Source organism: Maribacter sp. R86514 (genome assembly GCF_044597005.1).
Taxonomy (GTDB): Bacteria; Bacteroidota; Bacteroidia; order Flavobacteriales; family Flavobacteriaceae; genus Maribacter.
The window spans coordinates 3,756,141-3,871,483 of the sequence record NZ_CP138999.1 but is presented as its reverse complement, the minus strand read 5'-3'; the positions used below and the strand labels follow the sequence as shown (position 1 = coordinate 3,871,483).

98 protein-coding genes, 1 tRNA gene and 2 pseudogenes (1 of these 101 only partly in view) are annotated in these 115,343 nt (G+C 35.6%); 66 read left to right on the top strand and 35 right to left on the bottom strand.

The genetic code is table 11. The features are described 5' to 3' along the window. Nucleotides 1–181: 181 nt before the first annotated feature. The 3 genes from SJY30_RS16935 to abc-f all read right to left on the bottom strand — a co-directional run bounded on the left by SJY30_RS16935 (nt 182) and on the right by abc-f (nt 4,215). Entirely contained in the window at nt 182–1,066 is an 885-nt protein-coding gene (locus SJY30_RS16935) for a hypothetical protein (protein WP_396633295.1), read from the bottom strand. Nucleotides 1,067–1,268: 202 nt separating this feature from the next. After that, nucleotides 1,269–2,144 (bottom strand): hypothetical protein, encoded by an 876-nt coding sequence (locus tag SJY30_RS16930; protein WP_396633294.1) that lies wholly within the window; start codon nt 2,142–2,144, stop codon nt 1,269–1,271. Between the two features lie 160 nt (nt 2,145–2,304). Continuing rightward, nucleotides 2,305–4,215, bottom strand: coding sequence for a ribosomal protection-like ABC-F family protein (abc-f, locus tag SJY30_RS16925; protein WP_396633293.1), 1,911 nt, complete (start codon nt 4,213–4,215; stop codon nt 2,305–2,307). 136 nt (nt 4,216–4,351) lie between these two features. On the opposite strand from abc-f, the gene SJY30_RS16920 reads away from it, so the two are divergent. Continuing rightward, nucleotides 4,352–4,747: a DUF983 domain-containing protein gene (locus SJY30_RS16920; RefSeq protein ID WP_396633292.1), complete on the top strand. Its 396-nt coding sequence runs from the start codon at nt 4,352–4,354 to the stop codon at nt 4,745–4,747. Here the strand turns inward: SJY30_RS16920 and SJY30_RS16915 are convergent. From SJY30_RS16915 to SJY30_RS16875, 9 genes are all read right to left on the bottom strand, one after another. Beyond that, nucleotides 4,744–5,787, bottom strand: a complete 1,044-nt coding sequence (locus tag SJY30_RS16915) for an NAD(P)/FAD-dependent oxidoreductase (protein ID WP_396633291.1) — start codon at nt 5,785–5,787, stop codon at nt 4,744–4,746. The two genes, SJY30_RS16920 and SJY30_RS16915, sit on opposite strands and share 4 nt — an antisense overlap. An 88-nt stretch (nt 5,788–5,875) precedes the next feature. Next, the gene (gene gldN, locus SJY30_RS16910; protein WP_396633290.1) at nt 5,876–6,763 is read right to left on the bottom strand and encodes a gliding motility protein GldN; all 888 of its coding nucleotides are present in this window, start codon (nt 6,761–6,763) and stop codon (nt 5,876–5,878) included. A 64-nt stretch (nt 6,764–6,827) separates the two neighbouring features. Further along, entirely contained in the window at nt 6,828–8,387 is a 1,560-nt protein-coding gene (gene gldM, locus SJY30_RS16905; protein WP_396633289.1) for a gliding motility protein GldM, read from the bottom strand. Nucleotides 8,388–8,442: 55 nt separating this feature from the next. After that, on the bottom strand, nt 8,443–9,099 hold the full coding sequence (gene gldL / locus SJY30_RS16900) for a gliding motility protein GldL (RefSeq protein WP_036156763.1): 657 nt from the start codon (nt 9,097–9,099) through the stop codon (nt 8,443–8,445). Between the two features lie 86 nt (nt 9,100–9,185). Then, nucleotides 9,186–10,550 carry a gliding motility lipoprotein GldK gene (gene gldK / locus SJY30_RS16895; protein WP_396633288.1) on the bottom strand — a complete coding sequence of 455 codons (1,365 nt, stop codon included), beginning with the start codon at nt 10,548–10,550 and terminating at the stop codon, nt 9,186–9,188. Nucleotides 10,551–10,671: 121 nt separating this feature from the next. Then, nucleotides 10,672–11,829 (bottom strand): formimidoylglutamase, encoded by a 1,158-nt coding sequence (locus SJY30_RS16890; RefSeq protein WP_396633287.1) that lies wholly within the window; start codon nt 11,827–11,829, stop codon nt 10,672–10,674. Nucleotides 11,830–11,889: 60 nt separating this feature from the next. After that, entirely contained in the window at nt 11,890–14,394 is a 2,505-nt protein-coding gene (topA, locus tag SJY30_RS16885) for a type I DNA topoisomerase (protein WP_396633286.1), read from the bottom strand. Nucleotides 14,395–14,606: 212 nt separating this feature from the next. Beyond that, nucleotides 14,607–15,872, bottom strand: a complete 1,266-nt coding sequence (locus SJY30_RS16880) for an LVIVD repeat-containing protein (RefSeq protein WP_396633285.1) — start codon at nt 15,870–15,872, stop codon at nt 14,607–14,609. 55 nt (nt 15,873–15,927) lie between these two features. Further along, complete coding sequence (locus tag SJY30_RS16875) at nt 15,928–16,674, bottom strand: hypothetical protein (protein WP_396633284.1); 747 nt, start codon at nt 16,672–16,674, stop codon at nt 15,928–15,930. 150 nt (nt 16,675–16,824) lie between these two features. On the opposite strand from SJY30_RS16875, the gene miaB reads away from it, so the two are divergent. The 7 genes from miaB (at nt 16,825) to groL (ending at nt 23,804) form a co-directional block, all read left to right on the top strand. Next, nucleotides 16,825–18,270: a tRNA (N6-isopentenyl adenosine(37)-C2)-methylthiotransferase MiaB gene (miaB, locus tag SJY30_RS16870; protein WP_396635340.1), complete on the top strand. Its 1,446-nt coding sequence runs from the start codon at nt 16,825–16,827 to the stop codon at nt 18,268–18,270. A gap of 21 nt (nt 18,271–18,291) precedes the next feature. Next, nucleotides 18,292–19,578, top strand: a complete 1,287-nt coding sequence (locus SJY30_RS16865; RefSeq protein ID WP_396633283.1) for a sigma-54 interaction domain-containing protein — start codon at nt 18,292–18,294, stop codon at nt 19,576–19,578. Nucleotides 19,579–19,599: 21 nt separating this feature from the next. Next, complete coding sequence (locus SJY30_RS16860; RefSeq protein WP_396633282.1) at nt 19,600–20,121, top strand: LptE family protein; 522 nt, start codon at nt 19,600–19,602, stop codon at nt 20,119–20,121. A gap of 4 nt (nt 20,122–20,125) precedes the next feature. Beyond that, complete coding sequence (locus tag SJY30_RS16855; protein ID WP_396633281.1) at nt 20,126–21,262, top strand: hypothetical protein; 1,137 nt, start codon at nt 20,126–20,128, stop codon at nt 21,260–21,262. A 6-nt stretch (nt 21,263–21,268) separates the two neighbouring features. Beyond that, on the top strand, nt 21,269–21,628 hold the full coding sequence (gene secG, locus SJY30_RS16850; protein ID WP_396633280.1) for a preprotein translocase subunit SecG: 360 nt from the start codon (nt 21,269–21,271) through the stop codon (nt 21,626–21,628). A gap of 143 nt (nt 21,629–21,771) precedes the next feature. Then, nucleotides 21,772–22,050: a co-chaperone GroES gene (gene groES, locus SJY30_RS16845; protein WP_036156781.1), complete on the top strand. Its 279-nt coding sequence runs from the start codon at nt 21,772–21,774 to the stop codon at nt 22,048–22,050. Nucleotides 22,051–22,169: 119 nt separating this feature from the next. Continuing rightward, complete coding sequence (gene groL, locus SJY30_RS16840; protein WP_036156784.1) at nt 22,170–23,804, top strand: chaperonin GroEL; 1,635 nt, start codon at nt 22,170–22,172, stop codon at nt 23,802–23,804. Between the two features lie 404 nt (nt 23,805–24,208). On the opposite strand, the gene SJY30_RS16835 is transcribed toward groL, so the two are convergent. The 4 genes from SJY30_RS16835 to SJY30_RS16820 form a co-directional block, all read right to left on the bottom strand. Then, a complete protein-coding gene (locus SJY30_RS16835) occupies nt 24,209–24,574 on the bottom strand; it encodes a heavy-metal-associated domain-containing protein (RefSeq protein ID WP_396633279.1) in 366 nt (121 codons plus the stop codon). Nucleotides 24,575–24,595: 21 nt separating this feature from the next. Then, on the bottom strand, nt 24,596–26,857 hold the full coding sequence (locus tag SJY30_RS16830; protein WP_396633278.1) for a TonB-dependent receptor domain-containing protein: 2,262 nt from the start codon (nt 26,855–26,857) through the stop codon (nt 24,596–24,598). A gap of 21 nt (nt 26,858–26,878) precedes the next feature. After that, complete coding sequence (locus SJY30_RS16825) at nt 26,879–29,371, bottom strand: heavy metal translocating P-type ATPase (RefSeq protein WP_396633277.1); 2,493 nt, start codon at nt 29,369–29,371, stop codon at nt 26,879–26,881. A 198-nt stretch (nt 29,372–29,569) separates the two neighbouring features. Further along, entirely contained in the window at nt 29,570–29,983 is a 414-nt protein-coding gene (locus SJY30_RS16820; protein ID WP_396633276.1) for an HYC_CC_PP family protein, read from the bottom strand. Between the two features lie 190 nt (nt 29,984–30,173). Between SJY30_RS16820 and SJY30_RS16815 the strand changes: the two genes are divergently transcribed. The 8 genes from SJY30_RS16815 to rodA all read left to right on the top strand — a co-directional run bounded on the left by SJY30_RS16815 (nt 30,174) and on the right by rodA (nt 39,176). After that, nucleotides 30,174–31,274, top strand: a complete 1,101-nt coding sequence (locus SJY30_RS16815) for a hypothetical protein (protein WP_396633275.1) — start codon at nt 30,174–30,176, stop codon at nt 31,272–31,274. 112 nt (nt 31,275–31,386) lie between these two features. Next, nucleotides 31,387–31,836: a GAF domain-containing protein gene (locus tag SJY30_RS16810; protein ID WP_396633274.1), complete on the top strand. Its 450-nt coding sequence runs from the start codon at nt 31,387–31,389 to the stop codon at nt 31,834–31,836. A 92-nt stretch (nt 31,837–31,928) separates the two neighbouring features. Then, nucleotides 31,929–33,461: a bifunctional phosphoribosylaminoimidazolecarboxamide formyltransferase/IMP cyclohydrolase gene (gene purH, locus SJY30_RS16805; RefSeq protein WP_396633273.1), complete on the top strand. Its 1,533-nt coding sequence runs from the start codon at nt 31,929–31,931 to the stop codon at nt 33,459–33,461. A 56-nt stretch (nt 33,462–33,517) separates the two neighbouring features. Further along, a complete protein-coding gene (locus SJY30_RS16800) occupies nt 33,518–34,546 on the top strand; it encodes a rod shape-determining protein (protein ID WP_027066022.1) in 1,029 nt (342 codons plus the stop codon). A 168-nt stretch (nt 34,547–34,714) separates the two neighbouring features. After that, nucleotides 34,715–35,536, top strand: coding sequence for a rod shape-determining protein MreC (gene mreC / locus SJY30_RS16795; protein ID WP_036156796.1), 822 nt, complete (start codon nt 34,715–34,717; stop codon nt 35,534–35,536). Beyond that, nucleotides 35,529–36,038: a rod shape-determining protein MreD gene (gene mreD, locus SJY30_RS16790; protein WP_036156798.1), complete on the top strand. Its 510-nt coding sequence runs from the start codon at nt 35,529–35,531 to the stop codon at nt 36,036–36,038. The genes mreC and mreD overlap by 8 nt, the downstream gene beginning before the upstream one ends. Further along, nucleotides 36,035–37,903, top strand: a complete 1,869-nt coding sequence (gene mrdA / locus SJY30_RS16785) for a penicillin-binding protein 2 (RefSeq protein ID WP_396633272.1) — start codon at nt 36,035–36,037, stop codon at nt 37,901–37,903. Before mreD ends, mrdA begins: the two co-directional genes overlap by 4 nt. Further along, nucleotides 37,893–39,176, top strand: a complete 1,284-nt coding sequence (gene rodA, locus SJY30_RS16780) for a rod shape-determining protein RodA (RefSeq protein WP_396633271.1) — start codon at nt 37,893–37,895, stop codon at nt 39,174–39,176. Before mrdA ends, rodA begins: the two co-directional genes overlap by 11 nt. Here rodA and SJY30_RS16775 read toward each other — a convergent pair. Further along, entirely contained in the window at nt 39,173–39,985 is an 813-nt protein-coding gene (locus SJY30_RS16775; protein WP_396633270.1) for a DNA/RNA non-specific endonuclease, read from the bottom strand. The genes rodA and SJY30_RS16775 overlap by 4 nt on opposite strands. 89 nt (nt 39,986–40,074) lie before the next feature. Here SJY30_RS16775 and msrB point away from each other — a divergent pair, with 89 nt between their 5' ends. The 3 genes from msrB to SJY30_RS16760 all read left to right on the top strand — a co-directional run bounded on the left by msrB (nt 40,075) and on the right by SJY30_RS16760 (nt 41,594). Beyond that, the gene (gene msrB, locus SJY30_RS16770; RefSeq protein WP_396635339.1) at nt 40,075–40,533 is read left to right on the top strand and encodes a peptide-methionine (R)-S-oxide reductase MsrB; all 459 of its coding nucleotides are present in this window, start codon (nt 40,075–40,077) and stop codon (nt 40,531–40,533) included. After that, entirely contained in the window at nt 40,526–41,068 is a 543-nt protein-coding gene (msrA, locus tag SJY30_RS16765) for a peptide-methionine (S)-S-oxide reductase MsrA (protein WP_396633269.1), read from the top strand. The genes msrB and msrA overlap by 8 nt, the downstream gene beginning before the upstream one ends. A 127-nt stretch (nt 41,069–41,195) precedes the next feature. Continuing rightward, complete coding sequence (locus tag SJY30_RS16760; protein WP_396633268.1) at nt 41,196–41,594, top strand: DoxX family protein; 399 nt, start codon at nt 41,196–41,198, stop codon at nt 41,592–41,594. A gap of 684 nt (nt 41,595–42,278) precedes the next feature. On the opposite strand, the gene SJY30_RS16755 is transcribed toward SJY30_RS16760, so the two are convergent. Then, the gene (locus tag SJY30_RS16755) at nt 42,279–44,417 is read right to left on the bottom strand and encodes a carboxy terminal-processing peptidase (RefSeq protein WP_396633267.1); all 2,139 of its coding nucleotides are present in this window, start codon (nt 44,415–44,417) and stop codon (nt 42,279–42,281) included. A gap of 191 nt (nt 44,418–44,608) precedes the next feature. Here SJY30_RS16755 and surE point away from each other — a divergent pair, with 191 nt between their 5' ends. The 5 genes from surE (at nt 44,609) to SJY30_RS16730 (ending at nt 49,480) form a co-directional block, all read left to right on the top strand. Continuing rightward, complete coding sequence (gene surE, locus SJY30_RS16750; protein ID WP_396633266.1) at nt 44,609–45,382, top strand: 5'/3'-nucleotidase SurE; 774 nt, start codon at nt 44,609–44,611, stop codon at nt 45,380–45,382. 47 nt (nt 45,383–45,429) lie between these two features. Further along, entirely contained in the window at nt 45,430–45,714 is a 285-nt protein-coding gene (locus SJY30_RS16745; protein ID WP_396633265.1) for a hypothetical protein, read from the top strand. A 1-nt stretch (nt 45,715) separates the two neighbouring features. Further along, a complete protein-coding gene (gene lpxB / locus SJY30_RS16740) occupies nt 45,716–46,837 on the top strand; it encodes a lipid-A-disaccharide synthase (RefSeq protein ID WP_396633264.1) in 1,122 nt (373 codons plus the stop codon). 68 nt (nt 46,838–46,905) lie between these two features. Next, nucleotides 46,906–47,466 (top strand): C40 family peptidase, encoded by a 561-nt coding sequence (locus SJY30_RS16735; RefSeq protein WP_396633263.1) that lies wholly within the window; start codon nt 46,906–46,908, stop codon nt 47,464–47,466. A gap of 1 nt (nt 47,467) precedes the next feature. Beyond that, on the top strand, nt 47,468–49,480 hold the full coding sequence (locus tag SJY30_RS16730) for a ComEC/Rec2 family competence protein (protein ID WP_396633262.1): 2,013 nt from the start codon (nt 47,468–47,470) through the stop codon (nt 49,478–49,480). Between the two features lie 7 nt (nt 49,481–49,487). On the opposite strand, the gene SJY30_RS16725 is transcribed toward SJY30_RS16730, so the two are convergent. Beyond that, nucleotides 49,488–51,020, bottom strand: a complete 1,533-nt coding sequence (locus SJY30_RS16725) for a peptide MFS transporter (RefSeq protein ID WP_396633261.1) — start codon at nt 51,018–51,020, stop codon at nt 49,488–49,490. Nucleotides 51,021–51,036: 16 nt separating this feature from the next. Next, complete coding sequence (locus SJY30_RS16720) at nt 51,037–53,202, bottom strand: S9 family peptidase (RefSeq protein WP_396633260.1); 2,166 nt, start codon at nt 53,200–53,202, stop codon at nt 51,037–51,039. A 211-nt stretch (nt 53,203–53,413) separates the two neighbouring features. Here SJY30_RS16720 and SJY30_RS16715 point away from each other — a divergent pair, with 211 nt between their 5' ends. Together SJY30_RS16715 and SJY30_RS16710 are read left to right on the top strand one after the other, a co-directional pair. Continuing rightward, entirely contained in the window at nt 53,414–54,730 is a 1,317-nt protein-coding gene (locus tag SJY30_RS16715) for a hydroxymethylglutaryl-CoA reductase, degradative (RefSeq protein WP_396633259.1), read from the top strand. Between the two features lie 11 nt (nt 54,731–54,741). Further along, nucleotides 54,742–55,653 (top strand): GYDIA family GHMP kinase, encoded by a 912-nt coding sequence (locus SJY30_RS16710; protein ID WP_396633258.1) that lies wholly within the window; start codon nt 54,742–54,744, stop codon nt 55,651–55,653. Between the two features lie 54 nt (nt 55,654–55,707). Here the strand turns inward: SJY30_RS16710 and SJY30_RS16705 are convergent, their stop codons facing one another. The 6 genes from SJY30_RS16705 to SJY30_RS16680 form a co-directional block, all read right to left on the bottom strand. Beyond that, a complete protein-coding gene (locus SJY30_RS16705) occupies nt 55,708–57,825 on the bottom strand; it encodes a peptidylprolyl isomerase (RefSeq protein WP_396633257.1) in 2,118 nt (705 codons plus the stop codon). Between the two features lie 110 nt (nt 57,826–57,935). Further along, a complete protein-coding gene (locus tag SJY30_RS16700; protein WP_396633256.1) occupies nt 57,936–59,162 on the bottom strand; it encodes a hemolysin family protein in 1,227 nt (408 codons plus the stop codon). A gap of 258 nt (nt 59,163–59,420) precedes the next feature. After that, entirely contained in the window at nt 59,421–60,032 is a 612-nt protein-coding gene (gene lptC, locus SJY30_RS16695) for an LPS export ABC transporter periplasmic protein LptC (RefSeq protein WP_396633255.1), read from the bottom strand. A 5-nt stretch (nt 60,033–60,037) separates the two neighbouring features. Continuing rightward, entirely contained in the window at nt 60,038–61,411 is a 1,374-nt protein-coding gene (locus SJY30_RS16690) for a tetratricopeptide repeat protein (RefSeq protein WP_396633254.1), read from the bottom strand. A 39-nt stretch (nt 61,412–61,450) separates the two neighbouring features. Continuing rightward, on the bottom strand, nt 61,451–62,737 hold the full coding sequence (locus SJY30_RS16685) for a hypothetical protein (protein WP_396633253.1): 1,287 nt from the start codon (nt 62,735–62,737) through the stop codon (nt 61,451–61,453). Next, nucleotides 62,738–63,466 carry a type III pantothenate kinase gene (locus SJY30_RS16680; protein WP_396633252.1) on the bottom strand — a complete coding sequence of 243 codons (729 nt, stop codon included), beginning with the start codon at nt 63,464–63,466 and terminating at the stop codon, nt 62,738–62,740. Between the two features lie 101 nt (nt 63,467–63,567). Here SJY30_RS16680 and SJY30_RS16675 point away from each other — a divergent pair. After that, a tRNA-Phe gene (locus SJY30_RS16675) sits at nt 63,568–63,640 on the top strand. 337 nt (nt 63,641–63,977) lie between these two features. On the opposite strand, the gene SJY30_RS16670 is transcribed toward SJY30_RS16675, so the two are convergent. Continuing rightward, nucleotides 63,978–65,561 carry a glycoside hydrolase family 32 protein gene (locus SJY30_RS16670; protein ID WP_396633251.1) on the bottom strand — a complete coding sequence of 528 codons (1,584 nt, stop codon included), beginning with the start codon at nt 65,559–65,561 and terminating at the stop codon, nt 63,978–63,980. A 55-nt stretch (nt 65,562–65,616) separates the two neighbouring features. Between SJY30_RS16670 and SJY30_RS16665 the strand changes: the two genes are divergently transcribed. The 5 genes from SJY30_RS16665 to SJY30_RS16645 all read left to right on the top strand — a co-directional run bounded on the left by SJY30_RS16665 (nt 65,617) and on the right by SJY30_RS16645 (nt 69,969). Then, nucleotides 65,617–66,123 carry a rhodanese-like domain-containing protein gene (locus SJY30_RS16665; protein ID WP_396633250.1) on the top strand — a complete coding sequence of 169 codons (507 nt, stop codon included), beginning with the start codon at nt 65,617–65,619 and terminating at the stop codon, nt 66,121–66,123. A 62-nt stretch (nt 66,124–66,185) separates the two neighbouring features. Continuing rightward, nucleotides 66,186–66,863: a TIGR04282 family arsenosugar biosynthesis glycosyltransferase gene (locus SJY30_RS16660; RefSeq protein WP_396633249.1), complete on the top strand. Its 678-nt coding sequence runs from the start codon at nt 66,186–66,188 to the stop codon at nt 66,861–66,863. Further along, entirely contained in the window at nt 66,860–67,675 is an 816-nt protein-coding gene (locus SJY30_RS16655; RefSeq protein ID WP_396633248.1) for a purine-nucleoside phosphorylase, read from the top strand. Before SJY30_RS16660 ends, SJY30_RS16655 begins: the two co-directional genes overlap by 4 nt. A 44-nt stretch (nt 67,676–67,719) precedes the next feature. Next, a complete protein-coding gene (locus SJY30_RS16650; RefSeq protein WP_396633247.1) occupies nt 67,720–68,421 on the top strand; it encodes a TIGR04283 family arsenosugar biosynthesis glycosyltransferase in 702 nt (233 codons plus the stop codon). Between the two features lie 45 nt (nt 68,422–68,466). Beyond that, a complete protein-coding gene (locus SJY30_RS16645) occupies nt 68,467–69,969 on the top strand; it encodes a DUF1573 domain-containing protein (protein WP_396633246.1) in 1,503 nt (500 codons plus the stop codon). Nucleotides 69,970–69,997: 28 nt separating this feature from the next. On the opposite strand, the gene SJY30_RS16640 is transcribed toward SJY30_RS16645, so the two are convergent. From SJY30_RS16640 to SJY30_RS16625, 4 genes are all read right to left on the bottom strand, one after another. Beyond that, nucleotides 69,998–71,032, bottom strand: coding sequence for an N-acetylmuramoyl-L-alanine amidase (locus tag SJY30_RS16640; RefSeq protein WP_396633245.1), 1,035 nt, complete (start codon nt 71,030–71,032; stop codon nt 69,998–70,000). A gap of 66 nt (nt 71,033–71,098) precedes the next feature. Further along, nucleotides 71,099–72,364: an outer membrane protein assembly factor gene (locus SJY30_RS16635; protein WP_396633244.1), complete on the bottom strand. Its 1,266-nt coding sequence runs from the start codon at nt 72,362–72,364 to the stop codon at nt 71,099–71,101. 170 nt (nt 72,365–72,534) lie between these two features. Beyond that, nucleotides 72,535–73,410 carry a hypothetical protein gene (locus SJY30_RS16630; protein ID WP_396633243.1) on the bottom strand — a complete coding sequence of 292 codons (876 nt, stop codon included), beginning with the start codon at nt 73,408–73,410 and terminating at the stop codon, nt 72,535–72,537. A gap of 27 nt (nt 73,411–73,437) precedes the next feature. Beyond that, on the bottom strand, nt 73,438–74,157 hold the full coding sequence (locus tag SJY30_RS16625; protein ID WP_396633242.1) for a DUF547 domain-containing protein: 720 nt from the start codon (nt 74,155–74,157) through the stop codon (nt 73,438–73,440). A gap of 274 nt (nt 74,158–74,431) precedes the next feature. Here SJY30_RS16625 and SJY30_RS16620 point away from each other — a divergent pair, with 274 nt between their 5' ends. The 17 genes from SJY30_RS16620 to SJY30_RS16540 all read left to right on the top strand — a co-directional run bounded on the left by SJY30_RS16620 (nt 74,432) and on the right by SJY30_RS16540 (nt 91,095). Continuing rightward, the gene (locus SJY30_RS16620) at nt 74,432–75,778 is read left to right on the top strand and encodes an NAD(P)/FAD-dependent oxidoreductase (RefSeq protein WP_396633241.1); all 1,347 of its coding nucleotides are present in this window, start codon (nt 74,432–74,434) and stop codon (nt 75,776–75,778) included. Between the two features lie 28 nt (nt 75,779–75,806). Then, nucleotides 75,807–77,390, top strand: a complete 1,584-nt coding sequence (locus SJY30_RS16615; RefSeq protein ID WP_396633240.1) for a 4Fe-4S binding protein — start codon at nt 75,807–75,809, stop codon at nt 77,388–77,390. Nucleotides 77,391–77,503: 113 nt separating this feature from the next. Beyond that, nucleotides 77,504–79,945: a hypothetical protein gene (locus SJY30_RS16610; RefSeq protein WP_396633239.1), complete on the top strand. Its 2,442-nt coding sequence runs from the start codon at nt 77,504–77,506 to the stop codon at nt 79,943–79,945. A gap of 55 nt (nt 79,946–80,000) precedes the next feature. Continuing rightward, nucleotides 80,001–80,492, top strand: a complete 492-nt coding sequence (locus tag SJY30_RS16605; RefSeq protein WP_396633238.1) for a toxin-antitoxin system YwqK family antitoxin — start codon at nt 80,001–80,003, stop codon at nt 80,490–80,492. Further along, nucleotides 80,492–81,181 carry a glycosyltransferase family 2 protein gene (locus SJY30_RS16600; protein ID WP_396633237.1) on the top strand — a complete coding sequence of 230 codons (690 nt, stop codon included), beginning with the start codon at nt 80,492–80,494 and terminating at the stop codon, nt 81,179–81,181. The genes SJY30_RS16605 and SJY30_RS16600 overlap by 1 nt, the downstream gene beginning before the upstream one ends. Nucleotide 81,182: 1 nt before the next feature. Beyond that, complete coding sequence (locus SJY30_RS16595) at nt 81,183–82,667, top strand: cellulose synthase family protein (RefSeq protein ID WP_036156848.1); 1,485 nt, start codon at nt 81,183–81,185, stop codon at nt 82,665–82,667. 186 nt (nt 82,668–82,853) lie between these two features. Further along, a complete protein-coding gene (locus tag SJY30_RS16590) occupies nt 82,854–83,315 on the top strand; it encodes a hypothetical protein (protein ID WP_396633236.1) in 462 nt (153 codons plus the stop codon). Between the two features lie 207 nt (nt 83,316–83,522). Further along, nucleotides 83,523–83,945, top strand: a complete 423-nt coding sequence (locus SJY30_RS16585) for a hypothetical protein (RefSeq protein ID WP_396633235.1) — start codon at nt 83,523–83,525, stop codon at nt 83,943–83,945. A gap of 221 nt (nt 83,946–84,166) precedes the next feature. Further along, complete coding sequence (locus tag SJY30_RS16580; RefSeq protein WP_396633234.1) at nt 84,167–84,688, top strand: hypothetical protein; 522 nt, start codon at nt 84,167–84,169, stop codon at nt 84,686–84,688. Between the two features lie 180 nt (nt 84,689–84,868). Continuing rightward, nucleotides 84,869–85,345, top strand: a complete 477-nt coding sequence (locus SJY30_RS16575; RefSeq protein WP_396633233.1) for a cupin domain-containing protein — start codon at nt 84,869–84,871, stop codon at nt 85,343–85,345. A gap of 253 nt (nt 85,346–85,598) precedes the next feature. Next, nucleotides 85,599–86,903 (top strand): amidohydrolase family protein, encoded by a 1,305-nt coding sequence (locus SJY30_RS16570; RefSeq protein ID WP_396633232.1) that lies wholly within the window; start codon nt 85,599–85,601, stop codon nt 86,901–86,903. Between the two features lie 190 nt (nt 86,904–87,093). After that, nucleotides 87,094–87,285 (top strand): hypothetical protein, encoded by a 192-nt coding sequence (locus SJY30_RS16565; RefSeq protein WP_396633231.1) that lies wholly within the window; start codon nt 87,094–87,096, stop codon nt 87,283–87,285. A gap of 304 nt (nt 87,286–87,589) precedes the next feature. Then, complete coding sequence (locus tag SJY30_RS16560) at nt 87,590–88,141, top strand: TetR/AcrR family transcriptional regulator (RefSeq protein ID WP_396633230.1); 552 nt, start codon at nt 87,590–87,592, stop codon at nt 88,139–88,141. 48 nt (nt 88,142–88,189) lie between these two features. Continuing rightward, nucleotides 88,190–89,050 carry an SDR family oxidoreductase gene (locus SJY30_RS16555; RefSeq protein ID WP_396633229.1) on the top strand — a complete coding sequence of 287 codons (861 nt, stop codon included), beginning with the start codon at nt 88,190–88,192 and terminating at the stop codon, nt 89,048–89,050. A 161-nt stretch (nt 89,051–89,211) separates the two neighbouring features. Beyond that, nucleotides 89,212–90,267 (top strand): YHYH protein, encoded by a 1,056-nt coding sequence (locus SJY30_RS16550; protein WP_396633228.1) that lies wholly within the window; start codon nt 89,212–89,214, stop codon nt 90,265–90,267. Then, nucleotides 90,257–90,871, top strand: coding sequence for a hypothetical protein (locus SJY30_RS16545; RefSeq protein ID WP_396633227.1), 615 nt, complete (start codon nt 90,257–90,259; stop codon nt 90,869–90,871). Before SJY30_RS16550 ends, SJY30_RS16545 begins: the two co-directional genes overlap by 11 nt. Nucleotides 90,872–90,879: 8 nt before the next feature. Further along, nucleotides 90,880–91,095, top strand: a complete 216-nt coding sequence (locus tag SJY30_RS16540) for a hypothetical protein (RefSeq protein WP_036156861.1) — start codon at nt 90,880–90,882, stop codon at nt 91,093–91,095. A 92-nt stretch (nt 91,096–91,187) separates the two neighbouring features. On the opposite strand, the gene SJY30_RS16535 is transcribed toward SJY30_RS16540, so the two are convergent. After that, on the bottom strand, nt 91,188–91,604 hold the full coding sequence (locus SJY30_RS16535; RefSeq protein ID WP_396633226.1) for a hypothetical protein: 417 nt from the start codon (nt 91,602–91,604) through the stop codon (nt 91,188–91,190). 78 nt (nt 91,605–91,682) lie between these two features. Beyond that, entirely contained in the window at nt 91,683–92,351 is a 669-nt protein-coding gene (locus SJY30_RS16530; RefSeq protein ID WP_396633225.1) for a class I SAM-dependent methyltransferase, read from the bottom strand. 174 nt (nt 92,352–92,525) lie between these two features. On the opposite strand from SJY30_RS16530, the gene SJY30_RS16525 reads away from it, so the two are divergent. The 15 genes and pseudogenes from SJY30_RS16525 to argH all read left to right on the top strand — a co-directional run bounded on the left by SJY30_RS16525 (nt 92,526) and on the right by argH (nt 107,666). Beyond that, nucleotides 92,526–93,071, top strand: a complete 546-nt coding sequence (locus tag SJY30_RS16525; RefSeq protein ID WP_396633224.1) for a hypothetical protein — start codon at nt 92,526–92,528, stop codon at nt 93,069–93,071. Between the two features lie 9 nt (nt 93,072–93,080). Further along, nucleotides 93,081–93,459, top strand: a pseudogene (locus SJY30_RS16520) (nuclear transport factor 2 family protein). A 27-nt stretch (nt 93,460–93,486) separates the two neighbouring features. Then, entirely contained in the window at nt 93,487–94,269 is a 783-nt protein-coding gene (speB, locus tag SJY30_RS16515; RefSeq protein ID WP_396633223.1) for an agmatinase, read from the top strand. Nucleotides 94,270–94,348: 79 nt separating this feature from the next. Then, entirely contained in the window at nt 94,349–95,668 is a 1,320-nt protein-coding gene (locus tag SJY30_RS16510; RefSeq protein WP_396633222.1) for a glycosyltransferase 87 family protein, read from the top strand. A 237-nt stretch (nt 95,669–95,905) separates the two neighbouring features. Continuing rightward, nucleotides 95,906–96,520, top strand: coding sequence for a GNAT family N-acetyltransferase (locus tag SJY30_RS16505; protein ID WP_396633221.1), 615 nt, complete (start codon nt 95,906–95,908; stop codon nt 96,518–96,520). Nucleotides 96,521–96,734: 214 nt separating this feature from the next. After that, nucleotides 96,735–97,922, top strand: a complete 1,188-nt coding sequence (gene argG, locus SJY30_RS16500; protein ID WP_396633220.1) for an argininosuccinate synthase — start codon at nt 96,735–96,737, stop codon at nt 97,920–97,922. 223 nt (nt 97,923–98,145) lie between these two features. Then, nucleotides 98,146–99,120, top strand: a complete 975-nt coding sequence (gene argC / locus SJY30_RS16495; RefSeq protein ID WP_396633219.1) for an N-acetyl-gamma-glutamyl-phosphate reductase — start codon at nt 98,146–98,148, stop codon at nt 99,118–99,120. Nucleotides 99,121–99,322: 202 nt separating this feature from the next. After that, nucleotides 99,323–100,117: a pyrroline-5-carboxylate reductase gene (gene proC, locus SJY30_RS16490; RefSeq protein ID WP_036156888.1), complete on the top strand. Its 795-nt coding sequence runs from the start codon at nt 99,323–99,325 to the stop codon at nt 100,115–100,117. Between the two features lie 48 nt (nt 100,118–100,165). After that, the gene (locus tag SJY30_RS16485) at nt 100,166–101,290 is read left to right on the top strand and encodes an aspartate aminotransferase family protein (RefSeq protein ID WP_396633218.1); all 1,125 of its coding nucleotides are present in this window, start codon (nt 100,166–100,168) and stop codon (nt 101,288–101,290) included. Further along, nucleotides 101,287–102,483, top strand: a complete 1,197-nt coding sequence (locus SJY30_RS16480; RefSeq protein WP_396633217.1) for a glutamate-5-semialdehyde dehydrogenase — start codon at nt 101,287–101,289, stop codon at nt 102,481–102,483. Before SJY30_RS16485 ends, SJY30_RS16480 begins: the two co-directional genes overlap by 4 nt. 118 nt (nt 102,484–102,601) lie before the next feature. After that, nucleotides 102,602–103,369 (top strand): glutamate 5-kinase, encoded by a 768-nt coding sequence (gene proB / locus SJY30_RS16475; RefSeq protein WP_396633216.1) that lies wholly within the window; start codon nt 102,602–102,604, stop codon nt 103,367–103,369. Next, nucleotides 103,366–104,307, top strand: a complete 942-nt coding sequence (locus SJY30_RS16470) for an acetylornithine carbamoyltransferase (RefSeq protein WP_396633215.1) — start codon at nt 103,366–103,368, stop codon at nt 104,305–104,307. The genes proB and SJY30_RS16470 overlap by 4 nt, the downstream gene beginning before the upstream one ends. Before the next feature lie 161 nt (nt 104,308–104,468). Then, nucleotides 104,469–105,248, top strand: a complete 780-nt coding sequence (argB, locus tag SJY30_RS16465) for an acetylglutamate kinase (protein ID WP_396633214.1) — start codon at nt 104,469–104,471, stop codon at nt 105,246–105,248. A 1-nt stretch (nt 105,249) separates the two neighbouring features. After that, complete coding sequence (locus SJY30_RS16460) at nt 105,250–106,323, top strand: M20 family metallo-hydrolase (RefSeq protein ID WP_396633213.1); 1,074 nt, start codon at nt 105,250–105,252, stop codon at nt 106,321–106,323. A gap of 62 nt (nt 106,324–106,385) precedes the next feature. Further along, nucleotides 106,386–107,666: an argininosuccinate lyase gene (argH, locus tag SJY30_RS16455; RefSeq protein ID WP_396633212.1), complete on the top strand. Its 1,281-nt coding sequence runs from the start codon at nt 106,386–106,388 to the stop codon at nt 107,664–107,666. Here the strand turns inward: argH and SJY30_RS16450 are convergent. Then, on the bottom strand, nt 107,659–108,477 hold the full coding sequence (locus SJY30_RS16450; RefSeq protein WP_396633211.1) for a YihY/virulence factor BrkB family protein: 819 nt from the start codon (nt 108,475–108,477) through the stop codon (nt 107,659–107,661). The two genes, argH and SJY30_RS16450, sit on opposite strands and share 8 nt — an antisense overlap. A gap of 297 nt (nt 108,478–108,774) precedes the next feature. Here SJY30_RS16450 and SJY30_RS16445 point away from each other — a divergent pair, with 297 nt between their 5' ends. After that, entirely contained in the window at nt 108,775–114,246 is a 5,472-nt protein-coding gene (locus SJY30_RS16445; protein ID WP_396633210.1) for a gliding motility-associated C-terminal domain-containing protein, read from the top strand. A gap of 6 nt (nt 114,247–114,252) precedes the next feature. Beyond that, complete coding sequence (locus SJY30_RS16440) at nt 114,253–115,179, top strand: PorP/SprF family type IX secretion system membrane protein (RefSeq protein ID WP_396633209.1); 927 nt, start codon at nt 114,253–114,255, stop codon at nt 115,177–115,179. Between the two features lie 2 nt (nt 115,180–115,181). Here the strand turns inward: SJY30_RS16440 and SJY30_RS16435 are convergent. After that, nucleotides 115,182–115,343, bottom strand: a pseudogene (locus SJY30_RS16435) (putative zinc-binding metallopeptidase); it runs 892 nt beyond the window's last position.

Genomic DNA, 115,343 nt, shown 5'->3' with positions numbered 1-115,343 from the left:
TTTTAATTCGATTTTAACTTGAAATTTTTGGAAATCGATCAATCATTGGCGAAACTACAAAAAAACACATCTGGCATGGAGCGCTTTAATGGTTAAAGTAATCATAAAATACAGTGTTTTGCCGTATTATAAAATAAAAAAAGGGATGCTTTCGCATCCCTTTTTATCTATTTAATATTCTCTAGTTTCGTCTTGCATCCTCAAATTTAGTATCCACAATACGTGTTTCACTAGCTTTAGATGTACCGAACTTCATATTTAGAAATTCATCATCACTATCAAAAACCGCTAATTTTGAACTTTGCATTCTTAGAAGCGAATTTAATGACCTAAAGTCATTACCCTGTAACTGTACAAATTCTAAATTGCTCAAAGTTGCCATACCACTTGGCAAATCGCCTTCAAAACTATTATAAGAAAGTATCAATTCTTTTAAGTTTACCAAACGACCTAGGTCTACTTCTATTGCTCCTGCTAGTTTGTTGCCAAAAAGTTCAAGTCTTTCCAACTTACCTAACTTCTCCATTGATTTGGGTAAACTTCCTTCTAAATAATTACTTGAAAGATTCAATAATTTTAGGTTTGACATTTCGCCTATACCATCCGGAATTGGTCCTTGTAATAAATTGTTGAATATCGACAACTCTTCCAATTGTTTCATTTTTGAATAATCTTGAGGTAAATTACCTGTAAGTTTATTCATCTCTAAACGAATAGTTGTCAAATTTGTCAACTGAAAGATATCTTCTGGCAATTTGCCTTGCAATACATTAAACGCAAGGTTCAATGATTTTAGATGAGAGAGTTTTGCAATTCCGTCAGGTATAGTCCCAGTAAGATTATTGCGATATAGCTTTAAAGCCGTAACATGGCCATTTTGAATCTCAACACCATGCCAAGTTGAAGGGTTATCTTGTAAATTCCAAGTGTTCTGCCAATTTTCGCCATTGGTGCTCTTGTAAAAATCTAATAAGTACTGTTTTTCTAATTTAGGTATTTGAGCATGAACCATAAAACCACAGGTCAAAACAAATACTAAGCATGCATAGGTTATCTTATTTTTCATAATTAAAAAATTGAACTGTTTGGGGAAACTTTTCATATACTTTTTTAACTATTTCATTATCAAAAACGAATTAGTGTAAAAAGTACTTTTATTATAACGTTCAAAAAATACATTTATGATATCATTTCGGCACAAAACCAAGAAAGAGATGCTGTTCAACATCTCTTTCTTTCACCAAACTAACTAAAAGTGTAAACTACTCTTACTCTTCTATATCTTCGAACTTCGTATCTGCCATTCTGCTTTTACTGAAGTTAATATCTTTGAACTCTAATTTTTTATCATCTTTATCATAATCGAACACCAAATACTCTTTCGTTTCCAAAAATTCTAAAGCTTTGAAAGAGCTAAAATTGTTATTCTGAATTTGAAATACTTCCAAGCTTGCCAAATCTGCGAACTCATTGGGTATTTCACCTATTAATCTATTATTGGCCAACACCAACTCTTTCAGGTTACTTAACTTACCCATATCTCTTGGTATCGCACCTTCTAATCTATTTTCAAAAAGACCTAATGTTTCTAATTGAGATAATGCACCTAATGAACCAGGTATATCCCCATAAAACTCGTTACTAGAAAGATTTAATACTTTCAAGTCTACCAAGTTACCCAATGTAGCTGGTATTCTACCTGTCAAAAAATTATTGAAAGCCGAAAATTCTTCTAATTTCAATAGATTACCTATACCTTCTGGAATTTCTCCATTGAGTCTATTCATTTCAAGTTTCAATACTTTTAAATTGGACAACTTCGTTATTTCTGCCGGAACAGAACCTGTTAAGGAGTTAAAGGCAAGATTAAGCACCTCTAAATTTTCTAACGCCCCTATTTGTGGGGAAATTGACCCCATTAAATTATTATGGAACAAGTTAATCGCCACAACCTGATCATTTTTTACGGTAACACCGTGCCATTGCGCAACTGGAGCTTTTAGATCCCACTTTTTGACCCAATGAGCACCGTTTGTTGTCTCATAAATATCAATTAAAGCTTTTCTCTCTTTCTTGGATACTTCTGCGAAACAAACTGTTGTTAAAAATAAAAGGCTGAAACTTAAATAGTATAGTTTTTTCATAAATATGGTGGTTTGAAAATTCTTACACTAAGAATTCTCTTACAAATTTGAATTAATAACGCTGAAAATGGAAATTTTATCGTTGACTGACCCCTGTTTGTTGTGAAACTATATAAAAGTGTTGTGAAATCGCAAAAACAGTATGTAAGACAATTATTACTTATTCTAAATTATCAATGTCTATTGTAAGGGTTTCCCAATTTTCCATCAATGTTTCGAGCTTCTTCTTTTTAGCTTGATAAGTGTCAAAGAAATTAGGCTTGGCTATAGTTGCATCGTAGTCTACAGATAGGTTATGATCTATTTCCTTAATTTCTTTTTCAAGAGTACTAATTTTACTTTCTACCGAGCTTAATTGGTTCTTTAGACTTTTTAGTTTCTTTTGATCTTTAAAAGAGTTTGTGGTTTTAGGCTTCTCTTTTTTTACAGTTACTGCCTGCTTTTTTTCAATAGCCCTAAAATCTTCTACTTTTCTCTGCTCTAAATAGTAATCTACATCACCGAGGTATTCCCTGATCTTCTGATCCTTGAATTCATAGACCTTATTGGTCAAGCCCTGTAAAAAATCTCGATCGTGAGAAACCAATATCAATGTACCTTCAAAATTTAAACATGCCTGCTTAAGCACGTTTTTAGATTTAATATCCAAATGGTTGGTAGGTTCATCCATAACAAGTACATTAAAAGGCTGCAGCAGCATTTTAGCCAGTGCCAAACGGTTACGCTCACCACCTGAAAGCACTTTTACATACTTATCTACTTCATCTCCCCTAAACAAAAACGAACCTAGAATATCTCTTACCTTACTTCTATTCTTTTCATTTGCCGCATCGATCATGGTATCTAAAATGGTCTTGTTACCATCTAAGTACTCTGCCTGATTCTGTGCAAAATATCCTATCTGTACATTATGCCCCAGTTTTAGATAACCATCGTGCTCCAGTTCACCAACAATAATTTTAGCCAAAGTAGATTTACCTTGTCCGTTTTGACCAACAAAAGCTGTTTTGCTATCTCTCTCAATAAGGAGGTTAATGTCGTTTAACACCAAATTATCTCCATATGCTTTTGAGAGCTCCTCTATTTCTACTACTACCTTACCTGGTGTAACCGAAATAGGAAAACGAAGACTCATGACACTATTGTCATCTTCATCTACCTCTATGCGTTCTATTTTATCTAATTTCTTGATCAAGGACTGCGCCATTGATGCTTTTGTAGACTTCGCCCTAAATTTCTCAATTAAGCGCTCGGCTTGTTGAATTTCTTTTTCTTGATTCTTTTGGGCATTTACCTGCTGCTGTTTTATTTCATTTCTTAGCACCAAATACTCTGTGTAGGGTTTGTTATAATCATAAATACGCCCTAAAGAAATTTCAATGGTTCTATTGGTAACATTGTCTAAAAACATTTTATCGTGAGATACAATGACTACCCCACCGGTATAATTGTTCAAAAATTGTTCAAACCATATAATTGATTCAATATCCAAGTGGTTGGTAGGCTCATCTAGCAGCAATACGTCATTTGTCTGCAATAATAATTTTGCAAGTTCTATACGCATTCGCCAACCACCTGAAAAGGTTTCTGTCTTTTTATCAAAGTCTTCTCTTTTAAAACCTAATCCTTGTAATATCTTTTCTGTTTCGCCCTGATAATTATAACCACCTAAAATTTCATAGTGGTGGGTAATATCACTCAGGTCTACGATAAGCTGACTATATGAATCTGACTCATAATCGGTTCGTTCTGCCAACTGATGATTAATTTCATCTAGTTTTAATTCCAAAGCCTTAATCTCCTCAAAAGCTTGATAAGCCTCTTCTAAGACCGATCGCCCTTCTACGAAATCTATATCTTGTCTAAGAAAACCTATTTTAATATCTTTTTCTACCGCAATTACTCCGGTATCCAAAGGCATATCCTTATTCAATAATTTTAATAACGTAGATTTTCCCGCCCCGTTTTTACCTACTAATCCTACTCTGTTACCTCCGTTTAAGCGAAATGAAATTTCTTCAAATAGATATTCGCCTCCAAATGAGACCGATAGGTTGTGAACGTTTAACATAAATTCTAATTCTTCTTTTTTACTTAAAACCCGATACAATAATTACCGATTATCTTTAAGCTAAATTATCTTTCTTACACTAGAATTTTGATATTTAAAATATCATAAAATCGTACCTTAGTATAAAGTTTTGCAAATGTTAAAAAAAGGATACAAACTCTACAGTATTTTAACAGGAAGTTGCCCTAGATGTCACGAAGAAAGCATGTATTTGGATAAAAACCCATACCATATGGGCAAAATCTTTAAAATGCACGAAAGATGTAGCCACTGCGATTTAAAATATAAAATTGAACCATCTTTCTTTTATGGCGCCATGTATGTGAGTTATGGAGTAGGTATTGCCTTTGCCGTAGCCGCCTTTGTCATTGCCAATTTATTTTTAGGTGCCGACCTAATAGAGACTTTTATAGCCATAATCGCAACTTTAGTTGTTTTTATGCCTATTATCATGAGGTTATCTCGTAATATATGGATCAATATGTTCGTGAAATATGACCCACAGGCAAAAGCAGCTTTCAAGAACTCTTAATTTGGTGCAAAACGGGCAATATCCATTTCTTTCGATAAAGGCAGTTCTTTTTCTATACGGTCATAAAGCGATGTTGCCGCCCAAGGCGCAATGGTAATACCATGAGAACCAAAACCATTTAACAACCACAGGTTGTTATACTTGGGATGCTGACCTACTAGAGGTCTTCTATCTTTTACCGTGGGGCGCATACCTGCCATATGATCTACTATCTCATAAGGACAATCCAGAAGTGTTTCAAGTTTAGTTATGAGCTCATTCTTAGCTTCTTTTGTTACTACATTGTCTTTATCTTTTCTATGATATGTAGCACCTACTTTATACAAATCATTACCTAATGGAATTAGAAAAATAGAAGATTTTATAATATTGGATTCGTTTAAACCTTTTGCCCGTATAACGATATACTCCCCTTTTGAGCCTTGCATTGGCAGATAATTGAAAAAGGGATTTTGCATCATACCATAACCCTCAGTAAAAACTACATTCTTTGCCTTGATATCTTTATAGATCACAACATCTTGTTCAATATCTAACTCGTCATAATTGAAGGTACCGGTCAATAATCTATTTTCTTTTCGTAACCAGCTTTCATAGCTATCAAAGAGAAACTTAGTATTCAACCTACCAGTTTCCAGTACTTTCCCGAATTGAAAAGGAATTTTCAGTAGAGCGTTCTCGTTATTTACCAGTTTAGTATCTAAATACGCCTTCAACTTTTCTTTGTCAGCTGCCTCAAACCACAGATTCTGCTCTTCTATTGAGGCAAATTTGCGTAATACATTGAGCTTTTCATCAAACGACACTTTTAAAAACTGTTCTAATTCGGTATAAAACTTGGTAGCTACAGGTAATTGCTCATCTGCCCTCCAAGAAAGGGTAAATCGCTTTAAGATTACAGGATTATATAAACCACCGGCAACACGAGACGATGTTTGCGATCGGTCATTAAAAACAATGAAAGTCTTATCGTTTTTACGCAAGTTTTCACAAAATGCGGTACCCGCCAAACCTAACCCTACCACTATAAAATCTACCATAGTACAAATGTAATGACAATTGCATAAAACAAAAGACCCGATCTTTCGATCGGGTCTTTCTTATGTGAATTGGATTTTAAGTAAGCTCTTAGTAAGCCCACATGTCTTGTTCCTTATCTCTAATTGTTTCTTTGATTCTTTTCGCTTCCAATAATTGGAACAAAGCATTATCTGAAATATAGTCGTCAATATTTCTATCGCCTTGTACGTTATCTTCTTTATAGATAACAGCATCGAATCTTCTTGCATTTAACAGCATGTCAAAAGAGATAGGCTGTGCTGAATTTTGTTGATTAAAGACTTTTGCCTCATGTAACATTTCTCGTGCATCTGGATACCATACCCAAAATAATTCAACCATATCAGGATTATCATCATCCATAAAGTTAACATCTGGTGCAACAGGTGCAATACCTAAAAGACGGTATTTCAATTCTCCCTGTCTCTTATCAAAATACCATATTCCTTTAATATGATACTCTTCAATATCTGCTGCAGAAATAGTTCTACGAGTAATATATTCTTCAGAAACAGCTTCACCTGCATTCATTTGCTCATACCCATAATCTAAGGTATCAACCATTTGCAAGGCATCTTTTAAATCATTGAAAGTCCTTTTTTGTGTAAAATAAGAATCTGTATAAGTATCTAATTTTCCACTTTTTAAATTTTTAACCAGTACATGGTATAAAGACCTTCTATCCGGTCCGATATCCATAGTATCTGTTGGGTAATATAATGGGAAATTAACTCTCTCATCTAAATCAATGGTTTCCCATAGGGTTTTAGACCAAAGTATATCCCTGTCATCTACGTACCCGTATTCTAACGGAGCATCATTATCTACAGCTTTTTGAGCTTCTGTACGAACACCAACCTCATCTGGTTTTTTTGCATTCAATACGTTTGCTTGGGCCATCATAGATAAAGGTAACATAGTTACCACTCCCATTACTAAAACATTTTTCCAATTCATGTTTGCTTCACTTTAAAATTAACCGGGCAAGACCAATGGGCTTACCCGGTATCATTCTATTTATTTAGTTTGTAATCTCCACAACTACTGGAGATACTTTCTTCAACTTGTAACTCTTGTTATTTGTGATATAAGCTTCAATATCGAATATTTGAACGATATCTCCTCTTTTAGCACGACCTAAAGCTTGTTTAGCCTTAGCATTCATTTTGTTTCCTCTTACAGAAACCGTTGGTTGACCTGGTACTTTGAATTTGAAACCGCTAACCGCAAGGTTCAAGTCAAAATCAAAATCTTCCAAACCAGCACCGATAGTAGCGATCTCAACATTTCTCTTAGGAAGTTTGATACTACCTGTTTGTCTACTTACACTACCTTCTGGTCTTGGAATATCTTTAATTCTGAATTCAGATTTAGAAGATACAGACTGACCATCTGGCAAAGTTCCTGAAGCTGTAATAGTTACGTTTCTTCCTTTACCAGGAGTCATAACATATTTACTACCGCTAACAGCTCTAAGACCTGGAGCATTTGCTCTTACTTTGTTATTTGGTATACCTGGTATAGAGATAGACATTGGGTTAGCAACACCTCTATATACTACATTCATTTTATCGGCAGCGATCAAAGCAGCATTAGGCTTAGATATTGTTGCGAAAGAATTTTTAACCTCAACAGGAATTTCTTCACCGTCTTGCTTAAAGTAGATAGTACCTTTTACTTCATGATCACCAGCAGAACCAGAACCAATCAACATTTTAACACCACCAGCTTCTAATTTATAATCAGAACCTTCAGATAATTTTCTACCATCTAACGTTAACTCAGCTCTTACCGGAGTAGAAGAGTTATCAGTTTTGCTGATAATGATTTTACCATCATACTTCTCACCTGCATAGTATGCAGATTTAGAAGCTAAAAGAGATGTAGCAAAGTTCTTTAAAGAAACTTGTTCTGTTAACTCGCCTGCCAACATAGATTTCAAAGCTGCCTCTTCAGTTATCTTAACATCAGCTTGTAACTGAGTTAATTTTGCCAAAGATGCTACTAAAGGATACCCTTCGTAGTGATAGTTGATCCAATCTTGCTTAGTACCGTCTCTTTTTTCAACTTTACCGTTTTCATCTCCTGTTTGGAAACGATCGATAACAGATTGCTTTAAAGCAGCTGGTACTATAGCAGCAACTTGATCTCTATAACCTGTTAGGTTACTCATGAACTTTTTACCGTCTTCAGATAAAGTTTCACCTTGAAATAATTTCTGATCTAAGTAATCAGACATATCCATACGAGCATAATCTTTAGGATCTTCGATCCCTTCCATCATACCTGTTTTTAGTCCTTCTAAGTAATCATAATACTCTTGAGACATTGCTTTGATCTGCTGAGCATTTTTATATAACTTATCGTACTTTGCAGCATCTTCAGATGCTTTAGTTCCAAGACTTTCCAAGAACGCATCGTTACTTGCAGTTGTCTTTTCGTTAGAAGTCTCTAGCTTTTCATTCATTATACCGAATGCGGCCAATACTTCTTTACTCATGTTTAACGCCAACATTGCGATGAAGATCAAATACATTAAGTTGACCATCTTCTGACGTGGTGATTGTTTTCCTCCTGCCATGGATTTTTAATTTAGATTTTTATTAATAATTGATTCGGGTTGGTAAAAATCCAAACTAGTTTTTGCTCATTGCAGATAACATACCACCATATACACCATTCAATGAAGAAAGGTTTGTAGACAAAGATGCCATTTGATCTTTAAGTGCACTTGCATTTTGAACAACTTCTTCATTAACTGAAGCTTGCTTGCTAGCACTTTCTAATTGTACTTTATAAAGACTGTTCAATGACTCCATTTGAGAAGCAGCCTGAACCATTTCACTAGAATATTTCTTAGTAGATTCCATTGCATCAACTGTTGGAGCGATACCTTTAGCAGCACCTTCAAAGTTTTTAATGCTTGAACCTAAGCTTTCCATAAGACTTGCATCTACACCAGCTTCTTTCAATAAATCATCTAATTTCTTAGATAAAGATGCCTCAGCTTCTTTTACTTCTGTTGCAGCTTGTGCTTTCTTAGGCGCTTTGCTTTCACCACCAGCTAATTCTGGGTATACTAATGCCCAATCTAAATCGTCATCTACTGGTTCGAATGCACTGATCGCGAAAATTAATGCTTCTGTAATAAGACCTATCGCTAAAAGAATACCACCATTTAATGGTCCTAACTCCCAGTGAAGAATTTTAAATAATGCACCAATAATTACGACTGATGCCCCAAGCCCGTAGGCCATGTTAAATAATTTTTTTGTGGATTTTGACTGTGCCATGTTTAATTTAATTTTAAGGTTTAAAAAATAAAGATTTGGTTAAAAAAATGAATTTGAATTTATTATAAAACTGTTAATATTATTATTTATTGTGTGGAATCTTCCTCACCCATATAATCTTGTACTGTTCTGAAACCGATGTAACTACGAGCTGAATCTGCGTATTCGTAATCTCTTGTACTTACTTGTAAGAAGTAAGCTACATCTTTCCAAGAACCACCTCTAATAACTTTTCTTGTATTAGATTGATCACCTCCGTTAGGGTTCATTGTTGATACATAATCATATGCACTGGGATCGTAACTTGAGTTTGTCCACTCAGAAACATTACCGGCCATGTTGTACATATTAAAGTCGTTAGGCTCGTAAGATTTCGCTTCTACCGTATATAAAGCAGCATCTGCAGCATAATCTCCACGTTGTGGCTTAAAGTTTGCCATAAAACAACCAGTATCACTGATTACATATGGTCCACCCCATGGGTACGTACCACCTTCGATACCACCTCTTGCAGCATATTCCCATTCAGCTTCCGTCGGTAATCTAAATTGATTAACGAACTGTCTACCACGACTCTTGTTGTCATCGTTTTTAAACTTCGTTCTCCAGTTACAGAATGCTTTTGCTTGTTGCCAGCTGATACCTACTACAGGATACTCGCTATATGCATCATGCCAGAAATAATCGTTATGCATTGGTTCATTGTAAGAATAAGAGAAATCTCTGATCCAAACCGTTGTATCTGGGTATATCTCAACTTCTTCTGTTCGGATAAAGTCTTTACGACTATTGTTCCCTTTTACAGAAGCACGAGCAGCTGCCTCAATATCCATCCAGCTATATTTATACTTTAATGTCTTAACATCAATTGTACGTTGACCATTATAAGACTCTTCTTCAGAAAGATAGATAGAATCCATTATTTCGGTATAATACTCATCTGGGTAATCTGATGTGTTCCAAACTAATTCCTCATCTTTGCTTAACGCTCTACCTTCGTATCCCGTCTCACCCATACCTGAGTAATTATCCAACATATACTTATCGTATACAGATGCTCTTGTAGTATCTGCATCTTTAAAAGCATAGTCACCAATACCGCCTTCTTCTGGACCTATACCTAATTCATCAGCTAAAATGGCCAGTTTGGTTCTAACGATAGAATCTTTTACCCATTCTACAAACTGACGATACTCACTGTTCGTGATTTCGGTATCATCCATGTAAAAAGAACGTACCGTAACTGTCTTAGTCGGTGCATTCAATAATTTTCCTTGGTCTTCTTCACTCTTACCCATTATGAAAGAACCCCTTGGGATAAGTTCCATTCCATATGGTTTTTCCGGATACCATTTTTTTCCCTGGACTCCAGTTAGCTCACCTTTCTGTTTAGACCCACAACTTGTGAGTAAAAAAACAAACGCTATAGAGGATAACAATAGCTTCTTCATACTTTAGGTTAAATTTCGATTATGGTTAAACTCAGAATACAATAATTTATTCTATCAACTAAAACTAGGTTTTATATAAAATATTGTATTAAAGTCTTTTTATGCTTTAAAAAAAATAATGTTAATTAAAGCCTTTCTTGTAGGCCTTAAACCACCTTTCAGGAATTTGTTGATTACATGCATCTAAATAATCCTTCTCGGTGCAAGGTAATAACGCAGGTGTATGGCCTTTAGTATGTGAAGTGAAAATAGATGGGACTTCTGTCCACCATCTTTCTGTTAATAAACTTTTGTAGAATACCAATTCTTCATCTTCGCTAGGTACATTGTACTTTACAAAGTCATCTGTTTTGGTGTACGGAGATTCTTTGATTCTAAAATTGATACCTTCTATAAAGTACCATATTATCTGAGCTATTAGCTGTTGAGACTGTACGGTGTTCTCCATTTCATACAAGCCGAATACAGATACTTTATCACTAATACCGGCATATCTAGAAATAGCACAGATCTCTCTTCCATTAAATCCGTTAGGTGAGAAATTAGCGGACAAAGAAATTTCACTTGCTTTTACAGATCGTAAGTCTAAACTTACCATATGCGCATTTCTTAGTACCGGTTCTGCCAAAGAAATATCATTTGCAACTTCACCAAGTCTATAGGCGTCAAAAAATAAACGCTCCATTAAATCTATTTCTTCTTGGGCATTAAAATAACTCTGATACCCGATATTTGAGAAATTGAATAGATTATTTGGCTTATCGGTTATGATTTTACTCATATAAGAATGTGATGAAATGAGCTCATCTTCTATTCCAAAATCAAACCTACTATCTATTGCAACCAGATTGATCATATCTCTAATACCATCAAAAGCTCGGTAAGCAGGATACGTAATATCTTGTGTTGCCCCTAAAATTATAGGTATGATATCTTCTTCCAACAAGCCGGCCACGACTTCTTTGACCACAAAATAAGTGTCATTCACGGTAGCGCCTTCTTCTATATCTCCTAAATCTACTATGGTAGCATTCCAGTTCCCTATTAGAAGTTTGTAGAATTGTAATCTTATTGCAGAAACATCTAACTTTTCATGTTTCTTCTCGTAGGCATTTCTAGACTCCCTTACCCCTACAATTGCTACGGTAGCATTTGCCAAAACCGGCAAACCATCTTGTTCTGTATGTATGTAGGTGTTTTTACCAATAGCCTGACTAGGTAACAACTCATTATGAGCTAAAACTTTATCCGATACCGGAACTAGAAAATCAAAGGCCATTTATTAAAGGTTTTTAGGAATCATAAAAATACTATACTAATCTTTTGACCTAAAATTAAATTACTTTTTCGTTTTAGGTTTAGCTTTTGCCTTTTTCTTTGGAGCTTTTTTCTTTGGAGTCTTCGCCTCGATCAACTTTTGAGCCTCTTCTAAAGACATATTAACCACATCGACAGTTTTTGCTAACTCCACCTTGATCTTGCCTTTTATAACATTATGACGGCCCCATCTCGCTTTTTCTATACGAATGCCTTCTTCTTCCCAGTTATGAATGACCTTATCGATCTCTTTTTGTTTTTTGATTTCGATTAGCTCTATAATGTCATCATTAGATAAGTTATCAAAATCGTACTTTTTGTTTACGTTAATAAACATACCGTTCCATTTAATGAACGGCCCAAATCTACCCGTACCTTTTGTAACTTCTAAATCTTCGTACATAGCAATTGGTGCATCGGCCTTCTGCTTAGCAACAATAAGTTCTATAGCTCTATCCATCTCTATTTCAAAGGCACTCTCGCCTTTATCCATAGAAATAAATTTCTCACCAAATTTCACATAAGGTCCAAATCTACCTACGTTGGCCAATACTTCTTCACCCTCATAAACCCCTAATTTTCTAGGTAGTTTAAAAAGATCCATTGCCTCTTCATAAGAAATGGTGTTTAAAGATTGCTCTGGTAATAAACTTGCGAATGTTGGCTTCTCTTCATCATCAACAGTACCTATTTGCACCATTGGTCCAAATCTACCTAAACGTACAGATACTTGTTTTCCACTTTTTGGGTCTTTACCCAATATTCTTTCTCCGCTGGCACGGTCTGCATTTTCTTCTACATCTACTACATTAGGATGAAAATCTTTGTAGAATTCTTTCATCATTTTCTTCCAATCTTCATCACCGGAAGCAATTTCATCAAAATCTTCTTCTACCTGTGCGGTAAAATTGTAATCTAATATATTCGCAAAATTACTTACCAAGAAATCGGTAACGATAATACCAATATCCGTAGGCACCATTTTACCTTTATCAGAACCTACATTTTCGGTTAGGTTCTTAGTTTCTATCACATCTGACGACAATATCAATTGTTGATATTTACGTTCTTTACCTTCTATAGTACCTTTTTCTACATAACCTCTATTAAGAATAGTAGATATTGTAGGCGCATATGTAGACGGTCTACCTATACCCAACTCTTCTAACTTCTTAACCAAAGATGCTTCCGTAAATCTATATGGCGCTCTTGTAAAACGTTCTGTCGCTGAAATAAAGTTGTTCAATAAACGCTCACCTTGCTTCATTGCCGGCAGCATACCTTCTTGTTCTTCAGCAACATCTTCATCATCTACACCTTCCATGTAAACTTTCAAGAAACCATCAAACTTAATTACCTCTCCGTTTGCTGTGAACTCTTCTGTATGTTTGTTGGCCTTTATTCTAACATTGGTACGTTCCAATTGCGCATCGCTCATTTGAGATGCAACGGTACGTTTCCATATTAAATCATATAATTTAGATTGATCACGCTCCAACGAAGGAGATTGATTCCCCATATCCGTAGGTCTAATGGCTTCGTGTGCTTCTTGAGCTCCTTTAGACTTCCCTTTAAAGTTTCTTGTTTCGCTATACTCTTTTCCGTAGTTTTTTTCAATAGCCTCTTTGGCAGATGCCAATGCTTCGTTAGAAAGATTAACACTATCCGTTCTCATGTAGGTTATTAAACCCGCTTCATACAAACGTTGGGCTACCTGCATGGTTCTACCTACAGAAAAATATAATTTTCTTGATGCTTCTTGCTGTAATGTAGAAGTGGTAAACGGCGCAGATGGCGATTTCTTAGCCGGTTTTTTATCTAATTTACTTACTGAAAAATCAGCTGCTTTGTTTTTCTCTAAAAATGCCTTTGCATCTTCTTCGGTAGCGAACGTTTTGTTCAGTTTTGCCGAAAATACACTACCTGCTTCAGTTTGAAACTCTGCTGCAATCTTAAACGATGCTTGTGGCTCAAAACCTTCAATATCTCTTTCTCGCTCAACGATTAACCTTACGGCTACCGACTGAACACGACCGGCTGAAAGACCCGGCTTAATTTTTTTCCAAAGTACGGGTGATAGTTGATAACCAACCAAACGGTCTAATACTCGTCTAGCCTGTTGTGCATTTACAAGGTTGAAATTGATTTCCCTTGGGTTCTCAATCGCTTTTTGAATAGCTGCTTTTGTAACTGAGTTAAAAACAATACGTTTTGTCTTCTTCTTGTCTAAACCTAGCTCTTCTGCCAAGTGCCAAGAAATAGCCTCTCCCTCGCGATCCTCATCACTCGCGAGCCATATAGTTTCTGCTTTATCCGCCAGACTCTTAAGCTTTTTCACTAAAGCTTGCTTGTCTTTATCAACTATATATTTCGGTGTAAAATCGCCTTCAACATCTACTCCCAACTCCTTTGAAGGTAAATCTGCAATGTGACCAAAGCTCGATTCTACCTTATAATCTTTTCCCAAAAACTTCTCTATAGTTTTGGCCTTTGCAGGAGACTCAACAATTACTAAATTTTTCGCCATCAACCTTGTTTATACTTACAAATGTATACTAAAAATTAAACTTTGGAATTTCAAGAATTTATTTTTCCCCATATTTCAACAGAGTTTAGCCTATTAAATCATGAAATTAATGCTTATTCTAGCCGCTATATCACAAGACATAAACTAATTAGGCGCTCAAATAAAAAAAGGGAAGCTAAACTAGCTTCCCTTTTTTTAACCTAATAATAATTTTACAATTGAAATGTACTTAACAATCTAATATCATTATCTACATATTCATATTGATATAATGTTTGATCACCTATCATTAACAAAGAAGAAGCCAATGGTATTACATCGTAAGCTACAATATCTTCAAAAGTATTTATCAAAGTGACATTTGGCGCATCTGTTTTGTCATAGACTTTTAAGCCCGAATCTCCGTCGCACACAAAAAGGGTATTTTCTTTAATACCTAATCCGTTAGGACCATCCATAGGATAAATCACCTTTAATTCAGGATTTGCAAGATTAGATATATCAACTACATAAAGTCCACTTTCCGTACTACCACAGAAATTACCTCCTTTTAAAGTTACATACGCGTAATCACCATCAACAACGACAGGATCACAAGCCGTACCATGTCTAAACTCTGAGATGAATTCTGGTTTTTCAGGATTCTCTATCCCATAAATATACATGCCTTGAGATCCTCCTATAAATAAAATATCTCCTTGACTGTAAATAGTTTCAATATCCCAGGCAACTTGCACATCATCCAATACCTGTACATTTTCAACATCTGTAATGTCGAAAATATTGATATCGTTATAATCAACAACATAAAGATAATCTCCAATAATTTTAAATCGTGCTAAAGAACCACCTTGACCTGTACTTGGCTGCGGAGTATCATTAGAACTTTCAAGAGAATCTACCACACAACCATCACAATTATACCTAGATTCATACTCCTCTACCGGTCTTCTTTCGGTCAAAACCTCCCAACCAATTACAATATGCCTATCGTAATCAATATCTCCATATTCATAAAAATCTGCTTGAGGATATTCTATATTCGAAAGCCATACTTCATTATTATATATAGCATTGGCAATTCTACTTTGAATGGTAATATTAGTAATATCCGAAATATCAAAAATGACCAAGTCGCCATAACTATCGGCATATATCTTATCATCTTTAATAGAAATATCATTATTACCTTCTAGCTTGATAAATGCAATGCTTTCCGGTGATGAAGGATTTTGATTATCGATTACATGAAAACCCTTATTCACATCATTGACAAAAATATAATTACCGTAGGCATATATTTTACCTGATGATACAATTGGTACCGGCTCAGTAACCGAAACAGCTTCTGCCTTAAAAGTAATTGCATCTTGCAAAATGGGTCTTGCCACTTGGTAATCTTCATAAGGTCCATCATCATCACAAGAAACAAATACAGATAAAACTATGGCACAAACAAGAAAAAGAAAATTCTTCATGGTCTATAAATTAACTGGTTGCAACAATTAGATGAAGAAACCTGTAATAGTTGCGTTACAATAAGTTTGAATTAGCTTCTACCTCGTTGAAACCTACACCATCTTTATACATATAATACGTTGGCACCTTACCTAACATTGCAGTAAACAATACTCCTACACAACACAGAATAAAGCCCAGTTGCGCCACAAGTGCAGAAACAATCACCAAACCAAATATAACCAGCCAGTTTTTATTGCCTAAAGTAAAACTTGCCTTCACCATTTCTAAAGGAGATAAATGATTTGAAAACGCCAAAAAAGCAGGTATCAATGAAACTGGAACCATTACATAGAACATACCCACACCGCAGGCAAGTGCCCCAGCAATCGACAGCCCAAAAGTGTATAGCGCAAGTATGAACACCTTACCTAAACGCCCTTCTTTAAAGAAAAAAAAGTAGTCATCACTAGATTCTTCACCTAGATCTTTTTCTCTACATATCTTCAGAAATGCCGCGTTCAAAGCCAAGGCAAAAGTAGTTACACCAATTGCAAACACAGGCGCAAGAATTGCCATCGCAATAGCAGCCATTGGTGGTAAAGCATCATGCTGAAGCGACTCTGGATCAGTTATACCCAAAGCGATCATAGGTATATACAGAATAATATAAAAGGGCAATATTACAACGAAGGTCAAAAGCAAGATAATGAACCCCTGCAACCAGACTTTTTTAAAAAGCTCAATAGACCTACTGAATATGGTTCCAAATTCTAAATCTGGCTTGGTTTTAATCTGCTGTGTCAAGTTTTCTAAATTCATATGTGTTGGTGGTTATAATTGGTGATAAAACTAAATAATTTTAAAGTGTAAAGCATAAACAAACCCTAAATAATCATGTCATCTTGTCATATTTTTGATTATAATAGTATCTTTGCCATCCAAAATATTTTATTGCAACGTATTACAAAAATGGAGAAAACCATAGACGAAAATGTGCAGGGCACAACTTTGGTAGTAGAAGGAAAAGAAATGAACAAGCGTAATCTTTACATTGAGAGTTATGGTTGCGCCATGAACTTTGCCGATAGTGAAATTGTTGCATCTATCTTAGCGACCGAGGGTTTTAATACCACCCAAACGTTAGAAGATGCAGATTTAGTACTTGTAAACACGTGTTCTATAAGAGATAAAGCAGAGCAGACCATTCGTAAAAGATTAACCGAATATAATAAGGTAAAAAAATCTAGACCACATTTAAAAGTTGGAGTTCTTGGCTGTATGGCAGAACGCCTGAAAGACAAGCTTTTAGATGAGGAAAAAATAGTGGATATGGTCGTTGGGCCAGACGCCTATAAAGATTTACCTAATTTGATCAAAGAAGTTGATTCTGGTAGAGATGCCGTAAACGTTATTCTTTCTAAAGATGAAACTTATGGCGATATAGCTCCCGTCAGATTAAATACGAACGGAGTAACAGCTTTTGTATCTATCACCAGAGGTTGTGATAATATGTGTACTTTTTGCGTAGTTCCGTTCACGAGAGGTCGCGAACGTAGCAGAGACCCACATTCTATTTTAGCAGAGATCAGCGAACTTTCTGAAAAAGGATTTAAAGAAATTACACTTCTAGGTCAGAATGTAGACAGCTACTTATGGTATGGCGGCGGACTTAAGAAAAATTTCGTGAATGCTACGGATATGCAAAAAGCAACTGCCACCAACTTTTCTAAATTATTGGAAATGGTAGCATTGGCAAACCCTAAAATGCGCATTCGGTTCTCTACATCCAACCCGCAAGACATGACCTTGGACGTCATCAGAACCATGGCCAAGCATAAAAACATTTGTAATCATATTCATTTACCTGTACAAAGCGGTAGTAATCGTATTTTAAAGGAAATGAATCGGCTACATACTATTGAAGAGTATTTTGAACTAACAGATGAAATTAGAAAAATTCTACCTGGCTGCTCTATTTCTCAAGATATTATTACAGGTTTCCCTACGGAAACCGAAGAAGATCATGCTGCCACGTTAAGAGCATTGGAATACGTAAAATACGATTTCGGTTATATGTATGCATATTCTGAAAGACCGGGCACTATGGCCGGTAGAAAAATGGAAGATGATGTGCCAGAGGCTACAAAAAAGAGACGCCTTTCTGAAATTATTGCCTTACAGAGAAGCCACTGTCAATACAGAACCGAAAAACATGTTGGTAAAATACAAGAGGTTTTAATTGAAGGAACCTCTAAAAAATCTGAACAGGAATGGATGGGAAGAAATAGCCAAAGTACCGTTGTGGTCTTTCCGAAAGAGAATTACAAGGTGGGCGACTTTGTAAACGTACAAATTAACGATTGCACTTCTGCCACTTTAAAAGGTGTTGCAGTTGGGTATTCTGACAATAACTAATTTTATAGTAGCCATTTTTATATGGAAAGTATACAAAGCATAAAACAACGTTTTGAAATAATTGGGCAAGACCCAAAACTTAACCGTGCTCTTGAAAAAGCAATGCAAGTTGCCGCAACTGACATTTCCGTTCTGGTTACAGGTGAAAGTGGTGTAGGAAAGGAATCTATTCCAAAAATCATTCATTCACTTTCCCATAGAAAACACGCAAAATATATCGCCGTAAACTGTGGCGCCATACCAGAAGGTACTATTGACAGTGAACTTTTCGGACATGAAAAAGGGGCATTTACCGGGGCTACACAAACAAGAAGCGGCTATTTTGAAGTAGCGGATGGGGGTACCATATTTTTAGATGAAGTTGGTGAACTACCATTAACTACCCAAGTAAGATTATTACGTGTACTTGAAAATGGTGAGTTTTTAAAAGTAGGCTCATCACAAGTGCAAAAAACAGATGTACGTATTGTTGCGGCTACGAATGTAAATATGTTCGAAGCGATTAAAAAAGAGCGTTTTCGCGAAGATTTATACTATCGTTTAAGCACTGTAGAAATTAACATTCCGCCATTACGCGAACGTCAAGGTGATATTCATTTATTGTTCCGAAAATTTGCATCCGATTTTAGTCAGAAGTACAAAATGCCTACCATTAGACTAGATGACCATGCCGTATCATTATTGACAAAATACAGATGGCCTGGTAATATTCGCCAGCTAAGGAATATCGCAGAACAGGTATCGGTCTTAGAAGAAAATAGAGCTATTACCGCTGCCACTTTAAACGGTTACCTGCCGCATAACAATACAAGCAATCTACCTGCAGTAGTCTCCAATACTAAATCTGAAAGCGACTTTAGCAATGAAAGAGAAATACTGTACAAAGTACTTTTCGATATGAAAGGCGACCTCAACGACCTTAAAAAGTTGACCATGGAGCTTTTAAAGAACAACGATTCTGAAAAGGTTCAAAAAGACAACGAAAACCTGATTCGTAAAATTTACGGTAATGATGATGAAGAAGATGCCGATATAGAACACGATACGCAAGATGATGCTTCGATGAACCTTTTACATTTACCTGAACCCAAGCAAGAAGAAGCTTCTATAATTCAAGAATCCTACGAAGACAAATATCATTTTGCCGAAGAGATTCAAGAAGAAGAAACCCTATCTTTACAAGAGAAGGAAGTAGAATTAATCAAAAAATCTTTAGAACGTAACCGCGGAAAAAGAAAGGCTGCAGCAACAGAATTAGGTATTTCTGAACGAACACTTTATCGCAAAATAAAACAGTACGATCTTTAAACTAAAACGAATCTCATTTCAATGAAATACCTTAAAAAATCTTTGCTATTCATGCTCCCCGCAATCCTACTTTTAAGCTGCGGTGTATATAATTTTACCGGTGGTAATGTTGGTGAAGCCAAAACGTTTCAAGTAAATTACTTTCAAAATTATGCAACCCAAAGTCCGGGTTCTACTTTTGAACCTGGGGTTGACAGAGATTTTACGCTGGCATTACAAGATAGAATTCTAAACCAAACTAGTTTAGATTTAATTACTTCTGGTAACCCTCATCTGTTATACGAAGGAGAAATAACCGAATATAAAATTTCACCAATGTCTGCCACTGCTGCACAAACTGCAGCGCAAAACAGACTGTCTGTTCGCGTTAAAGTGCGCTTTTACAATCAATTAAAAGAAGATGCCGCTTTTGACCAAAGTTTTTCTTTTTTTTACGATTACCCGGCAGATACACAATTGGCTAGCATAAAGAGTGAAGCCCACGAAATCATTTTTGAAAGGTTAACACAAGATATTTTCAACGCCTCATTGGCAGATTGGTAATTATATGAACGTTAAGGACTTTACATATTTTCTAGAACATCCTACTAAAGTGGTAGAACCTATTCACACAAAACATCTAGAAGATATCATTGACGAATATCCTTATTTTCAAGCAGCACGCGCATTACATTTAAAGGGACTAAAAAATCTTAATAGTTACAAATACAATAAAGCCCTTAAGGCAACTGCTGCATATACTACGGACAGAGATGTTCTTTTTGAATTTATTACGTCTAAAGACTTTTTACAATTCGACCCTACCAAAAGTACAATTGCCGAAATAGAAGAAAATAAAGAGATTGAAACCATAGAAGAGGTAGAAGAATCAACTACGGTAGACCAAATTGAAATTGTCGAAGAAGAGAATTCTTCAATTTCACAAGAAGAAGTAAATATACCTGATGAACCTACCGAAGAAGTAGAAGTTAAAGAGATTGAACCTACAGAAACCGATGCATCGGATATTATCATCGCAGCCACTACTGCCGCACTAATTGCCCCTTCTGACGATAAACCATTACCACAAAACGAAGAAGACGCCGATAAAATTTTAGACCCAGCATTATTTCAATCTAAAAACCCTGATAATACTGAAGATGAAAATGCTCTTGATATAGGTAAACCCTTATCTTTCGACGCAAAAGAAAAATATTCTTTTTCTGAATGGCTTAGTCTAGCTTCAAAAAAACCTTTAGATAAAACTGAAGAGAATATTGATGAGGATGTTAATGAGGATGTTCACGAAGAAAGCATTGAGCCCCAACCCGAGGTTATAGAAAGTAAAATTGAAAAAACCATTTATAAGGCACAGGAACAAAAAGTTACTCCGAAACCTATTAGAAAACCCAAGGTCAAAAGTGAGGCAATTAAAAAGAAATACGACCGTATAGACAAGTTTATAGCTTCTAACCCTAAAATAGTTCCTACAGAACAGAGTGCGGTCATAGATATATCAAGTTCTTCTAAAATTGACCATAATGAGCTGATGACAGAGACTTTAGCGAGGGTTTACCTGGAACAAAAAAAGTATAAAAATGCAATTCAAGCCTACAAAATTTTAAGTTTGAAATATCCAGAAAAAAGTAGTTTCTTTGCAGACCGAATTAAGACGGTAGAAAAATTACGAAAAGATAATAAATAATTTAGAATGAGTACATTTTCAATTTTCCTAATACTTATCATTGTTGTTTGCTTATTGCTAGTATTAGTGATCATGGTACAAAACCCAAAAGGTGGCGGACTTTCTTCTTCTTTTGGTGGAGGAGGTAACCAAGTTGTTGGTGGAGTTAAAAAAACAGGTGACTTTTTAGATAAAAGCACTTGGACTCTAGCAGGTCTATTAATAGTTTTAATCTTAGCTTCTAACGTTGCCCTTAAAGGTAACTTTGGTGATGCAGATTCAAAATTATTACAAGGTGATGATATTGAAACCGTAGTGCCAGAAGCACTGCCAGAAACAGTAACACCACCTGTAACTAACGAGCCTACACCGTCGGATAGTTTATAAAAATAGTACTACAATATATTTTAAATGCCAGCTTGTCATAAGCTGGCATTTTTTGTTTACAATTTGTCAGGAAATAGGCAATGGCATAATTTCTGCCCTTGCATAAACACGAAACTAAAAATCAATTTTAAAAATTAATAATTATGGCTAAAGTTAATATCAAACCATTGGCAGACCGAGTTCTTATCGAGCCAATGGCAGCTGAAACTAAAACTGCATCTGGACTTTATATTCCTGATACTGCAAAAGAGAAACCTCAGAAAGGTAAAGTTGTTGCCGTAGGTCCTGGAACAAAAGATGACAGTGTAACCGTTAAAGTTGGTGATACGGTTCTTTACGGAAAGTATGCTGGTACCGAACTAAAACTAGAAGGTACAGATTATTTGATGATGAGAGAAAGTGATATTCTTGCTATTATCTAAAAACTAGCAACCGGCTGCTGGCTATTCGCCACTAGCCTATAAATTTTTATTAAAAAAATTAATAATCTTCTTGACTTTATGCCCCGTGTAAAAAGTCATAAATCAAAATAAAATTAAAAATGGCAAAAGATATTAAGTTTGATATAGATGCAAGAGATGGCCTTAAAAGAGGTGTTGATGCATTGGCAAACGCTGTAAAAGTAACATTAGGACCAAAAGGTAGAAATGTTATCATCAGCAAATCATTTGGTGCTCCACAAGTAACTAAAGATGGTGTTACCGTTGCAAAAGAAATTGAATTAGAGAACCCATTAGAAAACATGGGTGCGCAAATGGTTAAAGAAGTTGCTTCTAAAACTAATGACCTAGCAGGTGACGGTACTACTACCGCTACAGTTTTGGCTCAAGCTATCGTTAAAGAAGGCTTGAAAAACGTTGCTGCAGGCGCTAACCCAATGGATCTTAAAAGAGGTATTGACAAAGCTGTTGAAGCCATTGTTGAGAATTTATCGAAGCAGTCTAAAAAAGTTGGTGATTCTTCTGAAAAAATCAAGCAAGTTGCTTCAATTTCCGCAAACAACGACGAAACTATTGGTGACTTGATCGCTCAAGCTTTCGGTAAAGTTGGTAAAGAAGGTGTTATTACTGTTGAAGAAGCTAAAGGTACAGATACATACGTTGACGTTGTTGAAGGTATGCAGTTTGATAGAGGTTACCTTTCTCCATATTTCGTTACCGATTCTGAAAAGATGGTTTCTGATCTAGAAAGCCCATACATCTTGTTGTTCGACAAGAAAATATCTTCAATGAAAGATTTACTTCCAGTATTGGAGCCAGTTGCTCAGTCAGGGAAGCCTTTATTGATTATTGCTGAAGATGTAGATGGTGAAGCATTAGCTACATTGGTAGTAAACAAGTTGAGAGGTTCTTTAAAAATCGCTGCTGTTAAAGCTCCTGGTTTTGGTGACCGTAGAAAAGCAATGTTAGAAGATATCGCAATCTTAACTGGTGGTACCGTTATTTCTGAAGAAAGAGGTTTCTCATTAGACAACACTACTTTAGATATGTTAGGTACTTGTGAGAAAGTACAGATAGACAAAGACAATACAACTATCGTTAACGGTGGCGGTGTTGCAAAAGATATTAAAACTAGAGTAAACCAGATCAAATCTCAAATCGAGACAACTACATCTGACTACGATAAAGAGAAACTACAAGAGCGCTTGGCTAAATTAGCTGGCGGTGTTGCAGTACTTTATGTAGGTGCAGCTTCTGAAGTTGAAATGAAAGAGAAGAAAGATAGAGTTGACGATGCATTACACGCTACAAGAGCTGCCGTTGAAGAAGGTATCGTTGCTGGTGGTGGTGTTGCTTTGGTAAGAGCTAAATCTGTTCTTGCAAAGGTGTCTACTGAAAATGAAGATGAAGCTACAGGTTTACAGATTGTTGCCCGTGCTATTGAAGCTCCTTTAAGAACTATCGTTTCTAACGCTGGTGGTGAAGGTTCTGTTGTTATCGCTAAAATACTTGAAGGTAAAGGCGATTACGGTTACGATGCTAAATCTGAAAAATATGTTGAAATGATGAAAGCCGGTATTATAGATCCTAAGAAAGTAACTAGAGTAGCGTTGGAAAATGCAGCTTCTGTTGCCGGTATGATCTTAACTACTGAATGTGCTTTGACAGACATTAAAGAAGATGCTCCGGCTATGCCTCCTATGGGTGGCGGTGGCGGAATGCCAGGCATGATGTAGGTTGACAGCGCCGACAGGCAACTATTAGCTTGTTTGCGGACATACATAAAATTTAAAGCTGCACTTGAAAAATTCAAGTGCAGCTTTTTTTATACTTATACCAACAAAAAACCACCTTCTTTATTTACAGAAAGTGGTTTTCATGTCCAAACGGTATTGCCTTCTAAAGGCGATAACCTTACTACTTCTTTTTAGGAGCAGCTTTTGGAGCAGCCTTTTTTCCAGCTTTTGCCGGAGAAGGCTTTGCAGCTGATTTTGCTTGTGCCATTGTTATAGAATTAAAGATAAATCTATAGCTAATGTATTCCAGATTTTGATTCGTGATTATCGCGTTGGCAAAATATTAACTATAATATTTCTCCAAAACATATTAATGCACAATCGTACTGAAGCATAAAGTTCTACTACTGATTACCATGGTGCATACCATCATCAGAATTGTCTTCTCTATACAAACAACATGGGTGCACACTATTGTAAGCTTCATCTGTTGCTTTTAATTCTTTGGTATCATGACCTACTGCAACAATAGCCATTTTAACTTTCATTGCATCGGTTTTACGTTCATCCATGATAATATCTAACTGATGCGTTGGTATACTCCAATTCGCATACTTTACTCCTTTTACATTTAACGCAGCTTCTTCTATACGCTCTTTACACATGGCACATCTACCATTTACATCAAAGGTCATTTTCTTGTTCTTGTCTTGAGCATAGGTCAATACTGCAATCAGCATCATTGCCACTGATAAAATTGTTGTTTTCATAGGTATTATTGTATTTGTTATTTATAATATCTTAAATCTGAATCCGCCATAGAACATTCTTCCCATTATTGGCGCATATACTATGGTTGTATCAAAATTGGGACCAAAAGGGTCATTTGCTCCTAAAACCGGATTATTTTGTTGTTCTCCTGTTAAATTCTCGCTACCTATATACAACTCTATCGTATTAGAAAATACCTTAGTTATTTGAGCATTCATTAAATTATAAGGTTTTGAATATTCTCCTAACTGATACGCTAACTCATTAAAACTGGTGTCAGGCAATCTCATTTTACCTAAAGCGTGCAAGGTATAATCGAACTTCCATTGAGAACCATTTTCCTTTGTCTCTGTTTCGTACCCCAAATTAGCTAAAAATCGGTGTTGTGCCAGTAATGGCTTTTGCAAATTCCCACTCTTGTAATCTGTAGAAACATCGTAAAACTTATACGATGTTCTTAGGTTTAATCGCGATAGCAACTCATAATTCACCTCTACCTGAAAGCTCTTGGCACTACTATCTCCGTCTAAATTATAAAACGAAACTTCTTGAGGAGTCTCCCAATCCACTACGATTTGGTTTTTAAAATCTGTAATGTAATAGTCTAAAGTAATATCTCCTTTTTTACCCAAAAAATTAAATCCCTGTAAAAAACTGACTCCGTAGTTCCAAGCGTCTTCAGGCTCAAGACCGTAAACACTACCACCAGTATCAGCAATATTAATTGTTCTAGCCGAAGCAAACAACTGCTGATTTTCCGCAAAAATATTGGCTGCTCTTTTACCCCTACCAAACGAACCTCTTAGACTCCCTTTTTCCCATGGGGTATACCTAATATGGAATCTAGGCGTAATAAAAGTTCCTAACCTGTTATGATTATCTACTCGTAGACCAGCAGTTAGACTTACCTTTTCCAAATTTTCATAGCTGTATTCAAAAAAGGCACCAACAGAATTATCTACACGAGAATAATCTGCAGACGTCACTATTTCATCATAACCATCATAAGCAAAAGTGATTCCCGTTTTAAACTTATTTCTAGTATCTCCTATAATTGAATTAAATATAAGGTTACTATATAAACTTTCGTGATTGATATCATATGTTCTGAACCCAAAATAGGAATCTTGTTTATGATAACTATATGATGTTTGAAAACCTAAACTCTGAAAAGGTAATTCCGGAAAAACATATCCCAGTTTTAATGATGTATCGAACCTACGTGTATTAATTTCACTTCCCCACACCTCGGCTCCGCTCAGTGCCTTATTGGCTCCGTCTACTCTATCTGTATTAGGGTCAAAATCAACTTGCCCCACTTGCTTTTCATCATTTAAAAACCGAACGTTAAAAAAACTGACCCATCCTTTTTCCGCATCTTGGTACTGCCAACGGTTCATTACATTCAATTGCTCACCTAATGGTGCATCTAAGAATCCGTCATTATTATCATCTTCTTTTTGTACTCGTTTATTACCGTGTATATATAAACCTGTACTCCACTTATCCGTAAGCTTTCTATTGAAATGAGTGTTCAATTCATAGCGCCCGTTTTGGTTTGCATACCCGTTTACAAAAACAGCATTATCAGTTAATGGTTTTACCAGCTCTGTGTTAATCTGACCAGATATACTTTCATAGCCATTTACAACACTACCTGCACCTTTGGTAATTTGAATACTCTCTATCCATGTACCAGGTGTAAAGGTTAATCCGTATGCCTGTGACGCTCCACGTACCATAGGAATATTCTCTTGGGTGATCAATAAATACGGACTTGTCAATCCTAACATTTGTATTTGTTTGGTACCCGTTAACCCATCGGATAAATTCACATCAATTGCCGGATTGGTTTCAAAACTCTCCGCCAAATTACAGCAAGCGGCTTTCAATAACTCTGCACTATTAACGGTGATGACGTTCTGCGGACTGAAATAAGTCTTCTGTATTGCATCACGTTCTTGTTGCACCACCACCTCTTCTAATTCATTAGATGGCTTTAAAACTATTCTCAAAGTTTTAGGTTCGTTTATTGTCAGTGTATCCGACTCAAAACCTACATAACTAATTATTAATCTATTAAATTCCTTTATGTACGGAATTGAAAATTTACCGTCAAAGTCTGTCACTACTCCCGTTTGGGAATCTTGCCAATAGACATTTGCACCCGAAAGTGTCAACGCATTAGACCCCTCAGAATCTAACACTACACCTTCTACCTTTTCTTGGGAAAAAGCAAACCAGGGCAACATGGCTATTATTAGTATGATATATTTATTCATTTAATTTTTTATTCAATTTTATTAATCAATTTTTGCTGCTCGTAATCGTAATGCATTTGCAATCACAGAAACAGAACTGAAACTCATTGCTAAAGCGGCAATCATAGGAGAAAGCAACAATCCGAAAAAAGGATATAACACTCCTGCAGCAATAGGAATACCGACCGTATTATATATCAGTGCAAAAAATAAATTCTGCTTAATGTTTTTCATCACAGCTTTACTTAAGTTGTGTGCTTTAACGATACCATGTAAATCACCTTTAACCAGGGTAATCGTAGCGCTCTCAATAGCAACATCTGTACCAGTACCCATAGCAATACCTACATCACTTTTTGCCAATGCAGGTGCGTCATTTATTCCATCGCCGGCAACAGCAACTTTTTTACCCTCTGATTGTAAACGCTCCACTTCTGCAAGCTTGTCTTGAGGAAGCATACTCGCTTTAAAATCGGCTAGATTTAAATAATCCGCTACAGCCTTTGCCGTATCATGATTATCACCCGTTAACATGACTACCGAGATACCAGAAGCCTGAAGCGCTTCAATAGCCTTTTTACTAGTTTCTTTGATTAGGTCACCTATAGCAATAAAACCTGCGACATTATCATCAATTGCCATATAAGAAACCGTTTTACCTTGCTTTTGATACGCCGTAACAACTACTTCCAAATTTTCAGGAATAGTCACTTTAGCCTCACTCATCATTTTATCATTTCCCAAAACAACAGCCTCGCTATTAATTTTACCAGAAACCCCCATACCCGTGATAGAATTAAAATTATCAACCTTTAATATTTCTACATTTTGAGATTTTCCGTAATTAACAATGGCTTCTGCCAATGGGTGCTCACTTAACTGATTTAAAGAAACAATGTACTGCAGCACCTTTTTCTCGTCAATTTCTGCAATACTCCTTACTTTTTCTACCGATGGCCTCCCCTCGGTTATGGTTCCCGTTTTATCTATTACCAGAATATCAATTTTATCCATTCGCTCTAAAGCTTCGGCATTTTTAATCAACACTCCCGATTGCGCTCCTTTACCTACACCTACCATTACGGACATTGGTGTAGCCAAACCTAGTGCGCACGGACAAGCAATTATCAACACCGCAATGGCATTTACCAAAGCATATACATAAGCCGGTTCTGGACCAAAAGTGACCCAAACCAAAAAAGTTACAATAGAAATAAAGACAACTGCCGGTACAAAATAACTAGATATTTTATCTGCTAGTTTTTGAATAGGCGCTTGACTACGACTAGCCTTGTTCACCATATCTATAATTTGCGACAATAACGTATCTGCCCCTACTTTCTCTGCAGTCATTACAAAAGAGCCTTTACCATTTATGGTACCTGAGCTTATTGCATCACCAACCACTTTTTGAACTGGAACAGGTTCACCCGTAATCATAGATTCATCCACGGTACTTTCACCTTCATAAATACTTCCATCTACAGGTATTTTATCGCCTGGTTTTACACGAAGTAAATCTCCTTTTGAAATTTGGTCAATAGAAATGCTCTCTTCTTTACCGTCAACAATCTTAACAGCTTTATTCGGTGCTAATTTCAGCAACTCTTTTACCGCAGAATTCGTTTTACTATGTGCGCGAGCTTCTAATAACTGACCGAATAACACTAAAGTCAAAATCACCGTAGCGGCTTCAAAATATACATGAACTGTACCTTGATCCGTTTTAAATTGTGGTGGAAAAAAATCGGGCACCAAAATAGCGAATACACTAAACAACCACGCCACCCCTGCTCCAATTCCTATTAATGTGAACATGTTTAAATTCCATGTTTTAACAGAACGATAAGCACGTTCAAAAAACATCCACGTGGCATAAAACACCACAGGTATCGATAATGCAAATTGCACCCAGTTCCAATACTTCAAGCTCAAAATATCCTGAAGCGGATTATTAGGTATCATTTCTGACATTGCAATAAGAAAGATCGGCAACGTAAACCCTACTGCTATTTTAAACTTATTCAGTAGTTTTTGATAGCTCTTTTCTTCGGCGGAAATATCTGCTTGCTTCGGTACTAAGTCCATACCACAAATTGGGCAATCGCCAGGTTTATCACTAACAACCTCTGGATGCATTGGGCACGTATACTCTTGACCGTTATTAGATGCAGCACTTGCCTCCTCTACCAAATCCATACCACAAACCGGGCAGTCACCAGGTTCTGTATATGTCTTTTCTCCTTCACAATGCATTGGGCAGTAAAAAACGCCATTACCATTTTCAACAGCTTTGGGTTTTGTAGCCTCATGCACATGAGCACCGAGTTCATGGATGGAATAATGCCCTCCGTCAGCTTTCATAGCCGCCTGCAAAGTTTTTAAGGGAATTTCATTCTCCATTTCCAAAACTGCCTCCGCCTTTTCTAAATTCACCGCAGCATTGGATACTCCGCTAATTTTTACCAAGGTTTGTTCAACATGACCTCTACAGCCATTGCAGGTCATTCCATGAATTTGATATGTGTTTTTCATAATGAGATTATGATTTCTTTCAGTTGTTAAAACTGCTTCTACTATTTCAACTAATCATATTCACTAACTTTTAAAAATCTACATATAAAACAACTACATAGAGGTAGACTTGCTTTACAGCATTATAAAAAAGCAAATAGTTAAAAGTAGTATTTGATTACACTGTATTTGCGAACTAACGCTAATCATCAGTTGAAATCAAATCAAGAAAACTTGGTGTAGAATATTCAAATCTTCAGCAAGTATAGGCGGTGGATATGAATCAAAATCGACATTCTCATCTGTAGTTTCTTCAAACAAGCCTATATAAGAACTTGTAAAAGAGATTAAGAATACCTTTTGTGAAAAATCAAAACTAGAAATATCATGTGTTAAATCATCTTGACCCTGCATGGTAAAAGCTTCATCGTTACAGCAATGCTTTTTTACTGTATCCGCATCTTCCAATAAAGACAGACCAGCTTTCATTCCACAATCTTCAGCATGATTAAATAAAGCTATATCCATAACACGCCCCATACACAAATGCTTTTCTACTGTCCAAGAAATTGTTGACAGTAACAGTAGCATTGCCATGAACACAGAAAATAGTTTATGTAGCAATTGTTTCACACTGTAAAATTACAAAATATTGAATAGCTAAGGGCTTTAACCGCATTTCTTTAACAAAACATTTAATTAAGAAATATCTTACAAAATAAACTAAGTGAAAAATATACGATTCTGAATATTTTTAAGTTAAAAGAGTTAACACATTAACAAATAACCATCATTAAACACTAATTACCAAAATTTTAAAATCATGAAAAAACAAATTAAACAGGTTTTCTTAATATGCACTATTGCCCTTTTCATAGGCAGTTGTAGCTCTGATGATGGATCAATTTTTGATACTCCACTACCAGATGACACTACAGGAGATGACGGTAGTGACGACTCTGATGAGCCGGAAGTAGCAACGATAGTTTTCAACGAAGCTGTTCCTTCTTCAAATATTACAACAGCATCTGCAAGCGGAGAAGCAGGTACTAATGTTACAGGTAGAGTTATTTTTACTTCAGACGCTACTACACAACGAAGAATGTATATTACCCAAAATTATTTAGGACAAGGAGAAATGCCTTTTAGTTCTTTTGATTTGGTAAGTGATGATTTAACCAAAGCCTTAAAAGCCGATGGTTCTATTGATCTAGATGGCGCTACAAAGAAAGAAATCGATTTTTCTTTTCCTCTTCCAGTTCCGGATATTGAAAACGGAGAAATTGTTTACTCTTTTTGGACTACCACCGGTAAAGGTGACTTTAGAGATAGCTCGAAAAGATTGGCATTAGGTGTAGGTCAAATTACAGTAACAGTTGGTAATGGTACCAACCCTACCGCTGCCGTTAGGGAATTTACAGATGTTAAACTTTTTGCTCCGGCACAAGATGGTTCAACAGAATCTTTCTTTTCCTTATTAAATGAAACTGTTTACAGAATTGATGTAGGACCTGAATTTAGAGCTTTCTGGGATTTTGGATACTACTACGGTGCTGCTGGTGATTCAGCTGGTGACAATGCTTCTTTTGCTTCAACCGAACAATACGATGCTTCTTTTGGATTTGATGTAGAAGGACTTAAGCCTGGCACAGACGAGGAAAATGCTGCTACGGAAACTTTGAACCAAATGTTCTTTGCAACTTCTGCAACCTTAGACGTTGCTGCTTTTGATGCGATAACCCTAAATAGTGAATTAAACTTTATAGCCAGTTCAAATGCTCAAAAAATCACAAACTTAAATGTAGGTGACGTTATAGAATTCGTAGACAACTACGGCAAAAAAGGTCTTATTAAAATAACCGCTATCGAAGCTGGTTTCAACAACAACGATTTTATCGAGTTCGATGTTAAGATTCAACCATAATCTCAGCAGATAATATATAGTATTAAAAAGAGGATGTTTAAAAACATCCTCTTTTTTTGTTTTAGCGCACACTGTTGCATGACAACAATATGTATTTTTGCAAAAAAAAGTTATGTTCAAAGCACTACGCCCTCAAGTAAGTTCTATTATTGATTCTAACAAAACCCCAGATGCAAAAATGCAGGATATATGCGAGCTTTTAAAAGCTAACGTACCACATTATGACTGGGTAGGTTTTTATTTTAAGAATGGCGATAAGCGCGAACTAAAATTAGGTTCTTATGCTGGTGCTCCAACAGATCATACCATAATTCCTTTCGGCAAAGGTATTTGCGGACAGGTTGCTGAAAGTAACGAGAATTTTGTGGTGCCAGATGTTCAAGCTCAAGACAACTACATTGCATGTAGCATTACAGTGAAAGCAGAGATTGTTGTTCCCTTATTCCTTAACGGTGAAAACATTGGTCAAATAGATATCGACTCTAACACTCCCGACCCTTTTACAAAGGCAGATGAGACCTTTTTAGAATTCGTAAATTTTGAAGTAGCCAAAATTCTTTAAAACTTTAGGCTTTTTGTTGATAAACTAGCTCATTTTATAACTGCAAAAAAATTACTTTTGCTTGCTTATTAAAAACATTTAAGCATCATACAATGAGCAGTGTAAAAAAAGCGTCTTCAGCCTTAATTTCAGTTTTTCATAAAGACGGATTAGAGCCAATAGTAAGAAAATTTCAAGAATTAGGAATCACTATTTACTCCACCGGAGGAACCGAAAAATTCATAACTGATTTAGGAATCGACGTGGTTCCTGTAGAAGATGTAACTAGCTACCCTTCTATTCTAGGAGGAAGAGTAAAAACTTTACACCCAAAAGTATTTGGTGGTATTTTAAACAGACAGGACAACGAAAGTGATGTTGCCCAATTAGCTGAATTTGAAATTCCACAAATAGATATTGTTATTGTTGATTTATATCCTTTTGAAAAAACGGTTGCCAGCGGCGCTTCTGAACAAGATATCATTGAAAAGATAGATATAGGCGGTATATCCCTTATTCGTGCTGCAGCCAAAAACTTTAAGGATGTCACCTGTGTTTCTTCTATGGAAGATTATGCAGATTTTCTTGAAGTTGTTTCTGCCGACAATGGAAACATAAGCCTTGAAGACAGAAAGCGTTTTGCCGCTAAGTCTTTTAATGTTTCTTCTAATTACGATACTGCTATATTCAACTATTTCAATAAAAACCATGATATAGCTGCTTTAAAAGTTAGCGAAACTAATGGTAAGGTTTTACGTTACGGCGAAAACCCACACCAAAAAGGATTCTTCTTTGGGGATTTCGATGCTATGTTCTCTAAATTACACGGTAAAGAATTATCATACAACAACCTTTTAGATGTTGATGCCGCCGTTAATTTGATGCTGGAATTTAAAAACGATGCTCCTACCTTTGCTATTCTAAAGCATAACAATGCATGCGGATTAGCACAAAGAGACACATTACACCAAGCTTATGTTGATGCTTTAGCAGGTGACCCTGTTTCTGCTTTTGGCGGAGTTCTTATCAGCAACAAAGAAATTGATAAAGCTACGGCAGAAGAGATACATAAATTATTCTGCGAAGTTGTTATAGCACCTAGTTATAACGCAGAAGCTCTTGAAATTTTAAAAGGAAAGAAAAATAGAATCATCCTTATTCAAAATGAAGTTGAGATGCCAGAGATGCAAGTTAGAACTTGTTTAAACGGTATGCTTCTTCAAGAAAAAGATCATAAAACAGATACAGTCGCCGATCTTACCAATGCGACCAACACAAACCCTACAGATCAAGAATTAGAAGATTTGATTTTTGCATCTAAACTTTGTAAGCATACAAAGTCTAATACAATTGTTCTTGCTAAAAACAAACAACTTTGTGCAAGTGGTACAGGGCAAACCAGTAGAGTCGATGCTTTGAACCAGGCAATACATAAAGCACAAAGCTTTAATTTTGACCTAAACGGAGCGGTAATGGCTAGTGATGCTTTCTTCCCTTTCCCTGATTGTGTCGAGATTGCGGACAAAGCGGGTATCACCAGTGTTATTCAACCGGGCGGATCTATAAAAGATCAATTGAGTGTTGATTATTGCAACGAACACAAAATTTCAATGGTGATGACAGGCACACGTCATTTCAAGCATTAATTTCATTACTTTTGTCGATGAAATACACCCTTTTATCTAAAATTTAAATATCACATATGGGATTTTTTGATTTCTTGACCGAGGAAATAGCTATAGATTTAGGTACAGCTAACACTCTTATCATTCATAATGACAAGGTAGTTGTCGATAGCCCATCCATCGTTGCCAGAGATAGAATTAGCGGAAAAATCATTGCAGTTGGTAAAGAAGCCAACATGATGCAAGGTAAAACCCATGAGAACATAAAAACAATTAGACCATTGAAAGATGGTGTAATTGCAGATTTTGACGCATCTGAAAAGATGTTGATGATGTTCATCAAGAATATTCCTGCATTAAAGAAAAAATGGTTTCCACCAGCATTGCGTTTGGTCATTTGTATTCCTTCTGGTATTACTGAAGTAGAAATGCGAGCGGTAAAGGAATCTGCAGAACGTGTAAACGGTAAAGAGGTGTATCTTATTCATGAACCAATGGCTGCAGCTATTGGTATCGGTTTGGACATTATGCAACCAAAAGGAAATATGATCGTTGATATAGGTGGTGGTACTACCGAGATTGCAGTTATTGCATTAGGCGGTATCGTTTGTGACAAATCTGTAAAGATTGCAGGTGACGTTTTCACAAACGACATCATTTATTACATGCGTACACAGCACAACTTATATGTTGGTGAAAGTACGGCTGAAGCAATTAAGATTGAAATAGGTTCTGCAACAGAAGATTTACAATCTCCACCAGATGAGAAATCTGTACAGGGACGTGATCTACTGACAGGAAAACCAAAACAAGTTCAAATATCTTATAGAGAAATAGCGAAGGCTTTAGATAAATCTATTCTGCGTGTTGAAGATGCGGTTATGGAAACATTATCTCAAACTCCCCCAGAATTAGCTGCCGATATTTACAATACTGGTATATACCTTGCAGGAGGTGGCTCTATGTTACGTGGATTGGACAGAAGGTTATCTCAAAAAACCGACTTACCAGTTTACATTGCCGAAGATCCATTACGTGCCGTAGTACGTGGTACCGGTATCGCACTTAAAAACTTAGAACGCTACAAGAGCATACTAATTAAGTAAGAAGCTTGTTTTAACGAACAGCTTCTTACTTAATATTGATAGCCTTGGATAAAATTCAAGAGCCATTTATTAATGATTATCGATAGAATTTCTGGGCTTGTCTAGAAACAATTTATCTAAAGGCAGTCTTGTTTAAAACACTATTATCGAGTAAAAATATAGGGGTGAATGCAACAGATCATAAATTTTTTAATTAGGTATAAGATATTCTTACTTTACCTTTTTCTATTATTGATTTCCTGCATTTTTACGTTTCAGTCGCATTCGTACCACCAATCTAAATTTTTAAATTCATCTAATTATATCACAGGAAGCATCTATACTTTTTCCGATGATATTACTTCTTATTTTGGCTTAAGAGAAGAAAACAATAAGCTTGTTGAAGAAAACAAAAGACTTAGAGATAAGCTATTTAACAACTTGGTACTTTCACCGGCTCTTATAGATTCAACTTCTGTAGACTACGAAGTTATAAGAGGGCGTGTAATCAATAACAGCTATGCCGACCAGCGCAACTATATCACTATCAATAAAGGTGAGAGTGATAGTATTGTTCAAGATATGGGCGTTATTACAGATAAGGGTATTCTTGGCATCGTAGAAAATACCTCAGACAACTTTTCTACAGTACAAAGTATATTGAGCGATAAGTCTAACATTAACGCAAAAATCAAAAACTCTAATCACTTTGGTTCTTTAGTTTGGGAAAACACTACAGATTATAATGTTGTTCAATTAATTGACATACCAAGATTAGTACCTCTTACCATTGGTGACACCATTGTCACTGGAGCCATGAGTAGCATATTCCCTGAAAACATTCCTATTGGCACCATTAAAAGATTTGATTTAGACAACTCAAAAAGTTTCTATTTTATAGATGTAGAACTCTTTAATGACATGACCAATATTGGTACAATATATATCATTAAAAATTTAAATCGTAAAGAAGTTTTAGAATTAGAAGCAGAAACAGAAGCCAATGATTAACAACACTTCATTTTTAATTGTGCTCCGATTTATTTTATTGGTACTACTGCAAGTGTTAGTATTCAATAAACTTAATTTCTTTGGCTATATAAATCCGTTGATTTATATTCTTTTTCTTTATTGGTATCCTATCAAACAAAATAGAACTACCTTTATAATTCTATGCTTTTTCTTAGGATTATGCGTAGATATTTTTTCTGACACACTTGCCATAAACGCAGCAGCTACCGTTACCATAGCTTATCTTCGACCAACCATAATGCGTTTTGTCTTTGGTGTCAATTATGAATTTCAAAGTTTTAAGTTAAACAACAGTACCAAGGCACAACAATTCACGTTTTTAGCGTTATTGATTATAATACATCATTTGGTATACTTTACGTTAGAAATTTTCAGCTTTTCAAATAGCCTGTTAATTTTACAAAAAACGATTATAGTAGGTATTGCCACATTGATTTTAGGAATGTTGTTCAGTACATTATTCAGCAGTAAAAAAGAATGAGAAAAATTCTTTTATCATCAATTATAATTGTCATCGCCATTACATTTTTGGGAAGGCTGTCCTATTTGCAAATTTTTAGTTTTTCTGCAGAGCAAGTTTTAGAGGATCCGGCAATTAAAGCAATTTACGATTATCCTGAACGCGGCTATATTTATGATCGTAACGGCCATCTTTTAGTTGGTAACGATCCCGCATATGATGTCATGGTAATCCCAAGAGAAGTTAAACCTTTAGATACTTTAGAGTTTTGTGGGTTATTAGGAATTGACAAAGAAAAATTTGTCAAAAAACTTAAAAAAGCAAGGGTATATTCTCCAAGACTACCTTCTGTACTGGTACCTCAACTATCAAAACAAGATTACGCCAAGCTACAAGAGAAAATGCGTAAATACAAAGGCTTTTACATTCAAAAGCGATCTTTACGCTATTACGATACTCCTAGCGCGGCAAATGTTCTAGGCTACATTAGTGAAGTAAACGAAGGTGATTTAGCGGTCAATAAATACTATGTTCAAGGCGAATTAAAAGGAAGAACAGGAGTTGAACGCTATTACGAAGACCTATTAAGAGGCAGAAAAGGTGTTCAGTACATTCAGAAAGATCGATTCAACAGGGATATTGGACCATATAAAAACGGAACCATAGACACCTTACCTGAGCAAGGAAAACAAATAAGTATTACCATAGATAAAACGCTACAGGAATATGGCGAGCTATTGATGAACGGAAAAAGAGGCGGCATTGTAGCCATAGAGCCTGCAACCGGCGAAATTCTTTCCATGATTTCAGGACCAACATACGACCCTGCTTTGCTAGTAGGTCGTGAACGTTCTAAAAATTATACGAAACTCTATAACGACACCATAGCAAACCCAACTTGGGATCGTTCTATTCACGCACAACAACCACCTGGTTCTCCATTTAAAACCTTAAATGCTTTAATTGCTTTACAAGAAGGTGTTCTAGATGAAAATACTACTATACAATGTTACCACGGATTTTACGTGGGCAAGAAAAAAAGAGGTTGTCACTGTGGTGGTGGTTTACGAAACTTGAACAAAGGAATATCACAGTCTTGTAACGCTTACTTTGCAGGAGCGTTCAGAAAAATATATGAAAAATTTGAAACTACGGATGAAGGCATGGATGTTTGGGAAAAACATATGCGAAGCTTTGGTCTAGGTGATTATTTAGGTTACGATCTACCATTTGGACAAAAAGGTCGTATACCTAGTAAAGAATACTACGACAAATGGTACGGAGATAATAGATGGAGTTCTTCTTACATTATTTCTAATGCTATCGGACAAGGCGAAATATTGGCAACACCGGTGCAATTAGCGAATATGACGGCAGCGATTGCCAATAGAGGTCATTATTTTACTCCGCATATCTTAAAGAAAATTGAAGGCAAGGATATCACCGAACCTAAATTTACCGAAGCCAAACACACTACAATTGATCCAAAACACTTTGAACCTGTAGTACAAGGTATGGCTGATGTTTATGTAAGTGGTACTGCAAGATGGTTACAAATTCCAGGCATTGAAGTGGCCGGAAAAACAGGAACCGCAGAAAATTTCACTAAAATTGATGGCGTACGTACACAATTAACAGACCACTCGGTATTTGTAGCATTCGCACCAGTTGACAATCCTAAAATTGCAATTGCGGTATATATAGAAAATGGATATTTTGGATCTAGATATGCCGGACATATTGCAACCCTTATGATTGAAAAGTATCTGAAAGGTGAAATCACCTTAAAGACACTTGAAAAAAGAATGCTTGAAAAAACTTTAGAAGCAGAATACGCGAAACCCTACAGTGGGGAGGAGTTCAAAATTAACGAGCGTGTCTGGTAAAAGTGTTTTAAAAAGAATTGATTGGCTAAGTGTTTTTATCTATTTCGCACTTGTACTTATTGGCTGGATCAATATATACTCTAGTACATTTACCGACGAGCATAGCTCTATTTTTGACTTTAGTACTTTATACGGTAAACAACTCTTTTTTATCGGGGTCAGCCTAGTTACCATAGTCATAGTACTTGCATTAGAAGTAAATTTTTACGAACGGTTTTCTAGTTTACTTTACCTCATATCCATGCTTTCGCTATTAGGGCTCTTTGTTTTTGGTAAAACAATTGCCGGTGCAACTTCATGGTACGACCTTGGCTTTTTTAATTTACAACCTTCCGAGCTTGCAAAAGTAGCTACTGCTCTTGCACTTGCTAAATATCTTAGCGACATTCAAACAGATATCAAACGAAGAAAAGACCAGTTCTATGCGCTTCTAATTATACTTGTACCTGCCATTCTTATTATACCTCAACCCGATCCGGGTAGTGCACTAGTATTCTTTGCCATGATTTTTGTGATTTTTAGAGAAGGGCTACCATTGTACTATTTGGTTATTCTATTAAGTCTTATACTGATATTCGTCATTACCCTAATGTTTGGTACCGTATGGCTTATAATCGGTTTGGCATTAATGATTATTCTATTATATACTTTAAAACGTAAATCATTAAAAATTCCGGTAATACCGCTTAGTCTAATTAGTGTAGCTGTTATTCTGTTCTCGCTTTCGGTAAATTTCGTTTTCAATAACGTATTCGAACAACGTCATAGGGATCGCTTTGGTTTATGGTTACGTTTAGAGAAAGATCCCAAAAAACTGGAACAGATAAGAAAATCGATTGGTTACAACACGTATCAATCTGAAAAGGCAATTGAATCTGGTGGATTCTTCGGAAAAGGATTTTTAGAAGGAACACGAACAAAAGGAGATTTTGTACCTGAACAGCATACCGATTATATATTTAGTACCGTTGGTGAAGAATGGGGCTTTTTAGGAACGGCAACAGTAATTATTCTATTCACCGTATTGTTTCTGCGGTTAATTTCTTTAGCAGAACGACAGAAAAATGCTTTCGCTAGAATGTATGGATACGGAGTTATTTCCATACTTCTGATTCACTATTTCATTAACATAGGCATGGTAATCGGTATTCTACCTACTATTGGTATTCCCTTGCCCTTCTTTAGTTATGGCGGATCTGGACTCTTATTCTTTACAATTCTACTCTTTATTTTTTTAAGGTTAGATACGAATAGACTAAAGGAAAGTTTCTAAAACTTCCACCCCACGGTGTTTTTACTCGCTTCAAAAGCCCTTTGTTGTTTTTCCGGTAGCTCGGCAAAAAAGTCGATTCCTGTTTCTTTTTCTATCTCATCAATTGATACTACGAAATTACGTAAAGATGTAAAATGGGGTTTATTCGGCATTAAAAAAGATAAAGCATAAATCTTATCTCCCTTTTTACGGGCTATAATCTTATAAAAAGCATCTGGCACATCAACATCCTCTTGCCCGATCTCTTCTAGACCACTTTCCAACACTCCGCCTGTAAATATATATAAAGTTCCATATTGCTTCGCCCAGCGTCTTGTTTGCTGCTCCAAGTCGTTCCAAATACCCGCATTGAACTCTCTGTCTTGCGGACTTATATTACTTGTATAAAATGTTTCATTGAATGCTTGTAAAGAAAACCTACGATCACCGGCAGGCACTAAATGTCCACGATCATAACCTGAGCCCTTATAATTTCGCCAATCGGCAGATTTAGAGGAAACAAACGGATCCTCTATAAAATACGGTCGCTTTCTATCATCATAAGTTAGATGGCTTTTACTTAACGTATACGCTACCCACTCTGCTTGCTCATAAGGTTCATTGTACGATAATGTAAAAAACTCATGATTTACAATCTCCCCCGTTGTAGACGATGGCAAGAGCTCTATGGGAAAATCATTGGTAGTAACTTCATCGTTGCTATTGGAATATGTAGCGGGAGTATAAAAGTTTTCAAACAGCCAAAAACCTATAATACAAACAAGAATTAAAATACTATATAGAGATCCATTTTTTTTGCGGTATGCCATACGCCAAAATTACCTAATTTTGTAAGATATAAGGCAAATTACCGACCAATAAACCTAGCAAACAAAGTTTAAACGAAAGGAAAATTATGATGTTAACTTGGAAAGATATAATTCATTTTTCAGTGAACGGTAACCCTGAACCTGATAGACGAGTTGAAAAAACCGAACAGGAATGGAAAGAAATCTTGACACCTGAACAGTTTAGAGTTACTCGAAAAAAAGGTACTGAAGCCCCGCATTCCGGCGCGCTTTGCACTGCTCACGAAGCTGGTAAATATGAATGTATTTGTTGTGGCACACCTCTTTTTGATTCTACTATAAAATTCGAATCTGGTACTGGCTGGCCCAGTTTTACACAACCTATAAAAGAAAATGCTATAAAATACCATAAAGATACTTCTTTTGGAATGGTACGAGTAGAAGTCATGTGCAATACATGCGATGCTCATTTGGGCCATATATTCCCTGACGGACCAGAACCTAGTGGATTACGTTACTGCATTAATTCAGAATCTATGCAATTAGAAAAGGAGGAATCGAATGGCTAATTCAAATTTAGAAATCGCTACAGTTGGTGGTGGTTGCTTTTGGTGTACCGAAGCGGTATTTCAAGAGGTAAAGGGCATACACAAAGTAGTTTCTGGATATACTGGAGGTAAAGCACCGGGGAGACCTACCTACAGAGAAATCTGTTCTGGTTTAACGGGACATGCAGAAGTAGTACAGGTCACTTTTGACCCTAGTATCATTTCCTATGAAGATATCTTAATTATCTTCATGACTACACATGACCCTACTTCTTTAAACAGGCAGGGAGCTGATACTGGTACTCAATACCGTTCTGTTATTTATTTTCATAATGACGAACAAAAGCAAAAAGCAAAAGTAGTATTGCATGAAATGCAGGCAGTATATGAGAAGCTAATAGTAACCGAATTAAGTCCTTTAGGTATTTTCTATGATGCAGAAGAGTATCATCAAGATTATTATAAGAACAATTCTGAACAAGGATATTGCCAAGTTGTAATCAACCCTAAGTTGGCCAAACTTAGACAATTGCATGCAGATAAGCTTTCAACTTAACAAATAGCTGTTCATCCGAAGTGTTATTCGGTTCAACTACAGTAATTTACCGTTCACCTATGAGCACAGAAAAAAGTTCATAGGTGAACGTACCTTTGAGACATCATAACATTAAACCCTACTTATTATGAATTCTCAAAAAACATTTTATTACATCGCTTTAGGTCTTTTTGCTACTGCAGTTATTGGATCAATCATTAATTCCATAATCAATTACGAAGTAATTGTCGAAACATTTATCAAGTTAGGCTATCCTGTTTATCTTATACATGTATTAGGTATATTTCAATCTCTGGGCATTATCATGATTATATTCAATAAATCCCACTGGTCTTTGGAATGGGTATATGCAGGTTTCTTTATGAATTACTTCTTAGGAGCAATGGCTCATTTAGCCATAAAGGACGGCAATGGTGCTTCTGCTGTAATTTGTATTGTACTTTTATTCGTAACCTACATACAAAGTAAAAAGATAAGAAATATAAGTAATGAACTTTCAGAATTTGGTAAAACAAAATTCGTATAATACTCTTAACTCAATTATTTAACTACCGAGCCGCTACATAAACCATGTAGCGGCTTTTATTTATTACTCTATTTATCATCTTATTCATATCGAAATAGAGACTCACAAATGAGATATTAGAATGAACGAATGAGGCTATGGGTTCGTATCTATTAAACATCAATCCGATAGACATAAGATCACTAAGTACCATTAAATGTTAACATTTTATCACAGATAAAATCAACTATTTAAATAGTAATCAACGCTCGTTCTATTTATGAGTTCACAAGCTTATAAATATGCTATTTAAAAAAGTAACAAAGCATCTACTGATTTAAATATCCAAACCAAGCGCTATGATTTATTTGATTTAGACCTGCGCTACTTTTATAAATATCGTATAACTCATCACCTTATTATTTAAGTTCTTCGTTCAAGAAATCATTGATCCACAATTTATATTAAACTATTTAAACCAATACACGCCATATAAAGGCTTAGCATTCTACATACTATACCTAACATATCAATAAACATTTTACAATAGCACAGCTTAGGCTTCATAAATATGTTGATCACCGGTGACTGTATGAAATAAAATTATCAGAAAATCAAAGCAAACAAAAAGCCTAAGAAGAAATTCTTCTTAGGCTTTTTAATTAATTCTTTAATATATTATTTTTAAAACATAGAGAAGAATTTTTAGTTCTTTACACTTGCCAATTTCCCTTGCTTAATGTTACTCATCTTTAAATCTTCCAAAACGTTTACCGCTTCTTCAACATAAACATCCTTGGCTAAATTTTTATGCCATCTATTACGCTTTTCACGTAGTACAGAATCTTTAGTAAACAATTGTTGTTCGTAACCTAAAGACTTGAATGTAAGCTTAGAATCATAATCCGTTAATTTTTTAAAATAATCAGACTGTGCTTTATCTTTATCTTTTTCTTCTTTATAGGTATTATAGTTTAAGGAAATTTCAGTTTCATCTTGCTCGCCCTTTAGCCACTTGGCATTTTCTTCTATCAACTTTATCTGTGCACTAGCAGCCATTCTCTTCTCGCTATTGGCAATGGTTTTCTCATAATTGATATAACCGTCCCAAGCCTTATACTCTGCAGGTGTTATTTTATCCCATCCTAAGGGATTTGACTGATCTCTTTCGCCCAAATCAATATAACTATATCTGTCTGGAACAACAATATCACTCTTAACACCTTCTAACTGAGTAGAACCACCATTGATTCTATAGAATTTTTGGGTTGTAATCTTAATAGCACCTAAATCTCCATGTTCGTTACTACGCAGCATATTGTTTAAAGGAATAACATTTTGTACCGTTCCTTTACCAAACGTTTGCTTGCTACCTATTACAATAGCTCTTTTGTAATCTTGCATTGCAGCCGCTAAAATTTCAGAAGCAGAAGCAGATAGTTCGTTTACAAGAATTACCAATGGACCATCCCACTGAATTCTTTCATCTTTATCATCATATACATCTTTACCTTTGTCTTTAGATTGTACTTGTACAACAGGTCCGTCTTTAATAAACAAACCGGCCATTTCAACAACTGTTTTTAAAGAACCGCCACCATTATCACGTAAATCTAAGATAAGTCCTTCCATACCCTCTTCTTTTAAACGCTCTACTTCTTTGGCAACGTCTGTGGCAGCATTTCTTTCGCTATAATCGTTGAAATCTACATAGAACTTTGGAAGATTGATAATTCCGAATTTCTCTTCACCTTTAATTATATTGGCAGATTTAGCGTAAGACTCTTCTAATTCTACAACATCTCTTGTTAAAGAAACGACATCTAAAGAACCATCTACTTTTCTAACTGTAAGATCAACAATAGTACCTTGGGCACCTTTTATCAATTTAATGGCATCGTCTAAACGCATACCTACAATATTGATCGGCTCTTCTCCATTCTGACCAACTTTTATGATCTCATCACCAACTTCCAATCTCTGATCTCTCCATACCGGTCCTCCAGAAATTATCTCAACAATTTTTGCACCTTCGGATTTTTTCTGAAGTCTTGCTCCAATACCTTCAAACTTACCTGACATACTGGTATCAAACTTCTCCTTTTCTTCTGGAGCGAAATAAAATGTATGGGGATCAAACTCATCTACAATGGTATTGATGTACTGTACAAACCAATCTTTACGCTCTAAGTCATCAACGAAATCAAAAAACTCATCCAAGGTTTTTTCCGTAGATTGTCTAGATTCTAATTCAGCTTGTTTTGGAGTGTGAGCAGCATGGTCATGATCTTCTGAACCTTCGACTTCTTTTTTCTCCATATGCGAAATTTTAGAATCATATGTACCTAAAGTCGCATACTTTAATTGCTTTCTCCATCGCTCTTTCAACTCTTTACGGTTACCCGCAAAAGCTTCTTCATCATACTTAATACTTATACTCTCATTCTCAGTATAATCAAAAGGAGTTTCTAAAACTTCCTTATAAATAGTTTTGGCATCGCCCATGCGCTCCATTAATCTTTCATAAACAAGATTGAAGAAAGTAATATCGGTATTTTTAATTTCGTCATCTATTTGATACTTATACTTTTCAAACTCAGCAATATCAGATGCTATAAAATATCTTTTGGTAGGATCGATAACGTCAATAAAATCTTCGAATACATGTACAGAAAAATCATCGTTTAGGGCTTTTGGCTCATAATGTCCTTTTTCCAATACATAGGTTATCAAATCTAACAGCAACTTATCTTTGTCATCATTTTCAAATGTCTTATTCGTAAAACTGCACGATGCTACTGCTGCAAGCATCAATAACAGTACGTAGGCCAAATTTCTTTTCATAAAATTATCTTTTACTTTCCTTTTCAATATCTCCGAATTTGAGGGTTAAGAGCAGCAACTATAGCTACTTAAACCTCTAAGGTAAAGAAAAAACCATGCCAATTAAATCTGCTTAGAACTAATTTTTTGTTAAACGGCATTTCGGACTTATCATATTTAAAAACGTATTTTTACTACAGAAAGTATACGTTATGGAAAAACCATTGATTTTAGTTACAAATGATGACGGCATTACGGCACCCGGTTTGCGAATGCTAGTCTCCATTATGAAGAAAATTGGCGACGTTGTCGTGGTAGCGCCCGATAGCCCGCAATCTGGTATGGGGCATGCTATTACGCTAGATACAGCACTATTTTCAAAAAAGATGAAAATTGATCTCGATAATAAAAATATAGATGAATATAGTTGTAGCGGCACCCCTGCAGACTGTGTAAAACTGGCACTTCAAGAAATACTACCCAAAAGACCCGATATCTGTGTCAGCGGCATTAATCACGGTTCAAATTCTTCTATCAACGTAATATACTCAGGCACCATGAGCGCTGCTGTTGAGGCCGGTATAGAAGGTGTTCCCGCAATTGGTTTTTCTTTATGTGATTATAGTTGGAATGCTGATTTTTCTCAAGCTCAAGATTTTATTCATGAAATTGTCACTACAGCTTTAGAAAACGGAATTCCAAAAGGCACCGTTTTGAACGTCAATATACCTAAACTAAAAAAAGAGGAGCTTAAAGGGATTAAAATTTGCAGACAGGCAAAAGCCAATTGGAAAGAGAAATTTGACAAACGCACCAACCCTATGGGCAAAGATTACTATTGGCTGACCGGTGAGTTCGAGTTATTGGATAAAGGTGAAGATACCGACGAATGGGCACTTGCCAATGGATATATTTCTGTTGTACCCACTCAATTCGATTTAACCGCCCACCACGTCATTCAAGAATTGAACACCTGGGAATTTTAGTGATTTCCCAAAAAAAAAGATTAAATTATTTAGCTCAAATATTTTAGATGAATACCAAAAAAGAAATTCTAATAGGTTTTATTGTAGGCATTATCGCAAACGCCATTGGCACATTGTTATACATTTTAATATTCTCTGACCTGGGGATTTTAGAAACCTTTGAGGCCGCCGTTAGACAAGAACATGTTGGCAGTCTTCTAGCATTGGGTGCCATTCTTAACCTTGTGGCTTTTTTCGGATTTCTCAGAATAAAAAGAGACAACAGGGCTAAAGGGGTTTTGATCGCTACCATTTTAACGGCATTCGTGATTCTTTACTACAAAGTATTTTAACATGAAGTACTATATTATTGCAGGCGAAGCTTCTGGTGATCTTCATGGCTCTAATTTAATTAAAGCTCTGAAACAACAGGACAACAATGCTGACATTAGATGCTGGGGTGGCGACTTAATGCAGCAAGCCGGCGGAACTTTAGCCAAACACTATAAAGAATTGGCTTTCATGGGCTTCATAGAGGTAATTCTAAACCTGAACGCCATTTTTAAAAACATTAAATTTTGCAAGCAAGATATTGCCGCATTCAATCCTGATGCTATAATTTTCATTGATTATTCCGGGTTTAATTTACGTATTGCTAAATGGGCCAAAGAACATAATTTCTTGACTAATTATTACATTTCACCTCAGATTTGGGCATCTAGAGAAGATAGAATAGCTAAGATAAAAGCTACCGTAGATCATATGTACGTGATCCTACCTTTTGAGAAAGAATTTTACGAAAAGAAACACAATTACCCGGTCAACTTTGTAGGACACCCTTTATTAGACGCCATTAATAACAGACCAGAACTAAACGAAAGTCTATTCAAATCAGATAATGGTATAGACCCGAACAAACCCATTATAGCTTTACTGCCCGGTAGTCGTAAACAAGAGGTACAAAAAATGTTATCGCTCATGCTTTCTTTGACCGACGACTTTTCTGAATATGAATTTGTTATTGCAGGTGCACCAAGTTTAGATAAAGAATTTTATGCTGCTTTTCTCACCAATGCGAATGTGAAATTCATTCAAAACAAAACTTACGATTTACTTTCCATATCAAATGCCGCCTTAGTTACCAGTGGTACAGCTACTTTAGAAACTGCTTTATTCAAAGTACCTCAGGTAGTTTGCTACAAAGCAAATTGGATCTCTTACCAAATTGCAAAACGTATTATTACTTTAGAATATATTTCTTTGGTCAACCTTATCATGAAAAAGGAAGTAGTTAAAGAATTAATACAAGATGATTTCACCAAGCAGAACCTAAAAAAGGAACTGACCTTAATTTTAGATGGTGAAGCTAGACGTAAACAATTGACCGAATATGATGAGTTGATTGCCAAATTGGGTGGATCTGGAGCCAGTGCCGAAGCCGCTGCTCTAATCATTGCAAATGCTAAAATCTCATAGCAATATTCTTTTTAAAAAATAATTCTATAATTTTGGAGTTAGACGTACTACAGGGTACACTCTATTTTATGCGCATTTTACCATACTTTATAATCATTTGCTTTTTAGCCAGTTGCGGAGCCAAAAAAACAACTACTTCTGACAAGGAACGTAAGATTTCCGTTGCTGCCGCAAATAATGCCAGAACAGGTAATGTTACCGGTATTACAAGAACTGAAGAACATAGTACAGTTTCTTCAACGCATACCAAAGCAGATGAAATCATTAACACAGCCCTATCATTTTCGGGTACGCGGTATAAATTTGGTGGTACAACCAAGAAAGGAATGGATTGCTCTGGTCTACTATATGTTTCTTTTGGAGAACATGATGTACAACTACCTAGAGTATCTTACAACATGGCAGAAGAAGGTCGTAGGGTAACCGTTAAGAATGTTGAAAAGGGCGACTTGCTATTTTTTAAAACCTCTAGGGGATCAAAACGAATTAACCATGTTGGCATGGTCGTAAGTACCGACAATGACGAAATTACATTTATTCACGCATCAACATCTCGTGGCGTTACCGTTTCTTCATTAAGAGACGGATTCTGGAACCAAGCATTCGTAAAGGCTACAAGAATATTATAGCATGAAGCTCTTAGCGTTTATTCCTATTAGATTAACGCTTTTACTCATTGTTGGCATCTTAATAGGTCATTATTTCTCCTTTAGCTTATTACATACGCTTCTCTTCACAGTATTTCTATTTCTAATACTTGCCGCAATTTTCTTTTTTGAAAAAAACACAAAATCGATTTTATTCGGAGTCATTGCCGCACTTACATTTATATCATTAGGCACCTACAGTTACACTGCCGCACAACCCATAAACAATACTAATCACTTCAGTAAACATCAAAGTAGCAATAACGAATTATGGACGCTAAAAATCAAAGAGGTTCTAAAACCTAATCAGTTTTCTACCCGCTATTTTGCCACAGTAAAAAGTATAGACAATGAACAAGTAAGTGGTACTATACTTCTCACCATACCCAAAGATTCAGCAAATTTAAATTTAGCTATAGATGATGAATTTGTAACCCAAACCGAAGCTAAAACTATTTCTTCTCCTTTAAATCCGCATCAATTTGATTATAAAAAATATCTAGAGAATCTAGGTGTGTATCATAGTATGCGAATAGAACACGATCAACTTGTAAAAATTAAAAATTCACAAACTACTCTTTTAGGAATCGCCGCAAGGGCACGAAATCATATTATTGAAAAACTTGATAAAGAAAATTTCGGAGCAGATGAATTGGGAGTCATAAAAGCGCTATTACTTGGTCAGCGTTCAGATATATCAGAAGAAACATACACCAATTATCAGAAAGCGGGTGCCGTTCATATTTTAGCAGTATCTGGTTTACACATTGGTATTCTACTTTTAGTTATCCAGTTTTTATTGAGACCGCTAAAAAATATCCCTAGTGGGCGAACCCTAATTTTAGTTCTATCGGTTCTCTTTTTATGGGGCTTTGCCTTTATTGCAGGTTTGTCTGCCAGTATAATTCGCGCAACTACGATGTTTACCTTTGTAGCTTATGCATTGTATTTAAACAGACCCAGTAACACCTTCAATATACTTGCGCTTTCCATATTATTTATTCTATTATTCATCAATCCGAATTTATTGTTTCAAGTGGGTTTTCAGATGAGCTATGCCGCTGTTTTTGCCATACTTTATATTTTCCCCTTACTTAAAGAACTATGGTTTCCGAAGAATAAGGTTGTACGATACTTTTGGCAATTGCTATGTGTTAGTATCGCCGCCCAATTAGGTGTTCTGCCAATCAGCTTATTTTATTTTCATCAGTTTCCGGGACTGTTCTTTATTTCAAATTTAATAATTGTGCCCGCTTTAGGATTGATTCTAGGTATGGGTATTTTAGTAATTGCACTCTCACTATTAAATTGGCTCCCTACTCAATTAGTATGGTTTTATAACGAAATCATTAGTTTAATGAACAGCATTATTGCTTGGGTAGCAAAACAAGAAAATTTTATTTTCAGTGCTATTTCTTTTGACTTTATTCAGCTTTTGTTAAGTGTATTTGTCCTGATAATGGGCGTAGAACTTTTTACCAAATTCAATTACAAACGCGTTGTTTTCTTTTTACTAAGTATTCTATGTTTTCAAGGTTATACCATCTTTAAAGAATATGAAGCTCATAACAAGTCGGAAGTATTAGTGATGCATCAAACGAGAAAGAGCCTCATTTTTAACAAGAGCGGAAAAGACCTAACTATCCTAACAAACCCTGACAATACACCTGATTATCTTATTTCAGATTATATTACTGCAGAACGTATCGATTCTATTCGCTATGATACCTTAAAAAATAGCTATGCCTTCAAAGATGAATCGGTACTGATCATAGATAGCACAGGAATTTATCCGAAGTCATCATCCCATAAAATCTTATTGACACAATCACCAAAAATCAATTTAGACAGGCTAATTGACAGTATTAAACCCAAAGAAATTATTGCAGATGGCAGTAATTACAAAAGCTACATTGAACGTTGGAAAGCTACCTGCATAAAAAATAAAATCCCTTTTCACTATACTAGTGAAAAGGGAGCTTATTATTTTCAGTGATTAAAGATTAATGCACTTTACCCATTAACTTTTTAATTATCGGTGAAGCCAAAAGAACAATAGCACCTGCACCTAAAGCATATTTAGCAATCAGCATAAAACCATCTGTATAAACCGTTAAAGTTGCAAAACCGTTAACATCGCCATCTGTACTTTCAATGGCTAATTGTTTACCGATAAAACCAACTATCTGAAATGCAAATGCTGATGATAAAAACCAAACCCCCATTATAAAGGCGATTAATCTAGCTGGTGCCAAATCTGTCATTTTAGAAAGACCGACAGGAGACATAAACAACTCACCAACCGACAATAGGAAATACATTAACAAAAGATATGTAAAAGGAACAAAACCACTTTCGTTGGCGCTACCACCACTTAATGCCAAAACGTAAAAACTGATACCGGCAAAAAGTAATCCCAAACCAAATTTATACGGAGTTCTTGGATTCCAATTTTTCTTGCTCAACCACGTCCACATCATTGAAATAGGAATAGCCAATATTATAATGAACATGGAGTTCAGTGAATTGGTTTGTGCCGCAGACATAATACCATCCAAGTCAATATTTCTAGCTGCAAAAAGTGTAATAACACTACCGGACAACTCATGGAAACCCCAGAATATAGTCATGAAAAAAGTTAGTAATACAGCTACGAATAGTTCTTTTCTCTCCTTAACATTTGCCTTGAACATCTCATATGCCAAATATGCCAATACCGCTATACCAATACCTGTGAAAATCACATTAACGATATTTTGATCCGCGAACAACCCATCTGTAGCGATAGCTTTATAAGATGATAATAACAGTGCTATTAATGGTGCTGCCAATACAGCAAGTACAGGCACAAGAATACCTTGTTTTACACCAAGTACTTTTTTCTCCAATACATGCTCATTAGGTGGTAATCCTCTATCTCCAAAAACATTGGTTTGAATACCTCTCCAGAATACGATCAAACCGGTTAACATACCAATACCTGCCAAACCAAAGCCATAGTGCCATCCATAAGTTGCCGCTAGCCACCCACACAACAAAGGAGCTACCCAACCACCAATATTAATACCCATATAAAAAATGGTGAATCCTGAATCTTTTTTAGGATCTCCCTTTTCATACAAGGTACCCACGAACGTGGAAATATTTGGCTTAAAAAAACCGTTACCCACAATAATCAATGATAGCGCCAAAAAGAAGGCCATGTTGTTTTCAATAGCCAGAACAAAGTGACCTATAGACATTAAAATTCCTCCTAAGAAAATGGAATTTCGCATTCCTAGAATCTTATCGGACAATTTCCCCCCGATTACGGTCGATGCATATACCAAAGATCCGTAAGAGGAGTATACAGCTGCCGTGGCGTAATCTCTTTCTGCTAATGCCTTGAAGATTACGTCTATCATGTAAAGCGTCAGCAACGCTCGCATACCGTAGAAGCTAAAACGCTCCCACAACTCTGCAAAGAATAAATAAAATAAACCCTGCGGGTGTCCAAAAACCTGCTTTTGGTCTGAAAATTCAGTACTTTCAGTCATATAGATGTTAGTTTGATTAAAGTTTTTCTTTTATGAAATTGGTCATTTTGTTAAAAAGGTGAATTCTTGTATTTCCACCATAAATCCCGTGATTTTTATCTGGGTAGATTCCCCAATCAAATTGCTTGTCCGCTTGAATTAATGCTTCAATCATTCTCATGGAATTCTGTACATGTACATTATCATCGCCTGTGCCATGTATCAACAAATAATCGCCTTCCAATAATTGCGGATAATTAAATGGCGAGTTGTCATCATAACCACTTGGGTTTTCTTGCGGCGTTTGCATGTAACGTTCCGTATAGATAGTATCATAAAAAGCCCATGAAGTTACCGGAGCAACCGCAATGGCCATTTCAAATGTATCGTTACCTTTTAAAATACAGTTTGTAGACATAAAGCCACCATAGCTCCAACCCCAAATACCTGTTCTATCTGCATCTATATATGGTAATTCACTCAGTTTTTTAGCAGCGGCTATTTGATCTTCTACTTCATATTTACCTAATTCTTTCTGTGTAACTTTCTTGAAATCCCTTCCTTTAAATCCGGTTCCTCTACCATCTACACAAGCAATAATGTAGCCTTCAGCTACTAAACCTTGATGCCAGTAATCATTAGCGCCCATCCAGCTGTTCTTCACATTTTGTGAACCAGGACCACTGTACTGATACATAAACAACGGATATTTTTTTGAAGGGTCAAAATCTTTTGGCTTAATCATGTACATATTAAGATCATTGCCATTTATAGAAATAGTAGAGAATTCTTTAGGACTAACAGCATAACCTTCTAACCTCTTCAATAATTGACTATTGTCTTTTATATCTTTTACTTTCTTACCGCTAATTGCTTGATGCAATGTGTATACCGGCGGAGTATCTGCACTTGAAAACGTATTAATAAAATAGGTGAAATCTGTACTAAAAGAAGCGTTGTTCGTTCCTTTACTTACTGCCAAACCTTTTTTATCATCACCTCCACTACTAATATTGTAAACCCCACGGTTAATAGTACCGTTCTCTGTAGATTGGTAGTATATTTTATCTTCATTCTGATCGTAACCATAGTACTTGGTCACTTCCCAATCGCCTTTAGTAATTTGGTTCATTAAACTACCGTCTTCCCCATAAAGGTAAATATGGTTATAACCATCTTTCTCACTTGTCCAGATAAAGCTATCATCTTCTAAAAAAGTCAAATTATCGGTAACGTCTACATAAGCGTCATCCTTTTCTACCAACAAAACAGAAACTTCACCCTTTTTAGCATTGACCGTATACATTGTTAATTGATCTTGATGCCTATTCAGAGTCTGAACACTTAAATAATCTTTGTGGTTTTTCCATTTAATTCTTGGTACGTAATAAGCATCTTTTAAATCAACCGAAGTAATTGACCCACTTGCAACGTCTAATAGATGTAATGTAACTATAGAATTATTTTCACCTGCTTTTGGATATTTAAAAACGTGTGGCTGTTGATACAACCCTGTGCCATATACATCCATTGAAAATTCTGGAACATTGGTTTCATCAAAACGTAAAAAAGCTATTTTAGAACCATCTGCATTCCATTCAAAAGCACGAACAAAAGCAAACTCTTCTTCATACACCCAATCGGTAACGCCATTGATTATTTTATTTTTTACTCCATCTTCAGTAACCTGTTTAGTTTTACCCGTAGGAAGATCAAAAATATAAATGTTGTTACTTTTTACATACGCAACTTTACTACCATCTGGGGATAATAATGGTTCTTGAATTTTGTCATCACTAACTTTTATCACCTCTTTTGTAGCTATATCATAGACATAATATATACCAAGTTTCGATCTTCTGAATATTGGCTCTACTTCCGTAGACAATAGCAGCTGTTTTTCATCTGAACTAAAGTCATATGAAGAGAAGGAAGTAATTTCAGCTAAATCTGCAGACGAAACTACGGTACCTACTTTTTCTAATGTTTTATAATCATATTTGTCAACCGTAGTAATTTGGCTGGATCTGTTTGTATTAAGAACCGTGTACTGGGTGCCGTTCTTCATGGACCTAAGGGCATCCATCCCTTCTGTTCTAAAAGCTCCTTGATAAATATCCGAAACTTGTATTGTTTTCTCCTGTGCCCAAGTAAATACGCTGAATGAAAGTAAAATCAACGCAATTAAGTGTGTTTTTCGCATAAATAAGTGAATTTTGTTAAATCTCTCAAGTTTACCACAATTTCCTCAAAAAAACACGCTTTAGAGTAAAAAAGAAAGTGCTTTTAACGCTTTGACCATTTAAAAAAGATTATTGCCAATATGCGTATCTTTACCACTGTTACAATGTGCTGTATTTTTCATGATCTTCACATTTACACAACATTGAATATTAGTAGAAAGTTATACCTAAATGACCAAACCGATAAGTGGTTTTTCCAAACTAACGAAAGAGGAAAAAATAGACTGGGTTACAGCGAATTTCACGCAAAACGTAGTCCAATCAAAGAAAATTCTGCAAACGTATTGGAACCAAGATAAAAGTGTTCAGCAATTGCATGATGAGTTTATTGAAAATACTATCACAAACTTATACGTACCACAAGGCATTGCACCCAATTTTTTAATCAACGATACGCTATACGCCATACCTATGGCCATAGAGGAGAGTTCTGTAATTGCAGCAGCAAGTAAAGCTGCTAAATTCTGGTTAAAACGAGGCGGATTCAAAGCAGAAATACTAGGTACTGAAAAAGTAGGTCAGGTTCATTTCATCTTCAAAGGGGATACTGAAAAACTAGAGTCGTTTTTTACGTACTTAAAACCTATTTTACTAGCAGAAAGTGCATCTTTGACTACTAGCATGGAAAAAAGGGGTGGTGGCATTACAGACATCGTTCTAAAGGATAAAACCGATGAGCTAGACCACTATTTTCAATTGCACGCTACTTTTGAAACTAAAGATGCCATGGGCGCTAATTTCATTAACAGTTGTTTGGAGCAATTTGCAACAACCTTAAAAAAAGAAGCCGCCAAGTTTGATGCATTTTCTACACAAGAAAAAGATGTAGAAATAGTAATGAGCATACTTTCCAACTATGTTCCCAACTGTACCGTTCGCGCAGAAGTAAGTTGCCCGGTAGAAGATTTAAATCTATCGGCAGAATTGACCCCGCAACACACTGCAGAAAAAATAATACAGGCCATCAAAATTGCCCAAGTGGAACCCTATCGTGCGGTGACGCACAATAAAGGTATCATGAACGGTATAGACGCGGTAGTACTGGCTACGGGAAACGACTTTAGAGCCGTTGAAGCCGGTGTACATGCGTATGCTTGTAAAGACGGACAATACAGAAGCTTAACCAATGCGAAAATTGAAGACGGAATTTTTAAATTTTGGATAGAGCTACCGTTGGCATTAGGAACCGTTGGTGGACTTACGAATTTACATCCTCTTGTGAAGCTAAATTTAGAAATGTTGCAGCGACCATCGGCTAAAGAACTCATGCAAATAGTTGCCGTTGCGGGACTAGCACAAAACTTTGCTGCAGTAAGCTCTTTGGTTACTACAGGAATTCAAAAAGGGCACATGAAAATGCATCTTTTAAATATCTTAAACCAACTCGGTGCCAACGAAAATGAAAAAGCCACTTTGGTGGAACATTTTAAAACCAACCAGGTTACGCACCACGCTGTGGAAAGTCAATTAAGTATTATTAGAAAGTAAATCTTTAAGCTATGACAAAGGAATTTTACAGCAACGGAAAATTACTATTGACAGGTGAATATGCCATTCTTGATGGCGCAAAAGGGCTAGCATTACCAACGAAATTTGGACAGTCTTTAAAACTTAGAAACAAGAATACAGAGACAATTCACTGGTTTGGCGTTGATGAAAATGACGATACGTGGTTTTATGCCGAATTTTCTAAATCAGATTTTAAAACCGTTACAACCACTGACGAAGCTACATCCGATCGATTGAAGCAAATATTGACAGAAACCAACAAGCTTAATCCTGAATTCTTATCCAAGATTACTGAAAACAGTATAATTGAGACTAAATTTACCTTCCCTATGGTTTGGGGACTGGGCACCTCTTCTACTTTAATAGCCAATATGTCAACTTGGGCAGGCGTTAATCCGTATCAATTATTAGAGTCCACTTTTGGCGGTAGCGGATATGATATTGCATGCGCAACGCATAGTTCTGCTATTACCTATCAAAGAAATAATTTTGAGCCAATAGTTGATGAAGCTCATTTTAACCCATCTTTTAAAGACGAACTGTTCTTTGTTTATCTAAACCAGAAAAAGAACAGTAGAGATGCCATTAATAGCTACAGAAGTTTAGAATTTGATAAAGAGGCTTTTATAACTAAGGTAGACGCTATAACCGAAAATATTCAAAAGTGTACCGACATAACCGAGTTTGAGGATTTATTGAACGAGCACGAGGCTATTTTATCAAAAACACTTCAAATTCCTACTATCAAAGATTTGCTTTTCACTGATTACCCTAGAACTATTAAAAGTTTAGGAGCTTGGGGCGGGGACTTTGTTTTAGCTACCGGGACGGAAAAAGATATGTCTTACTTCAAGGAAAAAGGACACCATACTATTCTACCCTACTCAAAAATGATACTATAAAAAAAGAGCATCCAAATTGGATGCTCTTTTTTTATATAAATCTTAAAATTACTACTAGTAGAACGTAGCTCTTTTATCTTCAATTTCAGAACCTTCTTTCAACGCGTTGTATACCGCAGTGTTCACTCGAGTAGCTGCTCCTGTTTTCAAAGCATTGGCATACACACTATAATTATCCAACTTAGGAGCTTCTGTTTTCTTCACGATTTCAATTTTAAACACACCGGTGTTTCCTTCAATCAATCCTGAAGTTTCACCAGCACCCATTCCGTAAGCAGTACCTACTACAACTGGCTCGCTACCAGCGCCAGGAATAGTTGGCGATTTAACAGTAAGCGCAGAAGCATTAGAAACGCTTACACCGTTATCAGATGCTATAGCATTCATATCTTTACCCTTGTTAGCTGCGATAATCTGCGCAGCCTTACGTTCTTTACGTATTTTTGGTAAAACAAGTACAGAAGCATCTTCAGCACTCATTACACCTTCAGCGTAACTACCTGTTAATTGAACAACAGCATAACCGTTATTGATATTAAACCTCTTTACATCACCAACTTCTGTATCAGCATTGAATGCCCACTGTACAATATTTCTTTGGTTTGTTAACCCAGGCAGGTTTTCATCTAAAGCTTTTATTTTATTTACAGGACGAACAACATATTCATCTTTTTTTGCAATGGTAGAAAAGCCACTTTCGTCTTCTGTAGTTTCCATTTCAAATTTGGTAGCACTGGTAAACAAAGTATTGATTGTTTCTTCTGAAGGAACAATCTCTCTATCTACGGTTGCTATTTGAACAACATCTTCTTTATCGTCAATTTTAATTACGTGAAATCCAAAATCGGTTTCGACCATTCCAATTGAACCTTCTGAGTTACCAAAAGCGAAGTCGTTAAAAGCAGGTACCATTACCCCTCTTTGAAAGTAACCTAAATCTCCACCGTTTGGCGCAGACGGTCCGTCTGAATTATCTCTAGCCAATGTAGAAAATACAACTCCTGATTTTTTAGCTTCTCTCAATAGTTCTTTTGCCTTAGCTTCAGCTTCTTCCTTAGTTCTAGTTACCTCAGGGTTAGCTCTCGTTGCCCCTGTATAAGCTAAAAGAATATGACTCGCTTTTACAGAACCATTCGGCTTTCTAGCGATCATTTTAGAAATCTTGTATGAATCTCCGTCTTTATAAGGACCGTAGATTTGACCTACGTTCAAACTCATTAAGGTATCTGCAACACTAGAAGGCAGGTTTTTCTTCGCCTTATATATCGTATCGAATTTAGTATCTGAATATCTATCTAAAAATGCAGCAACATCGGTTGTATTTCTAAATCCTCTAATAGTATCGTTACGATCTGTTTGAGAATTGTACTCAATAGTATCAACTAAAAGCTTAGTGATCTCATCTTTAATAGCTGCTTGATCAGCCTCAGATGGCTTCTCTTGAAAATATACATACTGTAAATCTCTTGCAGGATCCTGCTTGTATTCATCTTTGTGCTTGCTTACATAATCGGCAATTTCACTTTTAGTAACGTTAATCGTGCTATCTGGAATAGAAGTGTAAGGTACTCTTACATACTTAATATCCATTTTTTCGTTCGCCAATTTATAATCCAGCTCACCTTCTTTCAATGTAGCGCCAACACCGGCCTTGACCATATTAAAATATGTTTGCTCTTTTGCCAATTGAACGATTTCAGCTTCAGTTTGTAACCAAGCATCATATTGTGCAGGGTTGTTGACTTTCCAATCTGCAACGGTTTGTCTGAACATGTTCGCATCAAACTGACCATTTTGATCTTGAAACTGAGGATTCTGAGCATAACCGGTAGTTCTTAGAAAATCAACGATCTGATCTTGCTCAATACCAATACCTAAATCTTCGAACTGCTCTCCTAAAATGGTCTTTCTTACTTTGTTCTCCCAAACTTGGTTTACCACTTGCATTGAAGATGTTGTTGGACCAACTCTTTTAGAAGCCACTTCGACTTCTTGCCTGAATTCATCAATAGAAATATCTTCTCCATTAATTTCGGCTACTGACGAGCCTACTTTTTCTCCTCCAAAATTGCTACTGGTAAAAACCCCAGATATAACAAAAGCAAAAAGTGCCAAACCTATAATCAAGATCAACACAGTTGTACGTTTCCTAATATTTTCTAATACTGCCATTCTAATTAACGTTTAAAATAATCGTTTGTGGTTATTGGGAGGCAAAACTACCATTTTTAATTGAAATAATAAAAACTAAAAAGACTCCTAATTTATTGATTGATGCACTGTTATTCCTCTTCCAAAACTTCTATTGAAATCAAATCTATTTTGGTATTGGAAACTTCTAGCACGGTAAACTTATAAGCGTCTATGGTAAGCTCTACTTCTTTATCTGGAATCTCCCCTAAGGTATGCACTAAAAGACCGCCTAAGGTCTCATATTCATCCGATACCGGAAGATTTAATTTGTGATTTTCATTAATATCATCCACTTCTAATCTTGCAGAGAACAAAAAGTGACGTTCATCGACCACTTCTTCCCTTAAATCTGTACTATCGTGCTCATCTTCTATTTCGCCGAAAAGCTCTTCAACAATATCTTCTACCGTTACCAAACCAGATGTACCACCATATTCATCTAATACTACCGCAATACTTTTACGTTTTTTAATAAGTACATTTAGCATATCTTGAATAAGCATTGTTTCTGGCACAAACTCTACAGGCAATAAGATACTCTTAATTGTCTTTGGCTTTTTGAACAGTTCATAAGAATGCACATAACCTATAACATCATCTACAGTATCATTATATACTAGTATTTTAGAATAACCTGTCTCTGTAAACAATTTTGCCAAATTTTTAGGGGTCTCATGCATTTCAACAGCAACAATCTCTGTTCTGGGCACCATAACCTCTCGCGCTTTCACAGCAGCAAACTCTAATGCGTTCTGAAAAATTTGAATCTCGGTATCTACCTCATCTTCTTCTTCAATAGTTTCCATCTGTTCTGTTATATAATCACCCAATTCTAATTTACTGAATGCCAATTGTACTTCATCTCCCGATGTTCCAAACACATATTTTAATATGAAATCTGAAATCCAAATAATAAAGTCGGATATAAAAGAAAATAAAAGGTAAAATATAAAAGCTGGAATCGCCAATAACTTCAATAAGTTATTCGCATAAATTTGAAAGAGAACCTTAGGTAAAAATTCTGCGGTTATTAAAATAACAAAAGTAGAAATCAATGTTTGGGTCAACAGACTAAAATCTGTGATCAACAATTTTAAAAAGGCATTATCAGGTGCAATACCCGCAAACCAGTTCATGAGCACATCGCCCATAAAAAGACCGTAAATGACCAAGGCTATATTGTTACCAATAAGCATGGTTGCAATAAACTTTGATGGTTTCTTGGTTAATCTGGTCAAAACCTTTGCCAAAAAGCCTTCTTGTTTTTTCTCTATTTCAATATGGATTTTGTTCGCAGAGACAAAGGCAATTTCCATTCCTGAGAAAAATGCTGAAAAAAATAAGGAAAGTATAATTATAATACCGGCTGTACCCACTATTTGTTTTGATTATCCCGTTTACGTTGTTCGAATTTTTTCCTGTAGTTTCTTCTAAACAAGAACATACCTATAGATACAATAGCAAAAAATATGAAAAAATAAGCCATGCTTCTATCTGTATTCCAATCCGTAAAAATTCGGTAAATTGAAAATCCAGCTACTATTACGTATAAGTATTCTGTATACCTTAAAATATTAATCATTCTCTTGTTCTTTATCTTCTTTAATTAACATAAGTCCGTAAGTCTTATGTGCATTTAAAAATTTAAGGTCTTTTTGAATATCCATTCCTTCACCATCCATTACCGTTCCATCATCAGGATTAGTAAATGTGAATTTCTCTTGCGTAAATGCCCATTCGTTACCACGGTCGTAATACAATTGAGATGTTGCTAATTTCTTACCATCATCACTCTTTATAAGTACATTACCACGCAAATCTACGATAGAAGTCTTAGAATACAACACACCATAGTCTGCCTCTATAATTGTTTTTTCATTTTTTTCGTTGAAAATCTCTACCAAAAGACCTTCTGGAAAAGTTTGGTACGGAAAAGACAACTGCTCAAAATCATTTCTAATAGGACCTGAGAGTATTGCCAAAACCTTTGAAGAACCCTCATCTTCTGAGCCTAATTTTTCTGGAGATTCGGTATAGGTAGCTACAAAATTCTCTGCTACACTTCTTGGATATATCTCCTTTGGTGCTTCTTCACCTACTCTCTTATATTCATCTTGACAAGATAAAAAAAGCATTGCCATGGTATAAACCACGGCAATGCCTTTAAAATTTTTAATCTGTATCATTTTTTCTATAAAGAAGGTACTTTCACGCTACCACCAACCCAACAGTTGAAAGTAACAGTTTTACCAGCCATACCTGAACTAAAGATCATCTCTTTAGATGGTGCTTTTGAACTATAGCTGTTTGCAGCTTGACTTGAAGAACCACTTAATGATGGATCTACTCTACCTGCTTTTCTTGCCATATCAGCTGCTTTCCAATAGATAGCTCTTTTCTCGAAAGCAGACGTACCACAACTGTTTGCACTTGTTGCATATAAGTTAGCGATCAATAAATATGCACGACCGTTAGATGGGTTAGCATCAATAGCTTTCTGAGCATATTTACGAGCAGTAGACTTACTACCTTTTCTTTTATTAATAACTGCTACTTTGTAAGCAATCTTAGATTTCTTCTCATTATTTGTTTCTAAAGACAATGCTTTATCAAAATCTGCAAGTGCACCAGAACTGTCTCCATTTTTCATTTTCAAAGTACCACCATATACATAAGCATCGGCAGATGGATCTAAAGCTAATTGCGCTTCAAATAATTTTTGAAACAAAGGATCATCAGTACATTCTTTGTTGAACATTAAACCTACCGCTCTTTTCACCCAAACAATATCACCTTTTTTCTCTTCAAAACTCTTTTCGTATAAAGGAATAAGGTTGCTACAATCTGCTAAAGGACCTAATTTAGAATCAATACTACCAGCTATTTTACCATAAGCTCCAGAGTAAGAGTTGTAAGCCTTTAAACGAGACTTCTCTTTTGAAGTCAATGTACCAGCTTCTTCTTTAGGTAACAACTTTGCTATTTTTCCTGTGATTTTTTCGTTTTCAACTTCTATTTTTTCAGTAACCGCATCGTATACATCAAAAACTTCTTGCAAGTCTTTTCTACCTGCTTTATGCTCATCAACCAAACTAGAGAAATAGATATATAACGCCTTAGGATTTGTAAAATTCTCTTTATCCTTAGTAAATGCATCGCTCAACATGCTGTACATTTTTGCATCATCTGCCATTTTATTATCGTACATCACCATTGCCTTATCAACATCGGTTTCACCTTGACTGGTCTTAGATGCAAAATGCTTCAACTTATTGTCATAAAGACCCATTAAATCATTAGCAAATTTTTCTTTGTCGGCACCTGTCGCCTTTTTCATCTTATCTTTAAGTATACGTTCACCATATACATAGATAGCGTTATTTAACTGCGGACAAGTTTCATAAACCATTTTCCATGGCTCATAGGCCGCATCATAATTTTTAACTTTTGAATGCTCAGAAAAAATGGACAAGTTAGTCATACATTCAGGGTTTTGCGCCTGCGCATTGCTCACTCCCATCATCCCTAGGAACATTATTGCCGTGAAGTAAAGTTTCGATTTCATGTTTTCTCTTTTTAAAATGGTTAATGTACTAAATTTTTATTAATTGATTTTTCTTTTCTGGAACCAACGATCGTTTAACGATAGACCTACATTAAATTTAAAATAGCTCTCTTCTATCAAATTAGCCCTAGTAGTTCCTCTTTTACCAAATTCAAAACCTACGTTAAGATTTGAGAAACTTCGTCCCAGTGGTAAGCCTAATCCAAAAGTTATGCCAAAGTTATTTATATCAACGTCATTCACTAGCATACCTGTCTTATCTAAACGTAAACCAGCTCGGTAAGTAATTCGTTTTAAGTAACCTGTAAAAGAATCATGATCAGGAGTAATAAAGGCTCCAAATGCAAAAGAACTAGCATCTTCATACATTATACTATCTGCACCCAAGAATGCATTCTCAAAAGAACTCATCTCTTGAAAACTATATTCAGCACCTATAAACCATTTATAATCTTCACCGTAACCCAAACCTATAGTTGTGGTCGTTGGTATCTTCAATTCTGTATTTCTTAAATTTTGGGAAACCAAATCTACTTCTACCTCTTCTATATCGCCACCTGTTAAAACAGAAAATGAACCTAGCTGCCTATCATTTTTAGAAACTAAGTTACCTTGGGTATTTACACGTATTGAAGTATGTAATCTATTTCTACCTTTTAATATGGGAGAATAATTTAGGGCATAGTTAAAATCAAAGCCGTTTACCCTTGAGCTTCTTCTGTCGAACGTACCAAACTGCACACCATCCACTTGTTGCAATCTTTCACTATCCAACGTACCAAAATTAAAATTTATAGTGGCACCTATCGTCAAATCTTTCAATACCTCATATCCTACCGAGTAAAAAGCTCGCGTTAAGCCACCTTCACCAGAGTAAACATTTGTTAAAGAACTATTTGTCGTTGCTCTCTCATCTACCAAATTATAACCAACGGATGAATAAGGCATAATACCGAAACCCATACCCAAACCTTTACCTACGCTAAAACCGAGCGCCAAATAATCTAGACTTGTAATAGAGCTTTGTTCTTCTTCGGTGAAACTTTTAAGTGTGTATTGTTTATTGGAGACACCAGCAGTGTACGTAACCAGACCTTCTCGATCCATTACCTCTAAACCTAACTTACCAAAAGCGGCCGGGTTTCTTAAATTGATATGAATACTATCGGCATAGATACCAATACCCCCCATCATTTGATTTTCTATCGTGCTTTCGTTTTTTAAATCTCCGATTCCAAAGAAAGAATAAGGAGAAACGGTACCGTCTTGAGCGTACATACCAACAGTGGTAATGTATACAATTGCAATTACAATTTTTTTGATCATTTAGTGCTTGTTGTATTCCAGCAAATAATTAAGCCCTTTCAGGAGAAATTTGGAATCCGCAAATATGGTATTTTTTAATCGTTTAGACAAAAATTGTGTGTCTCCACCGGTTAAAATAACTGTTAAATTTTCAAATCTAGCTTTGTAAAGATCAATGACACCGTCTATTTCAAGCGTTATTCCATTTACAACCCCACTATGAAGACAGTTTTCTGTAGTATTACCTATGTAGTCCAACAACTCTTTTTTCTCGAGCAACGGCAACTTCGCCGTCTGTTCATGCATGGCATTGTAACGCATTTGAACACCTGGAGAAATGGCACCACCAAGGTATTCATCAAAATCATTTAACATATCATAGGTAACACAACTACCCGCATCAATTATTAAATTATTGTGATGTGGATTAAAATAATAAGCTGCAGTTGCCAAGGCTAAACGATCAACACCTAAAGTTTGTGGTGATGCATATGAGTTCTTAAATGGTACTTTTGAGGTGTTTGAAAGCTCATGAAGATTACAAAAAACCGCCACAACCTTCATTTGTTCCTTTGAAAGCGACCCTACACTAGAAACTATTGAATATTTTATTTTAGGGAATTCTTTGAAAATCTTTTTAACTGCCTCTACGAACAAATCGACAACAACAGTCTCTAAATGAATTATTTCCGACTTTTTAAAGATTGCTAATTTAACGTTCGTATTACCTGCATCTATTATTAAATTCATGTTACAAAGATTAAAAATTAAAAAAACATTTTTCTTTTTTTACGATTTAGTTTGGAAATCATAAAATTGAAATTATATTTGCACCCGCTTACAGCAAGCATGGTGCCTTAGCTCAGTTGGTAGAGCAATGGACTGAAAATCCATGTGTCCCTGGTTCGATTCCTGGAGGCACCACAATAAATCCTTACTTAACAGTAAGGATTTTTTTGTTTAATACACCTACCTGTTATTTCCCAAAAATACATAGTACCTGTTAAGAAGCATACTTGCAACTCATTATTCTACAATAAATTTAAATTGAATTATGACCTTCTACGGTTAATGATAGCCAAGAATACTTTTATCTTTATCTAAAACATTAGCACAGCCTATTGCTAAAGAAACAACACTGGTAAACGTATGAATACACCTTCTTACAAAAAATCAATATTGCAAACTATTGCTTTAAACAAGGCAGCATTTAAATAGCATAGACATCGCTAGCTAAAAAAGAATCAACAAACAATCCGTTTTAATCCCACACGCGTTCTACCTTATGCTCGGTAAAATCTTCTATTTCCAACTTCTCTTCTGAGTTATTTACAATGGTTAAAGCCCTAAAAAACTCATTAGGGAAAATCTGATTTGTCATTACATATTGCCCCTCATTTATAAACAATTCTAATGACGAATGATCTAAAAGCATAACTATCTCAATAGGACCATTAGGAATATTGGGAATTTTCATTTGCTGCACATCTGGAGAAAACTTCTCGCTAAAGTCCGTTTTACCTGATTTTCTTCGATCTAGGGTCACTATCTTTTTATCTCTATCAATAGCTATACTTAAACTATCCCCATTTTTATTCCTGAAATACATTTGCGCATTTGGCACGGATAACGTAAACTGAATTTTACTTTGATTTCCATATTTAAGCGGAAGAATTCTTTTACGTGTAGGCAGAATTTCTATCGTACTTTCAGGATATGCCAATGCAACGTGCTTCTCAAAACTTTTTAAAGGATAATTAAACAACGACACCTCACCCCCTACATTACGTAAGCTCAATAACCTTGGCACCGTCATGGCACTACGCCATTTTTCTGTAGGCGTATCCATTGCATAGTCCCAATTACTCATCCAACCCATAAACACACGCTGATTATTAGGAGCATCGTTATAGGTTACCCCTGCATAATTATCTCTTCCTAAATCTATCCATTTGTGCTCTACATGATCGGTAGTGAAAGTTGTACCATCAAAATCCCCTATAAAATATTGCGTTCCACTACCTCCGTTTGGCGCACCCGGGTTAACACTTATCAGTAGTACCCATTTTACCTCATCAGTACCATCTATTTTTAGCGGAAACATATCTGGGCATTCCCAAACTCCGCCATGTGCTCCTTGCTCCTTACCAAACTCACTAACTTTTTCCCACTCTTTTAAATTTGGAGAATTCCAGATTTGCAAATGATCTCCTGCAACCAAAAGCATGGTCCAGCTTTCGGTTATTTTATTCCAAAATACCTTAGGATCTCTAAAATCTTTATTACCCTGATTTTCTATAACCGGATTTCCCTCAAACTTGGTCCAGCTTTCACCATTATCTAAACTATAGGCAATGCCTTGCGTTTCATAATCATTGGTACCGGCTTTTTCCGCTACTGCGTTATGATAGGTAAATATGGCAACCATTGCAGGATTATCAACCGTACCAAAACCCGAAGTGTTATTATGATCCACCACCGCACTACCAGAGAATATGTATCCGTTTTCATCAGGATAAAGTACTACTGGCTTATGCTTCCACTTTATCATATCTTCACTTACCGCATGCCCCCAATGCATAGGTCCCCAAACTGTACTATCAGGATAATATTGATAGAACAAATGATACAGGCTATCCTTGTACACTAATCCGTTAGGATCGTTCATCCAATTTTTCTCTGGCGAAAAATGATACTGAGACCTATATGGTTCTATATAATATCCCGTAGGCTCCTCATCTTCCGTAACAACTTCTTGTTTTACATGTTGCTTACAACTAAAATTTAATAGAACACATATTATAATAAAGGCCACTAAGCCATTATTTTGCATAGTTTTAACCATAAATTCACTTTTATATCGGCACTTCTTAAATCGTATTTATAGTACCTTTGTAATAATGAAAATACTAAATTATAAATTATTACTCTGTGTATTTACCTTCCTTTCTTTATCGCAAAAAGGGATAAGTCAAGACAAAATTTCCAAGGCTCTAAAATCTTGGAATAAGGGAACGATACCTTATGTTTATTTTGATCATATGCCTACAACCGATTCTATCGCGTTTTTGGATACAAGGGAAAAAGAAGAGTTTGAGGTTAGCCATCTAAAAAATGCCCTATGGGTAGGTTATAAAAAATTTGACGAACAAGTAGTGCTTGAAACCATTACAGATAAGGATCAACCCATAATCGTTTACTGCTCTATAGGAGTACGCTCTGAAGATATAGGCGAACAATTAAAAGAATTAGGCTATACCAATATTCTCAATTTATATGGTGGTATTTTTGATTGGAAAAATAAAGGAGGCGAAGTTTTTAACGACCAAGAAATAGCTACCGATAGCGTTCATGCTTTTAGCAAGCATTGGGGCAAACTTTTACACGAAGGTATAAAGGTTTATTAGTTAGGAGTTAGGAGTTAGGAGTTAGGAGTTAGGAGTTAGGAGTTAGGAAAATAAAAAACAGATTGGGAATACTACAAAACAATAAAACAGAGAAAGACGAGAAAATTATAGATTTCACTCTCGCAAACTCAAATAACCTTTTGCTTATTTTCACTAGAAACCCAGAATTGGGTAAAGGAAAAAGGCGTTTAGCCGCTACCATTGGTGACCAGGCTGCATTAGATATATATAAATTCTTATTAAACCACACCGTATCCATCACCAAGAACCTATACGCAGAAAAACAGGTGTATTATTCCGAAGAAATTTGGGAAAACGATATTTGGGACAATCAGAAATTTGATAAAAAAATTCAAATAGGTGACGACTTGGGTATTCGTATGGCAAATGCTTTTCAAGAAGGGTTCCAAAACGATTATCAAAAGATCATTATTATTGGCAGCGATATGCTTGATTTATCTCAAGAAAATCTAGAAAATGCTTTTAAATCTCTGGAGAAAAATGATTTTGTAGTAGGTCCGGCTGATGATGGCGGATATTATTTGTTGGGTATGAAAAAATTTATGCCTGAACTTTTTAAAAATAAAACTTGGGGCACTGAAACGGTTCTAAAAGATACTTTAGCTGATTTAGAACATGAAAGCACCGAACTTTTAGAATCTAAAAACGATGTAGATTATTACGAGGACATAAAGGATATTGATGCCTTTAAACCCTTTTTAAAACATATAAATTTATGATGAAAGACGAACTTTTAGAATCTGTAGCATACCTTAAAAATAAAGGTTTTGAAAAACCTGAAATTGGTATCGTTCTAGGCACAGGACTAGGAAAACTTGTTGATAGCGTAGAAGACCCAATTGAGGCGCACTACAACCACATTCCGTTTTTTCCATTGGCAACCGTGGAATTCCACACAGGCAAATTGGTTTATGGAACCATTTCAGGGAAAAAAGTAGTGGTCATGCAAGGTCGTTTTCACCTTTACGAAGGTTATGACTTTTTAGATATCACCTACCCTATTCGTGTTATGCACATGTTGGGCATTTCTAAGCTTTTCATATCTAACGCAGCTGGTGCGGTAAACCTTGACTTCAAAAAAGGTGATATGATGCTGATCGAAGACCACATTAACTTACAAGGTGGTTCGCCATTGGCATTTAAAGGTGTTAGTGAATTTGGAGAACGTTTTGCTGATATGTCAGAGCCTTATGACTTAGATATGCGCAACAAGTTAACCGCTATTGCCAAAGACTTAAATATATCATTAAAGAGCGGTGTATACGCTTCTGTTGTTGGACCTCAACTAGAAACCAGGGCAGAATACAGAATGATTAAATTAATTGGTGCGGATGCCGTAGGCATGAGTACCGTGCCCGAAGTTATCGTTGCCAATCATTTATCGCTACCCATTGTTGCGGTTTCTGTTTTAACTGACGAATGCGACCCAGACAATCTAAAACCAGTAGATATCGCTGAAATTATTTCTATCGCAGAAAAGACCGAACCAAAAATGGTAAAGTTATTTCAAGAATTAATTAAGCAATTGTAAGGTTTATTGATATTTGACTACCATAAGAAAGCAAATACTTTATTATGAGTACTCACCAGCCAACCATAAGTATTATCATTCCGGTATTGAATGAAGAAAAGTACATCTTTGATGTACTTTTTGCCATTTCCAACAAATCGGGCACTGACCGAATTAAAGAAATACTTGTGGTTGATGGTGGCAGTACAGACTTCTCTGTAACCAATGCTCAAAAATATGGAGCAACGGTAATTAACAGTGGCAAAGGGCGAGCTGCACAAATGAACCTTGGCGCTGCAAATGCAACTGGCGACATTCTTTATTTTATACATGTAGATACGCTACCTCCAAAAGATTTCGACAGCGCTATTTTAAACGAAATCGACCAAGGTTTTGAGGTAGGTTGTTTTCAAATGCGTTTTAATAGTAATAGCCCTTTCTTAAAATTCTTTAGTTGGTGCACACGCATTAACCATCAAATTTGTCGTGGCGGTGACCAGTCGCTTTTCATCACCAGTAAACTATTTCAACAACTTAAGGGTTTCAATGAAAGTTATGTCATTTACGAAGACAATGAATTCATTAGAAGAGTTTACAAACTAAAACCTTTTAAGATTATTTCTGCTGCCGTAACCACTTCAGCACGACGTTATGAAGAACGAGGCATGGTTAAATTACAATATCATTTTGGCATGATTCATTTAAAATATTATTTAGGACACAGTCCTTCAGAGCTTTACAGATACTACCAAAAAAATCTACAATAATAAATAAATTCATATCGTTTTATAAATCCAAACCTATAAGACCATATGACCAATTACTTTAAATTATCAATTCTACTATTAAGTTCTTTATTAATAATTAGCTGTAGTTCATCTGACAATGATGACGATGTAATTATAACTAAAGAAGAGAATGAAATTACCGCAAATGCCATAATCGCGATTAGCACCGAACTTGGAGAAAATTCACTGAAATTTGGCAAAAAAGTAACGAATAGTAGTGAATCAAAAATTTTTACTGTTTCAAATACTGGCGATGCCGATCTTATCATTTCATCAATTACACCGCCAAATGGTTATAGTTTAGATCTGAACAGCGTAACTATTGCTCCTAATTCTTCAAAAGATATAACAGTTAACTTCGAGCCTACTGAAGTTACAAATTATGAAGGTCAAATTTTATTTGAAAGTAATGCCTCAAGCGGAAAAAATACGATAAACTGCTCTGGTGCCGGAGTAAATGAGGTTTTTGAAGGGGCTATATTAACCACCCAACAAGAGGTAAACGATTTTGGAAATATAGGTTATACCGAAGTTACAGAAGGCATGATCATAGGTTCTGAAAATGGTTTTAGCGAAACAGACATCGTAGATTTAACACCGTTGGCCACATTGACCAAATTAGCGAATTTGCGTATTAGAAGAAACCCTTTATTACTAAACTTAGATGGTTTAGAAAATGTTAATGTAACTGGTGTTCTTTCTATCTTACAAAATGATGGTTTACTAAATATTGATGCGCTTTCTACTATCACAACCCTTTCATCTACTTTGCAAATTGGTTACAATAAGCTTTTGAAAAATATAGATGGGCTGTCTAATATCACAACAGCTGCAGTTGTTTATATAAATGGCAACGATGCTTTAGAAAATATTGATGGCTTAATGAGCTTATCATCTATCGAAACTGATTTAAATGTAAGTCAAAACCCATTTATAGATAATTTAAATGGGCTAGCTCGTTTAACAACCGTTAATGGTAATGTTTCTATCGATTATAATCATAGGTTAGATAATTACTGTGGCATTAAACCTTTATTGATAAATGATGGTATAGGCGGTTATTTTTACGATACCAAATTCAACAAATACAATCCTTATCCTAGTGAAATACTTAATAGTGAATGCCAAAAAGATATACCTTTAGGTGTATACCATGGGTATTTATCTATCACTTCACAATCAGCTATGGATTTGTTCAATGAAATGGGCTTTGAGCAAGTTGATGGTGGGCTATATATTGATGGCAGAGAGAATCTTTTATTTGAAACACTTAAATTAGAAAATTTAAGAAGGATCAATGGCAATTTAACTATAAGAAGAACTAATGAAACAAATTTAAACCAATTGCAAAATCTAATCTATGTAGACGGTTCTATCGATATTCGTGAAAATGCTTCGCTGTCGGAATTCTGCGGATTACTACCACTTATTAATGATGCTGGTGGATTAACTGGAACATTCACTTCTTCTGACAATGTATATAACCCAACACAACAAGAATTAGAAGAAGGTACTTGTACTCAGTAAATATTATTTTTGAAGGGTAATAAATAGTTTATTCCCCTTCAAAATCCAACAACACTCCTTCACTGATCCATTTAGCAAGTGCTTGGCGATTATCTGGATCTAAGATCCTGACCTGATCTTTTTTATTTCTAATATTCCCAATCTCAATATATGCCATTGCAGGGTGCGTTTTCTTTACTAAATACAGCGATGTTCTATCTTCAAAAGTACCTGAGTACGTTCTATTTGGCTGATATTTCTTGTACTTGGCTCCAAACGTTTTATGAATACTTTCCGCTAGTTTTTCTCCGTTCTTGCTTTTCTCATGGTGATAAAAGAAGACATCTATATTTTGATTTTCGCTTCTACTATCTACATGGGTTACGATCAAGCGTTGGTATTTACCTCTGTTATCTTTATATAAATCATTGATAATATCTACGCGTTGTTTTAACCGCGCCAACTGATTTAAAGGAATTGTTTTATCAGGATACGCTACTTCGTCATGGTCAATTTCTAAAACTCGTTCATCTCTAATGCCATCGTTTTCATCTTTTATGATGATATAAACCTCAGCACCATGAGCCATTAATTCTTTTGCCAATCGCAGCGTAATATCATAAGCATATTCATCTTCTGCTATTGCCTTGCCAGCATACATACCCATGGCACCGGGATCAGGACCTCCATGACCGCTTACCAAGTAGTAAACATTACCTTTTAAACGCTCACTTTTTTCAATTACGGTTTTGTATTTTTCTCCGAAAATAGCATAAGAAGCACTCTCTATCTCCTTTACTTCTTTTGCCTGAATTTGCAATGAGTCAACAATAGCTACCGTATCTAATTTTACATCTGGCATTACATAAGTTCTGCCTGCTATTAAATGAACACTATCTCTTAAGTTTTCCATATTCAATGTCACAAACTCATCGAATACTTCGTACGGGTCTACACCTTGCTTTCTAATCAGCGATAAAATTCCGTCACCAGGTTCTGCCGTAACGGTCTTCAGTGAATCTTGCCCGAAGCAAAAAAGACTTAAAAACATACATATGATACCTGTAAACTTGCTGTATTTCATCTTATCATTAAATACAAGGTCTATGCCAGAAAACAATTAACACTCTTAAATTCAGTACAAAGATTGCTAAAAATATTGACCAATACCAAAGACAATACCGTTGTCTCCGTCTTTTGTGATTCCGTAGCCGTAATCTATTCTAAAAATAGCATTGAAAATTCGCTTATGCATAAAACGTAGACCGACACCTGGGTAGATTCTTATATTTTCACTTTTCCATAAGTCATCAAATCCGCCTGCAGGATTACGCCATGTACCTCCATCAACGAATATGTTTCCCTGCAATACAAATTTATTTTTATCAATAAAGGTCTGACGATATTCCGTGTTCAAAACAATCATTCCCGTACCTCTATCTATTGTATTACCAACACCTCTAATATTTAAATTATTATCTACGGTAAACGGTGCAAACGGACTATCAACATTACTGGCTAAACCTAAACGCAATCTATTTGCCCAATTACCCCTATCGCCTACTCTCTTAAAATAGGTGAAATCATTAAAACCGATTAAAAATTCTGGCAAACTTGTATTTGTACTGCCAACATATTGAAAATTCAGCTGACTTCTAAATCCTTTGAGATAGTGGTAGAAATAATCCAAACTATTATAATCATATATCAACTTGAACAAATGCTTATCTACATTTAAATTCAATGGCACACCTGCACCGGTAGCACCTTCAACGTATGCATAGTCTTCAGTAAAAAAACTAAAGCCCAACTCCATTCTATTTTTGAAATTGAATTCATACAACCCTAAAAGCTCAAACCCCGTGTTGCTATACTTATAATCTGCTGTATCATCTTGGAAAAATACAGGTTCTAATGTGGTAAAATCGTTATAATTAATAGCTATACCAAGCTTATTTGAAAAGAGATAAGGTGCTCTTACACTTAACCCAAAAGAGCTATAATTATCGTACTGATAAAAGGCACCTAAGGTAATATTACGACCAAAAGAATTAAACTCTTGTAGTCCCACCCTAAATGCAAAATTGTCATTGGATGAGCTGAAAAGATTTGCAAACGGAATTAATGTGAAATTTTCTTCAATGATATATTCAACCTTGCAAGTTTCATTTTGCAATACATTTACCTTATAATATGCATGAGATATAGAGGGCAATCTCTTTAAACGAAGCATATCTCTATTCATAAGAACAGAATCCAAGACCATACCTTTTTTTACATCCACAAGATTTTCAATGAATGATACCTTGGTGCGTTTTGTTCCAGAAAACTGTAATTCTGCCACTGTAACATCTTGCCCTTTCATTATGAAACTGACAAGTATTATAAATAGAAATGGTAACGTTTTTGTATTCATTCTTTTAAGTACTCATATCATAATCAATATGAATTTTGCTCTAAGGTTTCCAATATAGAACAAAATATGGGTGTAATCAATTATAGTTCAAAAGCATACCTATATACATCGAAAAAGAGCCTATTTGTTTTAAAAACAAAAGGCTCTTTTAAGAACACTCAAACTATTTTTTAAAAAATTCCCCTTAATCCTAAATTAAAGGTTTGCCCTAGACCTGTATTATTACCTCGAACAAAATTTGTATACAATAATTCTAAATTTAGGGCACTTGTAAGTTGATACTTTGCACCACCACCCAATGCTGTAAAATCTTGTGCAAAATCATTACCCAAATCTAACCGTTGAGAATGTTGTGCCAATGCCAAAACGGTAAACTTGCTTGACGGGAAGTAGCTAAGAAAAATACCTGGCGTTAGGTTCAAACTATTATTGGCAAAACTTTCTTCCTTATCTCCAAAACTTAACTCTGAGTTGATTTCACTAAAAAGTTGCCATTTATCTCCTGGAAAGGTGTAATCGTAAAAGAATCTATTTTGCCAGATGTATCCTTTTTGATCTAGAAAAACACCGTTTTCTGTTTCATTATCCACCAAAGGGATAAAGAATGAACTTTGAATTGAAAAATTACTGACAGAAGCAATAGGCACAAATTTCACCGATGGCGCTATTGAGGTAAGACCTGATCTAGCCGTATTGTTTTCTCCGTCGAATTTAAATACATCCAAGGCACTTCTATCGCCAATAACATTTGATCTAAACTCTAAAATAGCACCAACATTCCACCTTTTATTTGTACCAACACCGGTATATGCCTCTAATGTTGATGTAAAAAAAGTTTGTCTAGGCTCCGTACCTTCCGTAAAAGTACTTTCGGTTTGTGTATATAAATTATTGAACCACTTTAAATCATACTGCCCCTTACCTATCAATTTTGATGGTGTATATTGCTGTATATTACTTTTCTGTTGCAAACTATCTTGCCCGTAGCCTGTAAAAAAGGCACAAAGAACCACTGCAAGAAATAAATTTCTAGTTAAAATTTTCATTTTTAGGTTTTTAAAATTCTTAGTTGATTATTTAGTTTCGTTCAAAGACCAGTCGTAAGGGTAGTAAGACACCTTAGCTTTTTCCGGCAATTGTTCTTTTCTATAGGTATTGATAAAATCGACAGTACTTCCTTTTTGTTCAAAGTCTCCTTTGTACCACTCAAATAATTGAGAAACCTGTACTTTATTCTTATTTACCTTGATAAAATTAGGGTTGTTCAAAGCCAAAACGGTTTGCTTCTGCAATTGATCCTCTATTGTGTTAGGCTTGTAAGCCGTGTTTATAATTGGCGGACACCCTAAACCTGCACATACCAATACAAAATGAAATCTTGCTTCGGCTGGAAATTGCGCTCTTAACAGATCATTCTCAATACCGTTCAAGGTTACAGATTTACCTGCTATTTCATGTTTTGTTTTATCAAAAAAACCTGCTACATCTAAAGGTGATTTTAAAGGATAATTCTTAACGATACCATCTATAACCAGCAGGTTGTATGCATTAATCCAAAAAGATTGATATGTTGCTGCATCTGACTTAGAAACCGATATACCCTTAGCAGAATTCAATACCTCGTTTAAAGCTTCTGGGTTATTTTTAATAACTGCGTACTTTACTTTACCATCAACTACGTACTCCTTAAAAAAACTATCGCTCTTGCTAAAAAAGGTAGCTACATCTTGTGCAGAAACACTGGTAACTATTAAAAGTAAAAACATAGTCTGTATAACAATTCTATTCATCATAATTTTAATTTTAGCATCACTTTTGAGATTGTTTAGGTCGTGGCTATTTACAAAAACATACACTTCTCAAAAAAAATAATTTTTTTCTTTAAAATTTTAAATCTAATTAAACACTGATTTGCTGTGCATTACACATCTATTTTAGTATGACCAAAACACAAACTAAGATAAAAAGTATCACAGAGTTATAACAAGTTTATAATCTTTCTAAATAAAAAGGTGGCTGTTAAGTTCTTACCTTTAATACCGACACAACCATCAACAAAAGCAATTTATGGATCATATTGTAATTATTGGTAATGGCATATCCGGAGTCACTTTAGCTAGACATATACGTAAGCTATCAGACAAAAGAATCACCATTATTTCCGCAGAAAGTGACTATTTCTTCTCCCGTACCGCATTAATGTATGTTTACATGGGTCACATGAAATTTGAACATACACAACCTTACGAAAACTGGTTTTGGAAGAAAAACAGAATCGACCTCGTTAACGGGTTTGTAGAAAAAGTAGAAACCGATGCTAAAAAGTTGCTCCTAAAAGGTGGTTCATCTATTTCTTATGACAAACTAATTATTGCAACAGGTTCTAAGCCTAATAAGTTTGGCTGGCCAGGGCAAGATCTAAAAGGTGTACAAGGCTTGTATTCAAAACAAGATCTAGAAATGCTTGAGAAGAACGCCCCTAATAACAAGGTATGTAATCGTGCGGTTATTGTTGGCGGTGGATTAATAGGTATTGAAATGGCCGAGATGCTACGCTCTCGCCAAATACCTGTCACTTTTTTAGTTAGAGAAAATAGCTTTTGGAACGGCGTATTACCTGCTGGCGAATCTGCCATGATCAATGAGCATATTCTAGAGCACCATATAGATTTGCAACTTGACACCAATCTTGAGAAAATAATTTCTGATGACAGCGGGCGAGCTAAAGCTGTAGTGACAGATAAAGGTGAAACCATTGAATGTAATGTAGTTGGCTTAACTGCCGGTGTTGCCCCAAATATCGATTTCCTAAAAGATTCTGGCATTGAATTAGGCAAAGGTGTTAAGGTTAATCGCTTTTTAGAGACCAACATAAAAGATATATACGCCATAGGCGACTGTGCAGAACAACACGAAGGTATTGGCAGCAGAAGACCAATAGAAGCGGTTTGGTATACAGGGCGAATGATGGGCGAAACTCTTGCACAAACTATTTGTGGAAATAAAAGGGAATATAACCCCGGTCATTGGTTCAACTCCGCTAAATTCTTAGATGTAGAATACCAAACTTACGGGTGGGTATTTAGCGAGCGCAATAAAAAGGACAACGAGCAACATTTTCACTGGCGCCATGCTACTGAAAAGATATGTATAACCGTAGCGTTTGATAAAGAAAGTCATCAATTTTTAGGCATCAACACCTTTGGTATTCGAATGCGACATGAAATTTTTGACCAATGGTTAACAGAAAACAAGGACATTGACCACGTAATGACCTATTTAAAGGATGCCAATTTCGATCCTGAGTTCTATAACCTCTACGAAGATGAAATTGTCGCTAAATACAATGCTGATTTCAACAAGAACATCAGCCCTAAGAAAAAAAGCTGGAAACGTATTTTCAGTATCGCCTAACTAAATAACAAAACAAACAACACCTACTATGGGTAATTTTGACAGAAGTATGTCTCTTGCGGGAGAACCGCCTAAAGCATTAAATACAGGCCAAAAACTGGCAGTAGTCACAGGAATGATCGGTTTGGGAATTCTCATTCTACAATTATTCAACTTAAATCTTGGTAACACGGCACTTTGGCTTACCATTTCTATTGTTGCCATATTTGCTGGTATCATTTGGTTTTCACAGGCTGCATATACAAACAAGCATAAAGGGATTAAGAATGACGGCGTCTGGTTTAAATCTATTTCTAGTCGTGGTGTTCTTGCCTGGATGGCCGGTATTGCCTTAACAGGTTTTTACATTGTACTCTATTTTTATCCGCAATATCTTGGTCTAGTAAAAGATGGTGATAATACGGGTTTAATTGCCTTATTCGACCCTTTAAGTAAAGGTCTCAGCGGAAACCCTGCCAGCCAATGGTTTGTTTACGGTACCATGTATACCGTGGCAATTTTGGCTTTCGGCGCCAAATTCATTTGGAAGTATCGTCATAATAAATACGAGCAATTGAGAACGGTTAGTGTTATGTTCTTTCAGACTGCATTCGCATTTTTCATTCCTGAAATCATGGCGCGTTTAAATGGTGATTTGCCATATTACGATTTAAAAAATATGTGGCCTTTAAACTATTACAACTTTGAGCGTTATCGTATTAATGGCTTTATAGATTCTGGTAGTGTAGGTATGACCATGCTGTTTTTTGGTATTATATCCATCTTTGTCATCTCTCCTTTTTTAACCTACAAATATGGTAAGCGTTGGTATTGCTCTTGGGTTTGTGGTTGTGGTGGATTGGCTGAAACTGCCGGTGATTCTTTTCGTCAATTAAGCGATAAATCGAAATTCGCTTGGAAGGTTGAACGTTGGGTAGTACACAGTGTTGTGGTATTCGTAACGTTAATGACCATAGCTGTCATTTATTCTTATTTAGGTAATGACACCAGCAAATATTGGCTTACAAAAACCATGTTCATATCTGGTGTTGCTGTTATTTTAACCGCTATTTTTTCTTGGGTAATGATTTACAAAAGAGAAGAACTTGCTAAAGATGCCAAATATGGAGCAATTGGGTACTTTACTATTATTGCCGTATTAATTGGAATGCACTTTTTTAGTGGTTCTGGAAACATATTCATATTCAAAGCGGAAACACTACGTACCACTTATAGCTTTTTAATAGGTAGTATCTTTTCCGGAGTTATAGGAACAGGTTTTTATCCTATTTTAGGAAACCGTGTGTGGTGTAGATTTGGTTGCCCAATGGCCGCTATGTTAGGTTTTCAACAACGTTTGTTCTCTAAATTTAGAATTACGACCAATGGTGGTCAATGTATTTCTTGTGGTAACTGTTCTACTTATTGTGAAATGGGTATTGATGTACGTGCATATGCCCAAAAAGGGGAAAATATTGTACGTTCTAGTTGTGTAGGCTGTGGTATTTGTTCCGCTGTATGCCCAAGGGGAGTTCTAAAATTAGAAAACGGACCTGAAAAAGGGCGTATCAATTCTAAAGATGTCTTATTAGGTAATGATGTTGATTTAATGGATTTAGTGAATAATAAATAGATTTTATCTTATAATAACGCCATGCCTTATAGTGCGGTGCTAGTTTTAATCTTGCTTACTGATATTTTACAATCTTAAAAAGATCATGAAAGACTCGTTTTCACTAATCTTTCATGATCTTTACAACCTATGAACACCAACTTGAATATTTAATGAATCGGTTTTTATTCTTACTTCTTCTATCTCTTTCCGTTTATTCGCAAACGGAACTTAATCATCCTGAGGTAGTTTATGGCAAAGAAAACATCAGTGCCAGCTGGGTTAGTCACCCAGATATTAAAGGTGGTGAAGACACAGCGATTTTGTTTCGTAATACATTTAATGTTGCCGATGCAAAGGCAGATTTTATCATCAATATTTCTGCAGACAACCACTACTTTCTTTATGTAAACGGTAAGTTTATTACACACGGACCGCAATTAAGCGATATTCAGCATTATAAATATGAAACCTTAAACTTAAAAGATTACCTGAATCCGGGTGAGAACGTTATCGCCGTTAAGGTCATCAATTTTGGAAAAAGAAGATTTTTGGGCATGCAGTCTATATTCACTAGTGTAATGGTAAACGGTGTTACAGATAATGCCAAAATCATAAATACTACCGGTTTTAATGATACATGGCTAAGCACCATTGATCAATCTTACAAAGCTAACGAAGTAGTTTGGAGAGGTGATGGAGAAAAGGCTATTGTTGGCGGATTCTATGCCAACAACCCTACGGATATGGTTGACATGAACAACTACCCAACACATTGGGAAACCCTAAATTTTGATGATACCGATTGGAAAAAAGTAGCGTTTTTTGAAAACGCCAGTAGTATGGGCGGCTCTATTGCTTATTTATTAGAACCTCGTAATTTACCTTTGCTTTCTTGGGACGAGGAAAGAATTGCAAGTATTGTCCGTTCTTCAAAACCTCTTGAAACAGAGTTTCCTGTATTGGGTACTTTAACGCTAGCACCTAATACCACCACAACTTTTCTACTAGACCAGCAATACGTTACTAACGGGTTTCCAGAACTGATATTCAGCAAAGGAAAATCTGCAGTTATCGCCATTAAATATGCCGAGAATCTTTTTGGTAAAAACAATGAAAAAGGGGACCGTAACGATCTGGAGAACAAAAAGCTTTTTGGTTATTATGACGAAGTAATCTCTAACGGAGAAGATTCCCAAAAATTTATACCAAATTGGATGCGCACCTTTCGTTTTATTGAGTTTGAAATTGAAACCAAAGATCAAGAGCTTGTTCTTGAAAAGTTTGTAAACCATAGATCAAGAACTACTATACCATCTATCGCCAAGTTCACTACAGACGATGACATGTACAATGCTATTTTTGATATTTGTAAGCGTACCATTGATATCTGTACCCAAGATTATTTTTTAAGTGATGCCTATTATGAAACCATGCAGTACGTAGGCGATACTAAAATACAAGGTTTAATCTGGCAAGCTTTAAGCGGCAATGCAGCACATACCAAAAATGCAATTCGCCCATTTGACCACAGCAGAGATTCTGACGGTAATATTTTAGGTGCCTACCCGCTTCGCTCTACATTTATTTACCCTACTTACTCTTTGGTTTGGGTAGATATGATTGCAGATTACTATAACACCTCTAACGACAAAGCATTTATTGAAACCTATAAAGATGGTATTGTAAATACCCTTGCCGGATTCGAAAAAAACATGAACGACCTTAACTTGGTCAACAAAACGCCATATCGCTATTTTGTAGATTGGTATACCGGACCTAATAATGGTAGTGGTACCGCTACCAAAAATGACGGACTCAATTCTGCAGTGGTCAGTTTACATTATGTACATGCGCTACAAAATGCCTCTCGTCTATTCACTGAGATCGGAGACGAACAAACATCAATGAAATACAAGAACAGATCTCAAGAAATCATTAGATCTGTTTATGAGCTTTGTTATGATCAAGAAAGAAATCTATTTGCGGAGCGCCCTGACAAAACTATTTATGATCAGCATACCAATATCATGGCAATATTGACAGATGCTATTCCAGAAACTGAACAAAGAGCACTTTTAGACAAAATTCTAAACGAAGAAGATTTGTTACAAGCCACATACTACTACCGCTTTTATCTTTTTGAAGCGATTAAAAAAGTAGGTGCGCCAGAATTGTTCGATGTTGCCCAAAAACCCTGGGAGCAAATGATCGAAGACAACATGACTACAACATTAGAACGATTTGAAAGTGTTGAGAAACCAACAAGATCAGAAGTGCACCCGTGGAGTGCCTCGCCCGCATATTTTTATTTTAATTATCTGGCAGGCATCCGATCGGTACAAAATGATTTTGAAGAAATGGAAATTACCCCTGCATTTGGGAAACTAAATGAGATAACAGGCTTGCTGCCTACATCAAAAGGAACTATTGCATTTGAACTAAAGAGAAACAAGCATAAATTATCCGCGGAAATAACAATTCCAGATACCATGAAAGGCAACTTAAATTGGCAAGGAACTGTAATTCCTCTTAAAAAAAGAAAAAATACCTATACCATAAAAAGTAGAAAGTAACGGTGTAATCTTCGGTATGGTAAGCACCTATATTTTAATCTAATATTTTAAAAAAATGAAGCTATTTAAACTTTTTTTACCCGCTCTTATTTGTTTAGGATTGTTAGCTTTTACCAATCCTGAAGACAAACGCTATGAACGTACCTATTATGAAGACGGCACCTTAGAAAGTGAAGGATGGATGCGTTATAATACAAGAACGGACCATTGGACCTTTTACCACCCTAACGGTCATAAATCTGAACAAGGTTTTTACGCCTATGGTAAAAGAGAAAAGTATTGGTTTTTTTATAGTGAAGACCGTATTAGAATTAAAGAGGGCAAATTTGCCGATAATAAAGAAATTGGCTGGTGGCTTTTTTACGACAAAAAAGGTCGCATTAACCACAAGTGCCAGTTAACAAAAGGAATAAAAGACGGGTATTGCCTAAAGTACAAGGACACAAAATTAATATCCGCAGAAAAATACAGTAAAGGTGAAAAGATCAAGGAATGGACATCTTTTCGTGACTTTACCAGTGAAAATAGTTTATCAGATTTAAAATAATGACAGACATTAAAGTAATTATACCAGCTTTTAACGAAGCAAATTCTATTGCCCATGTCATCAACGAACTACCAAAAACGGTATCTGAGGTAATCGTTGTGAACAATAATTCTACAGATGATACCGTAAAAAATGCCGAAGCTGCTGGTGCAACGGTACTTACCGAAACTAGAAAAGGATATGGCTATGCCTGCCTTAAAGGCTTAGATTATGTAGCAAATCTGTCAAAACAACCAGATATTATCGTATTTATTGATGGAGACTACTCTGATTACCCAGAGGAACTGGAGAAGATAGTTGCTCCTGTTTTGGAAAAAAATATCGATTTTGTGGTGGGCGCTAGAACAAAAGCTTTACGAGAAGAAGGTTCAATGACCCCACAACAAGTTTTTGGCAACTGGTTGGCAACATTTTTAATGCATTTATTTTTTGGAGCAAAATTTACGGATTTAGGTCCTTTTAGGGCAATTAAATACGAAAAGCTCAAAGAATTGAACATGGAAGACAAGACTTATGGGTGGACGGTTGAAATGCAACTGAAAATTCTTAAGAAAAAGATGACATATACCGAAGTACCAGTACGTTACAAACGAAGAATTGGCATGTCTAAGGTATCTGGTACCGTAAAAGGTAGTATATTTGCAGGCATAAAAATTTTGGGGTGGATCTTCAAATACAGTATAAAATAATATGGCTTTAGCTCTTGCATATCTTATCATCATCATCTACAGTATCTCTTTACTGTTGATCTTCTTTTATAGCTTGGCGCAGCTTAATCTGTTAATCAATTACTTATCCCAAAAAAGGCAAAACCAAACGGCTCCTAAGTTTAATTTATTGGACCCAAAGGAAATTCCGTTCGTAACCATTCAACTTCCTGTTTTTAACGAGGAATATGTAATGGATCGTTTATTGGAAAACATCGCTAAAATAGAATACCCTAAAAGTAAATTAGAGATTCAGGTTTTAGACGACTCTACTGACGACACCGTAATAACCACTGCAGCTAGTATTGCAAAATTACAGGAGACCGGTTTAGATATTAAACATATTACAAGAACAGACCGTTCTGGTTTTAAGGCAGGTGCCTTAAAAGAAGGACTAGAAGTAGCAAAGGGTGAATTCATTGCCATTTTTGATGCGGATTTTTTACCTGCTTCAGATTGGCTGAAGAAAACAGTTATCTATTTCAAAGATGAAGAAATTGGTGTGGTGCAGACCCGTTGGGGACACTTGAACCGCGACTATTCTACCCTAACAAAAATACAGGCATTTGCTCTTGATGCGCATTTTACCTTAGAGCAGGTTGGGCGTAACAGTAAAGGTCACTTCATCAACTTTAACGGTACCGCAGGTATTTGGCGTAAAGAATGTATTCTTGATGCCGGTAATTGGGAAGGCGATACGCTTACCGAGGATTTAGATCTTAGTTACCGTGCTCAACTAAAAAACTGGAAATTCAAGTATTTGGAGAATGTAGAGACTCCCGCTGAACTACCTGTAGTAATAAGTGCAGCTCGTTCGCAACAATTTCGTTGGAACAAAGGTGGTGCTGAGAACTTTAGAAAAACGGTTTGGAGCGTTGTAAGCGCAAAAAACATTCCTTTTAAAACAAAGTTTCATGGGGTCATGCACCTATTGAACAGTTCTATGTTCTTATGTGTATTCTTAGTTGCTTTATTAAGCATACCATCGCTTTATATTAAAAACACCTATGGTCATTTAGACTGGGTATTCTCTCTTTTAAGTTTGTTTACCGTTAGTACCATTATTTTATTCGTGTGCTATTGGTTTACCTATAAGAGTATACAAGGCAGCGGCTTTAACAACTTTGTAGATTATATACGTATCTTCTTCACCTTTTTCTCTGTAGCATTAGGTTTCTCTTTACACAATACCATTGCCGTATTAGAAGGACATATGGGTAAACGAAGTGAATTTGTACGTACACCAAAATTCAACATCAGTACTTTAAAGCAAAGCTGGAAAGGCAATAAGTACCTAGCTAAAAAATTATCACCTAACATGATTTTGGAATTTGCCTTAATGGTTTATTTCATGTTTGGTATGTACAGCGCAATACCATTGAATGATTTTGGGTTGTTTCCGTTTCATTTTATGTTGTTCTTGGGCTTTGGGTTTGTATTCTTTAAATCATTGACCTCAAGAGCTTAAATCAGCTTTAAACAAAATATTAAAAAGGGATAACCAATGGCTATCCCTTTTTTTATTTCAATTCTTCTAGTTTGTTTAACTTACGCCTAAAATAGGAATAAGCTTACTTGTTATCTTATTCTTCTTAAATAGCGTATAAAGTCACTTGTTACTTTATACTATTGTTATAAAATATTAAAACAAAATATGAGAAACGCAAAATCAATTAAGGTATACGTAACAATAATTTTACTGTCTATTTCTTTTATAAGTATTGGACAAAACACACCTGAAGAAATAGTATCTAATTTTTTTACGGAATATCAAAATGATGGAGAGTCGAAAGCATTAGATAATCTTTACTCGAATAATAAATGGATGAACCGAGCAACAGATGCAATTACAAAATTAAAACAACAACTAGGAACCTTAAATGAGGATTATGTTGGCAAATATTATGGATACGAATTAATTGTGGAGAAAAGACTATCGGATAGTTTCATTTTAATGAGCTATTTGGTAAAATATGACCGACAACCTATTCGTTTCACATTTCAATTCTATAAGCCTGATAATGAATGGCGAACTCACAGCTTCAAGTACGACGGAAATATTGATGAAGAAATTGAAGAGTCAGCAAAGGTTTACTATTTAGATTTGAAAAAATAACGTTTTACAACAATGTATATAAAAAATGCGCAAGCATTGCTAAACACAAAGGCTTGGGTACTTTTTCGATGTCGCCAAATTTTTAAATTTGGCTATTTGAGAAAAGAAAGATAAATAGAAAAAATTAAAAATTCAGCTTGAGTTCAACCGAATGGATGGTGTACTTTTTCAGCGCTAATTTTCATATACTCGACCGTTACTAAACATATGAAAATAGCAAATAAAGAAATACATCCATCTTTAATAATTTATCTAATTTCAATGGTATTGCCAATTTTTTTTAATGGAGGGTTACTATTAGGTATTATGGGATTATTTTTAGGCTGGGTAGGTATATTAGGAGGTAGCCTATTTATAAGTCTGTCTTGGGTATCGAATTTTTTGTACTTATTTAGCTTACTAGCTACAAAACTGAATTTGAAAACTCAAATTAAATTGTCTGGCACGGCAATAGTTTTAGGATTGTTTGCGATTGGAATTAGAGAACTCCCCGAAAATGCTGGAGGTAAAAATATGGAGGTTTATGTTGGTATTGGTTATATAGCTTGGATGGCTAGTTTTATATACTTGTTTGCAGACCAGATAAAGGAATTAAAAGCATTAAGTAAACAGCATTCTAATATAGTATAGATATATTCCTGCCTTTAATGAATGCTAACTATGACATAAAATACATTTGGTAATAAGGTATAAACGTAATGAAGACTTTAGGGTAAAACCAAAAGGTCTGTGTATACCTGCCGGCAGGCAGGTTTATATAGTTGTAAAATCTTTGAGATTTCTCTTTGGACAAATAAAAGAAAAAACAAAACCATCAGCTTTAGCTTAGACGCTGCTACATTTTAAAAGCTATGATAACCAAGCACTTAATATTAGGATTCACATTTGGAATATTAATATCATTTATCTCTTGGATAGTAGGAATGATTGTTAATGGCATTCTAAAGAAAACAGAATTCTACGATAAACTAGGAAATCTGAATTTTATTAAAAATAAGGCTACTAATAAAAATATCGGGATCGGATATTTTAAGTGGATTGTAAAAAACACTTTTTTCAAATTTTTCAATCAAAAAATCAAGCTAGAAAGCAAAAAAGTTGATTTGATTGAGATACGAAATGAAATGACGCTTTCTGAAATAAGCCATTTAATCGGATTTGTTTTTGTGGCAGTTTTCGCTATCTATAAAAGTATTACTCTAAGCTTGGTATTTGGATTGACAATGATGATTCCAAATATTTTAATGAATTTATATCCTTCATTACTACAACAGGAAAATAAAAGACGAATTGACAAATTAATAAAAAGAGATATAAAAACTGTTTCTAATACGGGCTATATCAAACAGCGCAAAAAGCTCACTATTGAATGACTTAGGTATGTTTACTAAGTCTGCCAAACCCAAAAGATTTGGCAATTAAGAAAGAATAAATAATTACAAAACAAAAAGCTCTGGCTCTCCACCGAGACAAAACTATATACTTGAGCGTTTTTTGAATACCTTTAAAGAGTAATTGTGCGTAATAAGTAAGCACAGAAATAATGACATCAAATGAAAAATACGCTTTTCTTTCTCCTATTTTTATTCTCGGTATCCATATTTTCCCAAGATGCTGAATATGATGTTTCCTCTTATCTGACAGAAGGCACCAAAGCACCAAACACTCATTATATTGGAAAGGCTTGCTTAAATGCCATTATCCACGATGACCAAGAATTGGGCTATAATATTACAAAAGCCACCTTTAAAGCTAACTCAACCCTAGATTGGCATAAACACAGCTCTGCACAAGTACTGATAATAGTTGAAGGTGAGGCATATTATCAGGAGAGAGGAAACGAGGCTATAATCTTAAAAGAAGGAGACATCATAAAATGTGAAAAAGGTATTGAACATTGGCATTCTTCTACCAAGAACAATGATGTAACGTATTTAGCTTTATATGGTGGCGGGCAACCAACTACTTGGACCGAAGTAGTAACCCAAGAGTATTATGACGAAGTGGCGGAAAAGCTAAAAAATAATTGAATCATTAAGATTAGTACATTTAAACACGAAACATTAATCATAAACACCAAGGCGTACTGTATCTATAAACTATTTGAGTATTGCTTATAACCGAGCGCTTTGCGTATTTTTATGAAGTCAGTAAAATCTCTTGGATTTGGTTTTCAACTCATAAAAAAAGATGTTGCTATGAGTGGGGCGTAAAGTAAACACTGGTTTTCCCCGCACTGTTTCATAGCTAAACCTTTGTTATAGATTTAAACGATAAAAAAGCATGTACAAATCAGTTATACTTTTTGCCCTTCTATTTATCTCCTTTCAAGTCAAAATAATAGGACAACAAAAAGAGAACACGTATATAAAAGCTGGTTTTTTATACGACAGTAAGAATAATAAGCTAGTTAAAAACAAACTAATACAAATTCAAGGAACTAAAATTATTTCTATTGGTGAATTTGAATCTTTACCTCTTAATAGTCCTGTAATAGATTTAACACAATATACCGTTCTCCCAGGATTAATAGATGCGCATACCCATGTGCTTTTCTCTCAAGATGCCAACGAAGATTTTGCAAAACACAGTGTTCAATGCCTTACTATGGAAAGCGATGCATTGAGAGTGCTCCGTGGCTCAAAAAGGGCTCAAAGCTATTTATATGAAGGTATAACCAGTATTAAGGACTTAGGAAACTCAGGATTATATTTAGATGTTGCACTACGTGATGCTATAAACGAAGGTACTATAGATGGTCCGCGCATATTTGCTTCAGGACCTATCTTAAGCGCACAAGGTGGGCAGATTTATGGTGTATTACCAGAACACCAAAACATTATTGATTTAGAGTATAGAACCATAAAAAGTGTAGAAGATGCTAAATATGCCGTTAATGAACACGTGAACCAAAATGTAGATTTGATTAAAATTTGTGCTGACAATCTTCCAAACAAAACTTTCTTGACCGTAGAAGAAATGAAATCTATAGTTAAGACCGCTCATTCATATAATTTGACGGTCACAGCCCATTGCGTGACCAACCAATCTGCTTTAAATGCTATTGAAGCTGGAGTAGATGGCATAGAACATGGGTTTAATTTGGCTGATAGCACATTAATTAAAATGGCTGAAAAAGAAGTTTTCTTAGTACCTACAGAAAATAGTAAATGGTACATGAACCGGTACGCTAAACTAGCAGGCTATGATGAAAGTGAATTGGATTGGATTAATAACTACATGACCAAAATGGAGCAAAGGTTAAGCAAGTCTATTAAAACGGGCGTTACTATAGTATCAGGTTCAGATAATTATACCGATATTAATACAACAAGAGGAAAATCTTCAAAAGATATGTTTACCTATTATTTTGAGGCGGGAATGAAGCCATTAGATATTTTACAATCCAGTACTTATATTTCGGCAGTTCAATTAAATAAAGAAAATAATATCGGTTATATACGTCCCAAAGCAAATGCTGACATCATAGCCGTAAAAGGTGATATCAAGAATGACTTCATCAACACGATAAATAATTTAATGTTTGTGATGAAAGATGGAAAAACTTACGTTAATAAAACTAATTGAGATTTATTTTACCCATAAAAACGAATACTGACACAGGCTATAACAAATACTGGGTTTGCTAATTAAATCTTTTGTTATGGCTAATACTTAAATGTAATTCAATCGCTACTTCGTTTCAGTTTTAACCATGACAGAAGCCGTTACCAAACATTAAAGATCAGCCCTTGCATAAACCACCAAAACCAAGCGTATGAACAAGAAAATTTTATTTTTGATATCCGGATTGTTAACTGGCATAGGCTTTCTTTACTATATATTAGCCTATCTACTTACTAGTTCTAGTGAAATTGACTGGGTAATGACTTTGGTTTTTATGTCCTTTACCATTTCTTCGTTTTCTGCTTATTTCAAACTGAAAAAATCAGAAAAAGAATCTAAATAATACACCTTTATTGAATTGAAATTATTAGCAGAAAAGGTCTTGCCAATAATCTGCATGAATACTTTACTCGTACATCATTATTGCTTCAATAGACTCTCACTAATTACATAAAAAAATAAGAACAAGCGTTTATATTTAATTATTGTAGAACTAGAACACGAACAAAAATCGAAAACAAACAGAACTAAAAAAAACCAGTGCAGTTAACCACAAAATTTCTAACATGATATCATCTTAAATGAGATAACTCCACAATATGAGGTATAATTTGGAACATTCATTCCAAATTGTATATCTTTATTTCATGAACAAGAAAGAATCCATATTAGCATCCGCTCTTAAATTGCTTACTGAAAAAGGAGTACATAATACACCTATGTCCGCAATTGCCAAAGCTGCCGGTACTGGTATGGGAACGATTTATAATTACTTTCCAAATAAAGATATTCTCATCAATGAAATTTACATCAGCATCAAGAATAAAGAAAAAGAAATCTTTTTGGAATTTGATATAAACAAACCGATTAAAACCCAATTTGAGTACTATTTCACGGCTATAATCGACTTTTTTGTTCAAAATCCCAGTAATTTCATGTTTATGGAGCAATTACAGGCCTCCCCTATTATAACTGAAGAAATACGAACAGAAGGTTCAAAAGCCATTGAGCCAGTAAAAGAATTATTGATAACCGGTAAACAACAACGCATTATAAAAACCATTGCAGTAGATGAGTTGCTCATGTTTATTGGCGGTGCCGTTTTATCCTATTTAAGATGGTATTTTAATCAAACTGAAATCAAAAAATCTTCCCTTAAAAACCAAATAGAATTGGTTTGGGACGGAATAAAAGCATAAAAATTTATCAATTAACTGGAATGAACATTCACTCCGAAAAAAATAACTATGAAAAAAAATGTATTAATCACAGGAACATCAACAGGCGTAGGTTTTGAAAGTGCCATTTTATTCGCAAAAAATAACTTTAAGGTATATGCTACTATGCGTAATCTTAAAAAGGCGGTTGAACTTAAGAAACGTATTGCTGAAGATAATTTAGATATTGAAATTCTTGAATTAGATGTCACTAAAATTGAATCGATAACCACTGCTGTTAAAGCTATTATAGAAAAAGATGGCAGAATAGATATTCTTTTTAACAATGCAGGTGCCGGATTTGCAAAAACCACAGAACAAACTACAGAGGCTGAAATAAGATGGGTAACAGATGTCAACTACTTAGGTGTAGTGTTCTGTACACAAGCGGTTTTGCCATATATGAGAAAACAAAAATCCGGACAAATCATATCCATTACTTCCGTTGGTGGATTGGTAGGCCAGCCGTTTAACGAATTGTATTGTGGTGCCAAATTTGCCGTTGAAGGTTTTATGGAAGGTCTTGCCACGTATGTTGGAGATGCTTTCAATATTAAATTTACTTGTGTGGAACCTGGGGGAATATCCACTGAGTTTATGACTTCCGCCATTGATAAAACCGCAGTAGATGGTGAGTTTGCAACGGGTGAATACCTTCCTATTTTTGAAAGATATATGGCCGGAAATCAAAAAAGGGCAAAAGAAAGCGAAGAACAGGTTTACCAAACCGGTTTAGAGGTAGCCACTGTTGCCCTTAACTTAGCACAAAACGAACAACCTCCTTTACGTATTCGTACATCTAAATGGGCAGAAGAGTTTTGCAAATTAAAAACACAAGCTGATCCAGATGGAAAAAAATTAGTACAGCAGATCAAGGAGTCTTTTTTATAAAAAGACTTTCAGTATATCTTATTTAAATTACATTATACTATAAGATAGTATGTGCTATTGATATGTTAAATCAGTTGATTTTCTTTCAAATTAGTCAATATATAAAAGCCTAAAAGCTTAATAGTCTTTAACTTTAACGTAGTAACCATAAAAAGAACATTATGATAAAAAATCATTTTAAGATTTTAGCGATACCTGTATTAGTATTCATTTTTATGGCGTGTAAAGACACAAAGTCAAAATCTAATACGGAAACAAATACAGAAGTCACCATTTCGGTCAATAAAGAAAATTTTCTTCCTGGCGGTCTAGTTGAACCCATATCTATTGTTAGTAAAGAAATGTCTGATGGTTCTACCGCTAATTGTTACAAAATTGTCACTTCTGGCACACCTTCAGAGCATGAAATGGGACCATGGTGTCCAGATAATATTTCTGATGATGCCTCTAAAGGTGGTGTTTGGGCAGTAGAAGGGGAAATCTACGATATTGATGGTGAGTTCATTAAAAATTCAGGAACACTTTTTAATGATGATACTTGGATGCTTTATGATAATACCACGGGTGAAATCACTAAAACAAAGACCAAGGCAGAATGTAATGATGCCGCAGACCCAAATGTTGGCGAAGAATATAAAAACTATTGTGTAGAATGCTTACCATCTTACATCACTGGTATGACGCATACGTATTATATACCGGTTACTCCTAAAAAAGCACCTGAAGGATATGCTTTTAGATCAGGACCTCCAAACGACGGTGAAGATGGCCATGAAAGACCTGAACGCCCAAAAGATGGAGAAAGACCTAAAGGACCACCACCAGGCGGAGAAGGCATGGGACCTTCCAATAGAGGTTTAGCTTTTAACGGTGTTGTTTTCAACGCACCTGCACCTGTAGATAATATCTTAGCGGCTTACACTATTGCTCCTTTTGATGATGCTGGCGGACATATTAATTTACACGAAGGTTATCACTACCATGCGGCAACAGGTGTTTCTAAAAAAATAGCGCAAGAAGATAATCACGCTCCAATGATCGGCTATGCCATGGACGGATATCCAATTTATGCCAATACGGATGCCGATGGTAACGAAGCTACGGACTTAGATGAATTTAGAGGTCACTACGACGAAATTAGAGGTTACCATTACCATGTAGACAAGGCTGGAAGCAACAATTTCATTGACGGTTTACGTGGTGTTTATGCTATGTAAAAAACTTGTTTTACCACTTTTTCTTACTGTTTTTCTCTTGGTAAGCAATGTGCTTTTTGCCCATAATCCAGATTTTTCGAGTATAATTATTTCGAAAACGGAAAATGGGCAAATTGTTATACAATTAAACAGCTCTTTAACGGCTTTTCAACAAGAGGTAAATTATGTAAACGGGGAAGGTGCCTATGCATCTCCAGAAGAATTTCAAGATTTAGTCCTTCAACTTTTTGAGTCTAGATTCGCTATTGTTCTAAACGAAAATATTACTCTTCAATTCAAAAATTCACAAGTGTTCTTAGGTCATGAGACCAAGATTGTTTCAGAGCTAATTGGTTTACCTGAAGAAATAAACCACATCTACTTAAAAAATGAGTTGTTTAAAGACCTATACAACAGCCAATCTGTTGTTGTATTTTTATTGGATAGATTTCCGAAAGAAAAATTTACTCTACAGCGCGATAATCAACACGAACTAAACCTTACTTTAAAAGAAGGAAAATGGGAAGCGCCAATAGACAAAAGAGATAATACACCCTTGAAGTATTTACCCTTTCTGATTACTTTAATAATTGGTGGTTTTTTACTTTTTGTTTCCAGAAAATAAAATATTGTATGAAAAAACCGAATACAGCAGTTTATATCGCTTTAGTAATCGTTATAATCGGTCTTATATTTCAATTTATGGAAATGGGAGTTTTTGGAGAAGATCCCATACCTGAAATCACCCAATATAATCAACTGTTTTTTTGGACCGGAATTCTTATTTGGGCTCTTGGATATATGAAACAAGAAACTGTAAAAAAGAAGGATAGCGAAAATGACCTGTAAACTAAACAACAATCTAACGGGTCTGTTTACGTTGAACTACCACTATAAAACCAACAAACCTTTCGCTACCCTTTTTAAAAATATAAACTTCTTTATTTGAATAGACGAATAGAAGATTCTTTCAAATTCAATTTAGCTGGTTGCGGAAATTCTGCATGAACTATCAATACATTTTCATGATGTTGCTCTAACTCACTCAACACCTTTCTGTTCAACAATAAAATGGTTGAATGACCGTAATGGTCTAATTTATCAAGAATGGTTTTTCCGTTAAATTCACACACCCAATGTGTTTCTGACATATTTTCTTCGTAAAACAACTCTAAAGTTGGCACTTGATAATAATCGTGCTCACCAATACCTTCTAAATCAATAACCAAACGAAGCAATCCGCCTTCCAAAGAGGCTCCTTCACTAGAAATACCTAATTGTTCAAAAGACAATTTACCAGAAGTTGGTTCATTAAATTTTACTTTTATCTCTCCTTGATTTATCTCTACTTTGCTCATCTACGTTTGTTTTTATGATACCACCAAAGCTAGACAACAACGTAGATCAATACTATGATATTTATCAGGATTAATAAATCAATGCATCTTATATATTACAGTTACAATAATACCATGTTCATCTACGACTTTTAAAAGCTCGCGCTGCGCTACAACTTTCAAATTAAATGGTGCCAACAAAAGATTGATGCCACTTTGTTTTTTTAAACGAGTACCTTGACCTGAGATAATATCTACATTAGGTATAAAATCTTTATTAGGAAGATGTTCTGTTACTATTACATACTTGTAATCAACAAGCTTAGCCGCAACTTGCTTTACCTCATTATTAGAGATATGCTGCAAGACTTGCCGAAGAATAGCACAATCTGTATTGGGCAATGTGTCTTTAGCTACATCTAGACATAGAAATTCCAAATTAGGAGCTTTATATTTTTCTTTGTTACGTTCAATTAATTCTGGAACAATATCCACCGCAATAAAATTCTTGGCGTGGTCCACCAATTCTTTTCCCACATTAAAATCCCCGCAACCTAAATCACATACTGAAATTGGTTTTTCAAATGAACTTAAAAAAGCAATTAATTTCTCTACATAAGGTTTTACAATTTCTGGTTTATGCGAACCTTCACCAGAATAAAAATCTTCACCGCCACTACCCCACAAGTTTTTTTCATAGACTTGTTGCATAGCATCTTTTGTTGGCCATGGTTTTTTACTTCTTGATTTTTTTTGTTTACCCTTCATTTATTATCTAAAAACGTGAACTTTTATCTGTATGTAGTAATATAAAGTAAAATCACCAGAGACGATTATTAGCCTCCTTATGTATTGCATGGGGCTTAAAAAAACAACAAATGCGACTCATTAAAAAGTTAACATATAAAAAATGTATTTTCACTAACATAAAAATTCAATTACATGGAACAAATAAAAATCATATTTTTTCTTTTAGGTTCGTTCTTTGGTATTGAAAACAGCAGAATTGCTTCAGACAAAACCACTGTGACCATTTATCCTGAAAAACACAAAATAGAGATTGTTCAGGAAAACCTTTTTACCATAATCCAAGCCGAAAAAGACACACCTCTTATCTTGGCACAATGGGAGCAATTAGCAAATCGCAAAGAAAACAAACTGCCGTGGGCTAAAGAGTTAGAAAATTTCACCAATAAAAATGTGACAATTGAAAATAAGGAAGGAGCCATAGCACCACGCATTTCTTTTAATTACACTGACGAAGATGATTTGCGTGCCTTGGGTATCTGGTATAATAATGAAAAGAAACAATATTCTATTAATAACATTCCAAGAGAGCATACCGCAAGCGAAAACGGTAAATTAGAAGGCAATTATTGGATTTTTGAAGGAAACAGCAAATTTAGCTTCACCATTGAAGCTTTTATTGACTTGCCCAATGAGTTTAAAAAATCAAAACTTGCAATCACTGAAATCTTTGAGGACTAAATTTTAAGTATGGATATACAGAAAAACAAAGAAAATGCCATAGCATTTTACAGAACAGCATACTTGGGTAATCCAAAATCAGCCATAGAGAAATATGTAGGCAGTGAATATATTCAACACAACCCAGACGTTGCCAATGGCACACAAGGTTTTATTGATTATTTTGAACGTATGCAGGCAGAATATCCAGAAAAAATCTATTGAATTTGTACGCTGTATTGAAGAAGGCGATTTAGTTTCACTGCACACGCACCAAACTTGGCCAGGAAATGATCAATACGTGACTATGGATTTCTTTAGGTTTGATGCAGAAGGAAAAATATGCGAACATTGGGATGCTATTCAGCAAATTCCCAAGAAATCCAAGAACCCGAATACCATGTATTAATTTAATATAAAAGCCTAAAACGTTATTATGAAAGATATTGTTATTCAAGGAATTAATTGGGATGCCAAATCATCTTTTCAACAAGGTCCGGCGAAAGCTCCTTACCTCATTAGAAAAGCATTATACAGCGATTCAATGAACTTGTATACAGAACTTGGGGTATCCATAGAAAACGATGCCATTACGGACAAGGGTGATTTTACCATTAATGAGTATTTTGATATTGAGACCATCACCAAAAACAACATAGATGCTGGTTCTAAACTACTTTCTTTAGGCGGAGACCATTCTGTCACTTTCCCCATTATCAAGGCTTTTAACGAATACTACCCAAAACTAGATATCTTACATATTGATGCGCATGCAGATCTGTATCATGAATACGAAGGGGACCCTTATTCTCACGCATGCCCTTTTGCACGGATTATGGAAAACGGTTTTGCTGTAAAATTGGTGCAAGTCGGTATTCGCACTTTAAATCCGCATCAGGCAAATCAAGCAAAAAAATACGATGTTGATGTTCATGAAATGCGGAATTTAGATTTAAACGCGATACCTAAATTCAATAATCCTCTTTACATTTCTTTAGATATGGATGGCTTTGATCCTGCTTTTGCACCTGGAGTTTCTCATCACGAGCCTGGCGGACTCTCATCACGACAAGTTTTAGACTTAATTCATAGTATAGATACCGAAGTAGTAGGTGCTGATATTGTAGAATACAACCCTGATAGAGACTTTCATGACATGACCGCTTACTTGGCCGCAAAAATGATGAAAGAACTTTTAGGAAAATTGATGGGCAATTAAAATCATTTTTCAATAAAAACCAGTAAATTGACCTGTTACTAAACCTAGACCCCTAATGCCGATTACCTTTAAAAATTACATGAAACTCCACAAAGTTTCCTTGATATTGGCAGTATTAAGTTTTGTATTTTACTACACCTTCGCCTATCATTTAGATCGAACCGATTTTATAAAATTGCTCTCTCTTTTTGTAGCACTTTTCTTTTTCTGTTTTAAATTGATACAGTTTGAAAAACTGAATTTCAGGTTCTTATTAGGTATTGGAATTATATTTAGATTAATTTTTCTATTTATAGAACCCAATCTTTCTCAAGATTTTTATAGGTTCATTTGGGACGGTCATTTGGTCTCTAGCGGCACCAACCCCTATTTACACACACCAGATCAGCTAATGGAAAACATGGTATCTATGATACCAAATGCCAATATTCTATATGAGGGCATGGGCAGTTTAAGTGCGCGGCATTATAGCAATTACCCACCTTTGAACCAGCTTATTTTTGCTATTGCGGCATTTGTTGGCGGCAAAAGTATTTTCGGCTCTTTATTTGCCATGCGTGCCATTATTATTCTTGCAGACATAGGTGTATTCTATTTTGGTAGAAAACTGCTAAAAAACCTGAACAGATCTCCGCATTTAATATTCTGGTACTTCTTAAATCCCTTGGTTATTGTAGAACTAACAGGCAATCTCCATTTTGAAGGGGTAATGCTGTTTTTCTTTATTCTAGCCCTATTTTTATTATCTATAGATAAATGGAAAACTGCAGGTGTAGTTATAGCTTGTTCTATTTCAATAAAGCTCGTACCCCTATTATTTTTACCGCTTTTCCTTAAGTACTTAGGATGGAAAAAAAGCATCGTTTTCTACGCTATCATTGGCATAACATCTATTGTACTTTTTCTTCCATTTAATACCCCAGAATTTATAGATAACTATTCTAAAACTATAAAACTGTGGTTTTCTAATTTTGAATTCAATGCAAGCATCTATAACATCGCTAAAAAAACTGCCATAAATTTTGATGCAAAGCCGTGGGAATTTATTAAGGAATACGGTAAAATTACACCGTTGTTTACCATAGCCACTGTTGGTCTATTTACATTTTTACCAAAAAGGTATGATTTAAACAGAGTGCTCTGGTCTATGATGTGGGTATTGACCATCTACTATTTTATATCTACTACCGTACACCCATGGTACGTTATTTTTCTGGTGCTGCTTTCTATTTTTATAACCTACAGATATGCCATCATTTGGTCTGCAGCCATTGTACTGAGCTACTTCGCCTATTCTCAGGCAGATTTCAAAGAAAACCTTTGGCTTCTTGCCATTGAGTATATTTCAGTGTACGGCTACATTGTTTATGAAATTGTTGCACATAATAACAAAAAGTGAAGTTTTTGTAAAAATTATACGATGCGTGATGTCAAATGAATATAATTTGTACATTTACCCCGTAATGAACGAAAACAACTACATATTAAATAGCAACGAGAGCATTCCTGCTCTTACGCGTCCGTTCATAGCTCGCCGCCGTCGCCCGTAAGGGTAAGATATAATTATGGAATTAGGTGAGTCCATTTCCGCACAACAAATCAAAACTTTTTTTACACTTTATAAATCTAACTGGCAATGAACTTAATTGTTGCTAATGAATCACATTTTAAATACGCTCAGGATATTTGCGACACCATAGCCGACTCCGCTAAAGTACGTGGTACCGGTATTGCAAAACGTACCCCTGATTATATTCAGAAAAAACTAGCTAACGGCAATGCTGTTCTTGCATTGGACGGAGATAAGTTTGCTGGCTTCTGCTATATTGAAATTTGGGGACATGAGAAATTTGTGGCCAACTCCGGACTCATAGTACACCCAGACTATAGAGGTCGGGGGCTAGCTAAGAAAATAAAAGCTAAGATTTTCGACCTTAGTAGAGAGAAATTTCCTGATGCTAAAATATTTGGGATCACCACCGGTTTGGCTGTTATGAAAATTAATAATGACCTTGGTTACAAACCGGTTACATTTTCTGAATTGACAGATGACCCAGAATTCTGGAAAGGTTGTCAAACCTGCAAAAACTTTGATATTCTTACTAGAACAGAGCAAAAAATGTGCTTATGCACAGGTATGCTTTATGATGGCGCTACCAAGAAAAAAACCGAAGAGTCAAAAGAAATGAACGGTAAGGCATTTACTAGGTTAAAAAGTATTAAAGAGAGTTTGTTTCTGAAAAAGAAATAAGAGTATAGAGTATAGAGTATAGAGTATAGAGTATAGAGTATAGAGTATAGAGTATAGAGTATAGAGTATAGAAGTTAAAAAATAAATATTGAGAGTAGTGAAATAGCTGATTTATAAAATCTTTTTTCTATTGTCTTTTTTCTAACCTCTCTTTTCTAGCTCTATCAAACTAAAACAATAATTACCCGGCATCACCGGATTTGAACATATTACAATGAAAAAATTAGTACTAGCATACAGCGGAGGATTAGATACATCTTATTGCGCTAAACATTTATCAAAAGACAAAGGGTTTGAAGTTCATGCAGTAAGTGTAAACACTGGCGGATTTTCTTCGGATGAAATAAAAGAAATCGAGAAAAAAGCGATTGAATTAGGGGCAACATCATATACCTCAATAGATGCCGTACAGACTTTTTATGACAAAGTAGTAAAGTATCTTATTTTTGGTAATGTACTAAAAAACAATACCTACCCGCTTTCTGTAAGTGCTGAACGTATTGTACAGGCAATCGAAATTGTTAACTATGCTAAAAAAGTAGGTGCAGGTTACATCGCTCACGGTAGTACAGGAGCTGGAAATGACCAAGTTCGTTTCGATATGATTTTTCAAATCATTGCTCCAGAAATCGAGATCATCACTCCTATTAGAGATAATAAATTAGCAAGAGAAGAAGAGATTGCATACCTAAAAGAAAACGGAGTAGATTACCCTTGGGAAAAAGCTAAATACTCTATTAACAGAGGACTTTGGGGAACATCTGTTGGTGGCGAAGAAACTTTGACTTCTGAAAAAGCATTACCTGATACTGCATACCCAAGCCAGTTACAAGAAAAGAACCCTACGGACGTAAAACTGACTTTCGAAAAAGGAGAGCTAGTTGCTATTGATGGAGAAAAAGATTCTCCCGTTGCTAATATTGAAAAACTTGAGGCATTAGCTTCAAAGTACGCTATTGGTAGAGATATTCATGTAGGCGATACTATTATAGGCACTAAGGGAAGAGTTGGTTTCGAGGCTCCTGCTTCATTAATCATCATAAAAGCACACCATTTACTTGAAAAGCATACGCTTACAAAATGGCAACAATACCAAAAAGAACAACAAGGTAATTTCTACGGAATGTTATTGCATGAAGGTAATTACCTTGATCCTGTCATGAGAAATATAGAAACCTTTTTGACCGACACTCAAAAAACGGTTTCAGGAGATGTTTTTGTTGGCTTATATCCTTTTCAGTTTAGACTACACGGTATTTCTTCTGAACACGATTTAATGACAGATGCTTTCGGTAAATACGGTGAAGTAAATAAAGGTTGGACTGCAGATGATGCTAAAGGCTTTATAAAAATACTTTCTAATTCAGGAAAGATATATAACCATGTTAATGGGGATAAATAAATAGTTAGGAGTTAGGAGTTAAGAGTTAGGAGTTAGGAGTTAGGAGTTAGGAGTTAGGAGTTAGGAGTTAGGAGTTAGGAGTTAGGAGTTAGGAGTTAGGAGAAAAAATAGTATTAAGTAATGAGTACAAAGTATTAAGTAAAATGATTAAAAGTGTTATTCAAGTACTTCGTACTTAATACTTATTACTTGATACTTGATACTCTTTACACAAAATAAAATTATGATTAAAGCAGGTATTATTGGTGGTTCTGGTTATACGGGTGGGGAACTTATTCGCATCTTATTAAATCATCCCGCAACGGAGATAGATTTTGTTTTCAGTACTACAAGGGCTGGAAAAAAAGTAACCACCGCGCATCCGGATTTGCTAGGGACTACTGACCTAGAATTTACAGGAGAAGTCAACCTTGCTATAGATGTTGTTTTTCTATGTCTAGGTCATGGAAACTCTACCGCATTCTTAAAGGCACATGATTTTTCTTCGAAAACAGTAATCATTGATTTAAGCAATGATTTCAGATTGCATGCCGATTCCGATTTTGATGGAAAACAATTTGTATACGGGTTACCTGAATTGAACAAAAGCAACATAGAGAACGCAAAATACATTGCCAACCCCGGTTGTTTTGCTACTGCTATTCAACTAGCGTTGCTGCCATTGGCGAAGGCAAACTTATTAGAAAATGAAGTACATATAAATGCTGTAACCGGCAGTACAGGAGCAGGTGTTAGTCCGTCTGCAACTTCTCATTTTTCATGGAGAAATAATAACGTAAGCTGGTACAAGCCTTTTACCCATCAACATTTGGGTGAAATAAATGAGAGTTTACACTCCCTACAAGAGAATACGGGCAACCTATTTTTTATGCCAAATAGAGGGAATTTCACTCGTGGAATTTTAGCGACTTCTTATACCAAATTTGAAGGCAGTTTAGAAGATGCCAAAAAAATCTATCAAGAATATTATAAGGATGCCATGTTTACCCAAATTTCTGATGAACCTATCAACCTAAAACAGGTGGTAAATACCAATCAATGCCATATTCATTTACACAAACACGATGATATTTTATTGATTACCTCAGCAATTGACAACCTCCTAAAAGGTGCATCTGGACAAGCGGTACAGAATATGAATTTAATTTTTGGTCTAGAAGAAAATCTAGGTTTGAACCTAAAGGCAGGTGTCTTTTAACTTCGGCTACGCTCAGTTACCTAACATAGTAGATGGTGAGAAATAGAAATACAGTTGATGGTTAATGGAATTTTAAAAATCTATTTAAAGAAATCAAGATTAAAATAATATAGTTGAATTATAAGCAGAGCATACTAAGTACTAATAAATTAGAATATACTTTTCACTTAATACTTTGTACTCATTACTTAATACAAAAAACATGAAAATAGCGATTATAGGTGCAGGTAATTTAGGACTTTCTATAGCAAACGGAATTCTAAAAAGTAATGGTGCCACTAGTATGTACCTTACTAAAAGAGACATCAAATCTATTGCTGATTTTGAAAAATTTGACAAGGTTACCGTTACAAACGATAATCGCTTGGCGGTACAAAATTCAGACATTCTAATATTTGCGGTACAGCCCGTTCATTTTGCTGCAATCTTAGAAAGTGTAAAAGATTTATTGACCGAAAATCATGTGATAATATCTACGATAACAGGTTTTGGGATCGAAAAAATAGAAGCAGTTATTGGTAAGGACAATTACATTGTTAGAAGTATGCCAAATACCGCAATCTCAGTTGGTAAATCTATGACCTGTATTTGTAGCAATGAAAAAGGGAAAAAACGTATAGATCTTACAAAAGCAATTTTCAACAGAATGGGGCATTCTATGGAAATACCTGAAAGTCAAATGCAAGCTGCAACAGTTATTTGCGCAAGCGGTGTAGCATTTTGGATGCGTTTAATTCGTGCCACCACCCAAGGCGCCATACAATTAGGTTTTGATGCTAAAGAGGCTCAAGAACTAGCCATGCATACCTGTAATGGTGCTGCAAGCTTATTAATAGATTCTGGCAATCACCCTGAAGAAGAAATAGATCGGGTAACAACACCAATGGGCTGTACCATAACGGGGCTAAATGAAATGGAACACCAAGGTTTAAGCTCTTCTTTAATACAAGGTATAATTGCCTCTTACGATAAGATTACTGAATTTAAAACGAAGTAACACCAGCCAACAAAACCAATTCACTATTAAAATTGATGCTATTGAATTATGAAATTATTCGACGTTTACCCACTATATAATGTTACTCCTGTTTCCGCAAAAGGTATTGTGGTGACCGATGACAAAGGTCAAGACTATTTAGACTATTACGGTGGGCATGCCGTAATATCCATAGGACATTCGCACCCACATTATGTGAAGCGCCTTAAAGATCAATTAGATAAAATAGGATTTTATAGTAATGCGGTACAAAACCCGCTTCAAGTAGAACTTGCTGAAAAACTAGGTGTAGTTTCTGGTTGCGAAGATTACAACTTATTTTTATGTAATTCTGGTGCCGAGGCAAATGAGAATGCGCTTAAAATGGCTTCTTTCGCTACTGGTAAATCTAAAGTTATCGCCTTTAATAATGGTTTTCATGGACGAACTTCTGCTGCAGTAGCGGCAACAGACAATCCATCTATAAATGCCGAATTAAATCAGCAACACGAAGTTGTCTTTCTTGACCTGAACGACATTAAAGGTTTTGAACGGGAAATTTCAAAGAATGTCTGTGCGGTAATCATAGAATCTATACAAGGTGTAGGCGGATTAGATGAACCAACTACCGAATTTTTACAAAAAGTAGCAGCGCTATGTAAAGAAAATGATGCGCTATTAATTGCCGACGAAGTGCAATGTGGCTTTGGTAGAAGTGGTAAATTCTTCGGATTTCAACATCACAATATAAAACCAGATATCATTAGCATTGCAAAAGGAATGGGTAATGGATTTCCTGTTGGCGGTGTTCTAATTCATGAGAACATTAAAGCAAAATACGGAATGTTAGGAACCACTTTTGGCGGAAACCACCTGGCATGTGTAGCTACTTTGGCTGTACTTGAAGTTATTGAAAAAGAAAACTTGATAACCAACGCGCAAGAGCTGGGCATGTACTTTAATGAAAAGGCAAAAGAAATTCCGCAAGTAAAACGAGTAAAAGGAAGAGGATTAATGTTAGGATTGGAATTCGATTTTCAAGTTGCCGATTTACGCAAAAAATTAATCCACGAACAACACTTGTTTACTGGTGGAGCAAAAGATAAAACGGTACTAAGAATTTTACCTGCTTTAAATATTACAAAACAAGATTTAGACGTGTTCTTCACAGCTCTTAAGACTGTATTATCATGAAAACAACACTTAGTTTAGAAAAAAGAAATGCCGTATTAAAACGTATGGTAGAATTGGTGCAACAAGAGGAATCTATTTTAATGTCTGCCAATGAGAAAGATTTAAATTCTTTTGAATCAGGCGACATTGCCATGATCGATCGCTTAAAGGTAAATAAGGACAAGGTAGCAGAAATGGTTTCTTCCTTAAAAAAGTTAGCTTCCCTACCTGACCCTTTGCATGTAGAACGTTTTCAATTTACGCATGACAACGGTTTAGAAATCAGTAATAAAACGGCTCCCTTCGGTACTATTATGATCATTTATGAATCTAGACCGGACGTGACCATTGAAGCTGCAGGAATTGCTTTTAAATCTGGAAACAAAATTTTATTAAAAGGAGGAAAAGAGTCGCTAAACTCAAACTTAGTTCTGGTCAACCTTTGGCATAAAGCATTAGAATCTTGCGACTGTGCTACAGATTGGGTGACCTATCTAAATTACTCTAGAGTAGAAACACAACAGTTTTTAGAAAACCCGACTCAAAAACTAGATTTGATTGTTCCACGTGGTGGTGAAAAATTAATCGCTTTTGTAAAACAACACGCTAAGTGCCCAGTAATTGTTAGCGGAAGAGGAAACAACTTTGTATATGTTTCTCAAGATGCAGATTTGCAATTGGCACTTGATGTTATTGTAAACGCAAAGACGACTAAAATATCGGCTTGTAATGCTGTTGATAAAGTGATTATATCAAGAGATTTACCTCGTAAGGCTGAATTTTTAAGTCACTTGATACAAACCTTAAAGAAGCATAATGTAGAAATATTGACCGATGCCAAACTAGCTGGTATGGATGGTACTTCTCAAATGGAAAATGATTTGGTCTGGTATGAAGAATTTTTAGATTATAAAATTGTCATTGGGCAAGTACCTGATGTTGAAGAAGCTATACAATTGATCAACACTTACGGTGGTGGACATTCTGCTGCTATCATCACAAAAGACGAAGAAGAGGCAGATATTTTTATGCAATCAGTTGACACGGCTGCAGTATACCATAATGCATCTACCCGTTTTACTGATGGCGGACAATTTGGATTAGGTGGTGAACTAGCTATAAGTACTGACAAATTACACCAACGCGGTCCTATTGGCTTGCAGCATTTGGTTACCAATAAATGGTACGTTAAAGGAAATGGACAAGTAAGATAGGTGATTGGTTGTTCGTTGTTCGTATAACGAATAATTATTGTGTCCGGTCGAGCGCAGTCGAGACCTGAAAAAAGGAGTTAGGAAAAATAAAATTTATCCTGATAAAATAAGAATTAGCATGTTGAAAAAGAGAATTTTATTGAAATTAGGTTCCAATACCTTAACCAAGGATACTGACTATATCTCTCGCGGTAAAATCGAAGATATTGGTAGGCAAATAGCAGCTTTAAAAGACCAATATGAATTCATAATTGTAAGTTCTGGTGCTATTGCGGCAGCTAAGCAATTCGTTAAGATTGAACATAACGGTGAAGAAATTAACGTTAAGCAAGCGCTCGCATCTATTGGTCAGCCTCATCTTATGCGTATTTTTCAAGAGAATTTCAGAGAATTAGGTCTTTTTACTTCTCAGTGCTTATTGTCTTATTCCGATTTTGAAAAGGAACAAACCAGAGTGAATATTAAAAACACGATAAACGTTCTGGTCGCTAATAATTTCATCCCTATCATTAATGAAAACGACACGGTAGCAACAGATGAAATTAAGTTTGGTGATAACGATAAATTAGCCGGATTAACAGCTTCTCTTTTATCTGCGGACATTCTAATTATCGCAACTAATACTGATGGAATATATACGAAGTCTTCCTTATCGACTTCTACTCCAAAAACCATTGAAACAGTATCCGATCTAAATACCCTATTAAAAGAAATTGGCGAATCTAAATCTACCCATGGCACAGGAGGTATGCAATCTAAACTAGATGCAGCAACCATTGCCCAAAAAGCAGGTATAGAAACTTGGATAACCAATGGTTTAAAAGATCATTTCATTACTGACGCCATTGATAACAACAGCACATTTACAAAAATTAAAGCATCATGAATTACCTTTCTATAAACGATATCGATTCTTTATCTACCTGGGTAAAAGAAGCCATTGCCCTAAAAGAGCAACCTAAAAAACATAAAGCTCTTGGAAGTGATAAAACTATAGGTTTACTATTTTTCAACAACTCACTTCGTACGCGTTTAAGCACTCAAAAAGCAGCGATGAATCTCGGCATGGAAGTCATTGTCATGAACTTTGGTAGCGAAGGTTGGGCTTTAGAATATGCCAATGGTACTGTTATGGACCAAGGTACTTCTGAGCATATTAAAGAAGCTGCACAGGTAATTTCTCAATATTGCGATATCATTGCCATCCGTGCTTTTGCAGGTTTGAAAGATAAAGAATTGGACGAAGCCGAGGAAGTTTTGAACGGATTTAAAACATACGCATCCGTACCTATCGTAAATATGGAAAGTTCTGTTGGGCACCCGTTACAGGCACTAACCGATGCCATTACTTTAGAAGAACATAACTTTAAGAACAACCCAAAGGTAGTTTTGTCATGGGCACCACACCCTAGAGCTTTACCACACGCGGTAGCTAATTCATTTATACAAATGATGCAAAAGCAAAATGCTGAATTTGTGATCACCCACCCCAAAGGTTATGAATTGGACTCCAATATCACCAAAGATTCTAAGATTGAATATGACCAAGAAAAGGCGCTAGAAAACGCCGATTTCGTATATGTAAAAAACTGGAGCAGTTATAATGACTATGGTCAAATAAAATCTCAAGATTCTAATTGGCAAATGACCCTTAAGAAATTAGGGAAAGCTAAATTTATGCATTGCCTGCCGGTACGTAGAAATGTAGTGGTTGCCGATGAAGTTTTAGATAGTGAGCAATCATTGGTCATAGAACAAGCGAATAACAGAACATACGCAGCACAATTGGTGCTAAAAAAAATATTGGAAAGCAATGAAAATTAATAAGTGGATTTACATAGGCATCGCTTTATTTGCCCTAATCTTATTTGTCGTGAATATGGCAGATATTGACCACAGCACCGCGCATTGGAAAACGTACATGGGTCCTGTTAGCAACATTATTCTTATTATCGCCATGGTTCTCATGTTTAAATTTGCCGACTATGAAAAGTAAACTAAGTGTTGTAAAAATTGGTGGTAATGTCATTGAAGATGAAAAAGCCTTAGATATCTTTCTTACTGCATTTTCCAAAATTGAAGGATTAAAAATATTAGTGCACGGCGGTGGTAAATTGGCTACTCAACTAGCTACAAAACTAGGCATTGAGTCTAAAATGATAGATGGCAGGCGTATTACCGATGCGAAAACCGTAGATATTATTACCATGGTTTATGGCGGATTGGCAAACAAGAAAATCGTTGCTCAATTACAAGCAAAAAATACGAACGCTATTGGCTTAAGTGGTGCAGATGGTGATAGCATACAGGCACATAAACGCCCCGTTAAGGAAATTGATTATGGATTTGTTGGTGATATTGATGGAGTAAATTCAGGTTTACTGACCAAACTTTTATCTGTCGATTTAACTCCAATTTTCTGTGCGTTATCGCATGACGGAGCCGGGCAATTACTGAATACCAATGCAGATACTATTGCTTCTGAAATTGCAATTGGTATGGCATCTACCTATGAAACAACCTTGTATTATTGCTTTGAGAAAAAAGGGGTTTTAATGGATATTGCCGATGAAAACAGTGTTGTTAAACATATTGATTCCAACACCTATCAAAAGCTCTTATCTGACGGTATCATTGCGGACGGAATGCTACCAAAACTTCATAATTGCTTTCATGCATTAAACAATAACGTAGCAAAAGTATGCTTGGGTGATGTTACGATGCTAGATACAAAAACAGAACTGTTCACGACAATACAACTATAAGATGAACCAAATAGAACTTACAGAAAGTGCCATATCTTTATTAAAGGAACTTATTTCCATAGAGTCTTTTTCTATGGAAGAAGACAAAACTGCTGATGCTATACAAGCTTGGTTGGCTAAATACGATATCCCTACAGAAAGAGATCTCAACAACGTAATTGCGAAGAATAAATTTTGGGACGATGCTAAACCAACCTTACTTTTAAACTCGCATCACGATACGGTTAAACCTAATAAAGCGTATACTAAAGACCCTTTTTTGCCCCACATTGAAGATGGAAAATTATTTGGGTTAGGTAGTAATGATGCTGGAGGTCCATTGGTATCCCTATTAGCAACTTTCGTAAACTATTACAATGATGAAAATCTCAACCATAATATTCTTATGGTCGCTTCTGCAGAAGAAGAAAATGCAGGTGAAAATAGTTTACGTGGGTTATTGCCAAAACTTCCACATATAGATGTTGCTATTGTTGGCGAACCTACACTAATGTTACTTGCTATTGCAGAAAAAGGTTTGGTCGTTTTTGATGCCGTGGTAAAGGGCACTCCGTCACACGCTGCACATCCCAATGATAATAATTCCATCTATAATTCTATCAAAGCATTAGAATGGTTTAAGAACTTTAAATTTGAGAAAACTTCTGAAGCCTTGGGAGATGTAAAAATGACCGTCACTCAAATTAACGCAGGATCACAACACAATGTGGTACCAGCTCAGGTTGATTTGGTGATCGATGTTCGTGTAAATGACGCTTATAGCAACAAAGAAATTGCAGATTTACTGAAGAAGGATGCGCCATGCGAATTAAAGGAGCGATCTTTACGCCTGAATTCATCGAAAATAGATAAAAATCATCCGTTAGTAAAATCGGGGATTGCATTAGGCAGAACAACTTATGGATCACCTACACTCTCTGACCAAGCAGCATTAAGTTGCCAGTCACTGAAACTAGGGCCTGGTGACAGCACTCGCTCTCACTCTGCCAATGAATTTATCTATGTTCATGAAATTGAAGAAGGAATAGATTTGTATATTAAAATATTAAAAGGCTTCCTTTCAAATAACAATTAACAATAACCAATTACCAATAAGCATTGTTCATTGCTTAATTGCTAATTGATAACTGACAACATATGAAACTCTGGGATAAAGGATTTAGCACTGATAAGAAGATTGACCACTTCACCGTTGGAAATGATAGAGAATTAGACCTACACTTAGCTAAATATGACGTAATAGCTTCTAAAGCGCATGCTAAAATGCTTGGTAAAATAGGACTGATTTCCCCTAAGGAAACTGCTGAGCTAGTAAATGAATTAGACCATATTGCAGCACGTATTGAAAAAGGAACTTTCACTATTGAAAATTCCTTTGAGGACATGCATTCTAAAATTGAATACTTGCTTACCTTAAGCCTAGGTGATACCGGTAAAAAAATACATACGGCACGTTCTAGAAACGATCAAGTTCTTGTAGCAATGCACCTATATTTAAAGGACGAATTGACCGAGATCAAGACGATGACCAAATCGCTTTTCAATCTTTTGCTAGTAAAAGCTCAAGAACATAAGGACGTCATGTTACCAGGATACACGCATTTACAGATTGCAATGCCTTCTTCATTCGGACTATGGTTTTCCGCCTATGCAGAAAGCTTAATAGATGACCTTTATTTTATTGAAGCAGCTTATAAAGTTGCCGACCAAAATCCTTTAGGTAGTGCCGCTGGTTACGGTAGTTCTTTTGCCATAGACCGTAGTTACACTACTGAAGAAATGGGTTTTGCCACTATGAAGTATAATGTAGTGGCTGCACAAATGAGTAGAGGAAAAGCGGAGAAAGCTACTGCCTTTGGTATTGCCAATATTGCCGCGACCTTATCTAAAATGGCTATGGATATCTGTTTGTATATGAGTCAGAATTTTGATTTCATCTCATTCCCAGATGAGTTGACTACAGGTTCTAGCATTATGCCACACAAAAAAAATCCTGATGTTTTTGAATTGGTACGTGGTAAGTGTAATAAGTTACAATCCATACCAAATCAATTGACTTTGGTTATCAATAACCTACCTAGTGGTTACCATAGAGATTTACAATTGGTAAAGGAAATTATCGTTCCTGCCATACAAGATATGAAAGCCTGTTTAGAGATTTTGACCTTTAGCCTTAAGGAAATTAAAGTAAATGACAGTATTCTAGATGATCCAAAATATGATTACCTATTTAGTGTAGACACCCTAAATGAACTGGTACAAAATGGAATGCCTTTTAGAGATGCATACAAGAAAATGGGTATGGAAATCAATGAAGGTACATTTACACCAAAAAGAGATATTCACCATTCTCATGAAGGTAGTCTTGGTAATCTATGCCTAAAGGAAATTCATGACAAAATGAAAAAGCTTAATTGATTTTTACATATTTATCAGAATAAATTTTGGTGAACTGAGCTCCAAAGGTGACTATTAAACTAGAATAGGATACCCATAACATTACTAAAATAATACTACCGGCAGCACCATAGGTTGAACCCGGCTCTGCTTTACCAAAATAGAATGCAAGAGCATATTTACCTATTAAAAATAGTAAAGCCGTTAATGCAGCACCTACCTTAACTGCTTTCCATCTTACATGTATGCTTGGTAAATACTTAAACATTGCACCGAAGAGCAGATAAATAAAAGTAAGGGATATCACAAGGTCCAATACAAAGCCAAGCTCTAACATACCATCTGGCAGTAAACGTGAAAGTTGTTTGGAAAATGCTGATAAAAAAGAAGTTAAAGCAAAACTAATCAACAAAAGAAAGCCGAATATAAGAATAAACCCGAATCCCTTTAAACGCATAAAAAGTGTAGATAATATTTCATTGGTATACCTTGGTTTCGCATTCCATATATCGTTCAAAGCATTTTGCAATTGATAAAATACCCCTGTAGCACCGTATATCAACACTCCTACACCTAAAATTGCGGCTATGATCGAAGTATTTTCACTACCGCTATCCGCTACCATTTCTTGAATAGATTGCGCTGTCTCCGGACCCATGGCAGATGAGATTTCAGCAAACAATTCTCCCCGAACTATTTCTTTTCCCCAAATACCGCCTACCAATTCCATGATTAAAATAAGAAGCCCAGGAAGTGAAAGTATAGCATAATACGCAATAACCGCACTAACTTGAAAAGGTTCTTTCTCCATCCATAAATTATAAGTTTTCATTAATAATTTAGGTAAATGAGGGAGTTTGAATTTAATTTTGTTTTCCGATGTTTCAGTAGCCATTAAATATGGTTTATATCTTCTTTTAAATGTACTGAATACGCAATTTGAACTGTAATCCTATCAAAAAAAATACTAGCTCTTAAAAAGGCATACCGAAATCAAAATCAGATGATTTTAAATTATTTAAACAGAGAATTGTCCTACACAACTAATTATTACCTGTTCACAACAATTAATTTTAACGTTTGTAATTCATCGACATATTTGATGAACACACTTGATCAAACCAACAGCATGTCATTTTTTAAAAAGAGTATCACCCTTTTTCTTTTATTTTTAAGCGTTAATCTTTTTGCTCAGACTACCCCTATACCCGACGGAAATTTCGAGCAGTTTTTGGTAGATGCGGGCATTGACACCAATGGTGTTAATGGAAATATTTTAGACGTAGATGCTGAAGGTGTTACCAACCTTAATATTTCAAGAAATGATATTCTCGATGTAAGCGGACTAGAAGCTTTTGTAAATTTGATTACGCTAAACTTAGGTCAAAATCAATTACCGACAATACCATTAAACACACTTACATTACTTGAAGAATTAAATTTTGCTAGAAATACAGCTTTAACTTCTTTAGATTTATCACAAAACCTAGAACTCCGGGAATTAGTTTTTAACAATGACCTTGGACCACCTCTACTTACCACTTTAGACCTTTCCAACAACACTAAATTAGAAAACCTTAATGTAAGAACAGTAAGAAGCATTACGTCATTAACATTACCTGTCACATCAACCCTAACCGATATTTATGTAGCAAACCTAAGTGTTCCAACAATTGATCTTTCCCAATTAACGGGAGATTTTAATTTTAGAATTGTGGGTAGCGATGTTTTTGTTACAATCATATACCCTAACAAAAGAGATGCCCTTAAAAATTTAGAATTAAGTAGTATAAATTTTACTACCGTTGATATTTCTGAAATGATTGGATTAGAGCGTTTTGGACTGTCTTCTACAAACACTGAAGAAATTATACTTCCTTCAACTTCAACTTTAACAAGAGTCAATATTTCCGGTCATGAATTAGCTCCTACAACATCATTTGCATCTGTACCTGAATTAACCTATTTAAATATTACCAACAAAAGAGACGCTGTACCCTTGGAGATAGATATCTCTCAAAATCTAGAATTAACCAATTTAAGCCTTTCTAGGAATAATATGGTGAACTTAGATATAAGTCAAAACACAAAGCTCACGAACTTAGATGTAAACACAAATAACTTTACAAGTATAGACGTTTCACAAAATTTATTATTGGAAGACTTAAACGTAAGTTCCAATCAATTACCTGTTCTTGATGTGCAAGTAAATACCGAGCTAACACGACTCGAAGCTAACAATAATCTTCTTCCATCCATCAATTTAACCCAAAATACCTTACTCAGATATCTATATCTTGGCTTTAACCAGCTACCCAATTTAGACATCACCCAAAACTCAGCATTATGGATACTTGCCATAAATAATAACCTGTTTACAGGCTCCGGTTTGGATCTAAGCCAAAATGTGGAGTTGTTCAGCATGAATATTTCCAATAATCAAGTGGAGACCTTGGATTTCTCAAATACTGTCATGAGGAATTTAAATATATCTTACAACATATTTCCAGGAAATCAAGTACTAAATGATTTTTATGCTAAAATAGAAACTAGAGGAACTTTAAGCGATGTGGTTTTTCGAGCCAACAACAATCTATTAACAGGAGCTATACCCGACTTTTATGCTATATATACGAATAACGACCCTAGTACTACTCAACATAGACGGTGGTGGTTTAATATAGAAAACAATTATTTCCATTTTGGAGATTTTGAGAATCAACATGTAAACCTTGTTAGCCTATTAAGTACACAATCCATTGGTCCATCAGCAGATGTAGTAATGAAAGACTATACCTACGCCCCTCAAGCGAAGGTCAATACAATTGAATCCCTAGCGGCAAATGCAGGTGACGACCTCATCTTGACCACAACCGTACGTGGATCTCAAAACCATTACAAATGGTTTAAAGATGGAATAGAGATACCAGATGCACCAGATGCGCCAAACTTAATATTGAACGATATAGATACTTGTGACGATGGAGTTTATTATGCTGAGATCACAAGTGATCTAGTTCCGTTTGAAAACGCAAATGCGCCTGGAACTAACGGTAAAAATTTGTTGTTAGTAAGAAACGATATCACTTTAACGGTAAATGCAACTAAGGAATGTGTGACGCTGGCAAATCCAATTAATGGCGCTACAGAAGTTCCCATTAATACTGGTATCGAATGGAACGATAATGCTGGTGCTTGTGGTTATAAAATAACTGTGACAAATGTTGATACCGGTAATCCTATTCAATACGGCGGTAATCCTATTACTAATTTAGATGTGGGCGATGTTACCTTGTTCAATTTTGACGCAGACCTACCAAACAATACGGTAATATCCGTTCGTATTACGCCATACTTTGAAGATGGAGACTTTGGCGGATGCATAACAGAATCGTTTACAACCAATGCAACCACTATAGCTACCGAATGTACCACTCTAAATTATCCAAGAAATAATGATGTAAACGTACCTGATGACTTAAGCAGCATTTCTTGGAATCCGGCAAATGCCGCAGACAGCTATAAATTAACGATAACTTCAACCAGTGGCACGAACGATATACCTGAAACCAATGTCGGCAATGTACTTACATATCCATTTACGCAAGAATTTCAGGAAGGCGATGTAGTTACGGTGTCAATAACACCAACTAACTCTTTGGGCGATGCCACATGTTCATCTGAAACCTTTACTATTCAAAGCACCGGACCTCAATCACCTATGTGTACAACCTTAATAAGCCCTGCTAACAACGCAACGAATATTGCATTGGACACAAGTCTTGAATGGAATGAAATCGCAAATGCAGATGGGTATAAACTTACCGTTACAGCAAATAGTAGTACCGCTAACAATGTAACCGAACTAGATATTACATCGGGCAACACCTATGACTTTTCAAACAATTTCGAAGAAGGCGAGACCGTTACGGTAACCATTGCACCTTACGGTGTAGGTGGCCAAACAAATTGCCTATCTGAAAGTTTTACTATCAAATCTAGACCAATTTGTACCAATTTAACAAGTCCGCTAAACGGCGCTAACGATGTTGCGGTAGACACAAATTTAGAATGGGACGCCGTTGCTAATGCCAATGGTTATATAATAACTGTTGATGGTAGCATTAGTAATGAAAACAATGTCAGTGAACTAGATATTACATTAGGTAATAGTTATGATTTTAAAGACGATTTTGAGCCAGGAGAAACCGTTACCGTTACCATAACACCATACAATGAAATTGGTGAAGCCATTGGTTGCACATCTGAAAATTTTACAATTAAACCACTTCCACTATGTACTATCTTATCAGAACCTTTAAACAATGACACTAATGTTGCCGTAAACACTTCTATCGAGTGGAATGCAGTTGCCAATGCCGATGGTTACTTAGTAACAGTTATTGGCAGTAATAGCACTGCAAACAATATGACGGATTTTGAAATTACATCAGGTACATCCTTTGATTTTATAAATGATTTCATTCAAGGTGAAACTGTTACAGTGACCATTAAACCCTACAATGATAATGGTGAGGCCATGGGTTGCAGTTCTGAAAGTTTTACAATTATACCACCACCGGTACCTTCTTGTACTACACTTGTCTCTCCTCTCAATAATGCAGCAAATGTAGATATCGACACAAATATTAATTGGAATACCGTTGCCAACGCAACTGGTTACAAATTAACAGTTACAGCAAGTGAGAGTACCGTTAACAATTTAAACGAAGTTGATGTTATTGCAACTTCTTATGATTTTACGAACGACTTTATACAAGGCGAAACCGTTACGGTGACCATAAAACCTTTTAACAGCACTGGCGAAGCAGTAGGATGCTCTACTGAAACATTCACAATTAAACCAGTACCCGATTGTACTAATTTAAGCACGCCTGTAAATGGAGATAACCAAGTTGAAACAAACACCTCTATTTCATGGAACGCGGTGAGCGATGCCATTGGTTATTTCGTAAATGTTGAAGCCAGCACAAGTACTGTCAACAATTTTACCGATCGTAAAATCATAGGTACTTCTTTAGATTTTGATGATGATTTTACACAAGGCGAAACGGTTGCGGTTACCATAACTCCGTACAATGAATCCGGCAGCACTATTGGTTGTACTACCGAAACGTTCACAATTGTGGATATACCACCTTGCACGAACCTAATTTCACCTGCAAATGGCGATTTGGATGTTGCCATAAATACAGGTTTAGAATGGGCAGTAGTACCTGAGGCCGCTGGCTACATATTATCTGTCAATGCAACTAAAAGCAATACCAACAACAGTACCGAATTAGATATCACCAATGGGAACACTTATAATTTTACAGACAATTTTGAACAAGGTGAAATAGTAACAGTTTTAATAAAACCATATAACAATGCCGGAGAAGCCTTAGGCTGTACCACTGAAAGTTTCACCATCAAATCTGTACCCAGCTGCACAACTTTGGTTTCACCCAGAGATAACGACGTAAGAGCAGAAGTAAGCGAAATTACATGGAACGAAATTGCCGATGCTGACGGATACAGACTAACGATTACAAGCAGCAATGGAACTGCAAATAATGTTACAGATTTAGAAGTTTTTGATACCACTTATACTTTCTCCAATGAATTTAATATGGGAGAGACTGTAACCGTTACTATTATTCCGTTCAATGAGGTTGGAAATGCCGAAGGTTGCTTTTCCGAAAACTTTACGATCAGACCACTACCTACTTGTACCGGTTTAATAGCTTCATTACAAAATGCAGAAGATGTTGCCGTTACCACGGATATTGAATGGGAGCCCGCTACTGATGCAGACGGATACCGAATTTCAGTTGGCACCACTATGAACGGTACCGACATTGTCAATAATGAGGATGTAGCTTCGTTAACGAGTTATATTTTATCTGAAAATCTTCCTTCCGAGACTACAATCTATGTTAGCGTTGTGCCTTACAATTCTTCTGGAATAGCAGAAAACTGTAATTCTGACAGCTTTACTACCGAAACAATCGCACCTGATTGTGTAATTTTAATTAGTCCTGCAAACGGTGAGACCAACGTTCCCCTAGAAAGCACTATTACTTGGGATGAAGTTGAAAAAACAGATGGTTACAGACTTTCGATTGGTACATCACCAGAAGCGAATGATATCTTAGATACTTTTGATATGGGCATGGCTACCAGTTACACCCATGAAGAAGAATTTCCTTTTGACACTGAAATATATGTTACCATTACATCTTACAATAGTGCCGGTGATGCTATAGATTGTGAACTACAATCGTTTACCACACTGATTCCTGAAGACGATACCAAATACGGATTCTCACCTGACGGCGATGGTATTAACGAATATTGGCATATTGAAAACATAGATATTTACCCAATAAACACCGTAAGTATTTATAACCGGTGGGGAGATATGGTCTTTAAAATCGAAAATTATGATAATGCCACTAACGTTTTCTCAGGTAATGCCAACATGAAAACCCAACTAGGCGCAGACCGATTACCAGCGGGTACTTACTTCTTTAACATTCAAATAGAGGGTGAAACTATTTTAAGAAAAACACAAGGTTTCCTTGTTTTAAAGCGATAAAATAACATGCAAAATTCATATAGACATATCGCTTTTATAGCGTTCATATTTCTTGTTTCGTTTTCCAATTTAAAGGCGCAACAAACTCCAAGTTTTTCTGAGTACAATTACAATCCGTACTTAATAAATTCGGCTTTTGCAGGGCTTGCCCCAAGTGCCGAAATAGGTATAAGTAATACAGGCACTTTCAATCAATTTGAAGGTAGCCCTAAAAGCTTTGCCCTAAGTTTTCATTCTCCGTTCAATAGGGGTAAAATCGGCCTGGGAGCTGGTTTATTTAGAGATGAAGTTGGTGTTACCACTTCTACCAATGCTTTTGCTACGTATTCTTATAAAATCTTTTTCGACACCAAAAAGAATAGACCGTATTGGCAGTTATACACTCCAAATTCATTATCATTTTCGATATCACCCGGGGTACAGCAATACCAAGATAATTTACTGGAACTTGGTATTATGGACGACCCTAACTTTGCCATGAACATTAATGCTACCATACCTACTGTAGGACTTGGTTTTTTATTGAACTTAGCAGACGTATATGTAGGCTTCTCCACGCCAAATGTAATTGGAGATATGCTAGTATCTGATGATAATGTAGAAATCAATGTGCCTTATTACGGATATTTGGGCTATCGATTTTTCTCTAGTAGATTTGAAGATTTAATGATCAAGCCTAACCTATTATTAAAGTATGAAAATGGGGCGCCTTTTCAGCTAGACATGAATATTTCGGTCAGTTATAGAAATAAATTTGAACTTGGAACAGGTTACAGAACCAATTCGTCAATAAATCTGTTGGCGGGAGTTTATCTTTTCAAAAACATTAGAGCTATTTACAGTTATAATGTAGCAACAAATGATTCTCCTTTAGGAAACACACATGGTATTATTGCTACCTATCGTTTTGGAGAAGGTTTCAGTAGAGATTAGACCTATCTCAATAAGTTATGAATGAATTCTAATTTTCTCTCAACGGGTTTTGAAATTATAAATGGATAAGGGTCATCTTCTCCCATAGAGCGGTTCATACTATTCAAAGTGAACAGTAAAGGTATACCGGTATTCATTACTTTCTCAAAATTGATTTCTTTATA

Bases quoted from the DNA above. Each gene is read 5' to 3' on its own strand.
- SJY30_RS16935 (WP_396633295.1), bottom strand. From the start codon at position 1,066: ATGAAAAATAAGATAACCTATGCATGCTTAGTATTTGTTTTGACCTGT.
- SJY30_RS16930 (WP_396633294.1), bottom strand. From the start codon at position 2,144: ATGAAAAAACTATACTATTTAAGTTTCAGCCTTTTATTTTTAACAACA.
- abc-f (WP_396633293.1), bottom strand. From the start codon at position 4,215: ATGTTAAACGTTCACAACCTATCGGTCTCATTTGGAGGCGAATATCTA.
- SJY30_RS16920 (WP_396633292.1), top strand. From the start codon at position 4,352: ATGTTAAAAAAAGGATACAAACTCTACAGTATTTTAACAGGAAGTTGC.
- SJY30_RS16915 (WP_396633291.1), bottom strand. From the start codon at position 5,787: ATGGTAGATTTTATAGTGGTAGGGTTAGGTTTGGCGGGTACCGCATTT.
- gldN (WP_396633290.1), bottom strand. From the start codon at position 6,763: ATGAATTGGAAAAATGTTTTAGTAATGGGAGTGGTAACTATGTTACCT.
- gldM (WP_396633289.1), bottom strand. From the start codon at position 8,387: ATGGCAGGAGGAAAACAATCACCACGTCAGAAGATGGTCAACTTAATG.
- gldL (WP_036156763.1), bottom strand. From the start codon at position 9,099: ATGGCACAGTCAAAATCCACAAAAAAATTATTTAACATGGCCTACGGG.
- gldK (WP_396633288.1), bottom strand. From the start codon at position 10,550: ATGAAGAAGCTATTGTTATCCTCTATAGCGTTTGTTTTTTTACTCACA.
- SJY30_RS16890 (WP_396633287.1), bottom strand. From the start codon at position 11,829: ATGGCCTTTGATTTTCTAGTTCCGGTATCGGATAAAGTTTTAGCTCAT.
- topA (WP_396633286.1), bottom strand. From the start codon at position 14,394: ATGGCGAAAAATTTAGTAATTGTTGAGTCTCCTGCAAAGGCCAAAACT.
- SJY30_RS16880 (WP_396633285.1), bottom strand. From the start codon at position 15,872: ATGAAGAATTTTCTTTTTCTTGTTTGTGCCATAGTTTTATCTGTATTT.
- SJY30_RS16875 (WP_396633284.1), bottom strand. From the start codon at position 16,674: ATGAATTTAGAAAACTTGACACAGCAGATTAAAACCAAGCCAGATTTA.
- miaB (WP_396635340.1), top strand. From the start codon at position 16,825: ATGGAGAAAACCATAGACGAAAATGTGCAGGGCACAACTTTGGTAGTA.
- SJY30_RS16865 (WP_396633283.1), top strand. From the start codon at position 18,292: ATGGAAAGTATACAAAGCATAAAACAACGTTTTGAAATAATTGGGCAA.
- SJY30_RS16860 (WP_396633282.1), top strand. From the start codon at position 19,600: ATGAAATACCTTAAAAAATCTTTGCTATTCATGCTCCCCGCAATCCTA.
- SJY30_RS16855 (WP_396633281.1), top strand. From the start codon at position 20,126: ATGAACGTTAAGGACTTTACATATTTTCTAGAACATCCTACTAAAGTG.
- secG (WP_396633280.1), top strand. From the start codon at position 21,269: ATGAGTACATTTTCAATTTTCCTAATACTTATCATTGTTGTTTGCTTA.
- groES (WP_036156781.1), top strand. From the start codon at position 21,772: ATGGCTAAAGTTAATATCAAACCATTGGCAGACCGAGTTCTTATCGAG.
- groL (WP_036156784.1), top strand. From the start codon at position 22,170: ATGGCAAAAGATATTAAGTTTGATATAGATGCAAGAGATGGCCTTAAA.
- SJY30_RS16835 (WP_396633279.1), bottom strand. From the start codon at position 24,574: ATGAAAACAACAATTTTATCAGTGGCAATGATGCTGATTGCAGTATTG.
- SJY30_RS16830 (WP_396633278.1), bottom strand. From the start codon at position 26,857: ATGAATAAATATATCATACTAATAATAGCCATGTTGCCCTGGTTTGCT.
- SJY30_RS16825 (WP_396633277.1), bottom strand. From the start codon at position 29,371: ATGAAAAACACATATCAAATTCATGGAATGACCTGCAATGGCTGTAGA.
- SJY30_RS16815 (WP_396633275.1), top strand. From the start codon at position 30,174: ATGAAAAAACAAATTAAACAGGTTTTCTTAATATGCACTATTGCCCTT.
- SJY30_RS16810 (WP_396633274.1), top strand. From the start codon at position 31,387: ATGTTCAAAGCACTACGCCCTCAAGTAAGTTCTATTATTGATTCTAAC.
- purH (WP_396633273.1), top strand. From the start codon at position 31,929: ATGAGCAGTGTAAAAAAAGCGTCTTCAGCCTTAATTTCAGTTTTTCAT.
- SJY30_RS16800 (WP_027066022.1), top strand. From the start codon at position 33,518: ATGGGATTTTTTGATTTCTTGACCGAGGAAATAGCTATAGATTTAGGT.
- mreC (WP_036156796.1), top strand. From the start codon at position 34,715: ATGCAACAGATCATAAATTTTTTAATTAGGTATAAGATATTCTTACTT.
- mreD (WP_036156798.1), top strand. From the start codon at position 35,529: ATGATTAACAACACTTCATTTTTAATTGTGCTCCGATTTATTTTATTG.
- mrdA (WP_396633272.1), top strand. From the start codon at position 36,035: ATGAGAAAAATTCTTTTATCATCAATTATAATTGTCATCGCCATTACA.
- SJY30_RS16775 (WP_396633270.1), bottom strand. From the start codon at position 39,985: ATGGCATACCGCAAAAAAAATGGATCTCTATATAGTATTTTAATTCTT.
- msrB (WP_396635339.1), top strand. From the start codon at position 40,075: ATGTTAACTTGGAAAGATATAATTCATTTTTCAGTGAACGGTAACCCT.
- msrA (WP_396633269.1), top strand. From the start codon at position 40,526: ATGGCTAATTCAAATTTAGAAATCGCTACAGTTGGTGGTGGTTGCTTT.
- SJY30_RS16760 (WP_396633268.1), top strand. From the start codon at position 41,196: ATGAATTCTCAAAAAACATTTTATTACATCGCTTTAGGTCTTTTTGCT.
- SJY30_RS16755 (WP_396633267.1), bottom strand. From the start codon at position 44,417: ATGAAAAGAAATTTGGCCTACGTACTGTTATTGATGCTTGCAGCAGTA.
- surE (WP_396633266.1), top strand. From the start codon at position 44,609: ATGGAAAAACCATTGATTTTAGTTACAAATGATGACGGCATTACGGCA.
- SJY30_RS16745 (WP_396633265.1), top strand. From the start codon at position 45,430: ATGAATACCAAAAAAGAAATTCTAATAGGTTTTATTGTAGGCATTATC.
- lpxB (WP_396633264.1), top strand. From the start codon at position 45,716: ATGAAGTACTATATTATTGCAGGCGAAGCTTCTGGTGATCTTCATGGC.
- SJY30_RS16735 (WP_396633263.1), top strand. From the start codon at position 46,906: ATGCGCATTTTACCATACTTTATAATCATTTGCTTTTTAGCCAGTTGC.
- SJY30_RS16730 (WP_396633262.1), top strand. From the start codon at position 47,468: ATGAAGCTCTTAGCGTTTATTCCTATTAGATTAACGCTTTTACTCATT.
- SJY30_RS16725 (WP_396633261.1), bottom strand. From the start codon at position 51,020: ATGACTGAAAGTACTGAATTTTCAGACCAAAAGCAGGTTTTTGGACAC.
- SJY30_RS16720 (WP_396633260.1), bottom strand. From the start codon at position 53,202: ATGCGAAAAACACACTTAATTGCGTTGATTTTACTTTCATTCAGCGTA.
- SJY30_RS16715 (WP_396633259.1), top strand. From the start codon at position 53,414: ATGACCAAACCGATAAGTGGTTTTTCCAAACTAACGAAAGAGGAAAAA.
- SJY30_RS16710 (WP_396633258.1), top strand. From the start codon at position 54,742: ATGACAAAGGAATTTTACAGCAACGGAAAATTACTATTGACAGGTGAA.
- SJY30_RS16705 (WP_396633257.1), bottom strand. From the start codon at position 57,825: ATGGCAGTATTAGAAAATATTAGGAAACGTACAACTGTGTTGATCTTG.
- SJY30_RS16700 (WP_396633256.1), bottom strand. From the start codon at position 59,162: ATGGAAATTGCCTTTGTCTCTGCGAACAAAATCCATATTGAAATAGAG.
- lptC (WP_396633255.1), bottom strand. From the start codon at position 60,032: ATGATACAGATTAAAAATTTTAAAGGCATTGCCGTGGTTTATACCATG.
- SJY30_RS16690 (WP_396633254.1), bottom strand. From the start codon at position 61,411: ATGAAATCGAAACTTTACTTCACGGCAATAATGTTCCTAGGGATGATG.
- SJY30_RS16685 (WP_396633253.1), bottom strand. From the start codon at position 62,737: ATGATCAAAAAAATTGTAATTGCAATTGTATACATTACCACTGTTGGT.
- SJY30_RS16680 (WP_396633252.1), bottom strand. From the start codon at position 63,466: ATGAATTTAATAATAGATGCAGGTAATACGAACGTTAAATTAGCAATC.
- SJY30_RS16670 (WP_396633251.1), bottom strand. From the start codon at position 65,561: ATGGTTAAAACTATGCAAAATAATGGCTTAGTGGCCTTTATTATAATA.
- SJY30_RS16665 (WP_396633250.1), top strand. From the start codon at position 65,617: ATGAAAATACTAAATTATAAATTATTACTCTGTGTATTTACCTTCCTT.
- SJY30_RS16655 (WP_396633248.1), top strand. From the start codon at position 66,860: ATGATGAAAGACGAACTTTTAGAATCTGTAGCATACCTTAAAAATAAA.
- SJY30_RS16650 (WP_396633247.1), top strand. From the start codon at position 67,720: ATGAGTACTCACCAGCCAACCATAAGTATTATCATTCCGGTATTGAAT.
- SJY30_RS16645 (WP_396633246.1), top strand. From the start codon at position 68,467: ATGACCAATTACTTTAAATTATCAATTCTACTATTAAGTTCTTTATTA.
- SJY30_RS16640 (WP_396633245.1), bottom strand. From the start codon at position 71,032: ATGAAATACAGCAAGTTTACAGGTATCATATGTATGTTTTTAAGTCTT.
- SJY30_RS16635 (WP_396633244.1), bottom strand. From the start codon at position 72,364: ATGAATACAAAAACGTTACCATTTCTATTTATAATACTTGTCAGTTTC.
- SJY30_RS16630 (WP_396633243.1), bottom strand. From the start codon at position 73,410: ATGAAAATTTTAACTAGAAATTTATTTCTTGCAGTGGTTCTTTGTGCC.
- SJY30_RS16625 (WP_396633242.1), bottom strand. From the start codon at position 74,157: ATGATGAATAGAATTGTTATACAGACTATGTTTTTACTTTTAATAGTT.
- SJY30_RS16620 (WP_396633241.1), top strand. From the start codon at position 74,432: ATGGATCATATTGTAATTATTGGTAATGGCATATCCGGAGTCACTTTA.
- SJY30_RS16615 (WP_396633240.1), top strand. From the start codon at position 75,807: ATGGGTAATTTTGACAGAAGTATGTCTCTTGCGGGAGAACCGCCTAAA.
- SJY30_RS16610 (WP_396633239.1), top strand. From the start codon at position 77,504: ATGATCTTTACAACCTATGAACACCAACTTGAATATTTAATGAATCGG.
- SJY30_RS16605 (WP_396633238.1), top strand. From the start codon at position 80,001: ATGAAGCTATTTAAACTTTTTTTACCCGCTCTTATTTGTTTAGGATTG.
- SJY30_RS16600 (WP_396633237.1), top strand. From the start codon at position 80,492: ATGACAGACATTAAAGTAATTATACCAGCTTTTAACGAAGCAAATTCT.
- SJY30_RS16595 (WP_036156848.1), top strand. From the start codon at position 81,183: ATGGCTTTAGCTCTTGCATATCTTATCATCATCATCTACAGTATCTCT.
- SJY30_RS16590 (WP_396633236.1), top strand. From the start codon at position 82,854: ATGAGAAACGCAAAATCAATTAAGGTATACGTAACAATAATTTTACTG.
- SJY30_RS16585 (WP_396633235.1), top strand. From the start codon at position 83,523: ATGAAAATAGCAAATAAAGAAATACATCCATCTTTAATAATTTATCTA.
- SJY30_RS16580 (WP_396633234.1), top strand. From the start codon at position 84,167: ATGATAACCAAGCACTTAATATTAGGATTCACATTTGGAATATTAATA.
- SJY30_RS16575 (WP_396633233.1), top strand. From the start codon at position 84,869: ATGAAAAATACGCTTTTCTTTCTCCTATTTTTATTCTCGGTATCCATA.
- SJY30_RS16570 (WP_396633232.1), top strand. From the start codon at position 85,599: ATGTACAAATCAGTTATACTTTTTGCCCTTCTATTTATCTCCTTTCAA.
- SJY30_RS16565 (WP_396633231.1), top strand. From the start codon at position 87,094: ATGAACAAGAAAATTTTATTTTTGATATCCGGATTGTTAACTGGCATA.
- SJY30_RS16560 (WP_396633230.1), top strand. From the start codon at position 87,590: ATGAACAAGAAAGAATCCATATTAGCATCCGCTCTTAAATTGCTTACT.
- SJY30_RS16555 (WP_396633229.1), top strand. From the start codon at position 88,190: ATGAAAAAAAATGTATTAATCACAGGAACATCAACAGGCGTAGGTTTT.
- SJY30_RS16550 (WP_396633228.1), top strand. From the start codon at position 89,212: ATGATAAAAAATCATTTTAAGATTTTAGCGATACCTGTATTAGTATTC.
- SJY30_RS16545 (WP_396633227.1), top strand. From the start codon at position 90,257: ATGCTATGTAAAAAACTTGTTTTACCACTTTTTCTTACTGTTTTTCTC.
- SJY30_RS16540 (WP_036156861.1), top strand. From the start codon at position 90,880: ATGAAAAAACCGAATACAGCAGTTTATATCGCTTTAGTAATCGTTATA.
- SJY30_RS16535 (WP_396633226.1), bottom strand. From the start codon at position 91,604: ATGAGCAAAGTAGAGATAAATCAAGGAGAGATAAAAGTAAAATTTAAT.
- SJY30_RS16530 (WP_396633225.1), bottom strand. From the start codon at position 92,351: ATGAAGGGTAAACAAAAAAAATCAAGAAGTAAAAAACCATGGCCAACA.
- SJY30_RS16525 (WP_396633224.1), top strand. From the start codon at position 92,526: ATGGAACAAATAAAAATCATATTTTTTCTTTTAGGTTCGTTCTTTGGT.
- speB (WP_396633223.1), top strand. From the start codon at position 93,487: ATGAAAGATATTGTTATTCAAGGAATTAATTGGGATGCCAAATCATCT.
- SJY30_RS16510 (WP_396633222.1), top strand. From the start codon at position 94,349: ATGAAACTCCACAAAGTTTCCTTGATATTGGCAGTATTAAGTTTTGTA.
- SJY30_RS16505 (WP_396633221.1), top strand. From the start codon at position 95,906: ATGAACTTAATTGTTGCTAATGAATCACATTTTAAATACGCTCAGGAT.
- argG (WP_396633220.1), top strand. From the start codon at position 96,735: ATGAAAAAATTAGTACTAGCATACAGCGGAGGATTAGATACATCTTAT.
- argC (WP_396633219.1), top strand. From the start codon at position 98,146: ATGATTAAAGCAGGTATTATTGGTGGTTCTGGTTATACGGGTGGGGAA.
- proC (WP_036156888.1), top strand. From the start codon at position 99,323: ATGAAAATAGCGATTATAGGTGCAGGTAATTTAGGACTTTCTATAGCA.
- SJY30_RS16485 (WP_396633218.1), top strand. From the start codon at position 100,166: ATGAAATTATTCGACGTTTACCCACTATATAATGTTACTCCTGTTTCC.
- SJY30_RS16480 (WP_396633217.1), top strand. From the start codon at position 101,287: ATGAAAACAACACTTAGTTTAGAAAAAAGAAATGCCGTATTAAAACGT.
- proB (WP_396633216.1), top strand. From the start codon at position 102,602: ATGTTGAAAAAGAGAATTTTATTGAAATTAGGTTCCAATACCTTAACC.
- SJY30_RS16470 (WP_396633215.1), top strand. From the start codon at position 103,366: ATGAATTACCTTTCTATAAACGATATCGATTCTTTATCTACCTGGGTA.
- argB (WP_396633214.1), top strand. From the start codon at position 104,469: ATGAAAAGTAAACTAAGTGTTGTAAAAATTGGTGGTAATGTCATTGAA.
- SJY30_RS16460 (WP_396633213.1), top strand. From the start codon at position 105,250: ATGAACCAAATAGAACTTACAGAAAGTGCCATATCTTTATTAAAGGAA.
- argH (WP_396633212.1), top strand. From the start codon at position 106,386: ATGAAACTCTGGGATAAAGGATTTAGCACTGATAAGAAGATTGACCAC.
- SJY30_RS16450 (WP_396633211.1), bottom strand. From the start codon at position 108,477: ATGAAAACTTATAATTTATGGATGGAGAAAGAACCTTTTCAAGTTAGT.
- SJY30_RS16445 (WP_396633210.1), top strand. From the start codon at position 108,775: ATGTCATTTTTTAAAAAGAGTATCACCCTTTTTCTTTTATTTTTAAGC.
- SJY30_RS16440 (WP_396633209.1), top strand. From the start codon at position 114,253: ATGCAAAATTCATATAGACATATCGCTTTTATAGCGTTCATATTTCTT.